Here is a 104,237-nt window from a genome sequence, read left to right as displayed (position 1 = left end):
GACAGACCCCGCTGCCGTCCCACCAGACGATCCGGACACGGTCCGCCCGTTTCGATCTGAACACGTAAAGCGCGCCATTGAACGGGTCGAGGCCGCCTTCCCGCACCAGCGCCATCAAGGATGCGGCCCCCTTGCGGAAGTCGACCGGCTGGCACGACACGTAAACCACAACGCCGGAAGCGATCATGCCTTGCGCACCGCGCCGATAATTCCCGCCAACTGATCCGGATCAATATCCCCGCGCACCCGAACAACGACATCACCCAGAACGATCTCTACGGTCGCGCTGCCGCTCGTCTCAAAGCGCGCGAACTTCACCGGCTCGCTTTCCGACATGGTTCGATCGCCCAATGGCGCCGTCAATGGCGCCAGCGCCCCCGAGGAAAGTGCCTTCCTGCGCCATGCGTAGAGTTGCGACACGTCCAGTTCATAGGCGCGTGCAACCTCCGCCACCGTCCCTCCCGGCGAAAACGCTTCCGCCACAAGCCGCGCCTTCTCGTCATCAGACCAATGCCGCGGCGAACGTCGCGACGGCGTCGCCGTCAAAACTTCGAAGGTCCGAACCTGATTCACCTTGTCGCTCATATGACTCTCCGCATGACTCATGCAGAAAATGAGCTTCCACCGACAAACGCGCTACGTGGGTTTGCCTAACCGCTTACTATTTATCAAACTGGGCAAACAAACTATCTTTAGGCAAAACGCGCCTAACGCTTTCTGTGACCATATCACGCAACTCATGCAATGCGTCCTCGACGTCTTCTTCGGACAGGTGGCGCCCGCAGGAATACTGTAAACGTCTAAAAAATTCGCGAGACCGTATTCGCTCTCAATTTGCTCCGCGATTTCTCGAACGATCGGCTTGTCACTGTTGTTATGGCAAAGAAACACCCTATGATCGACCGCTTCCGTCGTCTCAGAGGGCAGTGTGGCACGAAGCACTTCCTGCGAAGAGACATCTGGCATCTGGGCGCCCTTAATTATCACAACTGCATTTACGTTGCCTGCGTATCAACTTGCCGCCTCAACCCATATAATTCGGACCCGACTTCGAGGGCGCGTTTATTCCTGGGGTCTCACTGTTTACCGCGACTGTGTTGTTCATCTCGCTCCCAAGGCTGATCCACCGAAGACCTCATTGGAAAATTCTCGGCGTATTGGTTCATCCACTTGTCCAGCTTTATTGATCGCTTCTTCGCGAGCTCCCCAATGATCGCTTTCATGAAAAGCTTATCGCCAACGTGCTCACCAAGAGCGCGGTATGCTTCGAACTGGGTCTCAGAGAAGAATTGATCCGCTGTCGAATGGTGAGGGAACATCGGTTCATCAAGACGGTACCTCTTGAGAAATTCGCCTTCATTTCCCGTGAGAGATAGTTTCACATAGAGAAGATGTCCGATCTCCCACGGATTTTCGTTATTGCCGGTCGGATAACGAATTCGACAAAAGCGAAAGTGCGACCGGCTAAAGCCGGAGTCTTGGAGGCGTAGCTCATCCAGGTCCACATCAATCTGAATACCCATATCGATATATGCCAAGCGCTGAAGGTTTGTCAGCGCATGGAAGGTCATTTTGGGATCGGCCTCACCGTCCACCGCAACGATGTAGCGGCAGCGACGTCTGAGGAGTTCGTAGACACCAAGATTTTCGATATGACCGCCATCCGAAATGTTCGAATAGGGCAGACTTTCATCAGCGTTTCCCCAGAACTCGTGCACCAGATAACCAAGGCCAGGCCCATTTCTTACAAAAAAAGAGTCGGTTGGCGGAATAGCTTTCGGCGCAACCTTTTGTGGATCTCTCAACCAAGCGTTCAGGCGAGCATTGAACAAGGTTAACCAGAAACTGCTGCGTCTTGTCGTTCGCAGTCCCATTTGTGGTGAAACAGCCGCGCCAGACAAAGCCATCGCCGATGCCAGGTCCAGCAAGGGGTTGCAGACTTCCCAAGCGGAAGTCTTACTATAACCGAGCAGATTACTCCCAGTCATGTGCGGGGTGAAGGAAAAGACATCAGCAAGACGGCCCCGCATTTTTGGCTGTTTTGACCCGGGAGCATTGAGAGCGCAATTGATAATGGGATACAATGTCTTGCTGCATTCTATTTCACTCACCTTTGGTGGTCCGTTCCCGACCGCAACATGAATAAAAGCCGTCGCGAGCTTAGATCGGTAATACCGATGGAGTGAAGTCTCATTGACATCGACCCATAACCAAAGCAGGAGGAGGCTGGCAGCAATAACGGCAAGCGTAATCGCCGTGTGAAAAGGTTCTGGGTCGCTAAACACAACATAAAATGAGTGTTCAACGAACAAAAGAAACACAATGGCGATCCCAATGACTGCAGCCGACCTCATCTTCGCGTACACTGCGGAAATGGCGCCTAGTATGGCAATCAGAATCGCGGCAACCAATATAGCGGCAGAGAGACCATCCAATGGTTGGCCGGTGGAGCCATCGCCGGCAAGCCAGAATATCGTGCTATGAAAGGTTTGCAGCGTTTTCCACACCAGCGGGAGGCAAAAAACTGCACCCAGAGCACCGTGAATTCCGTTCAACTCCTCGAGCCCCAACTTTTGTGTGCGTGCCACAAAAGCTAGAATGGCTAACGCAAAGACTGGGCAGATCCACGCGACCCAGGACGGAATTGCGTAGTAATCGACGAGGCTTTTGACGCTGCGTTCGCCCGCGGCAAAGAAAGCTATCATGCCAAAGAGCAGCAGGACATTTACGAAAACTCCATATGTCGAACGCATGACCAGAAGCAGTCGCTCGACAAATCCCGCCGAGAGAAAACTGGCGCGTTGGCGCACGCCCATCAAAAGGTCAGATTCTTGCTCGTTTCGCTTGAATGGCTGTTGTTCGCTCTCCAGCCCCATATCCTCCGGCAGGTTTTTCTTACCCAGAAGGGAAGCGAGAAAGCAGCCGGTATATCCCCCGCCTGACACCGTTGATAGGTAATCGAACTGAGGCAATAGATTTCTCCTAGCGAGGGCCGCTAAGACACCAAGCGAGAAGGTGGCACTCCTGATCCCCCCTCCGGAAAGCGCGAGGCCGGCTGCACTGTCTTGCTCAGTCTCGACGACATAGCTGCGCCGACGGCTGATAACCGCCTCCTCCTCTGTCGCCTTAAAATCAGCAATATTTCCAGCGGGTCGCCACTTTGCCATCGGCGAGCGTTCTTCGCCGTTGCCCAGCGCCATCGCGAGCGAAGGATCATAGGAGGTGGCATCCGCGCCCTGCAGACGAGCTAGGGCACGCTCCAATTCTCGAAGACCAATTTGCAGATCATACAACTCGGCGCGAAAATCATCAGTAGCATCGAGGGCTTCAAGCGCTCCAGCATTGCTAAGAGGGTGCCATTTTGCGGTGAAGGGCCTGACAACCGAATTCAGGGCGTGCCAAACTAAGATTTCGAAAGTTCCGCAACCGACATTCTCGGCGGTGATTTCGCGGGCATTCTTGAAAAGTTCGACGACGCTCTCAAGTGCACGTTTCTCAGTACCGCTTCCATAAGGAAGTCGAGCCGTTGCAATCCTGGAGATTAGTGTCGTTCGAAATTTATGCGCGGCAGCACGGTTTGGCTTGTCTTCAATCCAATCCATGTTGCCGTACACCGCTAGGAATTCGTTGCCAAAAACCTGTGCGCTCGAAAGTTTCGAGAGTTCCGAGTGAAACGTACTCTTCGTAACGGGCTCCTGATCGCCTTCAGTCATACTAACAGTTCTTTCCCGCTCGTGATCGGTCCTGCAAGCGTCGTAAGCCGCTTCTGACCGTCAGTCCAAAATCTTGTCATCGCCGCCTGAATAGCGGGCAGCGCTCTGATGGAACTGGAACGGGTCGTCGACAACGCGATTCAAGTTTGAAGCCTGTGTCGTCATCAACCAGTTCAGCAAATCCAAGCATTCATCCTCCATGAACACGCGATGTCCCCGGAGATTCGTGTAACCAATATCTTCGAGAATTCTTTTGGGAACTTCGGGCGCCTGCTTGCCAAAGTAAAAGAAGTGGTTCGAGATCAATACGCGGTCTGTCCCCGTGTCAGTCTTGATGTTGTGGATGTCGGGAGAGCCGTCCGGGCGGCTATGGTGCGAATCAAGCTGCTGCCAGCTGCCATTCTCTTGGTGATAAATATTGTCACCAAGCATCATCGTCCGGCTGCCGTTTCTAATAGGCCGCTTGTCCTTGAATCTGGTATCCAACCAATACTCGTCAAACGACAGCGCCTCAGAAACGTGCATCGCAAAGATGCAGCGGCCCACCGCCCCCAACTTGGTACCGCCCATTCCCATAACCCAATCACCCTCTTGAGCCATCCGCCGCACCACTGGCTTGCATGTAGCCAGTGTACAAACCCCGTGGAACGGATTCGGGGCAAAACCAAAGTCCCGTGCGACAACGTACATGTAGACTGCCATTTATTAGCATCGCGAGGTAGAAGGAACGTGGACGGGAGGCCGGGAAGAACCGTCTGTATTTTGGAAATCGTTGTCGCTGCCTTCGACTGCATCAATAACTGCGTCCGGGTTCCAATTCACGAGGGTGCTTCCATAATCTTCGAAGGCGGGTGGAATGTCAGCTTTGGTACCTCCTCGGGTAAAAACCCCGACTATTCGCTTTCCGAGCTCATGTGCCTTCTTGATTTCCCAATTGACCCAAGGACGAGCATGCGTGTCTTTGCCAATGAGAACGATTACGGTCGACGCCCAAGCCATCTTGATCCGTAGCAAACGCTTAATGGCATTGTCGCTGACGAGCCCTTTGGCTAATCGTTCCTTGTTGGCAGGCTTAGCCCGGATGGAACTATTCCGGATCTCGTAGCCTTTCCGGCTGAGCGAGTCAGTTAGCTTTGTGACGTGCTCATCATCTGCGTGATGATGACTGATAAAAACGTGTCTCCTACTTACCATTCGCACCTCCGATTACTTGACGAATCTAATACCATGGGTTGAATTAGAGCGCGATGGTTCGGGGGGACTTATGGCCGGAAAGTTGTTTATATTCGAAGGACCGGACGGCGTCGGCAAGACAACCATTGTCCGAGACCTGAAAAGACGACTGACCGGCAAGTCTTTTGAGTTCTTGAGCTTTCCGGGACGTGACGAGGGAACACTCGGCCAGGCCATCTATCGTATCCATCACCATCCAGAAGAATTCGGTATCCTGACCATGTCGGAACTTGCGCGACAAGCCCTCCATGTCGCCGCTCATATCGACGTCATCGAGACCCGGATCAAGCCTTGGATTGCGCAAGGAAAAAATGTCGTACTTGACCGCTTTTGGTGGTCCACGCTGGTTTACGGAACAGTGGGCGGCGGTCAATGTGAGGCGCTGAGCGAACTTGTTGCGGCCGAAGAAACTGTCTGGGGACCTCTCTTGCCAAGGGCAGCTTTTCTGATCGATCGGGACAGCCCAATCAATCGGAGGGAGGACCTTACGTACTGGCAACAACTTCGTACGAACTATGCTCAACTTGCAACGAGGGAAACCCAGAAATATCCCGTGCATACGGTAAGGAATATCACCTCCGTAGCAGAAGCGGTCGACCAGATCGAAGCAAAAATTGCTCGCATATCGGTCGAGTAGCTAATGCCTGAAAACACTGAGACTAAAGCTCCCGGTGCTCGGGCAAAATCGATGGAATTATAGAAGCTTTTTTCCCCGAGGTTGTGAAAAATGACGGAAATCATAAAGAATGTTTTCATCAGCCATATTCATGAAGACGACCACGGCCTGGAAAAGCTCAAGAAAATTCTGAGTGATCACGGTCTAGCGATCCGCGATTCCTCGATAAACTCAAGCAATCCGAACAACGCCAATAATCCCGAGTACATCAAAAGCTCGATCTTGGCGCCGCAGATCCAGTGGGCGAGCACGTTGGTAGTGTACGTGACCGCGGATACCCGCCACAGCGAATGGGTGAATTGGGAGATCGAGTACGCGGCCAAGCAAGGCAAGCGAATTGTCGGCGTTTGGGGGGAAGGAGAGCTAGGCTGCGAGTTGCCGGATGCTCTCAAGGAATATCACGACGCGATGGTGGGATGGCACGGAAATTCCATAGTTGAGGCCATTGTAGAGGATCAGGACAAAACTGAACTTCCGAACGGCAACGCCGCTCCAATTCTTCCGATCAAAAGACATCCGTGCGGTGTGAAATAATGAGCATCTATTCCTACATCGTCCGATATGACAGTGGTTTCGCTCCAAATCCTTTCTACGGTTTTTGTACGCTTGCAACATGCAAGCCGCTAATACGAAAGCACGCCAAGATTGGGGACTGGGTTGTTGGCTGCGGAAGTGCGGATCGCGCTGTCCGCCGTGGTGGCCACATGGTCCACGCTATGAGAGTCACAGAGACCCTTACTTTCCAGGAATACGACGCCGACGCACGTTTTCAACGAAAAAAGCCGATCCGCAACGGCAGCCGAAAGCAAAGTGCGGGAGATAATATCTACTTTACGGTTACAGGGACCGATGGATGGTCTCAGCGCGATTCCTTTCACAGCAACTCAGAAGGCCTCCCAAACCCACGACATGTTGCCAATGATACACAGGTCGACCGCGTCCTTGTGAGCAACCACTTCATCTACTTCGGTGGCGAAGGCCCGACATTTCCAGACGATTTATTAGACAGTAAAAGTAGGCACATCTGCAAGGACGGAATAGGGCGATCCAAGTTCGAAGACGCCGCCATGGAGACACGACTTATAGGCTGGCTAGGTTCGATCGGTCCAATGGGGCTGCGGGGATCGCCGTTCGAATGGTCGACTTTGCGATAGGGAGTGCAAGCGATGGCTGTCGGGTCTTTGAGCCTAAATGAATATCAAAGCCTAGCATCGAGGAGCGATCGTACCCGCGATAAGGGAAATGGGTTCGATCTGCCGGTTCTCGGACTTGTCGGCGAAGTTGGCAGTCTGCTCAGTGAGGTTAAGAAACGGCAACGCGATACCGCTGCCATTATCGGCTATGAGCAGACCGTCCTTGAGGAACTGGGCGACACGCTCTGGTACCTCGCGATTATAGCTGACCATGCCGAAATCAAGCTAGCGACCTTGGCGGGTGCGGACCAGGGCCTGGACCTTCCAGTCATGGTTTTACAGCCGCAACACTCTTTACCAATGAATACCCCAAGTGCACAATTCGAGAAAACCCTCCTGCGGCTTGCGGCTGCGACGGGCGAGCTCGCGGCCGCCGTCGACGGGTCTCACGGCGATAGGCCCCTTCTCCAGACGCGACTGGCTAATGTCCTGAGCCATCTTGTCCAGGCAGCGAACGAAGCCGAAGTCTCGCTCGAAGATGCTGCCAGAGCGAATATTAGCAAGACTGAGGATCGATGGCCGCAGGAGCGCCGATATCCTGCACTGTTCGATAACTCATTTCCGGCTGACGAGCAGCTTCCACGCTCCTTGACGATTGACATCTACGAACGTGTCGGCAGCAACGGGAAAAGCTACGTTCTCCAAAGTTGCAATGGCCTCTTCATCGGGGATCGCTTGACCGATAACATCATGAAGCCGGATGACTACCGGTTCCACGATGTTTTTCACTACGCTTACGCCGCCGTTCTTGGTTGGTCCCCCGTGACCCGCGCACTTCTCAAGCGAAAACGAAAGAGTGTTGGGCGAGTTGATGAGGGCGAGGATGGCGCTCGAGCTGTACTCATTGAAGAGGGCATTGCCACCTATATCTTTGGGGTCGCCAAGGAATTCAAATTCTTCGCAGACCAGGAACCCGGCGATCTTAGTCTAACTCTTCTGAAAAACGTGAGGCAGTTTGTTCGAGGATACGAGGTTCACTCTTCACCTCTATGGCTTTGGGAAGAAGCTATCCTCCAGGGAAACAATGCTTTCAGATTTCTTGGAGAAAACCGTCGCGGCCGGATCACGGTTGATGTAGAGAAGCGGTCGCTGTCGATAGAGGAACTTCCATGATGAATACCGTTCAGTTCGTAGAGACACTGGCTGACATGTCCTTCACGGATGCCTTCAATCCCTACTCTGAATCCTGTGACGATTTCGACCATGACGACGCTCCTGCCATTCGTCGTCAGAATTTGAAGCTTGTTCTCGACGCGGCAATCGAGCGGAAAGTCGATTCGATCTGGATTGCCCGTGATCTTGGCTATCGGGGTGGACGGCGCACCGGTCTTGCCCTGACCGATGAAGCACATCTGACTGATCATTCGGTTCTCTACGGGGACCTGCCGCTTGTCAGAGCGACCAAAGGTCCCGCTTTGGCTGAGCGCACCGCCAGTGTTATCTGGCAAACACTCAATCGCATCCAACGCCCGGTTTTTCTCTGGAACGTGTTCCCGTTCCACCCGCATGAACACGGTGATCCGCAATCAAATCGCTGCCATACACGTTCTGAACGAAACGCTTGCCGCCCATTGCTGAGTTGGCTTCTCGACGTCCTGGACCCGCGCGTGGTCGTTGCCGTCGGCCGCGATGCACAGGTCGCGCTTTCCGATTTAGGTATTGATGCGATGCAGGTCCGTCATCCGAGTTATGGTGGCCAGAGCGACTTCATTTCCGGGATTGAAGGTTTGTATGGTTTGCCGAGTAGCGCAAAGTCACCCCAGCAACTCGCGATGTTTTAAAGTTCACCTGAAAGTCCAGCCCCACCCTTTTGAAGCGAAATAGTGCCGCTGTTTAGGTGACACGATAATGCTCGGAGTTTTCCATTGGCGACTTTTACCGAGGATGAAATCAAGGACGCCGCGCGCGTATCGACATCTTCAATCAAAAAAACCGCAAAGGCCATCCTGGAAGAGGCTTCAGTCGCGCCTCCGGGTGGTTACGACGTTTTTTTGAGCTATTCATCGCATGAATCCGATGAACTGATCCTTGGGGTAAAAAACACACTGATAAAGCACGGCTTGGCTGTCTATGTAGATAAATTCGATGATCCTCACATGAAACCGAATGATGTAAGCAAAGATACTGCAGAGACTCTCAGAAGCCGCCTTCGCCAGTCGAAGTCGCTGTTATATCTTCACAGCGAAAACTCAGGTCTTTCCAAGTGGATGCCATGGGAACTCGGCTTTTTCGACGGATACCGGTCAAAGGTTGCCATCTTTCCGATAACGAAGACGTCCCGATCAACTTACGTTGGTCAGGAATACCTGGGTGTCTACCCTTACGTCGGGCAAGCCAATAATACAAATGGCGTCAAGCGCCTTTGGATCTGGGAGGAGAAAAACAAATATGCAGTATATCCGTCTTGGGTAAAGGGTGAAAAAGATATAACCTTGCGTTCATAGATATCGCCTCGCTAAATTGAGGTGAGGCCCAAGCGGGGCGTTTCCCTCATCCAAAAGCTTCGTACTAGAGGGACTGTCTCCTAAAAATGCCCGGAGCGTCTCTCGCAAAAGTTTGTCGATCAGGGGTGGCCAAATCTTCCGCCGTAGAAACTAACAAATCATGTGTTCCTTCTGGTAAGGTCGCGTAGCGGACCGACTGCGTTTGCTTCGCGTCATTTGAAAGCAGAGATCGGTGATTGGCCGCCGCCAAGCCCAAAGTGCAAAAAGGGGAAAACGATGACTGAACTAGCTCGCCCCTTTATTGTGATTTACGTCGTTTGGCATCCGAACTTTAATCTTGGGCCGCAGGTAGCGAAAGCACTGTTCGAGCATTTCCGCCGAGAGAGCTATGAACGAATAACCGGAGGCACCGGCATCAGCGTCGTGTACCGGTTCGCAGCTGCTGACGGTTCACCCGATCCGCTGCCGATCGATTTCAATGAGGCCGAGACCTCCGCCGTGATCGTTCTGGCGGATGACAATTTCGTCCGCGATCCAGTTTGGATGAATTTCCTCCAGACGATAGCCGCGCAGACTTCCGCCACAGGTCTGTCAACCAGGCTTTTTCCAGTTTCAATGGAACCGGGAACTATCGCTGCACTAAAACTCGACGAGCAAATTATCCGATGGTCTGATTGGAAGGGCTCCACGGAAGATCAGATCGCTGTCCTGGTCGGTCACCTGACGTTCCAGTTCTGCCGGATGCTTCGACATTATTTGGAGCATCTCAGGCGGCCAGAAGAAACTGCGCGCGCCTTGCTTGATTATCTCAAGAAGGTCGACATTTTTCTAAGCCATTCGAAACACGACAAAAGTGACACAGGGGTGCAGGTGGCAACATCCATCCGGAAAAAGTTGAGCAATCGTGATGGGTTGGGCAGCTTTTTCGACGTCTATGACATTCCCCCCGGCCTGAAGTTTCAGGATGTGCTGCTCACCCAGATTGAGGTGAGTGCGGTCATCGTCATCCATACGGATACGTTTTCGTCCAGAGAGTGGTGCCGCCGGGAGACCATCGAAGCCAAACGCCACAATCGTCCCCTCGTGATCGCCAATTGCCTTTCCGACAAAGACGAGCGCGGCTTCCCCTACTTAGGCAACGTCCCAATCATTCGTTTGGATCAGAAGAGGCCCAGACGCGTTGACGTTGTGATACGGGCGCTATTGGACGAAATTCTCCGCGATTTCCTTTGGCAATGTCGCGTGGAATTGATGAGACCTAAAGCAGGACCGGCTGTGACGTTCCTTCCCCGTCCACCCGAATTAATCTCTCTCGCCTCACTCGTCCCCGCGACCAACGGTGAACCAGCGGTCATAGTCTATCCGGATCCGCCGCTGGGCGTCGAAGAGGAGCGGTTGTTTTATGCGATAGCGCCGCACATACAACTGCGTAGCGCCACCGAATGGTTAGCAGGAGCGGTCCGATGACCTATCGCGAAGTCCTGGAAGGCAAATCGATTGCGGTTTCTACTTCGGATAGCCCTGACATGGCAGGTCTCGGTCTCCAAATGGAGCATTTGCGGGATGCGATGGCCGAAATTGCGAGGCACATGCTCGCGTTGGGCGCGAAGCTTGTGTACGGCGGTGATCTGCGTACGAACGGGTTCAGCAATCTGTTGTTTGAACTGGCGGCGAGATACCGACGGGATTCGAGAGATCGAACCACCAGCGCCGTGACAAATTATCTAGCGTGGCCGGTCCACATCGTGCAGCAACCTGAGCAGATCGATCAGTTCGTCGCCGATCTCCAAGGTGTAGCAGAACTGCGGCTGCTTGACATAGACGGCAAGCCTCTTGACCTGCGGGAAAGACACAACATGCAAACACTACAGCCGACGGAACCGGAGTGGGCAAGAGGGTTATCTGCCATGCGGCACACCATGATGGCGGATACGCACGCGCGAATAATTCTCGGCGGACGTGTCGACAAGTTCAAGGGCGAGATGCCAGGGCTTGCGGAGGAGGCTCTGTATTCACTGCACGGCCACCAGCCGCTCTACGTGATGGGCGGATTCGGTGGTTGTGCGCGCGACATAGCTGAGGCAATTGGAACACTTGATAGTCAAATCGGACGAGATTGGCTTGGACGCGAGAAGTTCGCCGGATTCAAGGGTTACGACCTAAACAACGGCCTATCACACGAAGAGAATAGAATCTTGGCAAGAACGCCCCATGTAGATCAGGCCATCATTCTGATATTAAAAGGACTGACCAACGTACTAAACCGCTCTCACGCATTGTGATCAATCGACAGCGACCACCATCTTTTTGCCTTTGACCTCGAGAGGTTCCGAGCCGTGCGCAAACAAAAGCGATAAGGCGGTTCACCGCCTTATCTAACGCACAACCACGATCACTGTCCTGCAAATCCTCGATAGAGGCGCAAAGAAATGAATTGCACACCCACTATGTCCGAAATCTCCCCGTGCCCGTCAGATCACCCAGACCGAGTTCATCGACAATCCGCAAAGCTGTGCAAGGCGTCACCTCCAGCGCCTTAGTTACATGCCGGCAGAACAGGCGGCCGCGAGATAGCGATCTCGAACGGTTTCGGCCGCTTTGAAGACGTTTGCTGCCCCTCCAACTTCCGCCGCATCATTACGCGCGCCAGCGCCAGCTTGTCATTCTCTTTGAGGCCGATCTTAACAGCCGCGATCAGGCCATGCACGATGGCGAGCAAGCGGCATCATCAGCGCCTCCGGATGCCCCCGCTTTGCACCTGCCGATTTCAGAATTTGTGTTTTGTGTCGGGGATTTAGCCTGTTTGATCGTAGCTGTTTAGCGTACTGGATCGTGGCTTTGGGATAATGTGGGATAGTGTAGCGTAGGATTTGGTTGCGGGGGCAGGATCTAATCTTCACTTGCGCCCCGAGCAAGTAAAGATGGTTGCGGGGACCGGCGTCGATCATGACTTGCGATCGGCGCCGGTAAAGACGGTTGCGGGAGCATGCACCCATCTTAACTTGCTTTTCCGGACAGCAGCATAAGTGCCGATCCTTGCCAAGGTTGGGGTCGAGGGTTCAAATCCCTTCGCCCGCTCCAGATTTCCTAGAGAAATCAAGGGTTTAAGCGAGGGCCGCCGCAAGGTGACCCTTCCCTTTTTCGGCTTGGTCAACACATGGTCAACACGGCGACAGATCGCAACCGAAGAAGTGTCACCGAATGTGCGATACGGGTGAGAGCAATCGACCGGCACAGCACACCCTGCCGAGGGGTGCATCGCTGCCACTGAGGTGGTTTGCGGGGCGATTCGATGAATGATCCATCGGCGGTTACAGTGCGGCCTTCGGAAACTCCATGACGACGTGAAGCCCAGGGCGATTATCGAGGAGTCGGATCGTTGCCCAGTGAAGCTCCGCGATCGCTCTGACCAAGCTCGATCCGAGCCCGGAGCCGGACGTGGTTCTGCTCTTTCGAGCCGATAGAAGCGGTCGAACACGCGCTCACGCTCTTCGACCGGAATGCCGTGACCATTGTCCGAAACGCTTGGCCATATGGTCTGCCCCCTGAAAAGTGGTCCTCGCTGAATTAGGCTATTGAGCCTTGGAGAGGACTGGAAATGCCCCACAAGAAACACAAGCCGGAAGAGATTGTCGCGAAGCTGCGCCAGGTGGATGTGTTGCTGTCGCAAGGTAGGTCGGTCGGCGAGGCGGTTCGCTCGATCAAGTTGACGCCGCTCACCTATTACCGCTGGCGTAGGGAATTTGGTGGGCTGCAAAACGATCAGGTGAAGCGTCTCAAGAAGTTGTGAAAGAGAACGAGCGGCTGCGCAAGACCGCCTTCATAGAGCCGGGCAGTGGAGGGGAGCACGGCTACTGCGAGAGCTTCCACTCCAAGCTGCGCGACGAACTGCTCAACGGCGAGATCTTGTACAGCCTCACCGAGGCCAGGATCATCGTCGAGGCATGGCGGCGCTACTACAACACCGAGCGCCCACACTCATCGCTCGGCTACAAGCCGCCAGCGCCGGAAACCGTCCTCTGGCCTTCGAAACCCCGCAGGTCGGCGCCGCCATCTACTCAGGCGGTGGCGGCCAAGTCAGCTATGCATTAAGATTGAAACCGGACCACCTCATAGGTGTTGATTTGCACTGAGAGCTGACCCGGGATTGCGGGAAATTATCACTGAGATTTGACCCATGTTTCAATCATCCCTCGCGAGGATTCAGCGGGGGCTCTGGAGTGATCGACATGGCGTTACTGAGCGTAATCCGACGCTGGCATTTTCGAGAGCATCTATCGATCCGGGAGATTTGCCGCAGGACCGGCCTGTCCCGGAACACTGTCCGCAAATACCTGCGCCTGGACGGTGTGGAACCGAAGTTCAAGGTTCCGGAGCGACCGAGCAAGCTCGACCCTTTCGCAGATCGGCTATCGGCCTGGCTGAAGACAGAGTCCAAGAAGGGCCGCAAACAGAAGCGCACTCTGAAGCAGCTCCATGCCGACCTGGTGAGCCTCGGCTATGACGGTTCCTATTGCCGTGTTGCAGCCTTTGCCCGGGAATGGAAGGCAGACCGGCAGAGGGAACTCCAGACGACGGGGCGCGGAACGTTCGTGCCTCTGGCCTTCGAACCGGGCGAAGCGTTCCAATTCGATTGGTCGGAGGACTGGGCCATCATCGGCAATGAGCGCACCAAGCTGCAGGTCGCGCATACGAAGCTGAGCTACAGCCGCGCCTTCATCGTGAGAGCCTATCTCCTGCAGACGCACGAGATGCTGTTCGATGCCCACAACCATGCCTTCCGCGTCTTTGGCGGCATCCCCGGCCGTGGCATCTACGACAATATGCGCACGGCGATCGACAAGGTTGGTCGCGGGAAGGATCGCGACGTCAACGTGCGCTTCATGGCGATGGCCAGTCACTATGTGTTCGAACCCGAGTTCTGCAATCCGGCGTCCGGTTGGGAGAAAGGACAGGTCGAGAAGAACGTTCAGGATGCCCGTCATCGTCTCTGGCAGCCCACGCCGCGCTTTCCGTCGCTGGAAGCGTTGAACGTCTGGCTGGAGCAGCGCTGCAAGGAATTGTGGGCGAATACCCCGCACGGACAGATGCGCGGCACCATCGCCGACATCTGGGCTGAGGAGGCTTTGGCATTGATGCCTGTCTCCCGGCCGTTCGATGGCTTCGTCGAGTATACCAAGCGCGTCACGCCGACCTGCCTCGTTCATCTGGAGCGCAATCGCTACAGCGTTCCTGCCTCCTTCGCCAATCGGCCGGTGAGCCTGCGGGTCTATCCGGATCGTGTCGTTGTCGCCGCGGAGGGCCAGATCGTCTGCGAGCATCGCCGGGTCATCGATCGCTCTCATGACCGACCGGGACACACGATCTACGACTGGCGGCACTATCTGGCGGTGGTGCAACGCAAGCCAGGTGCTCTTCGTAATGGTGCACCGTTCGTCGAGCTACCGGACGCATTCCGGGCCTTGCAGCAATATCTCCTGAAGAAGCCGGGTGGCGACCGCGAGATGGTCGATATCCTGGCGCTGGTCCTCCAGCACGACGAACAGGCCGTGCTATCGGCGGTCGACATGGCGCTGAAGTCCGGCGTCCCCACGAAGACGCACGTGCTGAACCTGCTGCATCGCCTCGTCGACGGCAAATCCTTCACGCCACCGACCATCGACGCGCCACAGGCCCTGACGCTCACCAACGAGCCGAAGGCCAATGTCGAACGCTACGACGCGCTCAGAAAGACGGAGGTTCGCCATGCGTCATAATCCAGCAAGTGGCGCTGTCGTCATCATGTTGCGGCAACTGAAGATGCACGGCATGGCCCAGGCCGTTGGCGAGCTCACGGAGCAAGGATCGCCGGCGTTCGAGGCGGCAATCCCGATCCTGTCGCAGCTTCTCAAGGCCGAGACTGCGGAACGTGAAGTTCGATCGACCGCCTACCAGCTCAAGACGGCACGCTTTCCAGCCTATCGTGACCTGAACGGCTTCGACTTCAACAGCAGCGAGATCAACGAGACGCTGGTGCGTCAGCTTCATCGCTGCGACTTCCTCGACCACGCCAACAACATCGTCCTGGTTGGCGGTCCCGGCACGGGCAAGACGCATATCGCCACGGCCATCGGTGTCCAAGCCATCGAACATCATCACAAGCGGGTTCGGTTCTTCTCGACCGTGGAGTTGGTCAACGCGCTCGAGCAGGAGAAGTCCCAAGGCCGGCCAGGGCAGATAGCCAACCGCCTGGCACACTCCGATCTCGTCATCCTGGACGAACTCGGTTACCTGCCGTTCAGTGCTTCAGGCGGTGCGCTGCTGTTCCATCTGCTGAGCAAGCTCTACGAGCACACCAGCGTCATCATCACCACCAACCTGAGCTTCAGCGAATGGGCCAGCGTCTTTGGCGATGCCAAGATGACCACCGCGTTGCTCGACCGGCTCACACATCATTGCCACATCCTCGAAACCGGAAACGACAGCTACCGCTTCAAGAACAGCTCCGCGCACGACACCAAAACGACGAAGGAGAAACGGAGGAACTTGACCACCACAACCACGACGGACGATATCTAGGGCGGGTCACTTCTCGGCGCAAATCCCGGGTCAGCTCTCAGTGCAAATCAACAGGGTGAGACCGCGAAGGCGCGGCTTGAGGCCAAGCTCGCCAAGGAGGAGCTGATCAGACTGATGGGTCTTTCCGGATCGGATATCGAGTTCCAGATTCCGAACCGCCTCCCGTCCCTCCCGAAGACGTTGATCAAGCGCGACGATATCGAGGCCGAGGCGATCCACAAGCGTATGGACCTTCAGGTCGCCCGCCTTGGTCTTGAGGCGACCGCTCAGTCCTACAAGCTGGTGGATGCGACCCGCTTCGTCACCGATATTGAGTTGGTGGGTACCTGGGAGAAGGAACGCGAACGGGAAGACGGCAAGATCCGGTCCGATACCTCTGGAACCGCCGCTCTGGAATTCTCGATTCCGATCTTCGACTCCGGTCAGGCTCGCCTTCGGAAAGGCGAACTTGCCTATATGCGCGCCGCCAATCAGTTGGCTGCCAATGCCGTCAACGCCCGGTCGGAAGCCCGCGCAGCCTACCTCGCGTATAAATCCAACTACGATATTGCGCGGCACTATCGAAACAACGTCCTGCCGTTGCGAACCGCCATCGAGGAGCAATCCCAACTTACCTACAACGGCATGATCACCAGCACGTTCGAGCTCATCGCCGATACCCGCGAAAAGATCGACTCCACAATCCTTGCGGTCAACGCCAAGCGCGACTTCTGGCTCGCCGAGGCAAGTCTCGCACCCGTGATCTACGGAGGAAGCGCCGGCTCTGCTGGGGCAGAAACCGAGATGGCTTCGGCTGACTAGCGGATCAGGGCGAATATCGAGAAAGGACAGAACATGTTCAACAGAAGACAATTGCTCGGAGCGGGCGCCGCTGGCGCAGCGTTCGTATCATCCAAAGCCTGGGCGCAAACGTCCAACATGGGCTTGCCGGAAGCCGCTCTCATGGACTCGGCGGCCACGCAAACCCCGGTAAAGCCGACGGTCGGCCCAGATTACAATCCGGTCGTCACTCTCAACGGTTGGACCTTGCCGTTCCGAATGAACAACGGGGTGAAGGAATTCCATCTCGTTGCCGAGCCGGTGGAGCGGGAGATGGCCGAAGGCATGACCGCATATCTTTGGGGGTACAACGGCCAGTCCCCGGGTCCGACCATAGAAGCAGTCGAAGGCGACCGGGTTCGCATTTTCGTGACCAACAAGCTGCCGGAGCACACGACCATTCATTGGCACGGTATGATCCTGCCGTCGGGAATGGATGGTGTTGGCGGGCTGTCGCAGCCCCACATCCCCTCTGGCAAGACTTTCGTTTACGAGTTCGATCTCGTGAAATCCGGGACCTTCATGTACCACCCGCACTCGGACGAGATGGTACAGATGGCGATGGGGATGATGGGCTTCTTCGTCATCCATCCCCGGGACCCGAAGTTCATGCCGGTGGACCGGGATTTCGTCTTCCTGCTCAGCGCCTATGACATCGATCCGGGAACATACGTGCCCCGGATCATGGAAATGACCGACTTCAACCTCTGGACGTTCAACACGCGCGTTTTTCCAGGGATCGATCCGCTCGTCGTTTCCAAGAACGACAGGGTTCGCGTTCGCGTCGGCAACCTGACGATGACGAACCACCCAATCCACATGCACGGGTACGATTTCGAGGTGACCTGCACCGATGGCGGCTGGGTCAGGCCGGAGGCGCGCTGGCCCGAGGTCAGCATCGACATCCCTGTCGGTGCGATGCGCGCCTACGAGTTCGACGCGAAGTACGTCGGCGACTGGGCGATCCATTGCCACAAGTCGCATCACACCATGAATGCCATGGGTCACGAGATCCCGACATTCATCGGGGTCGACAAGAAGGAGGTTGCAAAAAAGATCAGGCAGATCCGTCCCGAATACATGCCCATGGGGACGGCCGGCATGGCGGATATGGGCGAAATGTCGATGGAAATACCGGAGAACACCGTCCCAATGATGACCGGGTGGGGTCCCCACGGCCCGATCGAAATGGGCGGCATGTTCTCCGTGGTGAAGGTCCGCGAGGGTATCTCAGCGGGCGACTACAGCGATCCGGGTTGGTACGAGAACCCTCCCGGCACGCAGGCGTGGGAATGGACCGGGAGCTTGCCCGAGCCTGTCAAAGCGAAAGATGCCAAGACACAACTTCCGTCTGGCCATTCCAATCACGGTTAACTTCCTCCCAGAAACGACAAAGGAAACGATTATGAAACGCATTCTAGTTGGCCTGCTACTCTCAACGTTTGCCACCGCTGCTTTTGCATCCGGTTCGCATGAGGGCGGTCATGGCGAAATGGCCGTTGGCGAACCCGGCGAAAAGGCCAAGGCGTCCCAGACCATCCGTGTCACGATGAAGGAAACGGATGACGGCAAGATGATCTTCACACCGAGCACCTTCAAGGTCCGCCAGGGCCAGACCGTTCGCTTCGCGATCAAGAATGCCGGCGAGGTCGATCATGAATTCGTGCTCGACCAGGAAGACAAGATCATGGAGCACAAAGCCGTGATGGAGAAATTCCCGGAAATGGAACATGAGGATCCGAACGCCATTCGCCTCGCGCCCGGAAAATCCGGCGAGATCGTCTGGAAGTTCACCAACGACGGCGTGTTCAAGATCGCCTGCCTCGTTCCCGGTCACTACGATTCCGGCATGCACGGCGACGTCACGGTCGCGAAGAAATAAGGAGCAACAGAAATGACGATGAAAGCCATCACACGAATTGCACTCGCCGGCGCAGTCGCCTTTGCCTTCGGAACGGCCGCCTTCGCGCAGGAATTCACCAGCGGCACGGTCAAGAAGCTGGACGAGAAGGCGAAGAAGGTCACGCTCATCCATGAAGAGCTGAAGAACCTCGAGATGCCGGCCATGACGATGGTATTCCAGGTCGCTGATGACGCGATGCTTGAAAAGCTCAAGGTCGGCGCAAAGGTCCAGTTCGTTGCCGAGCGCGTCAACGGAAAGCTGACTGTCACCCAGGTCAAGTGAAGCACAGGGCCGCGCTGGATGCAGCGCGGCCCCGTTCCTCATGAGACCGGCAGGAGGCAGAAGGTGCGCCAGAGGTCCTGCTTCCAATCCCCCGGCTCGGGCGAATCCGACAGCATAAACTCTGATTGGCCAATCATGACGGCCTTCGGCGCGGCGCATCGTACCTTTGCAAGGTGGGCGCTGTGGTCGATGAATCTGATCTGACCCTCGGGTCCGCGCTCCGTGAGCCCGACTTGCACATCGAAATTATATTCCGGGTCAAGAGAGGTTGCCGCGACGGTCACAGACAGGCTGATAGTCGTCTCATCCGCGAAATAAGACGTATGAAACGGCTGATCCTCTTGGGCATTTGACGCCGACACCAGCAAAGCCAGAACGACAAATGCGCATGTTATGCCAGTTCGCATTGCACACCCCTCCCATAGGCGACTTGGCCGCCTCATCCTATCACACCACAACTCCACTCGCAGCCGCCCGATTTCCTCAAACCCGCCTCGACAGGTCTGGCAGGGTATCTCGCCGCCAATGCTCCTCAATTGATGCCGTTCGCCCGCTGAAGCTCGCGCACATAGGCCACGATCGTAGCGACGTCGGCCCTCGTCAGACCTGGCTGAGGAGGCATGTTTCCGAATTTCCAGTGATGCGCGCGCACGCCGTTGGCGACGGCCATTTCAAAGGCGTAGTCTCCGTGGTGAGAAGGTTCGTATATCCGATGGATGAGCGGCGGGCCGGCATCGGTTCCGGCCGCGTTCTTGCCGTGGCACGCTGCACAGACGGCGTTGAAAGCTCGTTCTCCCATCTTTGCGGTGTCGGACAATGACGAAGGCACGACAACCGACAATGCCGGCCCCTGGCCCGATACTCCTCTTCTGGCTTCGTCTTCCGATCCGGTTCGATTCCAAAGCGCAAAGCCCGCAACCGCTGCCGCGGCGACGAGCAGAGCGAAGACGTTTCTCTTGTTCATTTGTGAATCCTTATGTCTTTAGGCCGCCGAACACCCTCTCTGCCGCCATCAACTGCCGAACCCGTCGGCATGAATGTGGTGGTGGGGCGGCGCGCGATGGCGATGTGGGGCCACGAAATTGCTTTCGTGGCCTCCGGCGTGTCAGCCGTTCGAGATGCGGCGTTGGTAGTCTGCCTCTCGCTGCGGCCAGGTACTCTTGATGTAGTCGAGGACAGCCTCGATCTCGGCGGAGGTCAGAGCCTCCCGAAAGCCGGGCATGTCACTCTCGTAGCCACCGCCAACCACCGCGGCGGTCCCATCGGTGATGATTGCGAGGAGCTGCCTGTCCGAATGATGCCAGGTGTGACCAGTCTCGTCATGCGGCGGCGCCGGAAGGCGGCCGCTCGTGCCCGGGCTGCGCCAGTCGGGCTGGCCTTCGAGTTTCGTGCCGTGACAGCTCGCACAGTTCGCTAGATAGACTGCCCGGCCAAGGGCGATGCGATCGCTCGCCTCCTGACCGGCCCGTCCCTTTCCGACCAAGATCGCACCGGCCGCCGCCAGGAGAGTTGCGGCGACCGCGATCCAGAGCGGTTTCATGCAGCGATCCTGAACTCGGTCATCATCCCGGTGGCCAGATGCGGCATATGATGGCAATGCAACATCCAGCTCGCGGCCTCGCCGGCATCAAGGGCAACAGTGACCATCGACATCGGCGGTATGTACACGGTATCGCGGCGCGCACCTTCGAAGCGTCGCCTGTTGATGCCAACAACCTGGAATGCATGCCCATGCAGATGCATCGGGTGCCCCATCATCGACATATTGTGGAACATCAGTTCCACCCGATCGCCGCTCGTTGCGGCAACCGGCCGATGCTTGCCCCATGTTGCTCCGTCGATGGTCCAGACATAGGGCTGCATCGAGCCGCCGAGCATGATCATGTGGCTTCGATCCACCGGACGGGCGGCAAGCGTGTCGACAGCGACCAGCCGTGACTCCTGAGACAAGTCCGTGTCGAAGGCCGGGGCGTCATTCGCTGAAAGGGAATCGATCCTGTCGATCGTGGCGCCCGCGGGGGCGAGGATGATGCCGGTCCTTTCACGTTCGCCCTCCCTGAGCGCCAGAATCGGCCATGCGCGGGCCTCATTCGGAAGGTCGATCTCCAGGTCGAGACGCTGCCCCATGGCCAGCCCGAACCGCGAACCCGCGACCGGCTGGACCTCATGCCCGTCGACGGCGACGAGCCGGGCTTGTGCTTCGCCCGTGTCGATCCAGAAAACGGTGGCTGCGGCTGCGTTGATGACACGGAGGCGAACCCGCCCGCCGCGTTCGACCTGAACGACCTCGGGATCGGACAGGGTTCGGTCATTGGCGAGATAGGCATCCCAGTCGTAGTCGTTGAGATCCATCGCCATGTTACCCATATCCATGGCCATCGAGCCCATTCCGCCGGCCCCGCCCTGCTTCATTCCAGGCATGCCGCCATGGTTCATGCCCTGCATCTCGCCTGGCGTGGCGGCAGCGCCATGTCCATCAGCGCTTGAGCTGGTGATCTCTTCCAGCACTTCTTCCGGTGTCTTGAACGCGAAGTCGTGCAGGAACAGGACGACTTCCTGCCGATCGGCGGCTAGGTCTTCTGCCCTCCGGACAATCAGCGGCGCGGCGAGCAATCGCATTTCCTGGATCGGCACATGGCTATGCATCCAGTGTGTTCCGGGCTGGGGCACGAAATCGAAGCTGCGCGTTTCACCGGGCTGAAGAAGCGGCTGCGGCATATCCGGGACGCCGTCCTGAGCGTTCGGGGGAATCTGGCCGTGCCAATGAATGATCGTGGACTCGGCGAGATCGTTGGTCAGATCCACCCGAAATCGCTCGCCCGGATCGAGGAGCAGCCCCTGCCCATTGGGACCAGCGAGCCCGAAAACGGTGGCCGGTCGATTGTCTATATCGAGCGTGCGGCTGGTGGCGGCCAGGCGGATCGCAGCCGCGTCCTGGCCGTAGGCCCTGATGGGGAAATGGGATGCAGCAAGCATGGCTGCGCTGGCGGCGAGGAAGCCGCGTCGTGAAAAGGTCGTCATATTCGTCACCTCGGGACGATCTGTCCCGCCTGAAAGGTCCAATGGATCGCAGCGGGATCAGCCCCGCCGCAGGCTCAGAGGAGGCGCGATATAGGAGGGCGATCGTTCCGGCCGGGAGCTGCCGCGACGAAGACGGCATCGGGCGGGAGGGGATATTTTTGCCGCGAGCTGATTTGCTTTGCCGAAGTACGCACAACCGGAAGCCAGGCCGATATTCCGGCGCAGGCGAAGGCGCATAATCCGGCATCTGCTTTGCAGGACTCTCCTTCGCTGCAAGCGGCCATCGAAGAAGAGGCTTGCTCTATGTGTTGCGTCAGCGCGGCGTGTTCCAACATCCCGGACATGCGGGTCTCGTGTGCTTGAACGGCAAAAGAAGCAGCGGCAAGCGAGATGGTTGTAACAATGATAAGCAACGCGCGAAGCATGGGCAAAGAATAGAGCCTCGCCGACCCTTTGTCCATTGATGAAGCCTGCATGCCGGCCGTCCTGCTCATAGGTTTGAGGCTTAGGTCGTGCGGGGCGGCGAAGCGCCGCCCCGACGTTGCGTCACTGCGCCTGATAGGTGACGCCGTTCGGTCCCTTGCCGACAGCATATGTCTTGACCACGGACTGGCTGCCGACGTCGATCTGGGAAACGGTCCCGGCCACGATGTTGGTGACGAAGACAAAGGCTCCGTCGGCAGCGACCGTCACGCCGTGAGCGCCCTTGTCCGTCTGGATGGTCTTTACGACATTCCCGCCTACGACATCGATAACCGAGACCGTCTCATCCGGCTCCGTTTCGGTTCCCTGGTTCGCGACGTAAACCAGCCGGCCATCAGGCGTGGCGTAAACCTGGATGGGCGAACGGCCGACATTGATGCGTGCGATCACCTCGCGCGACTGCGTGTCGATAACGGCGACCTTGTTTTCATCGCGCAGCGAGACATAGACCCGCTTTCCGTCAGGTGTGAAGCCGACCTGGACGGGCGCAACGCCGACCTTGATCCTGGCAACTTCCGAAAGCGCCGTTGTGTCGATAACCGAAACAGTACCGTCCTGGACGTTCGCGACATAGATGGCGCTTCCATCCGGGCTCATCCGAAGGCCGTGGGGGTAGTCGCCGGTGCCGACCGTGGCGACGACCTCGCCCTTGGCAAGATCAACGACCGACAAGCTGTCGTCTTCGGAATTCGAGACGTAGGCGCGATTACCCTGCGCGTCTGCGATCACATGCGCAGGATGCCCACCCACGGGGATCGACGCCTTCACGCCGGAGGAAATATCGGCCGCGTCGAGGACGATCAATTGGCCTGCGACAGCGGCATCACCATGCCCGTCGCCGCCATGGCCTGCCCCATTGGACGCATGAGCGTCTTCAGCTTTGTCGGCGACCGGCAGGCCCACCGCCAGCACCAGATCTTTTCCCGGTACGAACTGCACGTTGTGGGGCGTGATCGGGACCGGAACGATGTCGATCTTTTCCGTGGTAAGGTCGATGCGGCTAACGGTGTTGCCAAATTCATCGGCCGTATAGACGAAGCCGGTTGCAGCAGGCTCCGCTCGGACGGTGGCGGCGAACGGAATAGCAAGCACCAGGGCGGATGCCGTCGCGAAGGCCAGCATGGCCGCACGTCTGCGAATCGCGGTTGCTGTCAGGACTGCCGCGGTGATGGAAATCGAACGGGTCGAGTGGGTCTTTAGCATGGTATTCAGCTCCTCGGCTCGCAGCCTTGCCGGCTCGTCGAGCACATCTTGAGGTGAGTTTGGAAAGATTGGCCCGGCGTGCGGATGCCGAAGACTTCCTCGCGTGCCGCTGCCTACCGATTCGGCAAGGTCCGTGCATGGCCCCTTCTGGCTCGCCGGCTGCCGACGATTAGAGGCTATGTCACGTCGGCGTCACGCAGAACGGCTCGTCTCCTCGGCCGTATCGTTGGGCGGCCTGGGACGCGCACGGTCGGAAGACTACGGCATTGTGCCGGTCCTCGGTTCGGCTGGAGCACACGGACTGAACAGGCCGAAGGTGCTCAGATGATCAAGGTGGATCGCGGAGGTCGCTTCTGACGACGCAACTCCGCGGATGAGGGCACCGGCGATGCAGCCGGCGAGACGGTTTCGCCGTTCAACATGCGCCAGCTCCAGGCCGTGTTTAGCGGAGCGCAGAGGAAGCACCCGAGGCCCGACAGGCAGTGACCGCTGTCGCACGGGTGCTCGAAGCCGCGTTGGGTATCGTTGTCGCAGGGCATGCGCACGAGGAGGTCGGCACAATCCGCAGCTTGAGTCATGAGCGCCGGGATGCCGTCCGTTGAAGCAGCACGCGCTTGATGCCCGCCATCTGTGAGAAACGCCGTAAGCCCGAACGCGATGGCGAGGAAAAGGATAAACCCGCGCCGCAAGGAGGTCGCCCACCCGTGCGACCCTCTGAACGCCTTGACCATTGTCACGCCGGCGGCCACCTCGGCTCATCCTTCGGTTTACTTGAACATCGAAACTGGGGCAAACCTAGCGCAGATCCAGCGTGACGAATTTGCGCTGCATCAAACAAGGGGGTCTTAAATGCTAGCGATGCTGCTCGCTGAGGCGGTCGGGCGCGCCAATCCCGATGATTGCGTGGAAGGCTGCGGGAATATCTATTGAGCAGACGGTAAGTATATTGCCGGGTCTGCTTCATCGAGAAGATGGTCGATTATGTCCAACGGAGTGTGAGGGCTAGGTGTCTTATGGCGAAATGCGGCGCCTTATCGTCTACGGCGGATAGGATTGCTGGTAGGGGTTCGACTTCAAACCTTCATGAAACACACCCACACATTGTAAAGCGCCTGAAGCGTGCTCGAGGTCACCGTGGCAGCGTAATCGAAATGATCGAAGAAGCAAAACGATGCCTCGATCATTTCGATCATTGCCTTAGGAAACAGTCGGGTCCCTTCCGCGCCAAAAAAGCGGTTCGGTTGATGTGTTCAAGGAAGCGAAATATCTCTGATCTTCGCGATCCTCAAGAACCGGACCTATCGCCATCTCTTTCTTGCCCAAGGGATCGAGCTGGCCGGGGCCCACGCCGGCGCGGTGCCGGGCGGACGCGCTCGCCATCAAGATGATCGCCTATGTGGCCGTCGCGCCCATCGCATCGGCTTTCGCCGAGCGCGTGCCGCAGCGAGCCATGTTGGTGGCGCTCGATCTCGTGCGCGCTTCCGTGTCTGTGTTGCTGCCCCTCGTTACCGAAATCTGGCAGGTCTATGTGCGAATCCTCGTCCTGCAGTCGGCCTCGGCCGCCTTCACGCCGACCTTCCAGGCGACGATCTCCAACATATTGCTGGAAGAAAAGGAGTATACGCGCGCGCTGTCGCTATCCCGGCGGCCTACGATCTGGAAAGCATCGTCAGCCCGATGCTGGCGGCAGCACTTCTCGCCTTCATCTCCTTCCACAATCTGTTTGCCGGCACGGTGATCGGCCTCCTTATCATCCCTTGATGGAGCGCCTCACGGCGAACCTGACAATGTTGTCGGGTTGTCGGACCCCGCTCGCTCTGCAGTCACTCCGCTCTTCGTCTCGGCTGCCTAGCGAGCAGCGATCATAAAGTAATCTGTTGGCATGTGGCCACCAAGCTGCGTCGTACGGGTCAGAGAGTAACGGGTCGGCTTGTGGCACGATAATGCACGGCTCTTGGATCGCAGCTCCTGCATGAGGCCGCGAGACCGTGCGATAGAACAGAGCCCCACCTGATCGGCATTGTCGGATCGCATCGCTGGCGTGCTTATCCTGTTCGTAGTGGGGCCATGACACTTGATTAGAGTTAAAGACTTATCAGCCGCGCCTGTCCAACATCAGGCGAATTTTGGGAGCTGCCCCGTGCAGGAGGAAAATGCGGAGGATGACCGAAGCTGGAGGCAAGAGAATGGATACGCAACGTTCCGATAAGTCTGACGATGCCGCGAAACCTCTTGATGCTGCCGTCCAGCGGGCGCTTGTCGAGGCGAGAGAGGAAATGCTGGTCTTCCTCCAGCGCCGCCTGAGGAATCGCGACGATGCGGAGGAGGTGTTGCAGCGCTTCTCCCTTCGGGCGCTGGAGCGCGCATCTCAACTCAGAGATATCCGCACCGTTCGGGGCTGGCTGGGCCGCATCCTCGCCACCACCCTTGTTGACCATCAGCGGAACTTGAGCAGGCGACGGCGTCGGGAAACCCCTGTCGACGACGCCGAGATCGAGAGTGAACCTGTTGACGCCGAGCTCGATGCAGCGGTCTGCAATTGTCTGTATCGTCTGCTTCCAACCTTGAAACCCGAGTATTCGGACATCGTCTGGCGGGCTGATATCCTGGGCGAGCCTCGCGACAGATTGGCAGCAAGCCTTGGCACCTCGCTCAACAATGTCGCGGTGCGACTCCACCGCGGGCGGCAAGCGCTACGCAAGCGTTTGGAAGAGATGTGCCGCACCTGTCCGATCCATGGTTTTCTCGACTGTCATTGCGAGAAAGCCGAGAAGATCCGCAAAGCTCACGAAGATGTATCTCGCTGAGGATACTCGACTGGCTCGATTTCAGAATCGCGCCGTTGCTGGATACGCATTTGCACGGCTGCCGAACCTGGCCTGATAGGCGAGCGGCGGAAACTCGATCAGAGCCTCGGTTCGCACTTCGGTTGGAATTTCATCCGGGAGTCCATCGATGAAAGCCACCGCGACGGACAAGACAGCCTGCGGCCGGCGAGCGCCCCTGCAATGAGTATATGCTGCGCCAGATCCCTTTGACGAAGCGCTACCCCCAGGGTCGTCGTTCAAGCCAGGCCATCGCGATTTCCGGATCGACGCCGGATACTTCGATGAGGCGATCCGGATCGATTATTCGCAGACGCCGGTAGTGGAACTGGACGATTCCTTCCTTGCGCAGCGCGCTGAGAACACGGTTCACGTGAACGAAGGTCAAGCCGGTGGCGTCGCCGATTTGCTCCTGGGTAAGCGGCAGCACCATTTCCTCGCTGCGATGTCCTGGCCATTGTGCACGGTAACGTGTGAACAATTCAAGGAGCAGATGAGCGACCCGTTCGCGCGCTGAACGCCGACCTATGCTGGTGAGATGATCGAAAGCCAGATTGCAGTCGTGTGCAAGTGAGCGCGCCAGGCGCATGGTAATGTCGGGGTCTGCACGCGAATGCGACGTCAGGACAGAGGTCGGAATGACCGATACCACGACGTCGGTCAGGGCTTGAGCACCGACGGTTGCGGGCGCGCTCCTCGATGAACGGACACCCAGAACCGCGCCCGGCAGGGCGAATTGGACAATCTGCCGTCTGCCGTCCTCCAGCAATGTGTAGATGGCTACCCATCCGTCGAGAAGGTTGAAGATGGCCTTTCCGTCGAATCCTATGCTGAACAGATCCCGGCCGGCTTCGACGCGTCGGTCGCCATTGCGGTAGTTGGGAATCAGTCTGTGTGCGTCGACTGGCAAGGCAACGGTGTGCGCCTCACTGTCATTGTCCTGTTTGTGACGTCCTCGTCGTTTGGTCACCTCGTCGGCCTGCATGGCCGTCTTGTGGAGGGACACGGTAATGGGGAAATTTGGTAAGGGTGGTACATTCCGTGCGTTCTCAGCGGTTTCCCAATGGTCGCAACGGAGCGACCGGGATGTCTCTCCTGATAAAGACGCTTGATGCCAGCTCACATTACACCTCCCGGGCTCCTGGCCCGTTGCGGCGGCCGCGCTTGCGCAGCCAATCAATAGATCATTGATGGACCGAGCCTTCGGCGCGATAAGCGCGAAGCGATCGGCAAGGCACATTATGGTCGTGTTGCCGTTCACGCCGGTCTGACGGGCGTGGCTGACGATCGACCTGAATGGCCTTAGATGAGCTGATATCGGGGGATAGGCGGATCGCGGCCGAAGATGATCGAGCGCAAGCAATCCTGGCGCGAAACCCAAGTGCGCGAAGACGTGGGTAGGAAGCGCGAGAAACCCAGGGACTGTGCTGATAGGGATACAACACAGGGTGCGCATATGGCGCTGCAACAACCTGAACCCGAGACGCAATCGTCGTCGTCCGCCATGGCGACCTTTAGCAATGAGGTAGCCTGATGTCTCTCCGAAACGCTCGGTGTCGATTGACCGACGTGCGCCATCGATGGTTCGGCTTGTGCGAGGACAGCGATCACACTAACAATCAGCAGTGCCAGATACCGAAGCATAAAATCGAATTCTCGGCGGTTCACAGGTCGCGCACCCTCGCTCCGCATGCACCTGGACTGGTTCTCTGCACACGAGACGAGAAAGCTACCTTTGCATCTCACTACATTGTTTGCAAGACCGCTTTGATCCAGATCAACACGCCAACTGGAATCCGTCGCTATAGCGTGCCTCGTTATCCCTACCGCGAATACGTGACGGGCTGGCCGCCCATGCTACCCGCCATGCTTGATCGAGATTAAAGAGCGAGCGGCAAAATGATGCTCCTCTCATCGTCACAGAATCCTCCCGCGGGATGGAAATGTCATCGATAGCCTCTGTACCGGCAGATCGAAAACGCATCATCGGCGTGCTCATCGTGCGCACGCGCAGAAGAACCATGCTCAGCCCCTTCTTCGCGAAATCCGAGGGACTGCTGCTGATCGACCCCGCCACTGGCGCGCGTGATTTTCGGCGGAACCCGCAACGCACCACCGCGGCCACCTACGACCTCATCGTCGGAAGCGGAGCTACTCATCTCGTATGCGGCTTTATCGCGGACTCAGAGCGGAATCGCCTTCGAATGCAGGGTATTGATGTTCGGATCGGATCATGCGCTCGCTCGATCGGTACGTTGGTCCGCGGGTTCGAAGACTTGCCTCCAGCTTAATTTGAGTTTCAGCCTGGCATATTGGGGGTGAATTCTGCGCGAGGGCGGCAAGCCAATGGCTAGAACGAAGAGCAACCGACTGGCTTTCGGAAACGAGGCATCGCCTGGTTCGCCGGGAAGCAATCTGAAACTTAACTCACATCAAAGATTCCAGACATCTGTCGCAGCATCATCCGGGGTAAGAAGAGCACCTTCCTGCGGACTGGCCTTAACATTCGACCGGCATCGCGGAGCCATCGGCGTGTTCAAACTGTCGGATGAAGCACCATGGAAACAAACCGAGACCAATTGCATAAAGACGAGAACCCGGGGCGGCGTTTCAGCGCGGCCAACATCGCCCTTTACGGCTTCCTCGCAATCGCGGGATTTTATCTCCTCACGGAACACCGCGCGCACTTGCTCGGCTGGCTGCCCTGGCTGCTGATCCTTGCCTGCCCCCTCCTGCATGTCTTCATGCACGGCAAACATGGCGGACATAGTGGGCATGGCGGCGGCGGCGACCGCTCGTCCGCGCGACAGCAGTCGCCGCATCAGCACTGAAATTCCATCTAGGAGCGCGCCATGCAAGACGACATTCCCGCGTACGGCCTGTGGTCCCTCGTCATCCTCAACTCGATCGTCTTCATCTTCTTCGCGTTCAGCTTCTTCAAGCCATCCACGCCGCGGGACTGGCGATCCTTCGGCGCCTTCAGTGCTTTCATCGTGGCGCTGTTCACGGAAATGTACGGTTTCCCCCTGACGATCTACCTGCTCTCCGGCTGGTTGCAGTCCCGCTATCCGGGCGTCAACTGGCTCTCCCACGACGCGGGTCACCTGCTCGAGGAGCTGTTCGGCTGGCGCTCAAATCCCCATTTCGGTCCGTTCCACCTGCTGAGTTTTGTCTTCATCGGCGGCGGCTTTGTCCTCATCTCGGCCGGGTGGAAGATGCTCTACGAAGCGCAACGCAAGCGCACGCTCGCCACCTCGGGGGTGTATTCCTGGGTTCGGCATCCACAATATGTCGGCTTCGTTCTGGTCATGTTCGGCTTCCTGCTGCAGTGGCCAACCCTGCTCACACTTGCGATGTTCCCCGTCCTGGTCTTCATGTATTGGCGCCTTTCCAAACACGAAGAACGCGAGTCGCTTGCCGAATTCGGCGACGCCTATGCGCGCTATATGCGGGAAGTGCCGGCATTCATTCCCCGCCTGTCGGCGCGACGCGCCAAAGCGAGCGGGTGATCAAGATGGCGGGCGACTGTTCGTCTTTCTATCGATCATGGCTTTATCGCTCACCCTTTTCAACCCACGTTAAAGTCTGCGGCGGGATCGCACGCTTTCTAGTCGGGATATACCAACGTTGACTAGAAAGCCCCGTCATGGATACCCTTGTTTTCAAAACCCTTCGTCGCCTCGTCAAAACCGGAACTCTCACGATAACAACCGCCAACGGGGTCACCAGGAGCTTCGGTGACGGGGCCGGTCCGGCGGTGGCAGTGCGGTTCAGAACCGCCGCGGCGCAGCGTCGGGTTCTGCTCGATCCCGAGTTGCGGCTTGGCGAAGCCTTCGTCGACGGCGACCTTATCATCGAACAGGGTACCATCACGGAGGTGCTCGAGCTGCTTCTGTCCCAGGACCAGAACGACGCGGCGACGATCACGACAAAGATACTCTCCCGCTTGCGTTTTGCTCTCCGGCAGCGGGTGCAGAAAAACGGTCGTCAGAAATCCAGGCGAAACGTTGCTCATCACTACGATCTCAGCAGCAAGCTCTACAAACTCTTCCTCGATGAGGACATGCAGTACAGCTGCGCCTATTTCGAAAGAGCAGACATGTCTTTGGATGAGGCGCAGCAGGCCAAGAAGCGCCACATTGCCGCGAAGCTCCTGCCTGGTCGTCATGCGCGCGTGCTCGACATCGGCTGCGGCTGGGGCGGTCTGGCGCTCTACCTGGCTGAGGCTTTCGACGCCCATGTCACCGGGATCACGCTTTCGAGCGAACAACTCGAATTTGCCAGGGGGCGGGCAGCGGCGGCTTCAGATCCGGCGCGTCTGGAATTCCGATCGCAGGACTACAGGGACGTGAACGAACGTTTCGACCGAATCGTGTCAGTGGGTATGTTCGAACATGTCGGCGTCAATCACTACGATGAGTTCTTCCGAAAATGCCGCGATCTGCTCGATGATGAAGGCATTTTCGTGCTGCACTCGATCGGCCGCTCCGATCCGCCGGGTTTCACCAACCCGTGGATCGCCAGATACATTTTCCCGGGCGGATACATACCGGCTCTTTCCGAGGTCCTGCCGGCGATCGAGCGGGCGGGGCTCGTGGTCACCGATGTCGAGATCCTGCGCCTTCACTATGCCGAAACGCTCAGACATTGGCGCGAGCGATTTCTCGCCCGCCGCACTGAGGCGGTCGATCTCTTCGATGAGCGCTTTGCGCGCTTGTGGGAGTATTATCTCGGCGTCTCGGAACTCGCTTTCCGCTATCAGGGGATGATGGTGTTCCAGATCCAGATCGCCAGGCGACAGGACGCCGTCCCGCTGACGCGGGGTTATATCGAGCGGGAAGAGCGTCGCTTGCAGGCGGTCAGTACCACACAGCCGGAATGTGAGTCGGCACAGGAACACTCATGCGTGGCGGTCGGCTGAAAAGCCATTGCCTCGCCGTAAACGGCTGCTTGTGCCCCCTTGATCCAGTTCATCTTTTGTCGCGCGCTTCGCTGATCATAACGCGAGCCAGTCACACACAATGCGAGGAATACGCCGATTGAGCAAAAAGGCCGCTGTCATGGAGAAGATTGCGATCGCGCCGAAATGCCAAAGCAGGACCATCGCGCCGGTGTCCAGGCCATGAAACAGATTGAGCATGGTTGCAGGCAGGGAAAAGGCTGACAGAGCGGCGACCGTGATGGTCGGCCCCCTCCACAGGATCAGGCCGATCCCGCCGAGGCCAAGCATCGCGAAGAAGATCGGAATTCCGACGATCCCGATAACGAGCGGGCATTGTGGACTCGTCTCGAAGGCGAAAGCACGCCAACCCTCCCGGGAGACGTCGAGGGCGATGCTGGTAAATTCCGACACGAGCCAGAGCCCCAGGACGATCAGGGGCAGGAGGAGCCAGGACCGGGATAGCGGTGAGATGCGCACGATCAAAAGCGCCAGCACACCGGTGATAAAGATCATCGCCGAGGTCGCAACTGAGGTGACAAACATACCGTCCGCCAATCGAGTGGCGAGATCGGCACGAAGCGGCCGCGCCAAGAGGAGCGCCGGCACCACGATCGCAAGGATGACGACCACCCAGAGCCGGCGGGTCCGGATTCGGCTTTCAACGTGTCGCGGCCTGATATCCGCCGCAAGCCTGTCGATCAGATCTTCCGTTCGTAGTCGCCGCCGCGTCATCGTCAGTTTCCACTGAAAGCCGCGCCCATCGCCGGCTGATACTCCAGGGCGGGTGGTTCAGATGAAGGGCCGCCGCACGAGGGTTCGATGTGTCATTCGCAGGAGAACGGCAAATTGTTACCTTTGCCACACTTTCCGATCCGAATTCGAACAGATTGAAATGGGCGTTGCTGCAGCAAAGGCCTGACGCCTGTTTGTCGCTTTATTGGACGTGATCACTGGAGAATGTCACCGAGATCGGCCGCGAACGTCCCGGAACAGTGATCTCGACGGCGATGGCGTAGCGATCGTTTCCCGAGAGAGTGACAAAACCACCGTAGGTGATCGTGTTCTCGATTTTCATCGGCTCGAGCTGGATGGTTTGCTGGCCAACGTGACCCAGGCCGCTGATGGTTGCGGACACGCTCGCGTTCTGCACGCGTGCGCCTGTCTGGTCGTCGAAAACGGCGACGACGAGGTGTTGCTGATGCGGCGCGGTTCCAGGCCCGCCGTGCATTGTGCTTTCCGGGTGACCGCTCGGATGACCCCGGACGACAGGAGCCGGGACGATGCCAAGGTAAACGGCAAGGCCGCCGGCTTTCTGATAGCCATCGTTTGCCATTGCGGTGCCGATCGCGAGCATCATTGCGATCAGCACACCAGAGCTACGCAGCCATGCCCTTACCGCCATGTGATCTACTCCGACAGCGAACTTCCGTGAGGCTCCGCGACCCTTGCGGGGTTTGATGCCCGTGGTCAGTTCCGCATCTATTCGCCGCGCTGCCGCAGCCACTGACGCATATCATCGATTTCGGTCTGCTGCGCCGTGATAGTCTGCTGCGCCCAGGCTCTGGTCTGCTGGTCGGACCCAAGCTCGAGAACGGCCCGGGCCATATCGATGGCGGCCTGATGATGCGGGATCATCCCTTTGACGAATGCGACATCCGGATCCGTCGACTGCATCGCTTCCATCATCGGTGCGTGCATGCCCATCATGGCGCGCATGTAGGCCTGCGAGGCTTGCGGCAGCGATGCCAGGCAGGCCGACATGTGGTCGCCCATCATGACGTCCATCATCTCCATCATCGGCGCGCATTGTTGCGGCACGCTCAGGGTTGCTGAGGGAGGCTGTTCGCCCCCCGATCGGTTGTCATGGTGCGCATCATTCTGGGCGAATGCCACTGCCGGTGCGAACACCAGCACAAGTGCCAGCATCGTTCTCGTCTTGCACTGCATGTCGAGCCTCCTTGCTACTGCGATCGGCCGCGCATCTGCATTCCATGCATATGTGTCGACCGGATCCGTTGTGCCGCTGCCGTGTAGATCCACGATTGCGTCCAATCGATATGTGGCTCAGCATAGGCCGATGTGCGGCAGGCGAACTTAACTTCGATCAAGGAATGGTGGGCGCTTCGACCAAAAGATCACCGATATGGTCTTCGAGCGACCGCGTTTGCCTTCTCTGCGCACGACGTGGGTGGCCATCCGCGGATTCCCGACACGCTCAGGTTCAAACACGATCGCCTCCCCAGCTTAGCCAGGGTGACGGTGACAACACGCAAGAAGGGGGGGTGTACCATGAGCATCGCATCGTCGGCGACCGAAGCAAGGAAATGGCGGTTTCCAACCGCCTACACCATTCTGTTCGGACTTATCGTGCTCGTCGCAGCGCTGACCTGGATCATTCCAGCCGGCCAGTACCAACGAGTGCAAAACCCCGCACTGGACCGCGAAGTTCCAGTTGCCGGTACATATAGCGTGAGCGAGGCGAACCCGCAGGACGTGTTCGACGTCATCATGGCCCCGATCGGCGGGCTCTACGACCCCGTGACCAATGCGGCTAATGCCATCGACGTTGCGCTCTTCGTGCTCATCATCGGCGGGTTCATCGGTGTCGTCGCCTCCACCGGAGCAATCAACTCCGGGATCAGCAGTGCCATGAGGTCACTCAAGGGCCGCGAGAAGTGGATGATCCCGGTGCTGATGGCGCTGTTCGCCTTCGGCGGCACCACGTACGGCATGGCTGAGGAGACGCTTGCCTTCTATGCGCTCCTGATCCCGATCATGATCGCGGCGCGGTACGATGCCGTGACCGCGGTGGCGATCATCCTGCTCGGTGCGGGCGTCGGCGTGTTGGGCTCCACGGTCAACGCCTTTGCCACAGTCATTGCGTCCGACGCTGCGGGTATTCCCTTCACCCAGGGAATCGTGCTGCGCTTCGTCATTTTGGGGCTCTCCTGGCTCGCCTGCGTCATCTATGTCATGCGTTATGCCGAGCGCGTCCGGATCGACCCCAGCCGCTCGCTCGTCTATGATCGCAAGGCGGACAACGAGGCGCATTTTCTTGCCGCACATGGCGGCGAGGCACTTGAATTTACCGGCCTGCACAAGGTCGTGCTTGTGATGTTCGCACTCACCTTCCTGGTCATGATCTGGGGCGTGCTGCGGGCCGGATGGTGGATGGGCCAGATGAGCGGCCTTTTCCTGGCCTCGGCAATCCTCATTGGCCTGATCGCGCGTCCTGGCGAGGAGAAATTCGTTGACGCCTTCGTCAACGGGGCGCGCGACCTTCTGGGTGTGGCGCTGATCATCGGCCTCGCGCGCGGCATCGTCGTGATCATGGATGCCGGAAAGATAACCGATACGATCCTGCACTGGGCTGAACTCAAGGTTGCGGGACTGGGAGAGGTCGCGTTCATCAACGTGATCTACTGGATCAATGTCCTACTCTCCTTCTTCGTGCCGTCTTCCTCCGGGCTGGCCGTTCTGTCGATGCCGATCATGGCACCCGTCGCGGACTTCGCAGGGGTCGGTCGCAACCTCGTCGTCACCGCCTATCAATCGGCCAACGGCCTGGTGAACCTGATCAACCCGACATTTGCCGTGGTGATGGGCGCGCTCGCCATCGGCCGCGTCCCCTATGAGCGCTGGCTCCGATTCATGGCGCCGCTGCTCCTCATACTCACCGTCATCATCATGGCCAGCCTCAGCGCAGCCGTGCTGCTCGCTGCCTGAAGGAGAACCAGGATGACCATTACCTACGGCGTTCATTCCGAGGTCGGCAAGCTCAGACGCGTTCTGGTCGACCGGCCGGGCGCAGCCCTTACCCGCCTGACCCCTGGCAATTGTCACGAACTGCTCTTCGACGACGTTATCTGGGTCAAGCAAGCCCGTGTCGAGCACATGACGTTCGTCGATGCGATCCGCCATCGCGGCAGCGAAGTCGTCTTCCTGCGCGAGGCGTTGGCGCAGACGATGCAGGACATGGAGGCGCGCCGCTGGTTGTTGGAGCGGCGGGTCAACGTGAACACTGTGGGTGTCGGGCTTGCCGACGATCTCAGCGCCCACCTGATGGAAATCAATTCCGACGATCTGTCGCTCATCCTCATGGGCGGCATGAGCAGGGCGGAACTGCCGGTCGCGCCAACCGGCGTGCTGGCGTCGGTCCTGCGGCCGCAGGATTTCTTGCTTCCCCCGCTCCCGAACCATTTGTTTACGCGCGACACGACGTGCTGGATCTATGGCGGTGTCACGCTCAACCCCATGCGCTGGAATGCCCGCAAGCTCGAGACGGTGAACATTGCCGCCGTCTATCGTTTTCATCCGGACTTTCGCGATGCCGGCTTTCCTGTCTGGTGGGGCGACCCGGATGAGGACTACGGACTGGCTACCGCAGAGGGCGGAGACGTCATGCCGCTTGGAAACGGCCTCGTGCTGATAGGTATGGGAGAGCGCACCACGCCGCAGGCCGTGGGGCAGATCGCGCGCGCCCTGTTCGCCAAAGGGGCCGCCGAGCGCGTCATCGCGTGCAAACTGCCCGTCGAGCGCGCCTCCATGCATCTCGATACCGTGTTTACCTTTTGCGATCGCGACCTGGTGACGTTGTTTTCGGACGTTGTGGACGGCATCACCGCCTACTCGCTGCGGCCGGGTGCGAAGGCCGGGGAAATCGACGTGCGGCAGGAGACGGGCCATCTTACGGAGGTTGTGGCGCGGGCGCTCAGCCTCAAGAAGCTGCGGGTGGTGCAGACTGGCGGTGATGCCTATGTGGCCGAGCGCGAGCAATGGGACGACGGAAACAATGTCGTCGCCCTCGAGCCTGGCGTGGTCGTTGCCTATGACCGCAACACCTATACCAACACGCAACTGCGCAAGGCTGGCGTGGAGGTCATCACGGTGCCCGGCGCCGAGCTCGGCCGCGGCCGAGGCGGCGGCCATTGCATGACTTGTCCGCTGATCCGCGATCCGATCTAGGGAGGAAAGAATGCCCGTCAATCTTGTCGGCCGCAGCGTGCTCAAGCTATTCGATTTTTCACCGGACGAAATCCGTTTTCTGCTGCGGCTCTCCGCATCGCTCAAACAGGCCAAGTATGGCGGTTACGAACAGCAACGGCTCAAAGGAAAGAACATCGCGCTGATCTTCGAGAAGGATTCAACGCGTACCAGGACCGGCTTCGAGGTCGCCGCCTACGATCAGGGTGCGCATGTCACCTATCTCGGCCCGTCAGGAACGCAGATCGGCAAGAAGGAGTCGATGAAGGATACCGCCCGGGTGCTTGGACGCATGTATGATGGTATCGAGTATCGCGGCTTTGGCCAGGTACAGGCCGAGACACTCGCCGCTCATGCCGGCGTGCCTGTCTATAATGGCCTGACGGACGAGTTCCATCCGACGCAGATTCTCGCCGATTTTCTGACCATGCGCGAGTACACGCGCAAGCACCTGTCGCAACTCTCCTTCTGCTTCCTCGGCGATGCCGGCAACAATATGGGCAATTCGCTCCTCACCGGAGCGACGTTGATCGGCATGGACGTGCGGCTTGGTGCGCCGAAGACGTGTTGGCCGGACGAGGCGTTGGTCGATCAATGCCGGGCCGTGGCGGAGAAGACCGGAGCACGGATTACGCTCACGGAGGATCCTCAGGAAGCGTCGAAAGGGTGCGACTTCGTCTATACCGACGTCTGGGTCTCGATGGGCGAACCGGATTCGGTCTGGGACGAGCGCATCAGGCTTTTGACACCCTACCGCGTCACCGCCGATCTGATGCGCGCCACGGGCAATCCCCACGCCAAGTTCATGCACTGTCTTCCGGCCTTTCACAACCGGGAGACCGAGATCGGTGAGAAGATTTATGAGCAACACGGCATCGACTGCATGGAAGTGACGGAAGAAGTCTTCGAGTCGCATGCTTCCATCGTCTTTGACCAGGCGGAAAACCGCATGCATACAATCAAGGCGATTCTCGTCGCCACATTGGGGGTGTGATCGTGCGGGTCGTTGTTGCGCTGGGCGGCAACGCCCTTCTCAAGCGAGGCGAGCCTATGACGGCGGAGGTGCAGCGCGCCAATGTGCGCAAGGCTGCGGCGGCGCTTGCCGACCTTGCCGCGCATCACGACATCGTCGTGGCGCATGGAAGCGGACCGCAGGTCGGTCTGCTTGCCCTTCAGGCGACGGCGTTGAAGGATGTTGCTCCCTACCCGCTCGACGTCATCAGCGCCGAGAGCATCGGAATGATCGGCTATCTGGTCGAGCAGGAACTGGCCAATGCGCTTCCACAAGGCACAAGGCTGGCGACATTGCTGACCCATATCGAGGTTGACCCGGACGATCCCGCGTTCGGCCGGCCGGAAAAGCCTATCGGTCAGATCTACGATTGGCCAGAAGCCGAGAGCGCGCGCGTTGCGCATGGCTGGGCGATGACAGAAGAGGCTCCCGGGCGGTGGCGGCGAGTGGTGCCGTCACCACTGCCGAAACGCATCGTCCAGATGGAGGTAATCCGCCTGCTGGTCGATGCTGGTGTGGTGACGATCTGCGTCGGTGGTGGTGGTATTCCCGTCGTTCGGGACATCTCGGGCGGCATTCAGGGCGTGGAGGCCGTTATCGACAAGGATCGTGCTGCCGGCCTGCTCGCCGCGGACCTCGCCGCCGATGCATTCCTGATGCTGACCGACGTCGATGCCGTCTATCTCGACTGGGGCACGCCACATCAGCGACCGGTTCGAGCGGCGCAACCGGCCGAGTTGGCGGCTTTTGTGTTTCCGCCCGGGTCCATGGGGCCAAAAGTGGAAGCCGCTTGCCAGTTCGCCGGGACACCCGGCCGGATCGCGGGCATCGGACGCCTGGAAGATGCCCGCGCGATTCTGGAGGGCAAAGCCGGCACGATCGTCAAGTCGGCATAGTGGTTGGCCGGCCACTTCCATTGATCTTTACCACGCACGCCGACGCCGTGCGAAGCCAGAACTTGATCTGGATTAAAGATTCGCGCGCGTTTGGCAGCGAGGTTGCACATCTAAACATTGTCTCTTCCAAAGCCTTGATCAGTGCGGCAGAACCCCTGTAGCCCGCTGTGATGGACGTCTGGACGGGCTCATACGGACGAGGAAAAATGAGTTCACCGCACTCCCATCACGATCACCGCAATCATAACCACCATGCGTCCGGCGAAGCAGCGCAGGAAGCCGGGCAAGTCGCTTCCAGCATTGTTGCTGCGGCAGGGTCCAGCCATTCGGATCACGCCGGCCACGACCACGGCGCCATGGTTGCGGACTTTCGCCGCCGGTTTTGGGTGACCCTCGTGCTTACCCCTCCGGTGCTACTGCTCTCTCCGATGATAAGAGACTGGCTCGGACTCTCGGGCGTGCTCTCCTTCCCAGGCGACGGATGGGTCCTGTTCGCATTGTCGACCATCGCCTACTTCTATGGTGGCTGGCCCTTTCTGACCGGTTTCTTCTCCGAGCTGCGCAAGGGGCGGCCCGGCATGATGACGCTCATCGCGCTGGCGATCTCGGCTGCGTACTTTTTCTCCGCCGCTGTCACGTTCGGTTTTCCGGGCGAAGCGTTCTACTGGGAGCTCGTCACCCTCATCGCCATCATGCTGCTCGGTCACTGGATCGAAATGCGTTCCGTGATGGGCGCGTCGCGCGCCCTGGAAGAGCTCGTTCGCCTCTTGCCCGATAGCGCGACCCGCATCGACGACGACGGCAAGATGCACGAGGTACCGATCTCCGCTCTCAAGCCCGGTGATCGCGTCATCGTCCGCCCGGGCGCCAAGGTTCCGGTCGACGGCGAAATCGTCGAGGGCTCGTCCGGCTTCAACGAGGCGATGCTGACGGGCGAATCGCGTCCCGTCACCAAGACGGTCGGCGCAACGGCGATCGGCGGTGCGATCAACGGCGCCAACGCCGTGACCATCAAAGTGACGAAGACAGGCGATGCGACCTATCTCGCCCAGGTCATCGATCTCGTGAAGAAAGCGCAGGCAACGCGTTCGCGGACACAGGATATCGCCAACAGGGCGGCCGCCTGGCTGACCTACATCGCCCTGGTCGTCGGCTTCGGAACGCTGTTCGTCTGGTGGCTTTGGCTTGGCGCGCCGCTTGAGTTCGCACTGGAACGCATGGTCACCGTGATGGTCGTGGCTTGCCCGCATGCCCTTGGGCTTGCCGTGCCGCTGGTGGTCGCCGTCAGCACATCGCTGAGCGCCAGCAATGGTCTTCTGATCCGTGACCGGGCGGCGTTCGAACGTGCCCGCAATCTTCAAGCAGTCGTTTTGGACAAGACCGGCACACTGACCGAGGGGCGCTTCGGCGTCAGCGACGTCGTGCTGCTCGCGGGTGGCGACGAGAACGCCGAGCTTGCCTTTGCCGCGGCAGCTGAGAGTCAGTCCGAGCACCCGATCGCTCACGGCATCGTGGCTGAAGCGAAACGCAGGAATATCAACATTCAGAAAGCCAGCGAGGTGAGCAATATCACGGGCGAAGGCATCGTCGCGAAGGTCGACGGGCAGGACATTCGCATCGTCAGCCCCGGCCATCTTGCACGACAGGGCAAACCCATCACACATGAAAGGCTGAAGCAGCTCGAAGCGCAGGGCAAAACGGTGGTGGCGCTGGTGCGCAACGGCGAAGCGCGTGCGCTCTTCGCGCTCGCCGACATCGTCCGACCGGAATCGAAAGACGCCATCGCGGAACTCACCCAGCTCGGCATCAAATCGGTCATGTTGACGGGCGACGCAAAGGGCGTAGCCGAGAGCGTGTCGAAGGAACTGGGGATCGCCGAGTACTTCGCGGAGGTGCTGCCCGATCAGAAGTCCGACAAGATCAAGGAGCTTCAGGCTCGGGGCCTCTCGGTGGCAATGGTCGGTGACGGCGTCAACGATGCGCCGGCGCTCGTCCAGGCGGATCTCGGCGTGGCCATTGGAGCCGGCACGGATGTGGCCGTGGAGTCGGCGGATGTCGTGCTCGTCAAGAGCGATCCGCGCGATGTCGCGGCGATCCTCGGTCTGTCACGTGCGACCTACCGAAAGATGGTGCAGAACCTCATCTGGGCAACCGGCTACAATACCATAGCCATCCCTATGGCCGCCGGCATCACGTTCGGCACGGGCTTTCTGATGACGCCGGCCATAGCCGCGGTGTTCATGTCAGCCAGCACCATCATCGTTGCCATCAATGCGCAGTTCCTGCGTTTTTACAGGCGCCAAGGCATGAAGGCCGTTTCATGACAAGCGTCCGCTCTTTGAGCTGCTCGCCAGACCAGCCAGGCCTCAGTCTGTTCCTGGCCGTCACCGTTCCTGACGTCTCAAATGGCACGGGGGATCGGATTCTTGTCGACGAGGCTTACCCTCACGTATCCTCACCGTTGACCTCGCCAGCGATGGCTGGTGCAGGGTGGCCTCGAATGCCCGAAAGATTCGGCCAGCTCTTCGTTCCGCCCGATCTGCGGATGTCGACGATGCCCGATCGCTCGGGCTGCGGGTTGGGCAGCAGGTCGCATCGGCATGGATCTGGCTGAACCCACCCGACTGAGCTGGAGCGCGCTCTCAGCGGTCCTCGTCGCGATGTTCGCGATCACCGTCGGCTATGGTGTCGCGTTGCCGATCCTGCCCTTCCTGATCGAGCAGATCGCCGGCAGGAGCACGCCGAAGGCTCTTTCATGGCACACGGGGCTGCTGACGGGCGTCTACATCATTGCGATCTTCGTCGGCGCGCCGGTCTGGGGACGCATTTCCGATCGCTGTGGCCGCAAGCCGATCATCCTGATGGGCCTTCTGGGTTTTGCCGCGACCTCCGGATTGTTCGCCATCACAGCAAGCCTGCCTCTTCTCTATCTCGGCCGCTTTCTTGCCGGGTTCTTCGCCGCCGCCATCACCCCGGTCGCGTATGCGCTGATCGGCGACTATGCCCCGTCGAAAGAATGGCGCGCCCATCGCTTCGCGCTGATCAACATCGCTGGAACCGCCGGCTTCTTCATCGGGCCTTTGCTCGGGGGGCTGGCGGTGCGTGTCGCTGGAAGCCTCTGGACACTCCCTCCCGACAGCTCGCTGGCAATGCCATTGCTAACGGCGACAGGCCTGGCCGTGATCGCGGCCGTGTTGGTGCTTTTCCTCCTTCCCTCCGGAACGCGGCGCGAGAGCGGCGATGCACCAACGGACGCCACACAGCTCGAACGGCGGGCGATGCTGCGGCTTCTGGCGATCGCGCTGGTGACGGCGCTCGCGATCGGCGTTTTCGAAGTCGGACTGGCGCTGCGCGGCAAGGTCCTCGGCCTAGATGCCGCACATATCGGCATCATGTTCGCCGAATGCAGCCTCGTGATGGCGGTCGTCCAGGCCCTGGTGTTCTCGCCTCTCATCAAGCCGGAGCTCACGCGCTGGTTCATCGCGCCTGGTTTGGCGACGCTTGCCATCGGGCTGGTCGTCGTTTCGGTCGTTAGTACCTCGGTCTTGATGTCGGTCGCCGTCGCGCTGGTGGCCGCGAGTGCCGGCATGCTGTCTCCGGTCGCAACCTACTGGGCGTCGTTTGGCATCCCGACCAGCCAGGGAGCGCAACTCGGCCGCATGACCGCCGCCGCGAGTTTTGGTCAGGCCCTTGGATCAGTCGCAGGCGGCGCGCTGTTCAATCTGCCGATCCTGCCCGATGCGAGCTTCGTCCTCGCCGCGCTGCTTGTTCTGGGGACACTGCTGGCTAGTATCCGGCTGCCCCGGCTCCTGATGCCGGAACCGGCAGCGAGCCGATAACTGCCGGAACAGGAATACGCGCAGTTGCGCGTGTCGTGCGATATGCTTAGACGGCGATCGTCACGATTGGCGGGCGAGCATGGCTTTGAAACGATAAAGGGCAATCGCGACGAAGCCCGCGCCAAGGCCCGCCATGATCAGAAGATCGCGCCAGACCACATCGAGACCGGCGCCGCGGTAGAGTACAGCTTGTGCGAAACGCACGAAATGCGTGGACGGCGAAAGGTCCATAATCAGCTGCAGGGCTCGGGGCATGCTCTCGAACGGCGTGAAGGAGCCGGACAGCAGGAACATGAGCACGAAGACCGGGATGGAGAGCAGCGCAAATTGCGGCATGGAGTTCGCGACCGTGGCGAGGAGGATGCCAAGCGACGTCACGGCGAAGAGATAAATGGCCGTTCCGGCAAGAAACAGTTCGATCGAGCCGACGATCTGTGTGCGCAGGACAACCTCGACCACGACGTGAAGCGAGAACGCGGCTGCCAGCAATATGACCAGCCCGTTTGCCCAGATCTTGCCGGCGATGATCTCGCTGGCGCTCACCGGCATAACCAGAAGATGCTCGATTGTTCCATGCTCCCGTTCCCGCATCACAGCGGCACCGACCAGAATGATGGCGAGGATGGTGACATTGTTGATGACGCCCATGCTGGCCGTGAAGCTGATGGCTTCGAGGTTCGGGTTGAACATCGCGCGGATCACCGGCTTGACGGGGGCGAGCGTCTCGACGGGGGCCTGCTTGAGGAAGCGTGTTGTCTCCTGCGCGACGATCTCCTGGATATAGGCGGTGCCGACGCCGGCCTGTGAGATGCTGGTGGCATCGACATTGACCTGAACGGTCGGGTTGCGGCCGGCGAGAAAATCGGCTTCCAGACCATGCGGAATGTCGAGAACGAACGTGAAAGCGCCCTTGTCCATCAAACCGTCGAGGCTCGAGCGGTCGATCTCGACCGCCGGCCGAAAATAGGGAGGCCGCAGCGCGTCCTTGATCCGGCCCGAGAGGGTCGAGCGATCGCCGTCGATGACGGCCACCTTGGCGTCGTCGACGTCAGTTCGCATCGCTGTCGCTTCGGAATAGACAGCGAAGGTGAAGACGTAGCCGATGAGCACCACCATCACGACATCGCGCGACAGACTGGCGAATTCCTTGACGCCGAGACGGAAGGCGTTTTCGATCCAGCGCGGCATCGCTACGCCCCCTGCTTGCGGATCAAGAGCCGCGCCAGCAGCAGGAATCCAAGCGCGAACGCCGCCAGCACCAGAAGCTCGCGGGCGAACGCTGGCGTTTCGAGACCTTTGGCGAACACGCCGAGGCTGATGGTCTGGAACCAAAGCGGCGGGAAGGACAGGCCCATGATGCGGCCCGGCCCCTCGAGCGAGGAGGCCGGGATCAGGAAGCCCGAATAATGCGCTGCGGTCATCGCCGTCATAATGGCGGTGCCGAAGATCGCGGCGACCTGGGTCGAGACGAAGGCGGAAACGAGAAGCCCGAATGCCGTCGCGGCGTAGACATAGACCAGGGCTGCGAGCGAGAGCGCCAGCAGCGAGCCCTTCGGCACGACGCCCAGCACGCCACCGGCGAAAGCCAGCAGGCTGAGATAGCTCAGGACGCCGATCACAACATAAGGGAGCTGCTTGCCGAGTAGATACTCGCCGACCGTCGCCGGCGACGCATAGACATTCGCGATCGACCCCATCTCCTTTTCCCGCACAACCCCGAGGGCGGTCAGCATCGCCGGGAAGATGATCAGCAGCAGCATGATCGATCCCGGCGTGATCGCGAAGACGGAACGGAAATCCTGATTGTAACGAAAGCGCGGCTCGACCCGCAGCGTCTCGGCCGGCAGTCCGTTGGCGCCACGAGGGGCGCGCGCCAGCATGCCGGCATAGGTCTGAAGCGTGCCAAGAATGTAGGCGCGCGCGGTCTCGGCGGGGAAGGTATTGCCGCCGTCGAGCCAGAAGCCGACCTCGGGCCGGCGGCCTTGCAAGAGGTCGCGGCCGAAGCGGGGCGGGACGTCGATGGCGAATTTCATCTCGCCGGCGCGCAGGCGCCGGTCGATCTCGACATCGTCGTTCAGACGTGCCTGCTCGACGAAGTACCGCGAGTTCGAGAACTGGTCGAGGAACGCCCGGCTTTCCAGAGATTGGTCGCGGTCGAGCGCCGCGTAGCGCAAACCTTCGATATCAAACGATATCCCGTAGCCGAACGCCGCCATGAGCAGCAGCGGACCGATCAGGGCGAAGGCCAGCCGGATGCGATCCCGGCTGAGCTCGAGCGCCTCCCGGCGTGCAAACGTCCAGATCCGCTTCATCGAAGCAAGGCGCGGCGTTTGCGCCACCTCGGCATTGTTGTTCAGCCTCACTGAGGTCGGCTCGACCACGCCGACCGCTTCATCAGTCACGGACGGCTCGCCGGCACCCGTACCCGCCGCATCTTCCAAACAGGCGACGAAGGCATCCTCGAGGCTTGCGGCCTTACGTGCGGCCTGGAGCTCGCGTGGCGCGCCGACCGCCAGCACGCGGCCCGCATGCATGAGAGAGACGCGGTCGCAGCGCTCGGCCTCGTTCATGAAATGCGTCGAGATGAAGATCGTCACTCCGTCGCGGCGCGACATCTCGAGCAGAAGGCTCCAGAAGCGGTCGCGGGCCGCCGGATCGACGCCCGATGTGGGCTCGTCCAGGATCAGGACGTCCGGCCGATGCAGGCACGCCGCCGCCAGCTGAAGGCGCTGGCGCATGCCCAAGGGCAAGGCGTCCGGCAGCATCTCGGCGACATTGCCGAGCTCGAAGCGCGACAAGGCCTCATCGACCCGCTCACCCAGCCCCTTGCCGCCGATGCCGCAGAGTCGACCGTGCAGTTCGAGATTGCCGCGCACGGTCAGCTCTTCGTAAAGCGAAAAAGATTGCGAGACGTAGCCGATTCGCGTCCTCGTCGAGATGTCGCGCGCATCGACCGGCTTGCCCAGGAGCTCGGCATGACCTTCGGTCGCCGGAAGCAGCCCGGTCAACATCTTCATCGTCGTCGTCTTGCCGCAGCCATTGGAGCCGAGGAAGCCGAAGATCTCGCCGCGCTCGATGCGAAAGCTGACATGGTCGACCGCGGTGAAATCGCCAAACCGCATCGTCAGGCCTTCGGCCACGATGGCTGGAGGGCCGCCGTCGGGTTCGAGACGTGGGACGGACGGCGCCGCGCGCACCCCGCGCCGTTCCGGACGCTGTAGCTCGATATAGGCCTGTTCGAGAGTGGTGGCGCCGGTGCGCGCAAGCAGGTCCGTCTGACTTCCTTCAGCGATGATCGCGCCATCGTCGATCGCCACGATTCGATCGAAGGCGCCAGCCTCCTCCATGTAGGCGGTCGCCACGATCACCGTCATGGTCGGCCGCTCGGCCTGGATACGTCCGATCAACGTCCAGAACTGGCGGCGCGACAACGGATCGATCCCGGTCGTCGGTTCGTCCAGAATGAGGAGATCGGGATCATGAACCAGCGCGCAGCACAGCCCGAGCTTCTGCTTCATCCCGCCGGAGAGTTTCCCCGCCGGTCGTTCGGCGAACGGAAACAGCCCCGTGACCCGCATGAGCTCGTCGATCCGTCGACGCCGACCATCGTCCGGCTGGGTGTAGAGCCGGGCGAAAAAGTCGATGTTCTCGTAGACCGACAAGGTCGGATAGAGATTGCGTCCGAGCCCTTGCGGCATATAGGCGATGCGGGGCGCGGCCTCGTTGCGGTGCGCCGCCGAAGCCATGTCGCCGCCCAGCACATTGACCGAACCGCGCTGAATGCGGCGAACCCCCGCGATCAAGCCGAGCAAGGTCGACTTGCCGACCCCATCCGGGCCGACGATGGCGAGCTTGCACCCGGGCAGAACGGTCAGAGCCAGATTGCGAAGAGCGATCACCTTCCCATAGGCATGCTGGACGCCCGACAGGCTGACGGCAGTGGCGGGCTCAGCCTCCATCGGGCAGCCTCGGCGCAAGTTCGGTCGGCCAAAGCGCGTCTGGGGTCACCGGAACATAGGCGTTGCCGGTCATCCCCGCCTTGACATAGCCGCGCTCGGAGGTGACCAGCGCCGGGTCGAGATGCAGCTTGACGCGATACATCAGCTTCTCGCGCTCGTTCGCCGTCTCCACGAATTTCGGTGTGAACTGCGCGTCGGCCGAAACGAACGACACGATCGCCGGCAAGACGTAGCCGCCTGGGCCGTCCAGCACGAGGCGGGCCTGCGAGCCCACCGCCACACGACCGGCGGAGGCCGTCGGAAGATAGATCGTCATATGGGCGTCCGAGAGGTCGAAGACCGTCAATATGCGCCCCCCGGCGCCGACGACCTCGCCGGTTCGGGCGAGACGGTACTCGACGCGGCCGGATACCGGGGCCTTCAACGTCATGTCGGCAATGGCGGCTTCGATCTGGCTGACCTGCGCCTCGGCAACCTCGACCGAGGCCTTGGCGTCCTCAACCGCGGCTTTAGCGGTCTGCAGAGACGCGCTTGAGATGTCGCGTTGCGCCGTGCGGCGATCGAGCTCGGCCTGGGTCGAAGTGTTCGTTCGCATGAGGTTGACGACCCGCTGGAGTTCGATTCGCGCAAGATTGAGTTCAGCCTCGCGCAGGGCAACACTCGCTTGCGCACTGGCGACGCTCTGATGGCTGCGATGGACGGCGGCGCGCGCGGCCGTCAACTGGGCCTGGATCTCGCTCGTATCGAGGCGGGCAAGCACGTCGCCCTTGTTGACGTTCGCGCCCTCGTCGACCAGGACTTCAGCCAGTCGCCCGGCATACTTGCTGGTGATGTCGACCCGCTCGACCTCGATCCTTCCATTCACTCGCGCCAGGCCTGCTGGAACCCGGTTCTGCGTACCGAGCCAATAGACATAGCCGCCGGCCACAGCAGTGCCAACCAACACGGCGATGACGACAACGGATGATCTGCGCACCTTAGATTCCCTTAAACAGCGAGCGCCCGTCGAGCAGGCCTATCCGGCGATTTTCGATCCGCATCATTCGACCAGAGCGAGACCTGGCTTTCGCGGTGCCTCGCGCTCGAGACCCGTGGTCAGCTTGGCGAGCTCGTCGGGGCCGAGCGTCTCGCGCGCAAGAAGCTCGCGCGCACTGGTATCGAGCACGGATCGGTTGCGCTCGAGGATCGCGCGTGCCTTCTGGAAGGCGCTGTCAATCAGGTCTTTCACCATGTGATCGATGGCCTCGGCCGTCTCATCACTATAGGTGCGCGGTCGCCAGGCCGGGGTCTGTCCGACGAGGAAGCTGCCGGTCTCCGGTTCATATGCGACCTGTCCGAGCTCCTTCGACATGCCGAACCGGACCACCATGTTGCGTGCGATGTCCGTCGCCTTGACGAGATCGTCCGCCGCGCCTGTCGAAATCTCGTCGAACACCAGGCTTTCGGCGGCCCGACCGCCAAGCAGCACCGCCATGCGATCCTGCAATTCGGACTGGCTCATGAGGAAGCGATCCTCGGTCGGCCGCTGGAGCGTGTAGCCGAGCGCAGCAATGCCGCGCGGGATGATCGAGACCTTCTGCACCACGTCGGTCTGGGGAAGCGCCATGGCGACGAGCGCATGCCCCATCTCGTGATTGGCGACGATCTGGCGCTCGCGTGGAATGAGAATTCGGCTTTTCTTCTCCAGGCCGGCGACGATACGTTCCACGGCCTGCGTGAAATCGTCGAGCACGGTGGCGCTCGCGCCGCGGCGCGTGGCCACAAGCGCGGCCTCGTTGACCAGATTGGCGAGATCGGCGCCGGTGAAGCCGGGCGTGAGCGCCGCGACCGCCGCGACGTCGAGTTCGGGCGCCACGCTGATCTTCTTCAGATGCACGTTCAGTATGTCGATCCGGCCCTGACGATCGGGGCGGTCGACCAGAACCTGGCGATCGAAGCGACCTGCGCGCAGCAACGCGGGATCGAGAATCTCTGGCCGGTTCGTCGCGGCGAGAACGATAATGCCGACGCTCGGGTCGAAGCCATCCATCTCGGCGAGCAGCTGATTGAGCGTCTGCTCCTTCTCGTCATGTCCACCGCCCGGCATATCGACGCCGCGGGCGCGACCGAGCGCATCGAGTTCGTCGATGAAGACGATGGCCGGGGCCTGCGCGCGCGCCTGCTGGAACAGGTCGCGCACGCGCGAAGCGCCGACACCGACGAACATCTCGACGAATTCGGAACCGGTAATCGAAAAGAAGCGAACCCCCGATTCCCCGGCGACGGCACGCGCGAGGAGCGTCTTGCCGGTTCCGGGCGGACCGACGAGAAGCAGGCCCTTGGGAATGCGCGCGCCGAGCCGGCCATAGGTTGCCGGGTCCTTTAGGAAGCCGACGACTTCGGCGAGCTCCTGCTTGGCTTCATCGACGCCCGCCACATCGGCGAACGTCACCTTCACGGACTTCTCGCCATAGACTTTCGCCCGGCTGCGCCCGATGCTCATCAGGCCGCCATGCTGTCCGGCCATCATCGGCCGCAGCAGGAATATCCAGATCAGCACGAATACCGCAGCCGGCATCAGCCAGGAGAGCAGGTTTTCGAAGAGGCCCGGCGCCGGTTTGCCGGAGAAGGAAATGTTGCGCTTGGTTAGCACGTCGGCGATCTGCGGATCGACGCGAACCGTGGAGAAATGCTGGGGCGCATCCTTCTCGATAGGCGGCTTGTAAGCGCCGGTGATCTCCGTCGGTCCGACCACCAGGTCGGCGACGCCGTCCCTTTCGATCAGCCTCTGGAACTCGCTGTACGGAATGTCCTCGATGTGGCCTTGGCCGACAAGCAGATCCCGGATCAGCAGAACGGCAAAGAAGACCGCAATAAAATACAGGATGTCGAACTTGAAGACCCGCTTCGCGGGCGCCTTGTTCTCATTCTCCATGGGCCGCATTCCCGTACTTCTCTCGCGCGCGACGGCCAATGCGATTTATGTCATCAGCCAGGCGCGTTATGGATCGCCGCGTCTATTGAGCATCAGGATCGACAAGGTTCTCTGCTAAAAGTCACTTGAAGCCTGCTTGGTCGTCAAAATGCGCGCCTGGGAAGGCCGGAACTTTAACTCAGATCAAGATTGCGTCCGGAAAGGTGCTGCCCGGAGCCTTTATGCATCCCTTCGTGCATGACCGGAAATGCCGTTCCCACGCGAGGCCGAGTTGGCACGCAATGGCAAGAACTTAATCTCGATTAAAGAATCGAGCTTCCGTGCGGGCTTTATCTGAGACCTGTCTTCGCCTTTGGGCAAGAAATCATGAGCTGACCGCGCGTCGTGCTGCACGCCGGAACGAGACTGCGAAAGAACGATGATGGCCCCTGCCACAGCCCAGATGACTTCCGTCCCCGTCATCATTGCTCTCCCCGGCAATGAAGCATTTGCGCAAGCACTTGCGAACGCTGGCGCCGGCGAGCTGGGGGCGATCGAGACGCGCAGTTTCCCGGACGGCGAGAGCTATGTCCGCCTCGCGTGCGACGTCGCAGCAAAATCGGTTCTTCTGGTCTCGACGCTCGCTCGCCCCGATGAGGGCTTCCTCCGGCTCGTCTTTCTCGCTGACGCGGCCCGATCGCTCGGCGCCACCGCGGTGACGTTGATCGCTCCATATCTGGCCTATATGCGGCAGGATCGGCGTTTCCGGTCGGGTGAGGCCATCACCTCCCGAACCTTTGCGCGCCTGATCTCGTCCAGCTTCGACCGGCTCGTCACCGTCGATCCGCACCTGCACCGCTATCCGGCGCTGTCCGCGCTCTATGAAATCCCGGCGCTGACGCTGCATGCGGCGCCGCTCCTGGCGGAGTGGATCGCCGCGTCGGTTGCCGATCCGCTGATCATCGGTCCGGACGAGGAAAGCGAGCAATGGGTGTCGGCCATCGCCGCAAAGATCGGCGCGCCGCATGCGGTGCTGCGTAAGATCCGGCATGGCGACCGCGACGTCGAGATCGCGTTTCCCGACCTCTCCTCATCGAGCGGGCTGCAGCCCGTCCTGGTCGACGACATCGCCTCCTCCGGCAATACGCTCATCGAGGCGGCGCGAAAGCTGCCGCCGCTTGGATTCGCACGACCCGACGTCGCTGTCGTGCACGGCATCTTCGCCGGTGATTCCTATACGCGCCTGGCGCCGCTCTGCGGCAGGATCGTCTCCTCCGATTCGGTCAGTCATCCGAGCAACGCGATCGGGCTCGCCCGACTGGTCACGGATGCGCTGGCCATCGCCGACGCTCCCGATCCTGAACTCGTCCGTCATCGACGCCCGCCCGAGCCGCTCGACGACGTCGAACCCGCCGGCATCGATTCCTTTCCCGCCAGCGATCCTCCGTCGTGGACCGGCGGGGTTGAGTGATGCCATCGGCATCGGAAAGCAGACACATCCAGGAAAGGCAGCAGCGCATGGCCGCGACGACGTCCACAGCCTTCGAACACTCCCCAGCATTCGAACATTGGCGTGCCGGCTACGGCCCGATCACGCATAGCGACGAAACCGTCGAGCGCATTCGCGCTCTTGCGCAGTCGCCGAAGCAGAACCCGGACGCGCTTTACCGCCTGCTTGCCGCTGCCGACCGGCTGACCTCCGCCGCGATGTGGACGGTGGTTCACATGACCTATGCCAAGCGCGTCGACCTCTCCGGCGCGTCGCTGCCGCTAGAAGCCTTCAAAGCAACCCCTGAAGGCCATACCGGCGGTTCCCTGAACATGGTGCCGGCCTTTGTCGGCTACCTTGCCGCGAACACGCTCTCGGCCACCACCCGCTCCTGGGTGATGGGACAGGGCCATTGCGTCGCGGCGATCGAGGCGCTCAACGCGCTGACCGGCGACGTTTCGGATGCGCAGAAAGGGCGCTATGACCGGAGCGAGAAAGGGTTGTCCCGGCTCGCCGCCGACTTCTATTCCTATGCTATCAATGCCGAGGGCCGTCCGGCGGTGCCGATCGGCAGCCATGCCGGACCGAACACGGCCGGCGCCATTTCCGAGGGCGGATATCTCGGCTTCGCCGAGGTCCAGTACGTCCATGCCCCGCTACCCGGAGAGAGCCTGGTCGCTTTCGTGAGCGATGGCGCCTTCGAGGAGCAGCGCGGCTCGGACTGGACGGCGCGCTGGTGGCGAGCTGAGGATAGCGGTCTCGTCGTGCCGATCATGATCCTTAACGGCCGACGCATCGAGGAGCGGGCGCAGATTGCGCAGCAGGGCGGCGCCGATTGGCTCGCTGATCATCTCAGGCTCAACGGATTCGATCCGTTCGAGATCGACGGTCGCGATCCCGCGGCCTTCGTCTGGGCGATCCTGACGGCCGAGGAGCGCCTTGGCCGTTTTGCGGGCGATCCCGCCCGCGTCTATCCCGCTCCCATTCCCTACGCCATTGCCAATACCGTGAAAGGCTTCGGCTTTCCAGGCGCTGGCACGAACGCCGCGCACAATCTCCCGCTTGCCGGAAATCCGTCCCGCGACGAGGCCGCGCGAACTGCGTTCAACGAAGCGGCGCGGGTTCTGTTCGTCCCGCAGGAGGAGATCGCCGAGGCCGTTTCAGCAATTGCGGTTCACCAGGAGCAGAAGCGTCCCCCGGAGAGCCGGCATCCGCTGGCGTCGCGCCGGCCGTCTGCGCCGAGCCTGCCGCAGCCGCAATGGACCGACAAAAGCGCGCCGGCCGATTGCGCCATGCATGCGCTCGACCGCTGGTTCGTGAGCCTTGTCAACGCAAATCCGTCGCACAGGGTGCGCGTCGGCAATCCGGACGAACTGCGCTCCAACCACATGGGTGCCACCCTTGACCGCCTCCGCCACCGCGTCAATACGCCCGAAGCCGGCGTCGCCGATGCCGTTGATGGCGCCGTGATCACCGCACTCAACGAGGAAGCGGTCGCCGCCGCGGCCCTTGCGAACAAAGGCGGGATCAACCTCATCGTCAGCTACGAAGCCTTCGCGATGAAGATGCTCGGTGGCCTGCGTCAGGAGATCATCTTCGCGCGCCACCAAAGCACGGTGGGCCAGAGCCCGGGCTGGATTTCCGTGCCGCTCGTAGTTACCTCGCATACCTGGGAGAATTCCAAGAACGAGCAGTCGCATCAGGACCCGACCGTCGGCGAGGCGCTGCTCGGCGAGATGTCGGACACCGCGCGTGTGCTGTTTCCGGTAGACGCCAACAGCGCCGTCGCCACCATGGCCTCGGTATTCGAAGGGCGCGGCCAGGTCGCCTGCGTGATCGTCTCCAAGCGCGACATGCCGCACCGCTTCGACGGGGCGGCCGCCGTCCGTTTTGTCGCCGACGGCGCTGCCCATATCGACGGACAGGTTGACGGCGCCGAGTTGCAGATCGTTGCGATCGGCGCCTACCAGCTCGAAGAGGCGCTCAAGGCGGCGCACCGCCTGAAAGAGCATGGACGGCGGGTGGTGGTGACGGCGATCAGCGAGCCCGGTCGCTTCCGGATTCCCCGCGATCCGATCGAGGCGCGTTTTGTGGCGTCCGACGAGGAGCTCGTGCGCCTCTTCCCGGTCGATGTCCCGCGCCTGATCGTCTCGCACACGCGGCCCGAGCCGATGCTCGGCCTGCTGCGACGGCTCGACAGCGGTCCGAAACACACTGTGGCCCGCGGCTATATCAGCCGGGGCGGCACGCTGGATGCCGCGGGCCTGCTGTTCGCCAATCGTTGCAGTTGGGCGCATCTGATCGATGCCGCCGCACCTTTGGCCGGATGGTCGCGCAACGAATTCCTGACAGTCGCCCAACGCAATGCCATCGATGGGAAAGGCTCGCCCGCCGATCTCACCACTCCTACCAAATGAAGGACGCCATGCTGACACTTACTTCCCTTGGCGGCGCAGGCACCGTCACCGGCTCGAAACATCTGCTCACCAACGGCGACAAACGCATCCTGATCGACTGCGGTCTGTTTCAGGGCCTCAAGAACCTGCGCGAGCTGAACTGGGAACCGCTGCCGATCGACCCTTCGAGCATCGACGCCGTTATCCTGACGCACGCCCATCTTGACCATTCGGGCTACCTTCCCAAGCTTGTGCGCGACGGCTTCAAGGGAAAGATCTATGCGACGGCGGCAACGCGCGAGGTTGCAGAGCTCATCCTCAAGGACAGCGGCCACCTGCAGGAGAAGGACGCCGAATACGCCAACCGGAAGGGCTTCTCGAAACACAAGCCGGCGCTCGCGCTCTACGGCATCCGGGATGCCGAGCGCAGCCTCGAGTTCTTCTCGCCCGTGCCCTTCGACAAACCGGTCAAGCTCCCCTTCGGCGCGACGTTGACCTTCCGGCATGCCGGGCACATCCTGGGTGCCGCCACCGCCGAGATCGAATGGGGCGGACGCCGTGTCGCCTTCTCCGGCGATCTCGGCCGCTATGACGATCCGGTTCTTCCCGATCCGGCCCCTGTACCGGAGGCGGACTATGTGTTGATCGAATCGACCTACGGCAACCGCATGCACGATCCTGCCGATCCGACCGAAGCGCTCGGCGCCGTCGTCGAGCGAACAGTCGCGCGCGGCGGGACGGTCGTCGTTCCCGCCTTCGCCGTGGGTCGCGCGCAATCGCTCCTTTACCATCTCTGGAAGCTCAAAAGGACTGGGCGCCTGGCGAAGGTGCCTGTCTATCTCGACAGCCCGATGGCAATCGACGCCACCGACCTCCTCCACGCCCACCGTGGGGACCACCGCCTGACCCCGGAGCAATGTAGGGAGGTCTGCGCGATTGCGACCTACACCCGCGACGTCGACGGCTCGAAGGGCATCACGGCAAGCCCGTATCCCAAGGTGGTTATCTCGGCGAGTGGCATGGCCACCGGCGGGCGCGTGCTTCATCATCTGAAGGCGTTCGCGCCGCATGCACGCAATACGATCCTGTTCTCCGGTTTCCAGGCGGCCGGCACCCGCGGTCGTGCCATGCTGCAAGGCGCGCAGGAGACCAAGATCCATGGTGAATGGATTCCCGTTCGCGCCGCGGTCGAGGAACTGTCAATGCTGTCGGCGCATGCTGATTCCAGCGAGCTGATGCGGTGGTTGTCGGGCTTCCGCCGACCGCCGTCCCGGGTCTTCATCGTGCACGGCGAAGACGAAGGCTCCGAAGCGCTGCGCGTTCGCATTGACCGGGAGCTCGGATGGGATGCCGTCGTTCCCCGCCAGAACCAGAAGTTCGATCTATGACGTTCGCCGACACGACAATTCCCGCTCAACCGACCCTGCGGGCGAGGCGCATCCGCCTGCACACGCAGCATCAGGCCGTCGTCGTCATGCGCACTGATTGCCACGTCTGCCGGTCGGAGGGTTTGTCGGCGCGCTCACAAGTCCTTGTCTCCAACGGCAGCGGCGAGGTTCAGGCGACGCTGTTCCAGGTCGACGGTGATGGTCTAATCGCCCTCGACGAAGTCGGCCTCTCCGAAACCGCCTGGGAGCGGCTTGGCCTTGCCGACGGTGACGCGGTCAGGGTCAGCCATGCACCCGCGATCGACTCGCTGGCGAGCGTGCGTCAGCGCATCTACGGCAATCGGCTCGATTCGCGCGCCTTCGCAGAAATCCTGCGCGACGTGGTCGCCGGGCGTTACACGGAAGTCCACCTAGCCGCTTTCCTCACGGCCAGCGCCGCCCTCCCCCTCGACGAGAACGAAACTGCCGACCTGACCGGCGCCATGGTGGACGTCGGCGAGCGGATGCGCTGGGACGCGCCAATCGTGGTCGACAAGCATTGCGTCGGCGGCCTTCCCGGCAACAGGACAACCCCGATCGTGGTCGCGATCGTCGCCGCGAACGGCTTGCTCATGCCCAAGACCTCGTCACGCGCCATCACCTCTCCGGCCGGCACCGCCGACACGATGGAAACACTGGCGCCGGTGGAGCTCGACATCGCGACATTGAGGCGTGTCGTCGAACGCGAAGGCGGCTGCATCGCCTGGGGCGGCGCTGTGCATCTGAGCCCCGCCGACGACATTTTCGTCCGCGTCGAGCGCGAGCTCGACGTCGACACCGAAGGCCAGCTGGTCGCCTCCGTGCTGTCCAAAAAGATAGCGGCGGGGTCTACCCACGTCGTGATCGACATTCCCGTCGGGCCGACCGCCAAGGTGCGCGGTGAGAACGCGGCCGCTCAGCTCGGCCTGCGTCTCAACGCTGTTGCCTCACGGTTCGGGCTCGCCACGACTTGCATCCAGACGGACGGCTCGCAGCCCGTCGGTCGCGGCATCGGGCCGGCACTAGAAGCGCTGGACGTGCTCGCCGTATTGCAGAATGCAGCGGACGCCCCTGACGACCTGCGCCGCCGGGCGGCGACGCTGGCCGGTGCCGCACTCGAGATCGGCGGCAAGGCCGAACGGGGAGAAGGCGTCGTCCGCGCGCTCGAAACGCTCTCAAGCGGAAGGGCTTGGTCGAAGTTCGAGGCGATCTGCCAGGCGCAGGGCGGCCTTCGTGTGCCGCCGAAGGCGGCCTACGCCCATCCGTTGACGGCACCGCACGCCGGCCGGGTGGTCCATATCAACAACCGCAAACTCTCGCGGCTTGCCAAGCTCGCTGGCGCACCCGAATCGAAGGCGGCGGGCGTTCACATGGAGGTTCGGCTCGGCGACGACATCGATCGGGGCCAGCCGCTGCTTCATGTCCATGCCGAGACGACGGGCGAGCTGGCCTATGCGCTCGACTATGCCGCGCGCGCAGGCGACATCGTCGAGGTCGAGGCTTGAGATGGCGCCGCCCGGGAGGACGCCACCGGGGGAGTCCGCCCGACGAATTCCCGCTCGCCCATCGTCTGATGCATTGGACCGTGCTTGTCCTCTGCCTCGTACAGGTACCGACGGCCTGGGCCATCCAGCGCACGCATATGGCGCACCTGTTCATGAAACCGCGCCCCTTCGACCTGTTCCTGCATCAGGTCCATGCCTGGAGCGGCTGGGCAATCCTTGGTCTTGTACTGGCGCAACTGGTCATGCGCCTTGCCTATGGCAGACCGCCGCCTGCCCGAGGCATGTCGGTCGTCGAGCGCATCATTGCCGCCGTTATGCATGTCGCGCTCTACGCCGTCTTGATCGCGCTGCCGGTCACCGGCACGATCGCCATGTATGTCACGTTCCGGATTGCGCCGGTTCACAGCCTGCTGAGCTGGACGTTGCTCGTTCTTGTCCTCCTTCATGCCGCAGCGGCGCTCTGGCATCATTTCTGGCGCCGCGACGACGTCCTTTGGCGCATGATCCGGAAGCCGCGATGATGCCGACTTCGTTTCATGGCCGTCAGCCCGCGGGAAGCTGACAGTGGACCCGTTGATCGCCAGGTTGGGCTTGGCGCTCGCCATTGGCCTGCTGGTAGGTCTCGAGCGTGGCTGGCGCGAGCGCGACGCCCCGGATGGCGCGAGAACGGCCGGTATCCGCACCTATGCCATTACCGGTCTTCTTGGCGGCCTGTTCGCCGCGCTCGCCAAGAGCGTCGCGGCACCATCGGTGCTGATCGCAGGGCTTCTGGCCTTCACCGCGGTCTTTGCCTGGTACAAGAGCCGCGAAGCCATTCAGGATGCGGATTTCAGCGTGACCGGTGTTGTCGCGGCCCTGGGCGTGTTCGTGCTCGGAGCACTGGCGGTTGCGGGGGATCACCGCGCCGCTGCCGCCGGAGGCACCGCACTTGCCGTCCTCCTCGCCAGTCGCGATCTGCTGCATGGTCTTCTCAGGCGCCTCTCCTGGATCGAGTTGCGCGCCGCGCTGGTGCTGGCGGTGATGACGGCGATCATCCTGCCGCTCCTCCCTGCGCAGGCGATCGATCCGTGGGGCGGCTTCAATCCGCAACAGATCTGGCTCTTCACAGTGCTGACGGCTGCAATCTCGTTCCTCGGCTATATTGCCGTCCGCCTGTTCGGAACCACACGTGGAGTGCTGGTGGGCGGATTGGCGGGGGCAGTGGTATCATCGACGGCGGTGACGCTGGCGCTCGCGCGTACGGCAACCGCAGGCGGCAATCCTTGGCCGCTGGCCGGAGCCGCCACGCTCGCCGCCGCCGTCTCGGTGCTCCGTGTTGCCGGCATCGTCGCGATCGTCTCACCATCAGTGCTCGGCGTCGCAGGACTTGCCATTCTTGCCGCGGTTCTGACTTTCGTGATGTGCGGCGGGGTGTTTCTGTCGCGCGGTGCAGTTCCAACCGACGCTGGACAAATGCCACGCAACCCCTTCGAATTGTGGGCACTGCTGGCCTTTGCGATCCTCTTTGCTGTGGTTTCGACCATAAGTGCTGCAGTTTCGGTCGGGAACACTGGTGGCATGGTGGTCACGTCGGCGATCACCGGCACCTTCGATATCGACGTTGCCGTGCTGAGCGCATTGCGGCTCCTTGGTGTCTCGGCAGACAGAGAGACTGTGGGGCACGCCGTGCTGCTCGCCCTGACAACGAACGCGGCTGGACGGTTGGTTGTCGCGGCCGGGACGGGGCCGGTGCGTTTTTGGCTCCCGATCGCGGTCGCCACCATTACGGCAGTCGGCTTGGGCTTCCTCGTCTTCGCGACACTTCCGCATTTCGACTGGCCTGGTACGCCGTCGTGATTGGTCTCATCATGACGACAACACTATCTGGCTGGAACGGCTTTGCAGCATCGGATTGGCATTGATCCCGATCAAACAGGAAAACTTCCTGATGCGCTAGAGTTGAATCGAGGTGATTTGATGTGGCTCTGGTGGCGAACATTTGCGAACGATTGAGAACGGCTGTCGTGGCCGCGTTGGTATTCGCCTTTCTGACGGCGTCCTTGACGACTGCCCACACCTTGCCGTGTCCAGACCCGGCCAATACTCAAACCGTTTCGGCAAGCGCCAACGTGGACGGCGTTCTCGTGCATGCAGGTTATCATGGTAGCGGCAAGAGGACCGACAGAAGCCTCGATCAGTGCTGCCAAAAATACTGCCTCAAGTGCTTCAGCCTTGTGCCGCCTGCCGCCCTCTTCGATGGTGCCCCCGTGGTGAGGGATCATGCATTGCCGATCGAGACCCAATCGGCCGGCATTTCTGTCCATCCTTCCCACGGGCCTCCCCGAAGCTGATCTGACCGAAACGACCCGATCGCGCATTGCGTCGCCGACCAGCGTCCGAAAGACGCACCGATCAGCTTGCCTGCCGATGCAGGCCACATCAGGAGTGAACCATGAACAGACGTCGTTTTCTCACAACGATCATGACCGGGACCGCCGCCGTCGGCGCGGCTTCCGTCATCCGCCCCTTCGGCGCCCTGCCTCAGGCCTCGGCCGCCGCGCCACCGCTCAGGCTCGGAATTGCCAGCCGCACGATCGAGGTCAACGGCAAGGCAGCACGCGTGTTCGGATTGATGCAGCCTGACGGCAAGCAAGGGATCCAACTGGACGCTGGATCGAGTTTCGATGTCGAGCTTGCAAACGTGATCGATGAACCGACCATGATCCACTGGCACGGCCTGACGCCGCCCTGGAAGATGGACGGCGTGCCGGACAATCCGATGGCCCTAATCAAGGCAGGCGAGGTCGTGCGCTATACCTTCCCTGTCGGTGCCGGCGGCACGCACTGGATGCACGCGCACACGCTTCAGGAGCAGAACCTGCTTGCCGCGCCACTTGTCGTCCGCACCGCGGCCGACAGGGAACGGGATGAACAGAACGTCGTCATCCTCCTGCACGACTTTTCCTTTACGCCGGCCGAGGAACTGCTGGCCAGGCTCAAGAGCGGACAAGCCCACGACGCCCGGTCGAGTGTACCTGCGACAGGGCAAGGGAAAATGGCCGGAATGCCGATGATGGATCATTCCGCCATGGGGCACGGCAATATGGAGATGGATGGCATGAACAAGGGCGGCATGCCCGGAATGGACATGGGCACAATGGGGGCCATGGACCTCAACGACATCGATTATGATGCCTACCTGGCCAACGATCGAACGCTCGACGATCCCGAAGTCGTGCAAGTGGAAAAAGGCGGCCGCGTCCGCCTGCGCATTATCAATGGCGCGACTGCCACAGCCTTCACCATCGACACCGGCGTCGTGCAGGGAACGCTCGTTGCTGTCGACGGCCAGGAGGTCGAACCGGTCGACGGCAAAACATTCCCGATCAGCATGGGTCAACGCCTCGATATCCGCTTGGAACTGCCTCAAGGAGCCGGAACCTATCCTGTTCTGGCCCTGCGGGAAGGGGCAATGGAACGCACGGGCGTGATCCTCGCCACAGCCGGAGCCCCCATCCAGCGTATCGCTTCCATTGCCGAGGCCGACGGTCCGATCGTGGGCAATTCCCTCGAGCAGCGCCTGCGGGCCGTAAGGCCGCTGGCCGTTCGTCCGGCAGACAGACGTTTCGAGATCGCCCTGACCGGCCAGATGCAAAGCTATGTATGGGGCATGGACGGCGCCTCGGATATGCGCACGCGTCAAGGGGAGCGGATAGAGATCACGATGCGCAACGCATCCATGATGGCGCATCCGATGCACCTGCACGGTCATCATTTCCAGGTAACCAACGTGAACGGCACCGCAATCTCCGGGGCCGTGCGCGATACGGCGCTAGTGCCACCCGGCGAAACCCTGACCTTCGTCTTCGATGCCAGCAATCCGGGCAAGTGGCCGCTGCACTGCCATCACCTCTACCACATGGCGACCGGCATGATGGCCTACGTCACCTATGAGGATCTTGGCTAGAACCTGTCGTTGCCTGGTGCCGGAATCCGAGCCGGCACCACGACGACTGTGCATCCTTAACCTCGATCAAAGATGCAGCCGCCGAGCGCTGGCATACAAAATGGTGCTCTTTCCTCTTAAGGCGGCGGGAAGCGGCGCGATCGAACTTTCGTTTCTAAGGATTTCTGGAATGACACAGCACAGTTCCATCCGGGTTGCCGTGAACGGCTATGGCGTAATCGGCAAGCGGGTGGCCGACGCCGTGCGTCTTCAGGCTGATATGGAACTCGTCGGTGTCTGCGACATCGCGAGCGACTGGCGCCTGCGCCCGCTTGAAGAGAAGGCGATTCCGCTCTACGCGGCGTCCGATGAGACGGCTGGCCCGATGAGGGCATCCGGCTTGTCGGTCGCCGGTACGCTCGATGCGCTGCTCCAGACCGCGGACATCGTCGTCGACTGCACACCCAAGCGCGTCGCCGCAACCAACGTCGAGCGGTACCGGGCCCGCGGCATCAAGTTCATCGTCCATGGCGGCGAGAAACACGCCGTGACCGGACACTCTTTCGTCGCAGAAAGCTCCTTTGCGAGCGCGATCGGCCGCCAGTCGACGCGCGTTGTGTCCTGCAACACGACCTCCATCGTTCGCACGCTTTCCGTCTTGAAGCGGGCCGGCCTGCTCAAACGCGCGCGCGGCACGCTGCTGAGGCGCGCCACCGATCCGTGGGAAAGCCATGAAGGCGGGATCATGAACACGCTTGTGCCCGAGCCCGAGATCCCGAGTCATCAGGGACCAGACGCCCAGAGCGTCGACCCCGACCTCGACGTGGTGACCATGGCCGTCAAGGTTCCCGAGACGCTGGCGCATCTCCATTATTGGTCCGTCCAGATGACCCGGGCGGCCGAGAAGGAGGAGGTGCTCGGGGCTTTCGGCGCTTCGTCGCGGATCGCGCTGATCCGAACCACGGACGGGCTCACCGCGATCAATACCGTGAAGGAGCTGATGGCCGACCTCGGCCGGCCGCACGACAATCTCTACGAGGTGGCGCTCTGGGAAGACATGCTGCGCACGGAAGGCGACGAGCTGTTCTACGCCTACATGGTCGACAACCAGGCGATCGTCATTCCCGAGACGATCGATGCCATCCGCGCCTTGACCGGCCTCGCATCGGGTGCCGACTCTTCAATCGCGCTGACGAACGCGTCGCTCGGCATCCGGCAGCGGTTGTTCTAACGCGATGCGCGGCGGCCGCCTATAACCGGGGTAAAGCGCGTGAGCTCGCGGTTGTTCAGGATCGTCGCCGCCGCAGTCTCATTGACTCTGCTCTATCTAGCCGAGCGGCGCCGCGGCGTCGCCGCCGATGCCTCGGCCCTGCCAGTTCGCCTACGCCAGACGCTCGATGAGCTCGGCGGAACCTTCATCAAGATCGGTCAGGCCCTCAGCATGCGGCCCGACCTGTTCCCGGAGGACTATCTCAGGCAACTGCGCGACCTGCGCGAGCGTGCCCGGCCATTTTCCTCGACAGAGGCCAGGGCGGAACTTGAGCGCGCCTTGCGCCGGCCGGTCGAACAGGTGTTCCAGACATTCGACAGCGAACCTTTCGCAGCCGCTTCGATCGCCCAGGTCCATCGCGCCACCCTGCCCGACGGCCAGGAGGTGATCGTCAAGATAAGGCGCCCGCACATGCGGGAGCGGATCGACAGCGACATGCGGATACTCGTTGCCGTTGCCCGGATCGCCGGCGCGGCGATCCCGAGCTTCCGCCGCCTGCAGCCCGAGCGCCTCGCCCGCGAAATGTGGGCCAATCTCCGGCGCGAGACTGACCTTCTCCAGGAAGCGCGAAACATTCGACGATTTTCTGATGCCTACAGGCAGCGCACCGACGTCTACGTGCCGGAAGCATTCGAAACGCTATCAAGCGAAGCAATCCTCGTCCAGGTCATGAGCCATGGCCGATCGATCGAGGATTCGGCCATATCGCAGGACGGTTCGCGGATCGCGGGCGTCCTGGTCGATTTCTATCTTGAGCAACTGCTGACGACCGGTCTGTTTCATGGCGATCCGCATCCCGGCAATCTCTTCGTTATGGAGGACGGCCGGATCTGCTTTCACGATTTCGGGCTCGTGGGCCATCTTGACCACACGACACGGCGCAATCTCGGGATCTTTCTCCAGGCGTTCGTTCACCAGGACGCCGGATGGATGCTCGACGCGGCCATCGCTCTTTCGCTGATCGACCGGCAGGCGGAACGCACGGCATTCGTGCAGGGTATCGAAGAAATCCTCAGCGACTATTCCTCGCTGCCGCTGAAGGACTGGTCTATCGCCGATGCTTTCCTCAGGGTGATGCGGCTCGGTGACGGCGCCCACGTCGTCGTTCCCTATAACCTCATGGTTTTCGTCAGGGCGCTTTTTCTGATTGAGGGCTGCCTGCGCCGGCTCGATCCCAACTTCAATGTGCTGGCTACGATCATTGCCAAAGGCGAGGCCGCGTTGGCGCACACGCTGGGCGGCAGGCCTGACCCGGCAGCCATGGCGCGTCTCAAAACCGAGCTGGCGCTCTCCGCAGAGGACCTGCCCTCGCTGTTGGCCTCCTGGCTTCATCGCGCCCATCAGGACGGCGGAGACCTAGCCCTTGGTGTGCGTGTCCATCAATCGGACGAAACCGAGCGGCGGCTCGACCGCCGGGCGGCTCTCGCGGCGCTGGCGCTTCTGTCGGCTGGAATGCTGGTCACGTCCGCGCTGTTGGCGCAAGCGCATATTGGACCTGAGGTGATAGGGCTGCCCGTCACGGCCCTGATCGGATTTATCGTGGCGATCTGGATCTGCATGCGCGTCCTGCGGTGGATTAACATACTGTGGCGACGATGAGCGCTGCGTCGGTGCGGGCGCACCTGCACCGCCGCGCGCAGCGGACGGGCGGAGATCACAGGACCGTGGAAGCCGAAGATCCTGGGATCGAACGAACGCTGCTACTCCACTCCTCAACCTTCGCGGAAAACATAGGCACACGGGACGACGGCGATGGCGCTTATTGGGAACGAAGCCTGGGCGATCGCCTACTTGGTAGTGGAATGGACAATCCGCATTGTCATGGTTTTTGTCGTGCCCTTTCGACGTTCGCCCGACGCCGCGCGCAGCTGGCTGCTGCTAATATTTTTCCTGCCCCTTCCTGCACTTGCGGTCTATCTTGTTATCGGCAGACCGACCTATCCCCGCTGGCGCAGGGAACGCTTCGCCAGATTGCCGGAGGTCCTGGTCGCGGCATCGAAAGAGATTGCCCATTCTCACTTCTGCCGCCGTCCCGACTTGCCAGGCTCGCTGGCGGGACCGGCGCTCCTGATTGAAACCCTCGGCCAGTTCCCCGCGCTTTCTGGCAACAACGTCGAACTTCTTTCCAATTATGAGGGTGTTATCGACCGCATGGTCGTCGACATCGATCATGCGGAACGAACTGTCCATCTCCTGTTCTACATATTCGCAGACGACCGGACGGGTCTGCGCGTAATAGAAGCATTGGAACGGGCGGTCCTGCGAGGTGTCACATGCAGGGTACTGATTGATGCCATCGGGTCCCGGCAATGGCGGCACCAGGTGACGAGGCTGCTAACCCGAGCAGGTGTGGACGTTCAATTCGCTCTGAAGGTGGGGATCTTTCGGCACAGATCGGCGCGTGCCGACCTGCGTAATCACCGTAAGGTTGCCGTCATAGACAGCCGCATCGGCTATATCGGCTCCCAGAACATAACAAACGCCCTATCTGCCTCCAACATCGCAAACGAGGAGTTGGTCGCACGAGTTGTCGGCCCGATCACGACAGAGCTGCAAGCCGTCTTTGTCGCCGACTGGTTCATGGAAACGGAGGAGGAACTGGCGGTATCCGCCCTTTTTCCACACCATCATCCCGATGCCGGGGCCGTTGCACAGGTCCTTCCAAGCGGTCCTGACTACCCGAACGCAGGGATTGGCAATGTAATTGCGGCTCTGGTTCACGGCGCAAGCAAGCGTGTCGTGATCACGACGCCCTACTTCGTCCCGGACGAACCTCTCCTTCAAGCACTCAAAACCGCCGTGCTGCGTGGGGTGGAGGTGCGTTTGCTGGTCTCGCGTCTCACGGATCACATCCTGGTGAAATTGGCGCAGCAATCCTACTACTCCGAACTCCTCCAGGCCGGTGTCCAAGTGCATCTCTATGAGGAGGTCTTTCTGCACGCCAAGCATATGATGTTTGATGATGAGATCTCGCTGCTGGGTTCCAGCAATGTCGACATCCGCTCTTTTGTCCTCAACGCCGAGGTAAGCCTTATCGTTTTTGACAAGGGTGTCACGGAACAGTTGCGCCGTGAGCAAGTGCGCTGCTTCGACAACACCGCGACGCTCACGCTCGACGGTTGGGAAAAACGTCCAATGATCCACAAGATTGGCGAGAACCTGGCGCGGCTGGCGAGCCCTCTCCTGTGAACAGCATCAGCGGCTTCCAAATGGAGCAATCGAACGCAACGCGATGCCCCACTTCGGCTGCGGGTGCATATGGGCGTATTCGTCGTGCGGATCTTGCTCTACGCTCGCACTTGGCACGGCAAACGCCGGCAATGCGACCGTACAGCGATCACGCCAGTGCGGGCCTGGCTCGTCTGCGCCACATCAGCGCCAGGAGATAGAGGGAGATCACCGCACCGCCGAAGCAGAACACCGAGATATAGGCGTAGGAGAAGAACGCATAGGTGATGACGAGGACGCCGGCGACGAGCAGGCCGAAAATCTTGATCTCCCAGCCTCGCACCAGCAGGAAGGGCACGATGACGACAGCGACGTAGATCGCGTAGGTCACGGTCCGGGAGACGAGCCCGTCGAGCAGATTGATGTCCTGATAGCGAACTGCCCAACGCAGGAAGGTCGTTGCCAGCCAGCCGTCATGGACAAAGTACGGAATGAACTGCAGGCCGCCCAGCATCGCGCCCGCGATGACGAACAAAAGGATGAGGTTCCGGCGCCCACCGCCCTCCAGGAAGTAGGCCGACAGAGGTACCCAGATCGGCCAGGCAATCCAGGTGAAGAACATGTAGAGCAAGGAATACTGGCCGACGCGATGCGTGTTGCCTGCGTGGCCCTCGATCCAGATCAAACCCTCCACCAGTTGCTGCAGACCGAACAGAAGCGGAAGGGTTGCGATCATCAGATAGCGGCGATCTGCCCGCCAGGCCGACGCGCCCGCCACCGCGCCGCCCGGGATGAGGACGGCGGCGGCACCCAGACTGACCTCCGCGGAAAGGCACATCTCAGGCTACCCCTACCAGATTGACCGGGCGACCGGCCGCAAAGCCTTCGATGTTGGCAAGGGTGGTGTCGATGATACGTCGCAGCGCCGCGTCGGTGTTGTAGGCGTTGTGCGGCGTGACCAGAACGTTCGGAAAGCGCAGCAGCACGTGGTTGGCGACAAGCGCCTTGAGATCGACCGTATCGACCGCCATGTTCTGGCGGAAGATCTCGGCCTCCTCACGGATCAGCGGCTCCTGCGGCAGCACGTCGAGACCGGCCGCGCGCAACTTGCCGCTTGCCAGCGCCCGCACCAGCGCCTCCGTGTCGACCACATTGCCGCGCGCGGTATTGATGAGGATGGCGCCGTCCTTCATAACGTCGAACTGCCGTTCGCCGATCATCCCGACGGTGTCCGGTGATGATGGTACATGCAACGTCACCACATCGGCCTGCGCCAGGACCTCGTCGAGCGCGCCATAGGTGAAGCCCAGCCGTGTCGCGGCGGCAGCGTCCTCGACCTGATCGAAGGCGAGGACCTTCATGCCGAAGCCATGCGCGATCTCGATCGTGCGGCGGCCGATGCGCCCTGTTCCAACAACCGCAATGACCTTGTCCCGCAACTCAAGACCACGCATGCCGGCCATCGAGAAACCGCCGCGGCGGGTCAGCGCGACACTCTCGACGATGTTGCGCGCAAGCGCCAGCAGCAGCGCGAAGGCGTGCTCGGCGACCGTCGCATCCCCGTAATCCGGCACATTGGCAACGGCGATACTTCGCTCTCGACAGGCGGTCAGGTCGATATGATCGTATCCCGCCGAACGGGTCGCGATGAGTTTCAGATCGGGCAATCGATCGATGATGCCGGAATCAAGGCGGGACGCCACGAAAGGGCTGATCACCTCCGCGTCCTCGAATTCGCCGACCGTGGTGATATTCAGCGGAGCCGTCGTGCAGCGGACGTCGTGCCGGCGCATCAGTTTTGCGCAGGCTTTCTTCTCCCAATCCTCCGCTTCGAACAGAACAACCCTCATCGAGGCTCCTTCTCCACTGTCAAATCATCCTTAAACCCCGATCCCACGACACTGTCGACCACCATCCGCACGACGTCGATTTCCTCCTGCGAGCGCATGGTCCCTGCGACGTGCACCCGACCCGCGGCGACATGGAGTTCCGGCTGTCGGCGCAGCACGGCGCCCGCCTCCTCGAGGCGGGCGCGCAGAGCCCGCGAGACCGCCGCATCGCCCCTGATCTCCGCATCCGGTCCGCCCGCCGAAATGACCTTGAGCAGGTCCGCCCTGCTGACGATGCCCACCAGCCGCGCGTCGCGCAGCACCGGCAGACGCTTGATCCGGTTGAGGCCGAGCAGCATCGCCACTTGCGACAGCGGGGCATCCTCGTCGATGGACAAAACCGGGGCCGACATCAGCGCACCGACCTTCCAGCTGCGGCTCTTGACGTAGGCCCGCGCACGCTCTTGCACTCCGCCGTCACCGAGAGGTGTGCCGAGCTCGGAGCGCCGCAGCAGGTCGCCTTCCGTGACCATGCCGATCAAGGCTTGTGCGTCGTCGAGCACCGGCAGGCCGCTGACATGTTCGGTGAGCATGATCTGCGCGGCGTGCCAGACGCTGTGCTCCGGGCTGATGGTGGCCAATCGCGTCGACATCACATCTTGCACACGCATCCTCGTCCCTCGTCAACGCAAATAGGCTTCGGTGACGTAGCGGCGCATCATCCGATGAGAATTGAAGGACGACCCGATCTTGCTGATGGCTTGCTTCATCATCCAGATCCAGCGTCCCCGGTCACCGTGATAGAGGGGAAGCACCACAGCCCGCAGCTTGTCATAGAGCGCTCCCGCATCGCTCGCCTCGGCACCATTGCTGGGGATCGACCAGCCCGTCACACTCTCGACACAGCCCTCGATCCACCAACCATCGAGGACGCTCAGGTTGAGCGCGCCGTTGAGGGCGGCCTTCATGCCGCTCGTGCCGGATGCTTCGAGCGGCGGCAGCGGCGTGTTCAACCAGACATCGCAACCGGCGACCAACGCGGCGGCAACGTCGAGATTGTACCCAGGCATGAATACCGCCGGGATCGTGCCTTCAAGTGCATCGATATGCGCCCCCAGCGCGCGTATCGCTTCCTGCCCGCCGCCATCGTTCGGATGCGCAAGGCCGGCCAGGACGATCTGGAAAGGTTGAGCGTTCGCGATCTCGCGCAAGCGCTCCATGTCGGAGAAGATGAGCTCGGGCCGCTTATAGGCGGTCATGCGCCGCGCATATCCGATCAGCGGCAGGTCGGGACGCAATTGCCTCCCCGTCGCCTGCGCGATCCGTGCCAGCAGATCATGCTTTGCGTCCCCGTGTGCCGACCACAAGGCGTTGTCGCCGATCTGATCGGCGAAGGCGAGGACCTCGGGCTCGTGCGCCCAGTTTGAGAATTGCTGCTCGAACAGTCTGGCAATGGCGCCATGCGTCCATCGATGGACATGAACGCCATTGGTGATCGAGGCGATCGTATAGCCTGGGAAGAGTTTGCGCGTCGTCTCCGCGTGCCGGCGGGCGACACCGTTGACATAGCCGCTGAGATTCAGCGCCAGATGCGTCATATTGAGCTGATCGGCGCCGGCGAGGTGCGCCAGGATATCGCGTTCAATGTAGTCGCCGAGCACGCGCTCAACGAGGTCATAGTCGAATTTGTCGAACCCGGCTTCCACAGGCGTGTGCGTCGTGAACACGCAGCGCTCGCGAACCGCCGAGACGTCGTAGCTGTCGATCGGATCGGACGCGTGAACGCCGTCTGGCCGCCGCGTTCCTTTTAGAAGGGGCAGGGTTAGCAGCGCTGCATGGCCTTCGTTGAGGTGATATTTCTCGATGCGGAAGCCGAGCGCACGCAGCACGCTCTGGCCGCCGACGCCGAGCACGATCTCCTGCTTCAGCCGATAGGCCTGGTCCCCACCATAAAGCGCATCGGTGATCCGGCGATCCTCCACGGCGTTCTCCGCGAGATCCGTGTCGAGCAGCAGCACCGGGATGACATGCCCCAGCTGGCATTCCAGCGCATAGAGCCAGGGGCGCACCCACACCGCACGTCCCTCGATTGACACAGCTACCATCTGCGGCAAGGCGGTCGCAAAGTCTTGGGGCGACCACGGATCAGCATGGCTGACCTGCGCATGACTGTTGTCGATCTCCTGCCGCGCATAACCCTGGCGGCTCACGAGCGTAACGAACACCATTGGTAGATCGAGATCAGCCGCCGAGCGCGCCGAGTCCCCGGCGAGCACACCCAGCCCGCCGCTGTAAGTATGCATCTCGGCGCGAAGCGCGATCTCCATCGAGAAATACGCAAAGCGCGTCCGCTGAACAGCCCGATCCAGAAAATCCAAGAGTACCCTCCCGGTGTGAGGAAGCCCGCTTGTCGGCGTCACTCGCGCGATCGACGGATTATTTCTTCTTCTTGGCAGAATCTGCGACCTCATCCGTCGCTTCGGGCTCGGCGCCCTCCCCCACGATCTCGGCTTCGGCGCGCAGCCAGTGCTCTAGGTCGTGACCTTTCGGACAACCCTCACGCACCCAGATTTCATAAGCTCGCAGCTCGATCTTGGGTCGAACAACGTCCTTCTCCAGAGTGGCCTGCGCTTCTGACATGATAGTGCTCCTTCTTCGATGTCGGACCTCTTTTTGCGCCTGGCAGTGTGAGCCCGAGTTGGACAGCAATCGTTGATGGAGGTTAAAGATGACGTACTGGCCCCCAACTCCTTAACTCCAATGCTGTGTTATTCACTGAAGGTATGAAATTAGGCTTGGACATCGGGAGCGCCATGCATAGAGCAGCTAGAAGATGATGATTAGTGTAACCGGCACGACGATCTTGATGCGTGCTTCGGCACGTTGCAGATATTCGAACTGGCCGTTCCACCCGATGGTGTAGCCGGGCGGCAGTGTCACCTGCTCCGCAACAGCCCTTCGGGCATCGGCGACATAGCCGCCGAGATCACGGCCTCTGACGTCGACGCAGACATAGTTCGCAAGCTGGCCGTTCTCGGTGCTGATCGAGGTGGCACCGCGCCTGAGCTCGACCTTGCTCCGAACTGTGTCGATCGGGAGCGACATGTCCGTTCCCGATCAAAGCGGTGATGGCGTAGCTCCTCTGGCCACCGAAGCCCTCCACATTGATGGGCGAGAAGTCGAACCGGACCCGTCCAGGCTGGCCTTTTGGCGAACCGCGCAGGGTAGCCTCGTCGTTCCCGACACCTTAATCGAGATTAAAGACTCCGCCAGACGGGCATTGCTATCTCAACAACAGTTGCCTCGCGGTCGGCTTACGGGCGGTGGCGCAAACCATGCACCTACCGAGCCCACGCGCGATACTGGAGGAGCAATATGACCAGAACTCAGATAGGCAAACGCGGTAACGCTCGCCGTTCAAAGCTTACAGCGAGCAGCGCCGCCCTCTACGGCTTTCGCGCTATCGCCGCCTTTTACCTGATCACGGAGCGTCGTGCTCACACTCTGGGCTGGTTGCCTTGGCTTCTCATTTTGAGTTGTCCGGTACTCCATATCTTTATGCATCGGAAGCATGGCGCACATGGACATAATCATCACGAAAGGCGTGCCGACCAAGACAGCCCCTGGCCTCCAATGGATCAGCTTCAGGTAGCGAGAGCGAAGCATGACCAACGGCACTTCGAATCGCGACATGCCAGATCCGAAACCCGTTACTCGCTGCGCGGCTCGTCGCTGCACGGATACGAGCGAACGAGGGGCGAGGGTGATCGACGCGGGTATCGGACAGCTTGGACCCGAACAGTGGCGCGAGCCGTTGGATTTGGCATCTCCTGATTTTAACGGCCTAGCGCCTCGTAGGAGGCTGCTGTCATGGCTAGGCGACCACCTGCAATAGAGCTGCGTCACCTTAACACCTTCGTGGTCGTGGCCGAGCATGGCAGCTTCCGCAAAGCCGGGGCGGCCATCGGGCTATCGCAATCAGCGGTCAGTCGATGTATTGCTGACCTTGAGGATCAAATCGGCGCCTCGCTGTTTCACCGGCACACCTGGGGGATTTCGCTGACCCATGCAGGGCAACGGTTCCTTGGGCGGGCAAGACAAATTCTCAGAAACGTCGACGACGGAGCCGAAGATATTGCTGCCATAGGGCGTTCTGAAGACGGCTTCGTGAGGATCGGAATATTCTCATCGATTGCCTCGGGGTTTCTTGCAGAACTATTGCGTGCATATCATCGCGCGCATCCGAGGGTTCAGGTTGAACTCATCGATGGCAATCATTCAGAGCATGTGGCGGCGATCCGCCAGTTTTCTCTTGACGTCGCCTTCCTTACCGGCACCCGCCTCTGGCCTGATTGCGACACCTCGTATTTTTGGTCTGAGCGCGTCTTTGCGGTTCTACCGGAAGATCATTCGTTAGCCGGGCGCGACGAGGTCGATTGGACCGACCTTGTTGACGAAACTTTCGTCGTGAACGACGTGGCCCCCGGCAAAGAAATTCACGACTACCTGGTTCAGCGCTTGGCTGGTCTGGGTCAGCACCCTGAGATCACCGTCCATTTTGTCGGACGAGAGAACCTGCTCCCACTCGTGGCTCTGGGCCGCGGATTGACGGTCGTTAGCGAGGCGATGACTGCGGCTCAGTTCCCCGGCGTGTGCTATCGGGCGATTCTCGGGGAAATCTTGCCATTTAGCGCCGTATGGTCTCCACGTAATGACAACCCGGCCTTCCGAAGGTTGCTTAGCATGGCGCGTTCTATGGCAACGTCGTGGTCTCCGGGCTCGACAGGGTTAAACGCGCAATAGCGCGCCCTCTCCTGAGCCTGTGTAAGATGCAGGGATTGGTCGGGCGGCTCAAGAAGCCGCCCGACCGGCGTTATTTGCCACGATCGGCGAGCCACTTCTTCATCATGGCGATCTCGCCTTCCTGGGCTTTGATCACGTCTTCTGCGAGCTTGCGGACCTCAGGGGCGCGACCGTACTCGAGAACGACCTTTGCCATGTCGATAGCGCCCTGATGATGGGGAACCATGCCGCGCATGAAGTCGACATCGGCATCGCCTGAATAGTCCATCAGCATGTTCTTCTGCATGCTTTCCATGACGGCCATGTAAGCCTTGGTCGAGGGTTCGTCCGCGGCGGACATGTCCATGCCCTGCATGTTCATGCCGGGCATATTGTGCCCCTGCATAGCGCCATTGTTGTCCATCTGGGTTTGAGCGAGTGCCAGGCCCACGCTGATGGCGATTGCGCCACCTATGAAAATCGGGGTTAGCCTGTTCATCGTTTCATCCTCATCAGGTTGCGACCGCAGGATAGCCGGCTTCTTCCAGAACGCGCTCGATATCGGCGACGGTTGCCGCCGTCTCGACCTTGACCGTGCGAGCGGCGGGGTCCGGCTTGACCGTAGCGTTCGGGTCGACGGACTGGATCGCCTTTGTCACCGACCTTGCGCAGCCCCCGCAGGTCATGTTTTCGATCTTGAGCAGCATGAGAAATCTCCTTTGTTCGGCTCTCATGCTGAACAAGATGGTCCTTCCAACGATGGTAAGGTCAAGGGGCACATGCTAGGATTTTTTCTATTGACCTTCCTATCGTTGGAAGCCTGATCCTCCTCCAGAATTTGATTCTTCGAATAAGAAAGGAAGAGGCGATGAATGCCCCCGTCCGCACCAATGAGATGTCTGAAGCTGTATCGCTGCCGATAGAGGGCATGACCTGCGCGTCGTGCGTTGGCCGAGTCGAACGAGCCCTGAAGGCTGTTCCCGGTGTCGAGGCCGCATCGGTCAATCTGGCTACGGAACGCGCGAATGTCACCACCAGATCATATGTTGACAAGGCAATTCTGATCGAGGCGATCGAGAAGGTTGGCTATTCGGTGCCGTCCCAGGCCGCAGGGCCGACCGGCCTCGTAGAGCTGTCGATCCAAGGCATGACATGCGCGTCGTGTGTCGGGCGGGTCGAGCGCGCCTTGAAAGCTGTTTCAGGGGTTACCGAGGCAGCGGTCAATCTGGCCACGGAACGGGCCACGGTGCGCGGCGGCGCCAACATGGCTGAGTTGATCGCCGCCATCGCAGATGCCGGCTACGAGGCCGAGGTGGTGCGTGCAAATGCCGGCCCTGACCACGAGGATGCAAATGCCGAGCAAGCGGAGAGAAAGGAAGCGGAGCGGCGCGAGCTGGCCCGTGATTTCACGATGGCTGCGGCGCTTACAGCTCCAGTCTTTCTCATGGAAATGGGATCCCATGTCATCCCAGGCGGTCATGCATTGATCGAATCGACAATCGGCATGCAGTGGAGCTGGTACATCCAGTTCGTGCTGACGACCCTCGTGCTCTTCGTTCCGGGCATTCGCTTCTATGACAAGGGACTTCCAGCCCTCTGGCGGATGGCGCCCGACATGAATTCATTGGTGGCGGTCGGTTCGCTTGCTGCCTACGGCTACTCCTTGGTTGCAACCTTCGCACCGGGCTTCCTCCCGCCTGGAACGATCAACGTTTATTTCGAAGCTGCGGCAGTCATAGTCACTCTCATCCTGCTTGGCCGCTTGCTGGAAGCCCGTGCCAAAGGGCGCACGTCCGAGGCGATCAAGCGGCTGGTCGGCCTTCAGGCAAAGACTGCGCGGGTTCGCAGGGATGGCAAGACGGTCGACCTGCCGATCGGTTCGGTGATTTCCGACGACATCGTTGAGGTTCGCCCCGGCGAACGCATTCCCGTCGATGGTGAAGTGGTCGAAGGTGACAGCTATGTCGATGAGTCGATGATCACCGGAGAACCTGTTCCGGTCTCGAAGGCGATCGGTAGCGTGGTCGTGGGCGGCACTGTCAACCAGAAGGGCGCCTTCGCTTTCCGGGCGACGGCGGTCGGCGGGGATACGGTTCTGTCGCAGATCATCCGTATGGTGGAGGAGGCACAGGGTTCCAAACTTCCCATCCAGGCGCTGGTCGACAAGGTAACCATGTGGTTTGTGCCAGCGGTCTTTGTGGTAGCGGCGTTCACTTTTGCTTCCTGGCTGTATTTCGGGCCGTCGCCCGCCCTCACCTTCGCGCTGGTCAACGCTGTCGCCGTCCTGATCATCGCCTGCCCCTGCGCCATGGGTCTGGCTACGCCGACGTCCATTATGGTCGGCACAGGCCGCGGTGCGGAGCTGGGGGTCCTCTTTCGCAAAGGCGAGGCGCTCCAGTTGCTGAAAGACGCCAGTGTGGTCGCCGTGGACAAGACGGGTACGCTAACCGAAGGAAAGCCGGCCTTGACCGATCTGGAACTTGCCGCAGGCTTCGACCGACCCGAGGTTCTGGGTACGGTGGCTGCTGTCGAGGCGAAATCGGAACATCCAATCGCGCGGGCGATCGTGGATGCGGCCGCTGCGGAAGGCGTTCGGATGCCGGCGGTGTCTGACTTTGAATCGGTAACAGGCTTCGGTGTGAAAGCTTTGGTCGAGGGTCGGCGCGTCGAAATCGGCGCTGATCGATACATGGTCGACCTCGGTCATGACGTTGCGCAGTTTAGCGAGACGGCCGAACGTCTCGGTAACGAGGGCAAGTCGCCGCTCTATGCTGCGATAGAGGGAAAGATCGCGGCGATCATCGCAGTGGCCGACCCGATCAAGGAAACCACGCCCGCCGCAATCAAGGCGTTGCACGATCTTGGGCTGAAGGTTGCGATGATCACCGGGGACAACATGCGCACCGCCAAGGCCATCGCCGCTCAACTCGGGATCGATGACGTGGCGGCGGAGGTGTTGCCGGACGGCAAGGTTGATGCGGTTCGCCGTCTCAAGGAACAATATGGCAAGGTGGCCTTCGTCGGCGACGGAATCAACGACGCCCCGGCCTTGGCGGAGGCGGATGTAGGTCTCGCCATTGGGACGGGCACGGACATAGCAATCGAAGCCGCCGACGTCGTGCTGATGTCAGGCAGCCTGCAAGGCGTGCCCAACGCGATAGCGTTGTCGAAGGCGACCATCGGCAACATTCGACAGAACCTATTCTGGGCATTCGCTTACAATACGGCGCTCATCCCTGTGGCGGCGGGCGCGCTTTTCCCCGGATTCGGTATCCTTCTCTCGCCCGTGTTCGCGGCGGGCGCGATGGCCTTGTCGAGTGTGTTCGTGCTGGGCAATGCCCTGCGGCTTCGTCGCTTTCGGGCTGCTCATTAATGAAGGGTGACGCCGCCTGCCAAGGACGGCGTCCACTACGAAGGGAAATCGCTCATGAACATTGGACAAGCATCCAGAGCATCCGGCGTTTCGGCCAAGATGATCCGCTACTACGAGCAGACCGGCTTGATACCACGGGCAGATCGTACAGGGTCCGGCTATCGGGACTACTCAGATACAGACGTGCATATGCTGCGTTTCATCCGTCGCGCACGCGACCTTGGCTTCTCCGTCGCTGAGATCAACGGACTTCTGGAACTGTGGCGGGACGAGTCGCGCCAGAGTGCGGAGGTCAAGCGGTTGGCCGAGGGTCATATCGCGGAACTTGAGAGAAAGATCCAAGCCTTGCAGGAAATGGCACAAACACTGAAGATGTTGGTCAACGCCTGCCGTGGCGACCATCGCCCTCACTGTCCAATTCTCACGCGCCTGGAGACCGATGAGGAGGACGAGGATGTGTCGATTAGGCCGCGCAAAGGCGCAGTCGCGGGCATTTCCGAATGAGTGCCGCTTTTGGGCGGCACTCGCTTGCGGGTTAATAGAACCGTTGCGTGACGCCGAGGGCGGTGTTGGTCCGTGCAATGGAAAACTCGGCATTCTGTGTCAGGCCAGACAATGCGCGAATGGCGTCGATCGTATCAGGAATAACGATCGCTTGATTGTCCACCATGTAGGCGTAGAAGAGCTCATCCCGCTCGGTGCGCAGCATGTCCTCCCATAGCGCGACTTCATATAGGTTGCCGAACGGCCCTATCGAGGTCAGCCATCAGTTCCTTGATCGTGTTGATAGCGGTGAGGCCGTCGGCCGTTCGTACTAGAGCTATCCGGGACGACGCGCGGAATGCGTCAAGGACTTCCTCCTTCTCCGCATTTCGCGTGAGCTGCACCGACCAGTAGTGCAGATGTGCAATTGTCTCCGGCACCTTCACGGCCATGGTCACGACATCCAGATCCGGGTCGACTTTCTGGGCATCTGGACCCTGATGGCTAGGTATCTCGGGCTCGGGAACGAGCGTATTCATTATGCCGCCAAGGTGGCTTTCCCAAGGGTCCGTTGCCCGTCTCAGCAAGGTGCCTTGAGCGCGCTTCAGCAGACCTGCCCGCTTCAGAGCGGTCAGCGTTCGGACGATAGACATGGTGTTGCACGACACGACGCGGGTCGCATCACGTCCGACCGCACTGGCGAAGGAGCTTTGCGCGGCAAAGGAGAAGTTGCACGCCCTTTGGAACCGACCAGCGTTTCAAGAGTTCAGTACCCATACCATGTAGGGGTATTGGCATGTGCGACAAAGACAGGAGCAGTATTCTGACCTCTCTTAACCGAATTGCCGGACAGGTCCGCGGCGTCGGTCAGATGGTGGAGGATGAGCGCTATTGCATCGAAATCCTTCATCAGCTTCATGCAGTAAAAGCCGCTCTCTCGAAGGTCGAAACTCAAGTGCTGAAGGCCCATGCGGCTTGTTGCGTTGAAGAAGCGATCATCTCGGGCAATGCGGAGGTTCAGCGACGAAAGTTTGATGAATTGGTCGACGTTTTCGCGAAGGCCAAGCTCTAGGCGTGCAAGCGATGTACGGGTTCGGAGTAAGCACGCCGGGCCATATCGCATGACAACGTCAAAGTGATTGAGCGTACCCCGGTACTATACATGCAAAAGGAGACACCGATGTCAGAAATCCATCAAGCGCATGGCGGTCACTCCGATGGTTCCCACGGCCGACCATATCTCATGTTTTGGATCAATATGATCCTGGGTCTCATCGTTATGTATGTCGTGATGTTCTCGATGATAGACGGTTGGGGTGATTTTCGCAACAACTTCAATATGTTCTACATGGCCATCACCATGTGGGCTCCAATGGGTATCTTCATGCTGGCAACAATGCCCGGCATGTTTCGCCACCGCAGCGTGAATATAGTACTCTACCTCCTTTTCGTTTTGCTAACCGCCGGTTCGTTCTGGGCCACGCGGAGTCAGGCGCTGATCGACGATCGGCAATTCGTCGACTCGATGATTCCCCACCATTCGGGAGCAATCCTGATGTGTCGGGAAGCGGACCTTCGCGATGCCGAACTGAAAACTTTGTGCGAGTCGATCACAAAGGCGCAACGCGAGGAGATTCAGCAAATGGAGCAAATTAGGCAGCGTCTATAGCTCGTACCTCGAAGATTGGAGACTTTGCCGCTCGCCCGGGTCTGCCAATGTTTGCCACCTGTTGGCCGCGCCGGATGAGATTCCCCTAAGTTGCGGTGCAGTCTCCGCCATGCGGCCTTTGGCGGCGCTCTGCTTTCCGAGTTGAGCGAAGGAAGGCCGGGGATGCTTCTCGATCGCTATTCACTTTCGGTCAAGTTTGGCTTAGCACCTCCCTCGGGCCGGGCCGAAGCCGCCACGCGGCTCTTCCCGCCGAGCTTCGATTTGCGGCTGCGCCAACCGCGATCCGAGCGTAGGAATGCTTCCAGCATATGCGGAATCAGCGTGGCAGCATCGACCTCGCCATAGAGGCGACCGTATTCGGCGGCATAGAGGTCGAGTTCTTCTTTCAGCGGCTCTGGCATTGGCACGGTTATGCGCACAATGCCGAGCTTGGGCAGCGGGCCGAGCTTGAGATTGCTCATCAGTGGGCTCCGTAAGGTTCGAGGACTAAGTCGCGGGCAACGATGACCCTGACCGGGAAGCCTGGTCGGATGGTCAGCGTGGGGGCGACCTGCAATTGGCGCTGCACGATCTGCTGCCCAGCCTGGTTCACCGTATCCTGCGCTCCGTCGCGGATGGCGCGGATCAGACGATCTTCATCGCTTGTCGCCAACTCCGCGCCGACGGCGAGAAGCGTCGAGAGGCCCGCGGCCTTCATCAGGTCCCACCAGTGGTGGTCGACGCCGTCTTCAAGACCGGCATAGCCCGATGCATCGGCGCCACGCTGGCGCTCCAGCACGATCGAGCGGCCGTTTGGAAGAATGAGACGATTCCACACCAAGAGGACGCGGCGCTGCCCGAACGTCACGCCTGCATCGTATTCGCCGATCAGGCGGCTTCCCTGCGGAATGAGGAGGAGCGCGCCGGTCGGGCTGTCATAGACGTTCTGCGTTACCTGGGCGGTGATCTGTCCGGGCAGATCCGAACGGATGCCGGTTATCAGCGCGGCCGGGATCACTGCGCCGGCCTGAAGAATATAGGGCGACGCCGGCGCCATGACGCGATCCGGCGCGACGGTGCGGCGGTCCACCTCGGCGTTGAGGAAGGCCGTGTGCCGATCCTGCGCACCGGCGCCCGTCAGCCCGGCCATGCTGGGAACCGTGGGGATCGAGGGCGAGGCCGTGGTCTGGCCCGCCCTGATCTGGAAGAATATCTCGCTGGTGCGGGCGGCTTCCATCTCGGCGAGGCGGCGCTGCTCCTCGGGGTCGGTTGCGGGAACCGGCATGGGGGTAGCCGGGATCGGCTGACCTTCCTCGCGGGCGCGCAGCACGGGTCCACCGAGATCGCCCGGCAATGGCGGGCCGAGGACCGGCACGTCACCGTAGCTGCCGGGCAACCCCTGCAATCCGTCCGCCGTCTGACGGCGATCGGTCGAAATCAGCTCCTCGGGATTGCCGCCGCGTTCGACGACCTGAAGCGCGTAGATCAACGCTCCGCCGATGCCAATGCCGGCGACCAGGCCAGCGCCCATCAGAACTTTGCGCGAAATGCGCGTAACGCGCGGCGCGTCGGCGCGCAGGCGCATAGACCCTGCCGTTTGCCCTGCCGCTCCGGCCGGTTCAATCCCTTCCTCCTTCCGGTCATCATTCCCGCTCATGACGGCGCTCCCACGATCTTGGTGGTTCGGCCGGAAGCGGCCGCGGCGGTTTGTCCGGGCTGGACGCGCACGATGCGGACGGTCTCTTGCTGCTTGCCCGAGCCAAGACGCAGCTCGGCCGCGCCGAACAGCCGATCGACGATGAGCACGTTCTGGTGGATGCGGCTGTTGACGATCTCCGGTTCGCCGCCCGAACCGATGACGAACAGCGGCGGCATCTCGCCCTGGACGATGCCGCGCGGGAACACCACGTAAACGCGGCGGCCGTCGTCGAAGACGGTAATCGGGCGCCAGGGCGGATTGCCGCCGGTGAGACCGTAGCGATAATTGCGGGCGGATTCGGCCGGTATGATCGGCGTGGCCGGCGCGGTGACGCGCTGGCTCGCCGGAGGCGCGGGATAGGCCCAGGCGACTGCCGGCATCCACGTCTCTTCGTTCGCGCGCAGCTCGACGAGGTAGGTGCGGCGATCGGTGGTGATAACGAGGTTGGTCGAAATGCCGGCGCGGGTCGGCTTGACGAGCACATGGACGCGGCGCGTCGTGCCGGAGCCGCTTTCGGTGTCGCCGATAATCCACCTTGTCGTATCGCCCGCCGCGATCGGACCGGCGCCGGTCAGGCTTTCGCCGGGTTCGAGCGCAATGGTCGTGATCTGGCCGACGGCGGCATAGACCTGAAACAGCGCGCCTTCCGACCAGGGATAGATCTGGATCGCGTTATAGTAGCCCTCCCGGCGCGGCTCGACGCGAGCTGCCGCATTGGCGTTAGCAACACGGCCCTCCGGGGTGGTGGCAGCCGTGCCGCCGCGCGCGACGGTCCAGCCTGGCGGCGTGTGTAGCGGCCGGGGCGTGCTGTCGGTCACGGCCGTCCGGACGACTGGAAGCGCCGGCACGTCGGCATCGTAACTGAACTGCGGCGTGCGGTTGGTGGCGCAGCCGGCGAGCATCGTGGTGGCCAGCAAAGCCGCCGAGGCGGATTTACGGAAAGCCGTGAGTCCGGTTTTGTGGGGATTGCGGATCATTGGCTCATCTCCCGCGACCATGAGATCGCGTTCACATAAATTCCGAGGGGATTGGCGCGCAGGCGCTCCGCGGTGCGCGGCTGCTGAAGGAAAATGGTGAGGATCGCGGTCCAGCGTTCGGTGCGGGAGAGCTGACCATTCTCATAGTGCTGTTCGGTCCAAGCCACGCGGAACGAGTCCGGCGATGCCCGGATCACGCTGGAGACCTCGACCGAAACCTGCTCTTTGCCGACACGGGTGAAAGGATCATTTGACCGCGCGTATTCGTTGAGCGCCACGGCGCCCCGGTCCGTGGTGAACTCGTAGGCGCGCAGCCACGCCTGCCGCAGAACAATCGGATCGGAGGGCAGCCCCCGGACCTGTTCGATGAATCTGGCCAAGTGCCAGGCCACTTGCGGGTCGGTCGGGCGATAGTCGGCGACGGCGGGCTCGACAGCGCGGGACTCGCCATGGCGGTCGATCTCGACCACCCAGGGGACGACGGTGCCGCGCGCAGATTGCCAGACCAGCGCCGAGGCGAATCCGGCGGAGAGGAAAAGGCAGCCGAAGGCCATGAAGCGCCAGTTGCGCGCCTGCACGCGGGCGGACCCTATGCGCTCGTCCCAGACCTGGGCGGCCTTCTGATAGGGCGTGACGGGTTCCGGCGTCTTGCCGAAATGGGTGGTGGGTCGTTTGAACAGATTCATGTGCGGTCGCTTTCGGAAAGGCTGATAGAGGAGCCGCCGCCGTGGCTGTCACCGGAGCGGACTGCATGGGCGGCGGCCGTGACGCCGTGGCTGAGGGCCTGGCTGCGGCGCATGCGCTGCGCCCAGGCGGGCGGGCCGTCGGCAGCGGGTGCGCTTGCCGGGGCCGGTGAGGCTCCCCCGCCGACCGTTCCCATGGTGGAAGTGCCGCCGGTCGTCTCGAAGCCGCCCTTGACGCCTCCGGTGTGGCTGGACTTGAGGCTGTCGGCCGCGCGGGAGACGGCGCGCTTCAGCGGCGAGACCGCGGCGGCGCCACCGGCGCGAGCAACACCGCCGAGACCGGCCGCGACGCCCGACGCACCGGATTCGCCCATGGAAGCGAGCGTGTATGCGGTCAAGGCCGCGCCAGCGGTCGATGCGCCGCCGCGAGCCAGGGCGGCTCCGCTGGATAGCGCGGCCGCGCCACCGCGCGCGGCCAGCATGGTCGCGCCTCCAGCTGCGATCGCCGCGCCGCCGACGGCGAGGCCGGTGCCGACGGCAGCGCCGGCACCAAGCTGCGGGCCGCCGGAGACGAGGCCGGCCGCAATGCCGGGGCCAAAGATACCGAGTCCGAGAAGGGAGAGAGCGGCAAGAACGACGGCCATTGCGTCGTCGATCGTCGGGGTTGCGCCGCCGAAGCCGGTTGTGAACTGGCCGAACAAGGTCGAGCCGATGCCGATGATGACCGCGAGGACCAGCACCTTGATGCCGGACGAGACGACGTTGCCAAGAACGCGCTCGGCCATGAAGGCGGACTTGCCCCAGAGCCCGAATGGAATGAGGACGAAGCCGGCCAGCGTGGTCAGCTTGAATTCAATCAAAGTGACAAACAATTGGATCGCCAGAATGAAGAAGGCGAGAATCACAAGCGCCCAGGCGAAGAACAGGCACAGGATCTGCACGAGGTTCTCGAAGACCGCGATCCACCCCATGAGGTCGGAAATGGATTCAAGCAGCGGGCGGCCGGCATCGAGGCCGGTCTGCGCGACGCGGCCGGGGCGCAGGAGATCGGCGGTCGAGAAGCCGGTGCCGGAGGCCATCAGGCCGAGGCCAGCAAACGACTCGAAGACGATGCGGGCGAGATTGTTCCAGTTGGAGATGATGTAGGCGAAGACGCCGACAAACAGCGTCTTCTTCACCAGACGGGCGATGATATCGTCGTCGGCGCCCCACGCCCAGAACAGGGCGGCGAGCGTCACGTCGATGACGATCAAGGTGGTGGCAATGAAGGCTACTTCACCGCCGAGCAGGCCAAAGCCCGAATCGATGTAGCTGGTGAAGATGCCGAGAAAGTTGTCAATGACGCCGGTGCCGCCCATGGCTCACCGCCCCTCGCTTTCGGCCGGAGCTTCCGGCGCGGGTGAGCGGCCAAGGAAACGGTCGCGGGTCTCGGCCCAGACGCGTAGGCACGTGGCGTCATTGGCGGCGGCCTCGCCCATCTCCTGGCAACGCCGCTGCTCCAGCCGCAGCGGATCGGCCGCTGGCTGGAGTCCCGGAGCGGCCGGCGCTGGCCCGGCCTTTTCCTCGCGGGTCATTTCGATGATCGCCGCCGTGATGGCGACGGCGACGAATATGATGGCCGCGATCCGGGCCAGCACCTTGCCGTCCATGATGTCCCCCTTTCGGCCCGTCAGTTGTTGAACATGCGCGCGTTGCCGGGCTGATACCCGGAGCCGGGCGTCAGGAACCGCTCGCGCTGGATGCGGCCCTGCTCGGCGGCCGTGGTGCGCTCGGCTTCCGAGAGAGCGTCCGCCCGGCCGTTGGCCGAGATCACTGCAATGAGGTCGGAGAGCTGCTGGCTTTGCAGGGCGAGGAGCTGGTTGCCGGCCTGGGTCGCCTGAAGTGCGCCGGTTGCGCCTTGGCTCTCGCCGACCAGGGCTGACATCTCGGCGCGGTTCGTGTCGATATTGCCGACGACGCCGGCCTGGACACGCATCGCGTCCTGCAAACCGCCCACGGTATTTTCCCATCGGCCGCGCGCGTCCGCGATGAGCTGCTGGTCAGTGGCGTTGAGGGAGAGATTGCCGTAGTCCTGCTGGAACATGCTGTCGATCGACTGCACGTCGAAGGCGATGTTCTGCGCCTGGGCGAGAAGCTGCTGGGTGCGCTGCACGTTCTGCTGGAGCGCCTGGAGCGAGCTGTAGGGCAGGCTCGCGAGGTTCTTCGCCTGGTTGATGAGCATCTGCGCTTCGTTCTGAAGCGAGGTGATCTGGTTGTTGATCTGCTCAAGGGTGCGCGCCGCCGTCAAAAGATTCTCGGCGTGGTTGGTCGGGTCGTAAACGATCCGGCCGAAGCCAAAGAGGGCGTGGGCCGGCGTGGTGAAGGCCGGCGAAAGCGCCAGCGGCGCGGCGAGCGTGAGTGCAAGCAGGGAAGCGCCGGCGAAACGGGGGAAGCGGTGTCGGGTCATGGCATGATCTCCTGTGGGTCGAGTTCAAGGGCATCGGTGAGGTCGAGGACCGGCGCCTGTGGCGCGGGCGCCTGCCGGTCAGGCGCGACAGCGATGTTGGTGAGGTTGGGAATGAGGTCGGCCGCCCATTCGACGCCGCGCGCCGTCAGCCAAGCGGCGAGGAAGCCGCCGCGGCCATGTTCGGCCAGGATGTCGGCGATCAATGCCTGGTCGGACTTGGAGGACGCCGCGCAGAGCGCGAGGCCGACTTCGGACAGACCCAGCTCGAACAGCCGGTTTCCCCGCCGGCTCTGGCAGTAGTAGTCCCGCTTTGGGATGGCGCGGGCGAGGATCTCGATCTGCCGGTCGTTCAGGCCGAAGCGCCTGTAGATCGCGGTGATCTGCGGTTCGACGGCGCGATCGTTGGGCAGGAGCAGCCGGGTCGGGCAGCTTTCGATGATTGCAGGCGCGATCGTGCTCTTTTCGAGCTGGGCGAGCGACTGCGTGGCGAAAACGACGGATGCGTTCTTTTTCCTGAGCGTGACCAGCCATTCGGCCAGTTGCTTGGAAAAAGCCGGATCACCGAGCGCCAGCCAGCCCTCGTCGATGACGATCATCGTCGGGCGTCCGTCGAGGCGGTCGGCGATCCGGTGGAACAGGTAGGCGAGGACGGCGGGAGCCGCGCCGGTGTCGAGAAGCCCTTCGGTCTCGAAGGCCACGACGGAAGCATCGCCGAGGTTTTCGGACTCGGCGTCGAGCAGCCGTCCATAGGGACCGCCGACGCAATAGGGCTGGATGGCGAGCTTGAGGTCGTTGGACTGGAGCAGCACCGACAGGCCGGTGATCGTGCGCTCCTCGATCGGGGCCGAAGCGAGCGAGGACAGCGCCGTCCAGATATGCTCCTTGGCTTCAGGGGTGATCGTGACGCCTTCGCGCTGGAGGATCGCCACGATCCAGTCCGCCGCCCAAGCGCGGTCCTGCGTCTGCTCGATGCGGGAGAGCGGCTGGAGCGAGACCGAAGTATCCGCGCTTTCGGTCAGCCGGCCGCCGAGGTCGTGCCAATCGCCACCCATGGCCAAAGTGGCGGCCCTGATGGAGCCGCCGAAATCGAAGGCGAAGATCTGCGATCCCGCATAGCGGCGGAATTGCAGCGCCATGAGCGCCAGCAGCACGCTCTTGCCGGCGCCGGTCGGGCCGACCATGAGCGTGTGGCCGACATCGCCGACATGAAGGGAGAGCCGGAAAGGGGTCGATCCTTCGGTCCTGCCATAGAGCAGCGGGGGTGCGCCAAAGTGATCGTCCCTTTCCGGCCCCGCCCACACGGCGGACGAAGGGACCGTGTGGGCAAGGTTGAGCGTCGAGATCGGAGGCTGACGCACATTGGCGTAAGCATGGCCGGGCAGCGAGCCGAGCCAGGCGTCGACGGCGTTGACCGTCTCGACCATGACGCTGAAATCGCGGGACTGGACGACCTTCTCGACCAGCCGCAGCTTCTCGTCGGCGCGGCGGGCGTCCTCGTCCCAGACCGTGACGGTCGCGGTGACATAGGCGATGCCGGCCACGTCCGCGCCGAGTTCCTGCAAGGCCATGTCGGCATCGAGCGCCTTGTTTGCGGCATCGGTGTCGACGAGCGCCGATTGCTCGTTCGTCATCACCTCTTTCAGAATGGCGGCGATGCTCTTTCTCTTCGCAAACCACTGGCGCCGGATTTTCGTGAGCAGCCTGGTCGCGTCCGTCTTGTCCATCAGGATCGCGCGCGTGGACCAGCGATATTGAAAGGCGAGCCGGTTGAGATCGTCGAGCAGGCCGGGTGTCGTGACGCTCGGGAATCCGGTGATGGTAAGGACGCGCAGATGCGCGGAGCCAAGGCGCGGTTCGAGCCCGCCGGTCAGCGCCTCGTCGGCGAGTAGCGCATCCAGATAGATCGGCGTCTCCGGCACGCGGACGCGGTGCCGTTTGGTCGAGACGGTCGAATGGAGATAGGTCAGCGTTTCGCCATCGGTCAGCCACCGGCACTCCGGCATGAACCCGTCAAGGAGGGCGAGCACGCGGTCGGTTCGGTCGACGAAGCCGCGCACCAACTCCCAGGGGTTGACGCCCGAGGTCTCGCGGCCCTCATAGAGCCAGCTTTCGGCGCGGGCGGCGTCCTCGGCCGGCGGCAGCCATAGGAAGGTCAGGTAGTAGTCCGAGACGAAATGGCTGCCCTCCTCCTCGAAGTCGGCCTTGCGCTCGGCATCGACCAGCGCGGAGGCCGCGTCGGGAAAGACGTCATTCGGATAGGTCGCGGCCTCGGACCGCTGTGCCTCAACGAAGATCGCCCAGCCGGAGCCGAGGCGGCGGAAGGAATTGTTGAGGCGCGCGGCGACGCCGACCAGCTCGGCCGCGACCGCGGAGTCGAGATCCGGCCCGCGAAACTTCGCGCTGCGTTGGAAGCTGCCATCCTTGTTCAGCACGACGCCCTGGCCGACCAGCGCCACCCAGGGGAGGTAGTCGGCAAGGCGCGAAGCGGTGCGGCGATATTCTGCGAGGTTCATCATGGTGCGCGCCTCACACCGAAAGATGGCTAGGCACGCGCAGATGCCGACGCGCGACCTCGACGAAGAGGGGATCGCGCTTCGCCGCCCAGACGGCTGCGAGATGTCCGACCGCCCAGATCAGGATGCCGGCGAGCCAGAGTTGGAGACCGAGCCCCACGGCCCCGGCCACGGTGCCGTTGAGGATCGCCACGGAACGCGGCGCACCACCCAGCAGGATGGGTTCGCTGAGAGCGCGGTGAACCGGGGCGGTGAACCCCGGCACGGCGTCGAGCTGTTCGAGGAACGCCGCCATCAGATCACCGCCCCGCCGCCGAACGAGAAGAACGACAGGAAGAAGGAGCTGGCGGCGAAGGCGATCGAAATGCCGAAGACGATCTGGATGAGGCGTCGGAAGCCGCCGCCGGTATCACCGAAGGCCAGCGTCAGGCCGGTGACAATGATGATGATGACGGCCACGATTTTCGCCACAGGCCCCTCGATGGATTCGAGGATCGACTGAAGCGGGGCCTCCCAGGGCATGGAGGAGCCCGAGGCCAGTGCCGGCGAGGTCAGGAGCGCGACCCAGGTGAAGGCGGCGGCGGTTGCGATATGGCGGCGGACGCGGAAGGCACGACGGATCATGCGGGGTCTCCTGTTTGGTCGGTGGGGATGGGGTCTGGAAAGGCGGGCGCGAGCCGGTAATCGCCGTCCGCGCCGAGGCCCTCGACGCGCGCAAGCTCGGCAAGCCGGCGCGCGGAGCCGCGGCCGGAGAGGACGGCAACGAGGTCGATGGTTTCGGCGATCATCGCGCGCGGGACCGTGACAACGGCCTCCTGGATGAGCTGCTCGAGACGGCGTAGCGCGCCGATGGCCGAGCCGGCATGAATCGTTCCGACGCCGCCGGGGTGGCCGGTTCCCCATGCTTTCAGGAGGTCGAGCGCCTCGGCGCCGCGGACCTCTCCGATCGGGATGCGGTCGGGACGCAGGCGCAGCGAGGAGCGCACGAGATCCGAGAGTGTCGCCACGCCGTCCTTGGTGCGCATTGCGACGAGGTTCGGCGCCGCGCATTGCAGCTCGCGCGTGTCCTCGATGATGACCACGCGGTCCTGCGTCTTGGCGACTTCCGCCAGCAGCGCATTGGTGAGCGTGGTCTTGCCGGTGGAGGTGCCACCCGCCACCAAGATATTGGCGCGGGAGGCGACGGCCTCGCGCAGCGCCGCGGCCTGGGCGTCGGCCATGATCCCGGCGGCGACGTAATCGTCGAGGGTGAATACCGCGACCGCCGGCTTGCGGATGGCGAAGGTCGGCGACGTCACAACGGGAGGAAGGAGGCCCTCGAACCGTTCGCCGCTCTCCGGCAACTCCGCCGAGACGCGCGGCGCGCGGGCGTGGACTTCGGCCCCGACATGATGGGCGACAAGACGAACGATGCGCTCGCCGTCCTCTGCGGTCAGCCGCTCGCCGGTGTCTTCCAGTCCTCCGGCGAGGCGATCGACCCAGATGCGCCCGTCGGGGTTCAGCATCACCTCGACGATGGAGGGATCGCGCAACAGGTCCGAGATGGCAGGCCCGAGCGCGGTGCGGAGCATGCGCGCGCCGCGTTCCATCGTTGCCTGTTTGCGATTTTGGCCAGCCATCTCGTCCCCGTTTCCGGGGAGGAGGGCGAAGGCGGTCCCCGGATGGGGATGACTAAAAGAACGGCAAAACGGGCCGATTCAACAAGTTTCGGTCGTAGTAGTAGTGCAGCGTGCAAATACAGGAGAACGGCGGTGGTGCCTTCCTGCTCGAAGCCTGCGGGCGGTCACTCCTGCTCATCAGGCGAATCGCCCGAGGTAGTAATGCCGACTGTTTCCCTTGATGGGAGCCGGCAGAAGCTCGCCCTCTGCGCATCAGAGGCCGGAAGTTTTCCGCGCGTTTTGTCGGATTCGGATTGGATCGTTCGTCGTTACGGTGAAGACAGCGCAACCGGCCCGCCACAACAGAGGAAAACGCGATGACAATTACGATTACGGCCTTTGATGAAAGCTCGCCGGATCGCGGCCAGGGGCTGGCGAGGGACATCCGCGTGCGCTGGGCGCTGGAGGAAGTGGACCAGCCTTACGAGGTGCGGCTCGCTCCGTGGAGCACATTCAGGGAGCCCGCGCATTTGGCGCGCAATCCGTTTGGGCAGATACCGACTTATGAGGAAGGTGATCTCACGCTGTTCGAGTCCGGCGCGATCGTGCTTCATATCGCAGAGCGCTTTCCGGGCCTGCTGCCGGCGGATGCGAATGCGCGGGCGCGTGCGATCATGTGGATGTTTGCAGCACTCGCGACGGTAGAGCCGCCGATCGTCGATCGCGATGTTGTCGAGAACTTCGAGCAAGGCAAGAGCTGGCAGGGCGAGCGCTTCGACGTGGTCGATGAGCGCATTCGCGAACGGTTAGATCAACTTTCCGCGCGCCTGGACGACAGCGAATGGCTCGACGGCGATTTCAGCGCTGGCGACCTTCTGATGGTGCATGTGCTGCAAAGGTTGCAGGGGTCGGAAATATTGGAGGAATTTCCGAACCTCTCCGCCTATGTCGCCCGTGCAGAAGCGCGGCCGGCGTACAAGCGCGCTTTTGCCGCTCAGTTGGCGGTGTTCACCGGCGCGGCGCGATGAAAGTTCCAAGCGTTCTTCGCGTCCTGCCTTTTACGGCCCTTGCCTTAGCCAGCATTTGGGCCGCCAATCGGGCGCCTGATGGTCGCCGTCCCCCGCAAATGGACTTCACGGTTACGCCCGAGGCAATCGCCAATGCCCTGACCAAGGTGCCGCACATAGCCTCTATGGCTCTGCTGTTCGTTCTCGCCGTACTCGCAACCGGCTACTCGCGCGTTTGGCTTGCTGCCGTGCTGACTTTTCTTGTGGGCGTGAGCTGGGAGCTGGGAGCTGGGAGCTGGGAGCTGGGAGCTGGGAGCTGGGAGCTGGGAGCTGGGAGCTGGTTCAGACCACAGTAATCGGCCACAATCCCCGTGTTGTTGACATCTTCCCCAACCTTGTTGGCATTGCCGTTGCCTGGATCATCGTAGACGTGTCGGTTTTCCTCTGGCGCACAGCTCGTTCGCGCTTGTAGCGCAAATCCCGAAGCCCGCGACCCATTCTGTCGATGGGCCTTGAGCCTATCGGTTTGTAGTCCAGTCCTCGATCCGCAATCCGGCTATTCGCGAAAACTCGCCGGTATTGTTGGTGACGAGGGTGTGGCCCCGCGCCTTGGCCTGACCGGCGATCAACGTATCGTATGGGCCGATCGGCGTTCCGCGTCGTTTCAGCTCGGCCCGGATCTCGCCCGCCACTCGGGCATCCTCCCGATCGAAGTCGAGGATGGCGAGATCGGTGAAGAGGAGCCGAAGGGTCTCCAGATTGTAGGCGACCCTCTCGCTGCGATAGGCGCCAAAGTAGAGTTCGTGCGCGACCACGGACGAAACCGCGAGCGAACCCGGCTCGCTGGCCTCGACCCGTTGCAGCAACGGTTCGGAGCGTCGCGCGACCAGCGAGATCACTGCATTGGTGTCGAGCAGGCGGAAGGTCACTGGAACGCCTGATCGAGTTCGGGCCGGTCCTGTTCTTCCGGCTGGTCGCGTCCTTCGGCCATGAAGTCGGCGCTGAAGCCGCGCTCGACGGCGGCGTGCAGCGAGGCCCACCGTCGGGTCTTATCCGGCCTGGGGCGTAGAATCACGGCGTCGCCTTCTCGCGACACCTCGACCTCTTCGACGTCGAAGCGGAAATCCTTCGGGAGCCGGACGGCCTGCGAGTTGCCGGACTGGAAAATCTTGGCGATATGGGGCATGGCGGCCTCCTGTATATACGTCGAAGTATATACGCGCACGGCACAGATTCCGCAAGCTCGGTCAGTCATCGGATTCCTCCTTGCGTGACGGAATGTCATCGGGGATCTCGCTGAGAAAGCTGCTTCCCTGCTGGAGCCGCATGGCGAGGGTCTGTACAAAGCCCTCGAAACGCTCCTTGCCCTTGACCTGGGCGGTCGCGTGAGCCTCTGAGGGAAGCGGCGGCGTGACAGTCAGCCAGTGGCGGACGAACAGCGCCAGCGTATCGGCGGTGAGACGCATGTCGCGTTCCAGCCGCGCCGTCTGGCGCGACAAGCGGTCGAGCCGGCGGGTAAAGGCAGCCTCCCGCATGTCCTGGGCGTCGGGTGACAGGAAGGAAGCGATGGCCGCTTCCGCGACGGCCGAGCGCGACAGCTTGCGGCGGTCGGCGAGGTCGTTGAGCTTGGCGAGCAGGTCGGACGGAAGGGTCAGGCAAAGGCGTTCGCGCATGGTCGATCCTCACATATCAATACCGTCGTTCGGGTCCATGGACGCTTGCCGGGCGAGACCGCGCATCTGGCGGCGCATGACCTGACGCTGCCGGGCGCTGTCTTCCTGATCGTCGCCGAGCAGGTGCTTGAACTCGTCTTCTGGCGTCGGCTCCTTCTTCTCGCGGACGATCTCGACATGTTCGGGCAGTTCGGGTTCACGGCGCAGGCTCGAATTGGCCGTGTCCTCCTTCCCCTTCTCGGCCCGTTCGGCGGCCGCGACCAGATCGGCGTCGGGCTTGAGCGGCTTGAGGTCCGACCAGCCATCGGGCCGCACCGATTTGGCGATCTTCGCCGGATCGGGCGGCGGCAGGATGCGTTCGGTCAGGCGGGGGTCGAGGAAATAGCGGGCCTTCTTCGCCCGGATCGGTGGGGTGCCTGCCACCATGACGATCTCGTCGTCCGGGGGGAGCTGCATGATCTCGCCGGGGGTGAGGAGCTGGCGGGCGGTCTCGGAGCGCGACACCATGATGTGTCCCAGCCACGGCGCCAGGCGGCTCCCGGCATAGTTCTGCATCGCTTTCATCTCGGTCGCCGTGCCAAGGGCGTCGGACACGCGCTTGGCGGTCCTCTCGTCGTTGGTGGCGAAGCTGACCCTGACATGGCAATTGTCGAGTACGCTATTGTGCTGGCCATAGGCTTTCTCGATCTGATTGAGGCTTTGGGCGATGAGGAACGATTTGATCCCGTAGCCCGCGAGAAACGCCAGTGAGGACTCGAAGAAATCGAGCCGGCCAAGCGCCGGAAACTCGTCGAGCAGCAGCAGCACGCGATGGCGGCGGTCCTTGGCGTGGAGATCCTCCGTGAGCCGGCGGCCGATCTGGTTGAGGACCAGGCGGATCAAAGGCTTTGTCCGCGAGGTGTCCGACGGCGGCACCACGAGGTAGAGCGTCGAGGGTTGCGGGTCGGCGATCAGGTCGGCGATGCGCCAGTCGCAGCGGCTCGTCACGGCCGCGACGACGGGATCGCGATATAAGCCCAAGAAGGACATGGCGGTGGACAGCACGCCCGAACGCTCATTGTCGCTTTTGTTGAGCAGCTCGCGCGCCGACGACGCCACGACAGGGTGCGGTCCGGCCTCTCCTAGATGCCGCGTGGCCATCATGGCGTCCAGCGTGGCCTCGATCGTGCGGCGTGGATCGGAGAGGAACGCGGCAACGCCCGCCAGGGTTTTGTCCGGCTCGGCATAGAGCACATGCAGGATCGCGCCGACCAGCAGCGAGTGGCTGGTCTTTTCCCAATGCGACCTTTTCTCAAGGCTTCCCTCCGGATCGACCAGCACGTCCGAGATATTCTGGACGTCGCGCACCTCCCATTCGCCGCGCCGGACCTCGAGCAAGGGGTTGTAGGCGGCAGAGGCGACGTTGGTCGGATCGAAGAGAAGAACGCGGCCGTGCTTCGCCCTGAAGCCGGCGGTGAGCTGCCAGTTCTCCCCCTTGATGTCGTGGACGATGCAGCTCCCCGGCCAGGTCAGCAAACTCGGCACCACGAGCCCGACGCCTTTGCCCGACCGCGTCGGCGCGAAGCAGAGCACATGCTCCGGCCCGTCGTGCCGCAGGTAGTCGCGCTCGTATCGGCCGAGCACCACACCGTCCTGGCCGAGCAGGCCGGCGCCCTCGATCTCGGACCGCTCGGCCCATCGTGCCGAGCCGTAGGTGTCGATGTCGGACGCCTCGCGGGCGCGCATCACCGACATGGTGATGGCGACGGCGATGGACAGGAAGCCGCCCGAAGCCGCGATGATGCCGCCCTCGGCGAAGATGCGCGGGGCATAGGCTTCATAGAAATACCACCACCAGAACAGCGCGGGCGGATAATAGACAGGCCAGCCGGCGACCTCGAACCACGCCGGCCCGAGCTGGGGCTGGAAGCCGAGCCGGAAGGCGACCCATTGCGTGCCGCCCCAGACGGAGGCGAGAACGATGAGGAAGACGATGCTGATCTGGCCCCAGAGGATTTTCGTGCCGGACATGGGAGGTTCCTTTCGTCAGAGACCGAGGTCACGCTTGCGACCGAGCGACCAGTCGATGCCGCCCCCGCCGCGCGCGACGCCGGAGATGTGCTGGCCGAGCTTGTGTTCGATCTCGCGGGACCAGGGGACGAGCTGGAAGCCGCGCCCGCCATCGGGGGCGAAGCCCTCGATCACGGCGAAGCGGCCGGAGGAAAGCGCGAGCTGGCGGCGATAGGTGCCGGCGACATATTCGCCGGCCTGCGCCTTCACATGCGCAAGTCCGGTTTCGGCGGAGAGCTGCTCGCCCACGGCGTCGAGTTCGCGGCGGCGGAGCGTCGCCAGCAGATTGCGTTGCAGGACGATCCGCTGGCCCTCCCGCCGGGCGAGGCCCTCGTCGGCCAGATGCTCGGCCCGCGCGTCCATCGCCTCGCTCACCTCGCGGCCGAAGCCGCTGGCGCCGAGCGGCATGGGCTCACGTTCGACGAGCCGGTGATCGAGCCAGGTCGCGCCGGGCGCGGTGATCTGGCTCTGGAGATCGAGGTCGGATCGGTTGGCGAGGACGATGGTGGGCCGGGGATCGTCCGGACCGCCGAAGCGGCGGACCTCGACGATGCCGCCGATCGGCGGCGCGTGCTCGAACGCCTCGATGCCGCGCAGCCGGACATGATGGGCGCGGCCGTCGGTGCCGTCGATCACGGCATAGGCTTCGCCGGTCAGCTCGTCATGGAGGCCCTTGTCGACCAGCCGGCCGATGACAGGCGGGCCGTCCTTGGTGGCGTCGATCGTGAAGTCGGCAACGCCGCGTTCCTCGCCCAGCCCCGCGAACGCGCGGTGCATGATCTTGATGATGTCGCCGCGCGAACCGAGATCGCGCAGCGTTCGCTCCGCTCCTGGCTCGACGAACCATTCGTTGACACCGGCATCGGCGGCGAGGCCGAGCTTTTCGAGATGGCGCAGGCGGGCGACCAGCAGCCGGCGGATCTCGGGATCGTCCGGCCCCTTCGCCTCGGGCCGCAGGTCGATATAGCCCAGCTCGTTGGCCTGGCGTGCGATCTCGCGATCGAGCCGCGTCCAGCGTTCGGCATCGACTTCGCGCGTGAGGCTGGAGCGGATCTCGTGTTCCGGTTTGGGGCCGAGTTCGGCATCGACCAGTTCCTCGGCGCGTCCGCGCAAGCCGTGGCTGATATAGTCGCGCGAGATGACGAGATCGGCGCCGATCTCGTCAACGCCGCGCACCAGCAGATGCACATGCGGATTGTCGGTGTTCCAGTGATCGACGGCGACCCAATCGAGGCGGGTGCCAAGGTCGGCTTCCATCTGCTTGGCGAGATCGCGGGTGAAGGCGCGCAGATCTTCCATGTCGCCGGCGTCTTCGGGTGAGATGATAAAGCGGAAATGGTGCCGGTCGTCCTGGCAGCGATCGGCGAAGGCGAGATCGTCGGCGCAGTCGGTCTCGGCGTCGAACATGATGCCCTTCTCGCCGTCGCGGCTGACGCCCTCGCGCTTCAGATAGGAGAGGTGCGCGGAGATCGGCGCCGAGCGGAAAGTGCAGCCCTGGTGGCGCGCGATGCGCACCTGGGCGACGACACGGCGATGCGAGCCGAGCAGGTGGTTACGCGATACGACATTGCGGCCGCGGCCGAAGGTCGAGCGGCCCGAGCCGCCGCCCCTGCGCCCCGATCCAGATGCCGAGCCGCTGGCGGACGCATTGCTCGCCTGCTTGGCGGCGCGCAGCACCTGGTTGATGAAGGTCTTGATGCGCGGCGCGCGGGTCGAGCGCGGCTTGCCGGGGCGGATGCGAAACTCGTTGTCGTCGCCGCTCATGCGCGCCTCCTGAGAGGCACGGCGCAGCCGCCCATACGAAGTGACTTTGATTTTGCTGGCAAAATCGCCCATGCGTATGCACGACCGACCGCCATATGCGCAAAACACCAAGCCATTCCAATGGCTTGACGGTGGTTTGCGCAGGCGCTTTTATCTTGCCGTATTCCAGTCGCCGTGCCCCTTCCGGCGCGCGACCCTTCCTTTCCTTTCCGGCACTCCGCTACAGCGCGAAACCGCGCGCTGCCGCTCATGGCGCGCCTCCCGGGGCCGAGCGCGCGACAAACAGCGCGTCGGAAGCGGCCGGCGCGAGCGATCCGAGCGAAGCGGCGGGCGCATCCGAAAGTGCGCCACCGCTGCGTTCGCCGTGCCGTCCGAGCGCCGATTCCGAGCCGCCCTGAGCCGTGACGAAGAGCGGAGCATCGCGCCAGTCGGTGACGCGCGGTGCGCCAGCCAGAGCGCCAGGCGCGAGCGGCTCGCCGCCGAGAAGGGGAACGAGCGCGGCGACGTATTCGCGCGTTTCCCGAGGCAGTTCCCGGACACCCGTGAGATACTCGTCGTAGCGGCCGGGTCCGGCATTGTAGGCCGCGAGCATGCCGCCGATGGTGCGGTAGCGGTCCCACATCGCGCGCAGATAGGCCGTGCCTGCGATTATGTTGTCGCGCGGCCGGAAGGGATCGCCGCCGAGCCGGTGAAGGCCGCGTTGTTCCTCCCAAGTGGCGGGCATGAGTTGCATCAGCCCCATCGCCCCGGCCGGCGAGACGGCGACGGGATCGCCGCTGCTTTCGGCGACGAGAACGGCGACGATCCAGCCAACCGGGATGCCGAAGCGTTGCGCGGCGTCGGCAATATCGGCGGCATATGGACTGGCGATCTCCGACCGTCCGGCCTGCACGGTCTCTGCCAGGGCCGGAGGCGCTGGCGAGAGGCCGAGAGCGAGGCCGGAAAGGAGAAAGAGGAGCGCCGGATGTCGGACGGCGGGAAACCGCCCGACGTTGGAAAGACGTTGAACCGTCACTTGTCGGCCCCTTCGGACCGCTTGGTCCTCTGGTCGTTGGTGTGCAGGCTCCAGGCGGTGTCGTCGTCGCCGTCGCGGAACAGGTTGGCGCGCAGCCAGCCGAACAGCGGGCTGTAGATCTCGACGGAGACGAACTCGCCGGCCTTTTCGCCGACATGCGACCAGCCGGCGCCGATGTCGCGGCCGTCTTCGCCGCCGAGCAGGATGCGGTAGGCGGGCGCGTTCTCGGCCTCCGAAGGTTTGGCCGGGACGAAGGTGAGCGGCGCGTCGATTCCGAGCGCCTCGAAACGCCCGCTGAAGCCGGTTTCGTTGCGGGTGAAACTGCCGAGGTCTGCCATGATTTTGTCTCCTGTCGTTGATGGTTGGCGGGTGTTCACGGCTCCAGGGCCGGATCGGTGAAGCGCCAGCGGAAGCGTCCGTCGCCGTATTCGTCGGTGTAGAGAGGGAGCGCGCGGCCGATGACGGTCGAGGCCGGAAGCGCGCCGAAGTAGCGGCCGTCGAGGCTGTCGGCGGCGTCCCAATTCATCAGGAACAGCTCGCCCTCGCCGACCGCGCTGCAGCCCTGCCATTGCGGCAGGTCGCGGCCGAAGCGGTCGCGCGGCTGCGCGTCGCCATAGGCGTGATCGTAGGCGAGGACGGTCGCGCCACGGCGGCAGACTTCCGTGCCGGGCAGAGCCAGCACACGCTTGATGAGCGGCACGCCGCGCGGCAGGTAGCCGCGCGCGTCGAGGAAGGCGGCGAGGTCGTCGGGCGGCAGCACGGCGAGCAGATCGCCGACCTCGATCGTCGTGACCGGCGCAAGCGAATAGAGGCCGACCGCGACGCTTCCCGATGCGTTCCAGATGAAGCGCGGCGCATGGCCGGTGACGATCGGCGCGGCGGCGAGCGCCGCGCCGGCCAGCATGGCGGTGAGCGTGAAACGGCGCGGGCTCATGGCATGATGCTCCTGCGCGCAAGCCAGGCATTGTGCTGGTCGCCTGAATAAAGGCGCGGCTCCACACCGGCGGTCAGCCGGTTGTGGACGTGCCGCCAATAGGCCGGCGCGGCGTCGGCCGGGTCGATGCCAAGGGCTTCGATCGCGTCTGCGAGCTGAAGCACGCGCTCGACCTTCGGCCAGCCGTGGAGCTTCAGGAGAAGATCGCCGCCGGGGCGGACGAAGGGCAGCGTTTGGCAAGGCTCGCCGCGACCGATGGCGCGCAAGATGTCGATGCGGGAAACCACGGTGCCGTAGTCGTTGGACGCCCAGCGGACGAAGGCGAAGACGCTGTTCGGCGCGAAGCCGACGACGCGGCTGCGCCGGTCGATCGTCCGCTGGTAGATCGGATGGCCGAAGCGGATGCGGTGCTCGATCCGGCCTTCCTCCCATGTGAGATGAACCAGCGTGGTGAAGGGCGGCGCGTCCTTCGGCAGCGCATGGCCGCCCATGCGGCGGTTGTCGAAGCCGGTCATGGCGTGCCCCCATCGGCAGGCGGGAACTCCCGCGCGAGGAGGTCGCGCAGCATGTCGGCGACCGTGACGCCGCGCTGGAAGGCCGCGATCTTGATGCGGCCGCGCAGCGCCGGCGTGATGTCCACGGTCAGCCGCGCCGAATAGGCGTCGGCGCCATCCGTGCGTGGCGGCGGCGCGTCGCCGGCCTTGATCCAGCTATCGGGATCGGCCGGGCGGATGGCGAAGCCGCGCTTCTCCGTGCCGGCCGTCATGACGGGCCTCCGTTATGGAACGGCAGGACGGTGGCGATGCGGTCGCGGGCGCGGTCGGCCATCGTGGGGTCGATCTCGCAGCCGATATAGCGTCGGCCCGAGAGCCGGCAGGCTTCGCCGCCGGAACCCGAGCCGGCGAACCAATCGCCGACCAGGCCGCCTTCCGGGCAGCTCGTGCGGATGAGGATTTCGAGAAGGGCGGATGGCTTCTCGGTCGGGTGGATGGCGCGGCCGTGGCAGTTGCGCAGGTAGATGACCGAGCGCATCAGGCGCGGCCCACCGTCCTGGCTGACATAATGGCCGGCGTCGATCTGGCCGGTATGGGGCGGACGCTGCTTGCGCCGCACCGTCCGGGCCGTCGCATCGGGCGTCGTCTGCGGGTCGTTGTAGATCTCGCGCCAGGGCGTCTCGGCCGGATAGAACTGGACGGCCAGCTCATGCACGCGCTTGAAGCGGTCTGCGTGAAAGCTGGTGCCGTTCTGCTTCTCCCAGACGATCTCCTGGGCGAGCCGCAGACCCGCGTCCGCGAAGCGGTCGGCGGTCGCCATGAAGCTGCGGAGCGAGCCGAAGACCCATATCGAGCCGGTCGGCGCAAGCGCGCCACGCGCGAGCGCCAGCCAGCCTTCGACGCGGCGATCCCAAGCGAGCGATGTGTCGCCGTAAGGGGGATCGGCGAGGATCATGTCGTAGGGGCCGTGCGCCGGCATGCGGTCGCGGCAGTCGCCGGACAATATGATTTCGGGGAGCATCATCATGGCGCGGTCCTCCCGATGCCGAGACGCGTGATCTCGGCCGCCAGCGCCGTGATCTCGCGCGCGGCCGGCGACTGGCGGTCGATGTCCGAGGCGAGCCGTCCGGTCTGCGCTGCGTCGGCGAAGACGATGCGCTGCCCGATGGTGGCGGTAAGCAGGGGCGGATCGTGGTCGGCCAGCGTCTCGGCCGTCTCGCGGGCGATGACGGTGCGCGCGCCGCAGCGATTGAGCACGAAACGGGCGACGAGCTGCGGCCGGTAGATGCGGGCCTCGGCGAGCAGCGCCAGCATCTCGGCGGAGGCCCAGCCGTCGAGCGGCGACGGCTGCACCGGAATCAGGACGAGATCGGCGGCGAGCAGCGCTGAGCGCATGAGGCCGGCGACGCGCGGCGGGCCGTCTATGACGACGTGATCGACGTCGCGCGCGAGTTCGGGTGCCTCGCGATGCAGCGTATCGCGTGCCAGGCCGACGACGCCGAACAGGCGCGGTAGGCCCTCGCGCGAACGCTGCTGCGACCAGTCGAGGGCTGAGCCCTGCGGGTCGGCGTCGACCAAGGAGACGCGGCTCCCGCGCATCGCCAACTCGCCGGCGAGATGTAGGGCGAGCGTCGTCTTTCCGACGCCGCCTTTCTGGTTGAGAAGTGCGACGATCATCAGTGTCCTCCCGGCGGATCGAGAGGAAGACGGGGCGTCTCGGGATCAATCGATGGAGAGGTCCCATCGCGGCGGCTTGCAGCCGTCTGTGGGGGCTCCGCTGGTGCGCATGGCGCGCTCTTCCTGGCGTTGGCGCTGAGGCTTCTGCCGGCGTCGCGGATGAGGTTTTCCACATCGCGCGCGCGCTCTTCAAGGTTAGAGTCTATGTTAGACTCTAAGTTAACGGCGCGATTTCGTGTGGAGTTTCCGTGTCTTATACCCTGTTTGGGTTCCTGATAGCACGAGCCTCGGGTTCCCGATAGCACGATAGTCCGGGTTCCCGATAGCACGAGGCTATCCACAGGTTGTCCACAGGCCGGAGATGGCTCGAATGCGAGCAGCGCGCGCCCGCCGATTTCGGTTTCGAGGAACAGGGTGTAGCCGGGCAGCGGCTGGCGCCGGATGATGTCGCGCAGCTCGTAGGCGAAGCGTTTGAACGGCGACAGGCTGCCCGACTTCTGGTGAAGGTGGTGGAAGTCGAAGCGCCAGCCGGCGCGCTGGCGGCCGCCGTGCTTGCGCACCAGGCGGTAGAGCCAGCGATCGAGACCCCCCGTGAGATCGAAATAGGTCCGGTCGATGGTGAGCACGAGCGCATCGTCGAGGACGGCCTGGTAGAACCAGTCCGGCACGATCAGCTCGATGCCCTCGGGGCGGCCGTTGCGGTCGGTGCGTTCCTGCCACTCGTTGATCCACGAGAAGCGATGACGGCGGCCTTCGGCAGGTTGCCGGATCGAGGTGGAAACGGTGGTCGATTGTAGGCGGTCGAGCGCGGCTTTCAGGCGCTGATAGTCGCGTGAGCTCGTGCCCCGGCCGACATAGGTGAGGATTTCATAGGGCGTGGCGGCCATCAGCCGCGAGGTCCGAAGCCCGGTATCCCGGGCTTCGACGATCTGGCTCGCGGCCCAGATCAGGATGTCCGCGTCCCAGATCGTGGCCATGCCATGATCGGGGACCGCCTCGACCCGGATCGTCACGTTACCAGCGACGAAATCGATCGGGGCGACGCGATGGGTCTTGGAAAGGGAGAAGAAGGGATAGGCCATGAGATCCTGCGCGTCTCGTGGCGCGAAATCGCCGGGGAGCGCCCTGAACAGATCGAGTTGCCCGCGCTCGGAAAGGGATCGACGTCGCACCGCCATGAAGGGAACCGGCTGCTGTCAGCGGGCGTAGCGCCCGACCTGCGGACGAGCCGAGATCGCATGGCGCTTCGCAGGCAGCACGGAGCCGCGAGGATCAGACGTCGACGTCACGGAGCCGCGGGCGGCCCAGGCTTCAAGATCGTCGATCGCATAGACGACCCGGCCGCCGAGCTTGCGATAGGCGGGACCTGTCCCATAGGTGCGATGCTTTTCGAGGGTTCGGGCCGAGAGGCTGAGAAATTCGGCGGCCTCCTTGGTGCGCAGAAAGCGCGGCGGCAAAACGACGGGTTCGTGCGGCATGGAACGGGCCTCCGTGGTGTTGTGACGGCCGCTGCGGATCAGCGGCGGGCAAAGACCACGGTGGCGGAGGAAGCCTGGCGAGTTGCAGGGCGAAGTTGGGGGGTGTCGAATTCGCCCAACACACTGGCGCGGAATCGCGCTAGTGTGGGCGGCGATGACGCAGAAGTTTTCGATAGCCGCCGGCAACCATGGACCGGGCATCGCGCAAGAGCGCCTTGATCGTGTGTCGGGCCGAGGACGCCTGCCACTCGTCGCGGTTGAGCTGGCCGATCTTCAGGATGACCTGTGCGATTTCCTGCTGCGTGGCGCCGGCCCTGTATCCGTCGAACGCTCGTAGCATTCGTTGCAAGCGCACTCGCTGCTGCCTTGTGAGACGCTTGTCAGGGGGGATGGTACGGCCATGCAGGGCAGAGAGGAGCCGGCGAACTGCCTCGATCCGGTCGAAGCCATCGAGATCGAGCGGAACGACAGCGACAGCCAGCGCGCCGCCGCCACTGGCGCAGTCGAAGATCTGGAGATGCTGGCCGTTGCCGAGGGCGACGCGGAAATCCGCGCCGGTGGCGTCCGGCGAAAGGTGGATACGCCGGATCGTCGGAGTTCGGGCAATGCTTTCACCGAACCCCGAAGGGGCCTCGGACAGCACGACAACGCTGGTATCCTCCTGTGGAAGCCAGAGGACAGAAGCGTCAGGAGGTGGGATCAGGGGATCGATCGGGAAATCGCAATCCCCACCGCTGCCGAATTCGCTCGGTCAGCGGTTCGGGGTCTCCACGGCCGGCTGCCGATTCTTCAAAATCGGCGTCGTAGGCGTCATTGCGGCGGAGCCACTCCCAGGCCAGATCGGACGCGGTGAGCAAATCCAGATGCTCATATTCCGCTGAGGAACGCCAGATAGATGCGTCGGGTGTCATCGCGGCCTCCCATGTCAGGGTCGAAAAAGTTGGAGGACGTTCACGATTCCCGCTCGGGTTGAATTGAGGAAGCCGGGTCAAATTCAACGGGTGATGCGTACCGCGCATCACGATGACGGACGTCGCTGGCTCTCACGTACCAGTTCCCGATATCCGCGTTCGGTCATCCAGCGCGCGCGGGCCAAATGAGCGTCATGAACTAGGCGACAGCGTTGGGGATCACGATCCGGATCGAGGTCGAAGAGGATACGCACTACCTCACGCCAGTCAGCACCGTCACGCTCGGCGTCGAGAAGCCGCATATAGAGCTTCATGTGCTCGCGATCGTATTGCGTCAGCGTTTGGCTGCTCGGTGGCGCGTCAAGGAAGGTCTGTGTTGCTTGTCCCATTACTCGCTCACGATCCGGTAACGTGTTTGTTAACCATCTCTTGCGGGAGATAGCCATTCTTTTTGACGAGAGCAGGTCAGCGCGCGGGACGGGACATTACCGTACGGTGTTGCTCCTTTCGTGCAGGAGCAGGACACCTCCTCCTTTGTCCGTCGACAGGAAAACAATCCCACCCGCTTCGAGAGCGCGACGCACCTGATCGCGCGTCGACTCGTACACCTCAAGCCCGTTTTGGGATTCGAGACGTTTAAGTGCGGTCAATGCGACCTTGGCCTTGTCAGCGAGCGTTTCCTGTGTCCACCCTAGCAACGCGCGTGCGGCCCGTGATTGGCGAGAGGTGATCATACATGATCACCTCCCACTCACTGCTACACTCGTTCCAGAACTACGGCTTCTCTATTCGGGCCAATCGGATAGCGAGGCTTCCCGCGCGCTCCGCTGGCTCATTTACATACTATAGTTGATAAACTCAAAGTATGTAAATCACGATCCTCCTGCGCATGGATATGCGCAAATTGGTCGGCCGGAACTTCGCCCGCCTGCGTCGGGAGAAAGGCCTGACCCAGGAAGAGGTCGAAGCGCGCTCCGGTTTCAGTCAACAGTATCTCAGCAGCCTTGAACGCGGCCGGAGGAACCCGACCGTGATCACGCTTTATGAATTGGCTCAGGCCCTCGGCGTCAGCCACATGGAATTGGTCCGGCCCGACGATCAGCTTTGAGCCGTATTCCCGCGAGGATCATGCTTCTCTTCGTGGTCGGCACGAGGCCGCCACAGGATGGGATCAGAAGAGCCGGCGGAGCAATCTATAATGCGGCTTCGCGTTGGACATGCCGACGCTGCCAAGTCGTATTTGCGAACTCACCGTCCCTCGTCCCCTCGCAGGGAGACGCCTCAGTCAGACTTGCGCCTGACCGAACCTATGTCAGAGGAGCGGCGGCCTCTGGCCGCTTACCCCAGTCGAACTCAGTTCCATCCACCCACATGCGATGCAGAATGACACCGATGCGGCGAGCGAGGGCGACGATCGCCTTCTTGTGGCCTCGACGTCGCGAGACCTGAGCAGCCCAAGCCTTTAGGGTGGACCAGCGTTTTACGCGAGTCAGTAGCACCTGTGCTGCCTCGTAGAGCGCGCTGCGCGTCATGGCGTCACCCCATCTCGAAATGCGGCCGGTGCGATCCACTTCGCCGGATTGGTGCTTGCGCGGCGTCAGACTGCAAATTCCGAGGCAATCCGCCCCCTGATTCCGAAATGATCTCGCCCCCCAGTTCCGAGAATTAGTCGCCCCCTTGTTCCGAGATGATGCCGCCCCTTCGGACGGGGTGTGGCGTGGGTGTTCTGCCGGTGTGAAGTTCCTTCCGTCGATGGTGATGGGGAAGGAACGGGATGCCTGCGGAGAGACTGGAGATGCGGCGTGTCCGCGAGATACTGAGATATCGGGCCGAGCAAGGACTGGGCCACAAATCGATCGCGGTCCGGGTCGGCGCCGCGCCGTCGACGGTGCGCGAGACGCTGCGGCGGGCGACGGCTGCAGGGCTTTCGTGGCCGTTGGACGACGACATGAGCGATGCCGTTTTGGAAGCGGCGCTCTACAAGGCGGCCGGGACGAAGACGGGTCATCGCCGGGCCCCCGAGCCGGACTGGGCTGAGGTGCATCGCGAGCTCAAGCGCAAGCATGTGACGCTGCAAATTCTCTGGGACGAATATATCGGCCGTTATCCGGATGGCTATCGCTACAGCCGGTATTGTGACCTTTACCGCGGCTGGGCGATGAAGCTGCCTGTGACGATGCGGCAGGAGCATGCGAGCGGCGACAAGCTGTTCGTCGATTATGCCGGCGACACGGTAACGGTCGTTGTCGACCGGCTGTCGGGCAAGACGCGGCAGGCACACCTGTTCGTAGCGGTCCTGGGAGCGTCCAGCCTTTCGTTCGCGCAGGCGCGCTGGACCGAGACGCTTTCGGACTGGATCGAATGCCATGTTCAGGCGCTGGAGTTCTTCGGCGGTTCACCGGCACTTCTTGTGCCCGACAATGCCAAGGTGGCGATCATCAAGGCGTGCCACTTCGATCCCCAGGTCAACAGGACCTATTGCGCCATGGCGGCGCACTATGGGAGCGCCGTTCTTCCGACACGGCCGCGGCGGCCGCGCGACAAGGCGAAAGTGGAGGCCGCGGTTCGTATCGTCGAGCGCTGGCTGTTGGGACGGCTGCGCCATCGCGTCTTTTACAGTCTCGCCGAGGTCAATGCGGCGATCATGGAATTGCTCCGTGACCTCAACGACATCAGGGTCTTGCGTCGGGTCAATTGCACGCGGCGTCAATTGTTCGAGGAACTCGATCGTCCGGTTCTGCGGCCCTTGCCTGTCGAGCGCTATGTCTTCGCCGAATGGCGTATCCGGCGTGCCGGGCTGGATTACCACGTCGAGATCGAACGGCATTATTACTCCGTTCCCTATCGCTTTGCCCGCGAGCAAGTAGAGGCGCGTATCACCGCCAATACGATCGAGATATTCCATAAGGGCGAGCGGATCGCCGCGCACCGCCGCTCGAGTGGCAACGGCAAGCACACGACCATCCCCGATCATATGCCCTCGGCGCATCGTCGTTTTGCCGACTGGACGATCGAACGCATTCGACGCGAAGCCTCCGCCATGGGGCCGGATGTCGACCTCTTGTGCGAGCGCATCCTTGCCGACCGGCCGCATCCCGAGCAGGGCTTTCGCGCCTGCCTCGGGATTGTCCGCCTCGGCAGGAGCTTTGGCCGCGACAGGGTCAATGCCGCTTGCGCCCGAGCGCTGGAGATCGGGGCCCGGACCTATGGTTCGGTGCGCTCCATCCTCGACAACCACCTCGACCGGACGGCGAGTTCGAATGGAGCCGCCTCGCACGAACCGATCCACCACGAGAACATCCGCGGACCTCGCTATTACCACTAAGGAGAACGAAGAATGCTTGCTCATCCAACACTTGATCGACTGAACGCCATGGGCCTGGCCGGCATGGCCAAAGCCTTCGGCGAACTCGTCGCCAACGGCGAGGCCGAACATCTCTCGCATGCCGAATGGCTCGGATTGCTGCTCGAGCGGGAATGGAGTTCCCGTTACGACCGCAAACTTGCGGCGCGTCTCAGGTTCGCCAAGCTTCGTCATCAGGCGACCCCGGAAGATGTCGATTATCGCGCCGAACGCGGCCTCGACCGTGCGCTCTTCATGAAGCTGCTCGGGGGCGACTGGATCGGTGCTCACGACAATCTGGCCATATGCGGCCCCTCAGGCGTCGGGAAGAGCTGGTTGGCATGTGCCCTTGGCCATAAGGCTTGCCGTGACGACCGTTCCGTTCTCTATCAGCGTGTCCCTCGGCTCTTTGCACAGCTCGCGCTCGCCCGCGGTGACGGCAGATACGCCAGGCTGCAACGCACCCTGGGCCATGTTCAGGTCCTGATTCTGGACGACTGGGGTCTCGAGCCGCTCAACGAACAGGCCCGTCACGATCTTTTGGAAATCCTTGAGGACCGCTACGGCCGCCGATCGACGATCATTACCAGCCAGCTCCCCGTATCCGCCTGGCACGGTGTCATCGGTGACCCCACCTATGCCGACGCCATCCTGGACCGTCTCGTCCACAATGCCCATCGCATCGAACTCAGCGGAGAAAGCCTACGACGAAATCTGCCGCGCAAAGCTTGACACATTACTCGAACGAACTGACAACAATTACTGCCTGCAGACCCCGATGAAACAGGGGGCGAGATCATCCCGGAATCCGGGGGCGCAATCATCTCGGAACAATGGGGCGGCTTCATCGGAATCGGCAGTCAGACCAAAATGGGCACCAACGGTTCGCGACCGAGTGAAGCGAGATGGGACATCGACCGTTGCCCGGAAGATGAGCGCTACGAGCGGGCCGACCCCCGGCACCGTCATAAACCGGCGCGAAACAGTGTCGTCCCGCGCGAGACGGACAAGCAAATCGTCCAACCGACCGAACTGCTCCCGCAGCGATCGCCGCGCCAACAGGAGCGTATCAGCGACTATGTGTAGGTCGCTTCCTGCGATCAGTTCCCGTACTCGCGGCTCGAAATCGCGCGCCGTGACTTTGCCGAGGTGATATCCGAAGTTTCGGATGAGACCACGGATTTCATTTTCAACATCCTGGAGCTTGTTTCGCAGGAGTTGGCGGGCCGTCAGGACGGTCCGAAGGCGCTGGCTTGTCGGCGTCTTGACGTGGACGGGTTTGAAGAGGCCGACGCGCATCATCTGCGCGATTCCGCGCGCATCATGCCGGTCGGTCTTGTTGAGTTGCGCGGAGAGAGCCGCCTTCATGTGCCGGGTCTCTACACACACGATGGGAATGCCGGCTTCGGCTAAATGCCCATAAATGTGCTGAGACAGCATCCCTGCTTCGAGACCGACGCGGACGACTGGAAGCGGGAGCGACAGGATATGCTGCGCAATCTCTTCCGGATTGGATGAAAGCTTTCGTTCATGCGCTACCTGCCCATCGGCGTTGACAACGCAGAGATTGATTGTTCGGGCGGAAACATCCAGCCCAATATAATAGCTTTGAGACATGCCGAACTCCTCCGAATCAAGAGTCGACACGTCTCATAACCAATCTACAGACCATTTTGTAAACTACGACTATTTCAGTCGTTCTCGGGACTAGACTGGCCCTTGGGCCGCGACGAGCCATCACCTATTGCATCGTGCGCCTCCTTCAGGATATTCCAGCCACCCTTGAGCACGATGCCGCCAACCAGCAACCCGATGATTAGGTCAG

At 61.8% G+C, this 104,237-nt stretch carries 105 protein-coding genes and 8 pseudogenes (1 of these 113 running past the window's edge); 50 read left to right on the top strand and 63 right to left on the bottom strand.

All coding sequences use genetic code 11. The annotated features are described in order from the left end of the window. The 5 genes from tnpB to ABWW28_RS21380 all read right to left on the bottom strand — a co-directional run. Positions 1-187, bottom strand: a 187-nt coding sequence (gene tnpB / locus ABWW28_RS21400; RefSeq protein WP_353392029.1) for an IS66 family insertion sequence element accessory protein TnpB, incomplete at its 3' end; no start/stop codon positions are given. Further along, complete coding sequence (tnpA, locus tag ABWW28_RS21395; RefSeq protein WP_353392027.1) at positions 184-585, bottom strand: IS66-like element accessory protein TnpA; 402 nt, start codon at positions 583-585, stop codon at positions 184-186. The genes tnpA and tnpB, both read right to left, overlap by 4 nt. A gap of 491 nt (positions 586-1,076) precedes the next feature. Beyond that, positions 1,077-3,713, bottom strand: a complete 2,637-nt coding sequence (locus ABWW28_RS21390) for a patatin-like phospholipase family protein (RefSeq protein ID WP_353392025.1) — start codon at positions 3,711-3,713, stop codon at positions 1,077-1,079. Between the two features lie 60 nt (positions 3,714-3,773). Continuing rightward, positions 3,774-4,415: an Nmad2 family putative nucleotide modification protein gene (locus tag ABWW28_RS21385; RefSeq protein WP_353392023.1), complete on the bottom strand. Its 642-nt coding sequence runs from the start codon at positions 4,413-4,415 to the stop codon at positions 3,774-3,776. A 3-nt stretch (positions 4,416-4,418) separates the two neighbouring features. Next, positions 4,419-4,907: a TIR domain-containing protein gene (locus ABWW28_RS21380; RefSeq protein WP_353392021.1), complete on the bottom strand. Its 489-nt coding sequence runs from the start codon at positions 4,905-4,907 to the stop codon at positions 4,419-4,421. A gap of 70 nt (positions 4,908-4,977) precedes the next feature. Between ABWW28_RS21380 and ABWW28_RS21375 the strand changes: the two genes are divergently transcribed. From ABWW28_RS21375 to ABWW28_RS21340, 8 genes are all read left to right on the top strand, one after another. Beyond that, positions 4,978-5,583: a dTMP kinase gene (locus ABWW28_RS21375; protein ID WP_114217297.1), complete on the top strand. Its 606-nt coding sequence runs from the start codon at positions 4,978-4,980 to the stop codon at positions 5,581-5,583. A gap of 90 nt (positions 5,584-5,673) precedes the next feature. Further along, positions 5,674-6,156 (top strand): TIR domain-containing protein, encoded by a 483-nt coding sequence (locus ABWW28_RS21370; RefSeq protein ID WP_353392019.1) that lies wholly within the window; start codon positions 5,674-5,676, stop codon positions 6,154-6,156. Beyond that, the gene (locus ABWW28_RS21365) at positions 6,156-6,776 is read left to right on the top strand and encodes an Nmad2 family putative nucleotide modification protein (protein WP_353392017.1); all 621 of its coding nucleotides are present in this window, start codon (positions 6,156-6,158) and stop codon (positions 6,774-6,776) included. The genes ABWW28_RS21370 and ABWW28_RS21365 overlap by 1 nt, the downstream gene beginning before the upstream one ends. Before the next feature lie 12 nt (positions 6,777-6,788). Beyond that, the gene (locus tag ABWW28_RS21360) at positions 6,789-7,928 is read left to right on the top strand and encodes a nucleoside triphosphate pyrophosphohydrolase family protein (protein WP_353392016.1); all 1,140 of its coding nucleotides are present in this window, start codon (positions 6,789-6,791) and stop codon (positions 7,926-7,928) included. Next, entirely contained in the window at positions 7,925-8,596 is a 672-nt protein-coding gene (locus ABWW28_RS21355; RefSeq protein ID WP_353392014.1) for a uracil-DNA glycosylase, read from the top strand. The genes ABWW28_RS21360 and ABWW28_RS21355 overlap by 4 nt, the downstream gene beginning before the upstream one ends. Positions 8,597-8,680: 84 nt before the next feature. Then, entirely contained in the window at positions 8,681-9,259 is a 579-nt protein-coding gene (locus tag ABWW28_RS21350) for a TIR domain-containing protein (RefSeq protein WP_353392012.1), read from the top strand. A gap of 276 nt (positions 9,260-9,535) precedes the next feature. Next, a complete protein-coding gene (locus ABWW28_RS21345; RefSeq protein ID WP_114217301.1) occupies positions 9,536-10,726 on the top strand; it encodes a toll/interleukin-1 receptor domain-containing protein in 1,191 nt (396 codons plus the stop codon). Further along, positions 10,723-11,541, top strand: a complete 819-nt coding sequence (locus ABWW28_RS21340) for a hypothetical protein (RefSeq protein WP_353392010.1) — start codon at positions 10,723-10,725, stop codon at positions 11,539-11,541. Before ABWW28_RS21345 ends, ABWW28_RS21340 begins: the two co-directional genes overlap by 4 nt. A gap of 163 nt (positions 11,542-11,704) precedes the next feature. On the opposite strand, the gene ABWW28_RS21335 is transcribed toward ABWW28_RS21340, so the two are convergent. The 3 genes and pseudogenes from ABWW28_RS21335 to ABWW28_RS21325 form a co-directional block, all read right to left on the bottom strand. Beyond that, positions 11,705-11,785 (bottom strand): hypothetical protein, encoded by an 81-nt coding sequence (locus ABWW28_RS21335; protein WP_353392038.1) that lies wholly within the window; start codon positions 11,783-11,785, stop codon positions 11,705-11,707. 10 nt (positions 11,786-11,795) lie between these two features. After that, entirely contained in the window at positions 11,796-11,978 is a 183-nt protein-coding gene (locus ABWW28_RS21330; protein ID WP_353392008.1) for a hypothetical protein, read from the bottom strand. A 592-nt stretch (positions 11,979-12,570) separates the two neighbouring features. After that, positions 12,571-12,785: pseudogene (locus tag ABWW28_RS21325) on the bottom strand (sensor histidine kinase); the annotation flags it as partial. A gap of 72 nt (positions 12,786-12,857) precedes the next feature. Between ABWW28_RS21325 and ABWW28_RS27640 the strand changes: the two are divergent. The 8 genes and pseudogenes from ABWW28_RS27640 to ABWW28_RS21290 form a co-directional block, all read left to right on the top strand. Continuing rightward, positions 12,858-13,072, top strand: a pseudogene (locus ABWW28_RS27640) (transposase); the annotation flags it as partial. Then, positions 13,070-13,351, top strand: a pseudogene (locus ABWW28_RS27635) (integrase core domain-containing protein); the annotation flags it as partial. The pseudogenes ABWW28_RS27640 and ABWW28_RS27635, both read left to right, overlap by 3 nt. Before the next feature lie 137 nt (positions 13,352-13,488). Next, a complete protein-coding gene (gene istA, locus ABWW28_RS21315) occupies positions 13,489-15,015 on the top strand; it encodes an IS21 family transposase (RefSeq protein WP_353392006.1) in 1,527 nt (508 codons plus the stop codon). Next, on the top strand, positions 15,005-15,817 hold the full coding sequence (gene istB, locus ABWW28_RS21310) for an IS21-like element helper ATPase IstB (protein WP_353392004.1): 813 nt from the start codon (positions 15,005-15,007) through the stop codon (positions 15,815-15,817). The genes istA (ABWW28_RS21315) and istB (ABWW28_RS21310) overlap by 11 nt, the downstream gene beginning before the upstream one ends. Positions 15,818-15,859: 42 nt before the next feature. After that, positions 15,860-16,618 (top strand): annotated as a pseudogene (locus ABWW28_RS21305) (TolC family protein); the annotation flags it as partial. A 33-nt stretch (positions 16,619-16,651) separates the two neighbouring features. Further along, positions 16,652-18,010 (top strand): multicopper oxidase family protein, encoded by a 1,359-nt coding sequence (locus ABWW28_RS21300; RefSeq protein ID WP_353392003.1) that lies wholly within the window; start codon positions 16,652-16,654, stop codon positions 18,008-18,010. Between the two features lie 31 nt (positions 18,011-18,041). Then, the gene (locus ABWW28_RS21295; RefSeq protein WP_077546209.1) at positions 18,042-18,518 is read left to right on the top strand and encodes a cupredoxin domain-containing protein; all 477 of its coding nucleotides are present in this window, start codon (positions 18,042-18,044) and stop codon (positions 18,516-18,518) included. An 18-nt stretch (positions 18,519-18,536) separates the two neighbouring features. After that, on the top strand, positions 18,537-18,821 hold the full coding sequence (locus ABWW28_RS21290) for a copper-binding protein (RefSeq protein ID WP_123195803.1): 285 nt from the start codon (positions 18,537-18,539) through the stop codon (positions 18,819-18,821). Between the two features lie 532 nt (positions 18,822-19,353). On the opposite strand, the gene ABWW28_RS21285 is transcribed toward ABWW28_RS21290, so the two are convergent. The 5 genes from ABWW28_RS21285 to ABWW28_RS21265 all read right to left on the bottom strand — a co-directional run bounded on the left by ABWW28_RS21285 (position 19,354) and on the right by ABWW28_RS21265 (position 23,528). Then, positions 19,354-19,785, bottom strand: coding sequence for a c-type cytochrome (locus tag ABWW28_RS21285; protein ID WP_151683211.1), 432 nt, complete (start codon positions 19,783-19,785; stop codon positions 19,354-19,356). A 141-nt stretch (positions 19,786-19,926) separates the two neighbouring features. Next, on the bottom strand, positions 19,927-20,418 hold the full coding sequence (locus ABWW28_RS21280; protein ID WP_353392000.1) for a c-type cytochrome: 492 nt from the start codon (positions 20,416-20,418) through the stop codon (positions 19,927-19,929). Beyond that, positions 20,358-21,842 carry a multicopper oxidase family protein gene (locus tag ABWW28_RS21275; RefSeq protein ID WP_077546206.1) on the bottom strand — a complete coding sequence of 495 codons (1,485 nt, stop codon included), beginning with the start codon at positions 21,840-21,842 and terminating at the stop codon, positions 20,358-20,360. The genes ABWW28_RS21280 and ABWW28_RS21275 overlap by 61 nt, the downstream gene beginning before the upstream one ends. A gap of 74 nt (positions 21,843-21,916) precedes the next feature. Beyond that, positions 21,917-22,318, bottom strand: a complete 402-nt coding sequence (locus ABWW28_RS21270; protein ID WP_151683209.1) for a hypothetical protein — start codon at positions 22,316-22,318, stop codon at positions 21,917-21,919. Positions 22,319-22,388: 70 nt separating this feature from the next. After that, on the bottom strand, positions 22,389-23,528 hold the full coding sequence (locus tag ABWW28_RS21265) for a YncE family protein (RefSeq protein ID WP_235864174.1): 1,140 nt from the start codon (positions 23,526-23,528) through the stop codon (positions 22,389-22,391). Positions 23,529-24,541: 1,013 nt separating this feature from the next. Between ABWW28_RS21265 and ABWW28_RS21260 the strand changes: the two are divergent. The 3 genes and pseudogenes from ABWW28_RS21260 (at position 24,542) to ABWW28_RS21250 (ending at position 26,335) form a co-directional block, all read left to right on the top strand. Beyond that, a pseudogene (locus ABWW28_RS21260) lies at positions 24,542-24,801 on the top strand (metal-sensing transcriptional repressor). Then, a pseudogene (locus ABWW28_RS21255) lies at positions 24,801-25,277 on the top strand (MFS transporter); the annotation flags it as partial. The pseudogenes ABWW28_RS21260 and ABWW28_RS21255, both read left to right, overlap by 1 nt. Before the next feature lie 437 nt (positions 25,278-25,714). Then, complete coding sequence (locus tag ABWW28_RS21250) at positions 25,715-26,335, top strand: RNA polymerase sigma factor (RefSeq protein ID WP_197284067.1); 621 nt, start codon at positions 25,715-25,717, stop codon at positions 26,333-26,335. Positions 26,336-26,573: 238 nt separating this feature from the next. On the opposite strand, the gene ABWW28_RS21245 is transcribed toward ABWW28_RS21250, so the two are convergent. Continuing rightward, the gene (locus ABWW28_RS21245; RefSeq protein WP_353391997.1) at positions 26,574-27,323 is read right to left on the bottom strand and encodes a Crp/Fnr family transcriptional regulator; all 750 of its coding nucleotides are present in this window, start codon (positions 27,321-27,323) and stop codon (positions 26,574-26,576) included. Positions 27,324-28,296: 973 nt separating this feature from the next. Here ABWW28_RS21245 and ABWW28_RS21240 point away from each other — a divergent pair. From ABWW28_RS21240 to ABWW28_RS21225, 4 genes are all read left to right on the top strand, one after another. Continuing rightward, positions 28,297-28,644: a hypothetical protein gene (locus tag ABWW28_RS21240; protein WP_151683195.1), complete on the top strand. Its 348-nt coding sequence runs from the start codon at positions 28,297-28,299 to the stop codon at positions 28,642-28,644. 267 nt (positions 28,645-28,911) lie between these two features. Beyond that, positions 28,912-29,184, top strand: coding sequence for a DUF2933 domain-containing protein (locus tag ABWW28_RS21235; protein ID WP_077546201.1), 273 nt, complete (start codon positions 28,912-28,914; stop codon positions 29,182-29,184). A gap of 21 nt (positions 29,185-29,205) precedes the next feature. After that, positions 29,206-29,862 carry a methyltransferase family protein gene (locus ABWW28_RS21230; RefSeq protein ID WP_077546200.1) on the top strand — a complete coding sequence of 219 codons (657 nt, stop codon included), beginning with the start codon at positions 29,206-29,208 and terminating at the stop codon, positions 29,860-29,862. Positions 29,863-29,999: 137 nt separating this feature from the next. Further along, the gene (locus tag ABWW28_RS21225; protein WP_077546199.1) at positions 30,000-31,274 is read left to right on the top strand and encodes a cyclopropane fatty acid synthase; all 1,275 of its coding nucleotides are present in this window, start codon (positions 30,000-30,002) and stop codon (positions 31,272-31,274) included. A 75-nt stretch (positions 31,275-31,349) separates the two neighbouring features. On the opposite strand, the gene ABWW28_RS21220 is transcribed toward ABWW28_RS21225, so the two are convergent. The 3 genes from ABWW28_RS21220 to copM (ABWW28_RS21210) all read right to left on the bottom strand — a co-directional run bounded on the left by ABWW28_RS21220 (position 31,350) and on the right by copM (ABWW28_RS21210) (position 33,242). Next, on the bottom strand, positions 31,350-32,027 hold the full coding sequence (locus tag ABWW28_RS21220) for an NrsF family protein (RefSeq protein WP_077546198.1): 678 nt from the start codon (positions 32,025-32,027) through the stop codon (positions 31,350-31,352). A gap of 202 nt (positions 32,028-32,229) precedes the next feature. Further along, a complete protein-coding gene (locus ABWW28_RS21215) occupies positions 32,230-32,697 on the bottom strand; it encodes a hypothetical protein (protein WP_245423431.1) in 468 nt (155 codons plus the stop codon). Between the two features lie 77 nt (positions 32,698-32,774). Further along, positions 32,775-33,242 carry a CopM family metallochaperone gene (gene copM / locus ABWW28_RS21210; protein ID WP_077546220.1) on the bottom strand — a complete coding sequence of 156 codons (468 nt, stop codon included), beginning with the start codon at positions 33,240-33,242 and terminating at the stop codon, positions 32,775-32,777. Between the two features lie 342 nt (positions 33,243-33,584). On the opposite strand from copM (ABWW28_RS21210), the gene ABWW28_RS21205 reads away from it, so the two are divergent. From ABWW28_RS21205 to ABWW28_RS21180, 6 genes are all read left to right on the top strand, one after another. Beyond that, entirely contained in the window at positions 33,585-35,021 is a 1,437-nt protein-coding gene (locus ABWW28_RS21205) for a YfcC family protein (RefSeq protein WP_353391992.1), read from the top strand. Between the two features lie 12 nt (positions 35,022-35,033). Continuing rightward, entirely contained in the window at positions 35,034-36,260 is a 1,227-nt protein-coding gene (locus tag ABWW28_RS21200) for an arginine deiminase (protein WP_077546195.1), read from the top strand. Between the two features lie 10 nt (positions 36,261-36,270). Further along, the gene (gene argF, locus ABWW28_RS21195) at positions 36,271-37,272 is read left to right on the top strand and encodes an ornithine carbamoyltransferase (RefSeq protein ID WP_353391989.1); all 1,002 of its coding nucleotides are present in this window, start codon (positions 36,271-36,273) and stop codon (positions 37,270-37,272) included. A gap of 2 nt (positions 37,273-37,274) precedes the next feature. Beyond that, entirely contained in the window at positions 37,275-38,186 is a 912-nt protein-coding gene (arcC, locus tag ABWW28_RS21190) for a carbamate kinase (protein WP_077546219.1), read from the top strand. A gap of 206 nt (positions 38,187-38,392) precedes the next feature. Then, positions 38,393-40,510, top strand: a complete 2,118-nt coding sequence (locus ABWW28_RS21185; RefSeq protein ID WP_077546193.1) for a heavy metal translocating P-type ATPase — start codon at positions 38,393-38,395, stop codon at positions 40,508-40,510. Positions 40,511-40,786: 276 nt separating this feature from the next. Beyond that, positions 40,787-42,025, top strand: coding sequence for an MFS transporter (locus ABWW28_RS21180; RefSeq protein ID WP_077546192.1), 1,239 nt, complete (start codon positions 40,787-40,789; stop codon positions 42,023-42,025). A 60-nt stretch (positions 42,026-42,085) separates the two neighbouring features. On the opposite strand, the gene ABWW28_RS21175 is transcribed toward ABWW28_RS21180, so the two are convergent. From ABWW28_RS21175 to ftsH, 4 genes are all read right to left on the bottom strand, one after another. Then, the gene (locus ABWW28_RS21175) at positions 42,086-43,213 is read right to left on the bottom strand and encodes an ABC transporter permease (protein WP_353391987.1); all 1,128 of its coding nucleotides are present in this window, start codon (positions 43,211-43,213) and stop codon (positions 42,086-42,088) included. Positions 43,214-43,215: 2 nt separating this feature from the next. Further along, positions 43,216-45,984: a ribosome-associated ATPase/putative transporter RbbA gene (rbbA, locus tag ABWW28_RS21170; protein WP_077546190.1), complete on the bottom strand. Its 2,769-nt coding sequence runs from the start codon at positions 45,982-45,984 to the stop codon at positions 43,216-43,218. Further along, positions 45,974-46,960: an HlyD family secretion protein gene (locus tag ABWW28_RS21165; protein WP_077546189.1), complete on the bottom strand. Its 987-nt coding sequence runs from the start codon at positions 46,958-46,960 to the stop codon at positions 45,974-45,976. The genes rbbA and ABWW28_RS21165 overlap by 11 nt, the downstream gene beginning before the upstream one ends. Positions 46,961-47,023: 63 nt before the next feature. Beyond that, positions 47,024-48,898, bottom strand: a complete 1,875-nt coding sequence (ftsH, locus tag ABWW28_RS21160; protein ID WP_077546188.1) for an ATP-dependent zinc metalloprotease FtsH — start codon at positions 48,896-48,898, stop codon at positions 47,024-47,026. A 418-nt stretch (positions 48,899-49,316) separates the two neighbouring features. Here ftsH and ABWW28_RS21155 point away from each other — a divergent pair, with 418 nt between their 5' ends. From ABWW28_RS21155 to cls, 10 genes are all read left to right on the top strand, one after another. After that, entirely contained in the window at positions 49,317-50,348 is a 1,032-nt protein-coding gene (locus ABWW28_RS21155; RefSeq protein ID WP_353391984.1) for a ribose-phosphate pyrophosphokinase, read from the top strand. A gap of 47 nt (positions 50,349-50,395) precedes the next feature. Then, entirely contained in the window at positions 50,396-52,783 is a 2,388-nt protein-coding gene (locus tag ABWW28_RS21150) for a phosphoketolase family protein (protein ID WP_077546187.1), read from the top strand. Positions 52,784-52,791: 8 nt separating this feature from the next. Then, on the top strand, positions 52,792-54,150 hold the full coding sequence (locus ABWW28_RS21145) for an MBL fold metallo-hydrolase RNA specificity domain-containing protein (RefSeq protein ID WP_097137463.1): 1,359 nt from the start codon (positions 52,792-52,794) through the stop codon (positions 54,148-54,150). Then, positions 54,147-55,673 (top strand): thymidine phosphorylase family protein, encoded by a 1,527-nt coding sequence (locus ABWW28_RS21140; RefSeq protein WP_097136869.1) that lies wholly within the window; start codon positions 54,147-54,149, stop codon positions 55,671-55,673. The genes ABWW28_RS21145 and ABWW28_RS21140 overlap by 4 nt, the downstream gene beginning before the upstream one ends. Beyond that, the gene (locus tag ABWW28_RS21135) at positions 55,670-56,194 is read left to right on the top strand and encodes a cytochrome b (RefSeq protein WP_151683189.1); all 525 of its coding nucleotides are present in this window, start codon (positions 55,670-55,672) and stop codon (positions 56,192-56,194) included. The genes ABWW28_RS21140 and ABWW28_RS21135 overlap by 4 nt, the downstream gene beginning before the upstream one ends. Before the next feature lie 43 nt (positions 56,195-56,237). Further along, positions 56,238-57,509: an MgtC/SapB family protein gene (locus ABWW28_RS21130; RefSeq protein WP_077546184.1), complete on the top strand. Its 1,272-nt coding sequence runs from the start codon at positions 56,238-56,240 to the stop codon at positions 57,507-57,509. A gap of 595 nt (positions 57,510-58,104) precedes the next feature. Beyond that, on the top strand, positions 58,105-59,619 hold the full coding sequence (locus tag ABWW28_RS21125) for a multicopper oxidase family protein (protein ID WP_097136865.1): 1,515 nt from the start codon (positions 58,105-58,107) through the stop codon (positions 59,617-59,619). Positions 59,620-59,788: 169 nt separating this feature from the next. Then, positions 59,789-60,829, top strand: coding sequence for a type II glyceraldehyde-3-phosphate dehydrogenase (locus ABWW28_RS21120; RefSeq protein ID WP_077546182.1), 1,041 nt, complete (start codon positions 59,789-59,791; stop codon positions 60,827-60,829). Between the two features lie 39 nt (positions 60,830-60,868). Continuing rightward, positions 60,869-62,467 carry an ABC1 kinase family protein gene (locus ABWW28_RS21115; RefSeq protein WP_141402010.1) on the top strand — a complete coding sequence of 533 codons (1,599 nt, stop codon included), beginning with the start codon at positions 60,869-60,871 and terminating at the stop codon, positions 62,465-62,467. A gap of 153 nt (positions 62,468-62,620) precedes the next feature. Beyond that, entirely contained in the window at positions 62,621-64,057 is a 1,437-nt protein-coding gene (gene cls / locus ABWW28_RS21110; RefSeq protein ID WP_097136861.1) for a cardiolipin synthase, read from the top strand. A 148-nt stretch (positions 64,058-64,205) separates the two neighbouring features. Here the strand turns inward: cls and ABWW28_RS21105 are convergent, their stop codons facing one another. The 6 genes and pseudogenes from ABWW28_RS21105 to ABWW28_RS21080 all read right to left on the bottom strand — a co-directional run. Then, a complete protein-coding gene (locus ABWW28_RS21105) occupies positions 64,206-64,874 on the bottom strand; it encodes a DUF6629 family protein (RefSeq protein WP_077546179.1) in 669 nt (222 codons plus the stop codon). A gap of 1 nt (position 64,875) precedes the next feature. Next, positions 64,876-65,886, bottom strand: coding sequence for a hydroxyacid dehydrogenase (locus ABWW28_RS21100; RefSeq protein ID WP_050747022.1), 1,011 nt, complete (start codon positions 65,884-65,886; stop codon positions 64,876-64,878). After that, the gene (locus ABWW28_RS21095; RefSeq protein WP_077546178.1) at positions 65,883-66,536 is read right to left on the bottom strand and encodes a CBS domain-containing protein; all 654 of its coding nucleotides are present in this window, start codon (positions 66,534-66,536) and stop codon (positions 65,883-65,885) included. Before ABWW28_RS21095 ends, ABWW28_RS21100 begins: the two co-directional genes overlap by 4 nt. A gap of 12 nt (positions 66,537-66,548) precedes the next feature. Next, entirely contained in the window at positions 66,549-68,243 is a 1,695-nt protein-coding gene (gene glgP / locus ABWW28_RS21090; protein ID WP_197284066.1) for an alpha-glucan family phosphorylase, read from the bottom strand. A gap of 58 nt (positions 68,244-68,301) precedes the next feature. After that, entirely contained in the window at positions 68,302-68,505 is a 204-nt protein-coding gene (locus ABWW28_RS21085) for a DUF2934 domain-containing protein (RefSeq protein WP_050747024.1), read from the bottom strand. 189 nt (positions 68,506-68,694) lie between these two features. Beyond that, positions 68,695-68,943, bottom strand: a pseudogene (locus tag ABWW28_RS21080) (efflux RND transporter permease subunit); the annotation flags it as partial. Positions 68,944-69,240: 297 nt separating this feature from the next. On the opposite strand from ABWW28_RS21080, the gene ABWW28_RS27630 reads away from it, so the two are divergent. After that, a complete protein-coding gene (locus tag ABWW28_RS27630) occupies positions 69,241-69,699 on the top strand; it encodes a DUF2933 domain-containing protein (protein WP_454623285.1) in 459 nt (152 codons plus the stop codon). A gap of 36 nt (positions 69,700-69,735) precedes the next feature. After that, a complete protein-coding gene (locus ABWW28_RS21070; RefSeq protein ID WP_353391978.1) occupies positions 69,736-70,668 on the top strand; it encodes a LysR family transcriptional regulator in 933 nt (310 codons plus the stop codon). Positions 70,669-70,738: 70 nt separating this feature from the next. Here ABWW28_RS21070 and copM (ABWW28_RS21065) read toward each other — a convergent pair whose 3' ends face one another. Then, complete coding sequence (gene copM / locus ABWW28_RS21065; protein WP_425598298.1) at positions 70,739-71,053, bottom strand: CopM family metallochaperone; 315 nt, start codon at positions 71,051-71,053, stop codon at positions 70,739-70,741. A 106-nt stretch (positions 71,054-71,159) separates the two neighbouring features. Continuing rightward, the gene (locus ABWW28_RS21060) at positions 71,160-71,354 is read right to left on the bottom strand and encodes a heavy-metal-associated domain-containing protein (RefSeq protein WP_077546174.1); all 195 of its coding nucleotides are present in this window, start codon (positions 71,352-71,354) and stop codon (positions 71,160-71,162) included. Positions 71,355-71,515: 161 nt separating this feature from the next. Between ABWW28_RS21060 and ABWW28_RS21055 the strand changes: the two genes are divergently transcribed. Both ABWW28_RS21055 and cueR read left to right on the top strand, forming a co-directional pair. Continuing rightward, a complete protein-coding gene (locus ABWW28_RS21055; protein WP_151683183.1) occupies positions 71,516-74,020 on the top strand; it encodes a heavy metal translocating P-type ATPase in 2,505 nt (834 codons plus the stop codon). A gap of 54 nt (positions 74,021-74,074) precedes the next feature. Further along, positions 74,075-74,524 carry a Cu(I)-responsive transcriptional regulator gene (cueR, locus tag ABWW28_RS21050; protein WP_112585213.1) on the top strand — a complete coding sequence of 150 codons (450 nt, stop codon included), beginning with the start codon at positions 74,075-74,077 and terminating at the stop codon, positions 74,522-74,524. 31 nt (positions 74,525-74,555) lie between these two features. Here the strand turns inward: cueR and ABWW28_RS21045 are convergent, their stop codons facing one another. Further along, entirely contained in the window at positions 74,556-74,729 is a 174-nt protein-coding gene (locus tag ABWW28_RS21045; protein ID WP_245423425.1) for a hypothetical protein, read from the bottom strand. A 19-nt stretch (positions 74,730-74,748) separates the two neighbouring features. Next, positions 74,749-75,156 carry a hypothetical protein gene (locus tag ABWW28_RS21040; protein WP_247880742.1) on the bottom strand — a complete coding sequence of 136 codons (408 nt, stop codon included), beginning with the start codon at positions 75,154-75,156 and terminating at the stop codon, positions 74,749-74,751. A 143-nt stretch (positions 75,157-75,299) separates the two neighbouring features. Between ABWW28_RS21040 and ABWW28_RS21035 the strand changes: the two genes are divergently transcribed. Both ABWW28_RS21035 and ABWW28_RS21030 read left to right on the top strand, forming a co-directional pair. Continuing rightward, positions 75,300-75,575, top strand: a complete 276-nt coding sequence (locus ABWW28_RS21035) for a metal-sensitive transcriptional regulator (RefSeq protein WP_097136800.1) — start codon at positions 75,300-75,302, stop codon at positions 75,573-75,575. A gap of 108 nt (positions 75,576-75,683) precedes the next feature. Then, positions 75,684-76,172 (top strand): DUF305 domain-containing protein, encoded by a 489-nt coding sequence (locus tag ABWW28_RS21030; RefSeq protein ID WP_097136803.1) that lies wholly within the window; start codon positions 75,684-75,686, stop codon positions 76,170-76,172. 176 nt (positions 76,173-76,348) lie between these two features. Here the strand turns inward: ABWW28_RS21030 and ABWW28_RS21025 are convergent, their stop codons facing one another. Genes ABWW28_RS21025 through trbB form a run of 11 tightly spaced genes read right to left on the bottom strand, consistent with a single transcriptional unit; the run spans position 76,349 to position 86,088 of the window. After that, positions 76,349-76,633 carry a DUF2274 domain-containing protein gene (locus tag ABWW28_RS21025; RefSeq protein ID WP_097136805.1) on the bottom strand — a complete coding sequence of 95 codons (285 nt, stop codon included), beginning with the start codon at positions 76,631-76,633 and terminating at the stop codon, positions 76,349-76,351. Beyond that, complete coding sequence (locus ABWW28_RS21020) at positions 76,633-77,808, bottom strand: TraB/TrbI/VirB10 family type IV secretion system protein (protein ID WP_502904590.1); 1,176 nt, start codon at positions 77,806-77,808, stop codon at positions 76,633-76,635. The genes ABWW28_RS21025 and ABWW28_RS21020 overlap by 1 nt, the downstream gene beginning before the upstream one ends. Next, entirely contained in the window at positions 77,805-78,827 is a 1,023-nt protein-coding gene (gene trbG / locus ABWW28_RS21015; protein WP_353391974.1) for a P-type conjugative transfer protein TrbG, read from the bottom strand. Before trbG ends, ABWW28_RS21020 begins: the two co-directional genes overlap by 4 nt. Further along, positions 78,824-79,513 carry a conjugal transfer protein TrbF gene (trbF, locus tag ABWW28_RS21010; protein ID WP_112585209.1) on the bottom strand — a complete coding sequence of 230 codons (690 nt, stop codon included), beginning with the start codon at positions 79,511-79,513 and terminating at the stop codon, positions 78,824-78,826. The genes trbG and trbF overlap by 4 nt, the downstream gene beginning before the upstream one ends. Beyond that, positions 79,510-80,868, bottom strand: coding sequence for a P-type conjugative transfer protein TrbL (trbL, locus tag ABWW28_RS21005; protein WP_353391972.1), 1,359 nt, complete (start codon positions 80,866-80,868; stop codon positions 79,510-79,512). The genes trbF and trbL overlap by 4 nt, the downstream gene beginning before the upstream one ends. A gap of 3 nt (positions 80,869-80,871) precedes the next feature. Further along, positions 80,872-81,159, bottom strand: a complete 288-nt coding sequence (gene trbK-alt / locus ABWW28_RS21000; protein WP_313015557.1) for a putative entry exclusion protein TrbK-alt — start codon at positions 81,157-81,159, stop codon at positions 80,872-80,874. Between the two features lie 20 nt (positions 81,160-81,179). Next, positions 81,180-81,956 carry a P-type conjugative transfer protein TrbJ gene (gene trbJ / locus ABWW28_RS20995; RefSeq protein ID WP_112585205.1) on the bottom strand — a complete coding sequence of 259 codons (777 nt, stop codon included), beginning with the start codon at positions 81,954-81,956 and terminating at the stop codon, positions 81,180-81,182. Beyond that, positions 81,953-84,472, bottom strand: coding sequence for a conjugal transfer protein TrbE (gene trbE / locus ABWW28_RS20990; RefSeq protein WP_353391970.1), 2,520 nt, complete (start codon positions 84,470-84,472; stop codon positions 81,953-81,955). The genes trbJ and trbE overlap by 4 nt, the downstream gene beginning before the upstream one ends. A 10-nt stretch (positions 84,473-84,482) precedes the next feature. Continuing rightward, complete coding sequence (locus ABWW28_RS20985; protein ID WP_123195413.1) at positions 84,483-84,764, bottom strand: VirB3 family type IV secretion system protein; 282 nt, start codon at positions 84,762-84,764, stop codon at positions 84,483-84,485. After that, positions 84,764-85,093, bottom strand: a complete 330-nt coding sequence (locus ABWW28_RS20980) for a TrbC/VirB2 family type IV secretion system protein (RefSeq protein WP_009452106.1) — start codon at positions 85,091-85,093, stop codon at positions 84,764-84,766. Before ABWW28_RS20980 ends, ABWW28_RS20985 begins: the two co-directional genes overlap by 1 nt. Next, positions 85,090-86,088, bottom strand: a complete 999-nt coding sequence (gene trbB / locus ABWW28_RS20975; RefSeq protein WP_353391967.1) for a P-type conjugative transfer ATPase TrbB — start codon at positions 86,086-86,088, stop codon at positions 85,090-85,092. Before trbB ends, ABWW28_RS20980 begins: the two co-directional genes overlap by 4 nt. Positions 86,089-86,444: 356 nt before the next feature. Here trbB and ABWW28_RS20970 point away from each other — a divergent pair, with 356 nt between their 5' ends. Both ABWW28_RS20970 and ABWW28_RS20965 read left to right on the top strand, forming a co-directional pair. Beyond that, positions 86,445-87,095 carry a glutathione S-transferase family protein gene (locus ABWW28_RS20970; RefSeq protein ID WP_353391965.1) on the top strand — a complete coding sequence of 217 codons (651 nt, stop codon included), beginning with the start codon at positions 86,445-86,447 and terminating at the stop codon, positions 87,093-87,095. Beyond that, complete coding sequence (locus ABWW28_RS20965) at positions 87,092-87,430, top strand: hypothetical protein (RefSeq protein WP_353391963.1); 339 nt, start codon at positions 87,092-87,094, stop codon at positions 87,428-87,430. Before ABWW28_RS20970 ends, ABWW28_RS20965 begins: the two co-directional genes overlap by 4 nt. A 162-nt stretch (positions 87,431-87,592) precedes the next feature. Here the strand turns inward: ABWW28_RS20965 and ABWW28_RS20960 are convergent, their stop codons facing one another. The 18 genes from ABWW28_RS20960 to ABWW28_RS20875 all read right to left on the bottom strand — a co-directional run bounded on the left by ABWW28_RS20960 (position 87,593) and on the right by ABWW28_RS20875 (position 99,803). Then, entirely contained in the window at positions 87,593-88,003 is a 411-nt protein-coding gene (locus ABWW28_RS20960; protein ID WP_353391961.1) for a type II toxin-antitoxin system VapC family toxin, read from the bottom strand. Then, the gene (locus tag ABWW28_RS20955; RefSeq protein ID WP_097136826.1) at positions 88,000-88,260 is read right to left on the bottom strand and encodes an antitoxin; all 261 of its coding nucleotides are present in this window, start codon (positions 88,258-88,260) and stop codon (positions 88,000-88,002) included. The genes ABWW28_RS20960 and ABWW28_RS20955 overlap by 4 nt, the downstream gene beginning before the upstream one ends. 61 nt (positions 88,261-88,321) lie before the next feature. Next, entirely contained in the window at positions 88,322-88,747 is a 426-nt protein-coding gene (locus tag ABWW28_RS20950; protein ID WP_097136828.1) for a ribbon-helix-helix domain-containing protein, read from the bottom strand. A gap of 9 nt (positions 88,748-88,756) precedes the next feature. Further along, the gene (locus ABWW28_RS20945) at positions 88,757-90,757 is read right to left on the bottom strand and encodes a conjugal transfer protein TraG (RefSeq protein ID WP_353391958.1); all 2,001 of its coding nucleotides are present in this window, start codon (positions 90,755-90,757) and stop codon (positions 88,757-88,759) included. Between the two features lie 15 nt (positions 90,758-90,772). Beyond that, positions 90,773-92,560: a relaxase/mobilization nuclease domain-containing protein gene (locus ABWW28_RS20940; protein WP_353391957.1), complete on the bottom strand. Its 1,788-nt coding sequence runs from the start codon at positions 92,558-92,560 to the stop codon at positions 90,773-90,775. Between the two features lie 247 nt (positions 92,561-92,807). Continuing rightward, positions 92,808-93,575 (bottom strand): lytic transglycosylase domain-containing protein, encoded by a 768-nt coding sequence (locus ABWW28_RS20935; RefSeq protein ID WP_353391955.1) that lies wholly within the window; start codon positions 93,573-93,575, stop codon positions 92,808-92,810. Then, positions 93,572-93,913, bottom strand: coding sequence for a DUF736 domain-containing protein (locus ABWW28_RS20930; protein WP_353391953.1), 342 nt, complete (start codon positions 93,911-93,913; stop codon positions 93,572-93,574). Before ABWW28_RS20930 ends, ABWW28_RS20935 begins: the two co-directional genes overlap by 4 nt. 35 nt (positions 93,914-93,948) lie before the next feature. Further along, a complete protein-coding gene (locus tag ABWW28_RS20925; RefSeq protein WP_353391951.1) occupies positions 93,949-94,509 on the bottom strand; it encodes a S26 family signal peptidase in 561 nt (186 codons plus the stop codon). Then, positions 94,506-95,024, bottom strand: a complete 519-nt coding sequence (locus tag ABWW28_RS20920; protein WP_353391949.1) for a DUF2840 domain-containing protein — start codon at positions 95,022-95,024, stop codon at positions 94,506-94,508. The genes ABWW28_RS20925 and ABWW28_RS20920 overlap by 4 nt, the downstream gene beginning before the upstream one ends. Beyond that, the gene (locus tag ABWW28_RS20915; protein ID WP_353391947.1) at positions 95,021-95,275 is read right to left on the bottom strand and encodes a hypothetical protein; all 255 of its coding nucleotides are present in this window, start codon (positions 95,273-95,275) and stop codon (positions 95,021-95,023) included. The genes ABWW28_RS20920 and ABWW28_RS20915 overlap by 4 nt, the downstream gene beginning before the upstream one ends. Continuing rightward, a complete protein-coding gene (locus tag ABWW28_RS20910) occupies positions 95,272-96,030 on the bottom strand; it encodes a DNA-methyltransferase (protein WP_353391946.1) in 759 nt (252 codons plus the stop codon). Before ABWW28_RS20910 ends, ABWW28_RS20915 begins: the two co-directional genes overlap by 4 nt. After that, entirely contained in the window at positions 96,027-96,680 is a 654-nt protein-coding gene (gene parA, locus ABWW28_RS20905) for a ParA family partition ATPase (RefSeq protein WP_353391944.1), read from the bottom strand. Before parA ends, ABWW28_RS20910 begins: the two co-directional genes overlap by 4 nt. Then, complete coding sequence (locus tag ABWW28_RS20900) at positions 96,680-97,858, bottom strand: replication initiator protein A (RefSeq protein ID WP_353391942.1); 1,179 nt, start codon at positions 97,856-97,858, stop codon at positions 96,680-96,682. Before ABWW28_RS20900 ends, parA begins: the two co-directional genes overlap by 1 nt. Positions 97,859-97,876: 18 nt before the next feature. Then, positions 97,877-98,158 (bottom strand): helix-turn-helix transcriptional regulator, encoded by a 282-nt coding sequence (locus ABWW28_RS20895; protein WP_097136847.1) that lies wholly within the window; start codon positions 98,156-98,158, stop codon positions 97,877-97,879. Between the two features lie 139 nt (positions 98,159-98,297). Continuing rightward, on the bottom strand, positions 98,298-98,801 hold the full coding sequence (locus tag ABWW28_RS20890) for a DUF2285 domain-containing protein (protein WP_353391940.1): 504 nt from the start codon (positions 98,799-98,801) through the stop codon (positions 98,298-98,300). A gap of 43 nt (positions 98,802-98,844) precedes the next feature. Next, positions 98,845-99,069 carry a transcriptional regulator domain-containing protein gene (locus ABWW28_RS20885; protein ID WP_123195420.1) on the bottom strand — a complete coding sequence of 75 codons (225 nt, stop codon included), beginning with the start codon at positions 99,067-99,069 and terminating at the stop codon, positions 98,845-98,847. A 107-nt stretch (positions 99,070-99,176) separates the two neighbouring features. Beyond that, positions 99,177-99,458, bottom strand: a complete 282-nt coding sequence (locus ABWW28_RS20880) for a DNA -binding domain-containing protein (RefSeq protein ID WP_151683137.1) — start codon at positions 99,456-99,458, stop codon at positions 99,177-99,179. Between the two features lie 96 nt (positions 99,459-99,554). After that, positions 99,555-99,803 carry a helix-turn-helix domain-containing protein gene (locus tag ABWW28_RS20875; RefSeq protein WP_353391938.1) on the bottom strand — a complete coding sequence of 83 codons (249 nt, stop codon included), beginning with the start codon at positions 99,801-99,803 and terminating at the stop codon, positions 99,555-99,557. A gap of 155 nt (positions 99,804-99,958) precedes the next feature. Here ABWW28_RS20875 and ABWW28_RS20870 point away from each other — a divergent pair, with 155 nt between their 5' ends. Beyond that, positions 99,959-100,177, top strand: coding sequence for a helix-turn-helix domain-containing protein (locus ABWW28_RS20870; protein WP_024343470.1), 219 nt, complete (start codon positions 99,959-99,961; stop codon positions 100,175-100,177). Between the two features lie 199 nt (positions 100,178-100,376). Here the strand turns inward: ABWW28_RS20870 and ABWW28_RS20865 are convergent. Next, positions 100,377-100,670, bottom strand: a pseudogene (locus ABWW28_RS20865) (transposase); the annotation flags it as partial. Positions 100,671-100,864: 194 nt separating this feature from the next. Between ABWW28_RS20865 and istA (ABWW28_RS20860) the strand changes: the two are divergent. Together istA (ABWW28_RS20860) and istB (ABWW28_RS20855) are read left to right on the top strand one after the other, a co-directional pair. Beyond that, complete coding sequence (istA, locus tag ABWW28_RS20860; RefSeq protein ID WP_130520943.1) at positions 100,865-102,394, top strand: IS21 family transposase; 1,530 nt, start codon at positions 100,865-100,867, stop codon at positions 102,392-102,394. Between the two features lie 12 nt (positions 102,395-102,406). Further along, positions 102,407-103,144, top strand: coding sequence for an IS21-like element helper ATPase IstB (gene istB / locus ABWW28_RS20855; RefSeq protein ID WP_069456397.1), 738 nt, complete (start codon positions 102,407-102,409; stop codon positions 103,142-103,144). A gap of 27 nt (positions 103,145-103,171) precedes the next feature. On the opposite strand, the gene ABWW28_RS20850 is transcribed toward istB (ABWW28_RS20855), so the two are convergent. Together ABWW28_RS20850 and ABWW28_RS20845 are read right to left on the bottom strand one after the other, a co-directional pair. Further along, positions 103,172-104,029 carry an IS110 family RNA-guided transposase gene (locus ABWW28_RS20850; protein ID WP_353391935.1) on the bottom strand — a complete coding sequence of 286 codons (858 nt, stop codon included), beginning with the start codon at positions 104,027-104,029 and terminating at the stop codon, positions 103,172-103,174. A 74-nt stretch (positions 104,030-104,103) separates the two neighbouring features. Next, positions 104,104-104,237 carry the 3' end of a cation efflux transmembrane domain-containing protein gene (locus tag ABWW28_RS20845; protein WP_024343495.1) on the bottom strand. The gene runs 523 nt beyond the window's last position, so only the last 134 of its 657 coding nucleotides appear in the window; the start codon falls outside the window, past its right edge — the gene reads right to left on this strand; the stop codon is at positions 104,104-104,106.

This window comes from Brucella sp. NBRC 14130, from assembly GCF_040371715.1.
GTDB lineage: Bacteria > Pseudomonadota > Alphaproteobacteria > Rhizobiales > Rhizobiaceae > Brucella > Brucella intermedia.
The sequence above is the reverse complement of the archived record's forward strand: the minus strand, read 5'-3'. Positions and strand labels throughout refer to the sequence as shown.

Bases quoted from the DNA above. Each gene is read 5' to 3' on its own strand.
- tnpA (WP_353392027.1), bottom strand. From the start codon at position 585: ATGAGCGACAAGGTGAATCAGGTTCGGACCTTCGAAGTTTTGACGGCG.
- ABWW28_RS21390 (WP_353392025.1), bottom strand. From the start codon at position 3,713: ATGACTGAAGGCGATCAGGAGCCCGTTACGAAGAGTACGTTTCACTCG.
- ABWW28_RS21385 (WP_353392023.1), bottom strand. From the start codon at position 4,415: ATGGCAGTCTACATGTACGTTGTCGCACGGGACTTTGGTTTTGCCCCG.
- ABWW28_RS21380 (WP_353392021.1), bottom strand. From the start codon at position 4,907: ATGGTAAGTAGGAGACACGTTTTTATCAGTCATCATCACGCAGATGAT.
- ABWW28_RS21375 (WP_114217297.1), top strand. From the start codon at position 4,978: ATGGCCGGAAAGTTGTTTATATTCGAAGGACCGGACGGCGTCGGCAAG.
- ABWW28_RS21370 (WP_353392019.1), top strand. From the start codon at position 5,674: ATGACGGAAATCATAAAGAATGTTTTCATCAGCCATATTCATGAAGAC.
- ABWW28_RS21365 (WP_353392017.1), top strand. From the start codon at position 6,156: ATGAGCATCTATTCCTACATCGTCCGATATGACAGTGGTTTCGCTCCA.
- ABWW28_RS21360 (WP_353392016.1), top strand. From the start codon at position 6,789: ATGGCTGTCGGGTCTTTGAGCCTAAATGAATATCAAAGCCTAGCATCG.
- ABWW28_RS21355 (WP_353392014.1), top strand. From the start codon at position 7,925: ATGATGAATACCGTTCAGTTCGTAGAGACACTGGCTGACATGTCCTTC.
- ABWW28_RS21345 (WP_114217301.1), top strand. From the start codon at position 9,536: ATGACTGAACTAGCTCGCCCCTTTATTGTGATTTACGTCGTTTGGCAT.
- ABWW28_RS21340 (WP_353392010.1), top strand. From the start codon at position 10,723: ATGACCTATCGCGAAGTCCTGGAAGGCAAATCGATTGCGGTTTCTACT.
- istA (WP_353392006.1), top strand. From the start codon at position 13,489: ATGGCGTTACTGAGCGTAATCCGACGCTGGCATTTTCGAGAGCATCTA.
- istB (WP_353392004.1), top strand. From the start codon at position 15,005: ATGCGTCATAATCCAGCAAGTGGCGCTGTCGTCATCATGTTGCGGCAA.
- ABWW28_RS21300 (WP_353392003.1), top strand. From the start codon at position 16,652: ATGTTCAACAGAAGACAATTGCTCGGAGCGGGCGCCGCTGGCGCAGCG.
- ABWW28_RS21295 (WP_077546209.1), top strand. From the start codon at position 18,042: ATGAAACGCATTCTAGTTGGCCTGCTACTCTCAACGTTTGCCACCGCT.
- ABWW28_RS21290 (WP_123195803.1), top strand. From the start codon at position 18,537: ATGAAAGCCATCACACGAATTGCACTCGCCGGCGCAGTCGCCTTTGCC.
- ABWW28_RS21285 (WP_151683211.1), bottom strand. From the start codon at position 19,785: ATGAACAAGAGAAACGTCTTCGCTCTGCTCGTCGCCGCGGCAGCGGTT.
- ABWW28_RS21275 (WP_077546206.1), bottom strand. From the start codon at position 21,842: ATGACGACCTTTTCACGACGCGGCTTCCTCGCCGCCAGCGCAGCCATG.
- ABWW28_RS21270 (WP_151683209.1), bottom strand. From the start codon at position 22,318: ATGCAGGCTTCATCAATGGACAAAGGGTCGGCGAGGCTCTATTCTTTG.
- ABWW28_RS21265 (WP_235864174.1), bottom strand. From the start codon at position 23,528: ATGCTAAAGACCCACTCGACCCGTTCGATTTCCATCACCGCGGCAGTC.
- ABWW28_RS21250 (WP_197284067.1), top strand. From the start codon at position 25,715: ATGGATACGCAACGTTCCGATAAGTCTGACGATGCCGCGAAACCTCTT.
- ABWW28_RS21240 (WP_151683195.1), top strand. From the start codon at position 28,297: ATGTCATCGATAGCCTCTGTACCGGCAGATCGAAAACGCATCATCGGC.
- ABWW28_RS21235 (WP_077546201.1), top strand. From the start codon at position 28,912: ATGGAAACAAACCGAGACCAATTGCATAAAGACGAGAACCCGGGGCGG.
- ABWW28_RS21230 (WP_077546200.1), top strand. From the start codon at position 29,206: ATGCAAGACGACATTCCCGCGTACGGCCTGTGGTCCCTCGTCATCCTC.
- ABWW28_RS21225 (WP_077546199.1), top strand. From the start codon at position 30,000: ATGGATACCCTTGTTTTCAAAACCCTTCGTCGCCTCGTCAAAACCGGA.
- ABWW28_RS21220 (WP_077546198.1), bottom strand. From the start codon at position 32,027: ATGACGCGGCGGCGACTACGAACGGAAGATCTGATCGACAGGCTTGCG.
- ABWW28_RS21215 (WP_245423431.1), bottom strand. From the start codon at position 32,697: ATGGCGGTAAGGGCATGGCTGCGTAGCTCTGGTGTGCTGATCGCAATG.
- copM (WP_077546220.1), bottom strand. From the start codon at position 33,242: ATGCAGTGCAAGACGAGAACGATGCTGGCACTTGTGCTGGTGTTCGCA.
- ABWW28_RS21205 (WP_353391992.1), top strand. From the start codon at position 33,585: ATGAGCATCGCATCGTCGGCGACCGAAGCAAGGAAATGGCGGTTTCCA.
- ABWW28_RS21200 (WP_077546195.1), top strand. From the start codon at position 35,034: ATGACCATTACCTACGGCGTTCATTCCGAGGTCGGCAAGCTCAGACGC.
- argF (WP_353391989.1), top strand. From the start codon at position 36,271: ATGCCCGTCAATCTTGTCGGCCGCAGCGTGCTCAAGCTATTCGATTTT.
- ABWW28_RS21185 (WP_077546193.1), top strand. From the start codon at position 38,393: ATGAGTTCACCGCACTCCCATCACGATCACCGCAATCATAACCACCAT.
- ABWW28_RS21180 (WP_077546192.1), top strand. From the start codon at position 40,787: ATGGATCTGGCTGAACCCACCCGACTGAGCTGGAGCGCGCTCTCAGCG.
- ABWW28_RS21175 (WP_353391987.1), bottom strand. From the start codon at position 43,213: ATGCCGCGCTGGATCGAAAACGCCTTCCGTCTCGGCGTCAAGGAATTC.
- rbbA (WP_077546190.1), bottom strand. From the start codon at position 45,984: ATGGAGGCTGAGCCCGCCACTGCCGTCAGCCTGTCGGGCGTCCAGCAT.
- ftsH (WP_077546188.1), bottom strand. From the start codon at position 48,898: ATGGAGAATGAGAACAAGGCGCCCGCGAAGCGGGTCTTCAAGTTCGAC.
- ABWW28_RS21155 (WP_353391984.1), top strand. From the start codon at position 49,317: ATGATGGCCCCTGCCACAGCCCAGATGACTTCCGTCCCCGTCATCATT.
- ABWW28_RS21150 (WP_077546187.1), top strand. From the start codon at position 50,396: ATGGCCGCGACGACGTCCACAGCCTTCGAACACTCCCCAGCATTCGAA.
- ABWW28_RS21145 (WP_097137463.1), top strand. From the start codon at position 52,792: ATGCTGACACTTACTTCCCTTGGCGGCGCAGGCACCGTCACCGGCTCG.
- ABWW28_RS21140 (WP_097136869.1), top strand. From the start codon at position 54,147: ATGACGTTCGCCGACACGACAATTCCCGCTCAACCGACCCTGCGGGCG.
- ABWW28_RS21125 (WP_097136865.1), top strand. From the start codon at position 58,105: ATGAACAGACGTCGTTTTCTCACAACGATCATGACCGGGACCGCCGCC.
- ABWW28_RS21120 (WP_077546182.1), top strand. From the start codon at position 59,789: ATGACACAGCACAGTTCCATCCGGGTTGCCGTGAACGGCTATGGCGTA.
- cls (WP_097136861.1), top strand. From the start codon at position 62,621: ATGGCGCTTATTGGGAACGAAGCCTGGGCGATCGCCTACTTGGTAGTG.
- ABWW28_RS21105 (WP_077546179.1), bottom strand. From the start codon at position 64,874: ATGTGCCTTTCCGCGGAGGTCAGTCTGGGTGCCGCCGCCGTCCTCATC.
- ABWW28_RS21100 (WP_050747022.1), bottom strand. From the start codon at position 65,886: ATGAGGGTTGTTCTGTTCGAAGCGGAGGATTGGGAGAAGAAAGCCTGC.
- ABWW28_RS21095 (WP_077546178.1), bottom strand. From the start codon at position 66,536: ATGCGTGTGCAAGATGTGATGTCGACGCGATTGGCCACCATCAGCCCG.
- ABWW28_RS21085 (WP_050747024.1), bottom strand. From the start codon at position 68,505: ATGTCAGAAGCGCAGGCCACTCTGGAGAAGGACGTTGTTCGACCCAAG.
- ABWW28_RS27630 (WP_454623285.1), top strand. From the start codon at position 69,241: ATGACCAGAACTCAGATAGGCAAACGCGGTAACGCTCGCCGTTCAAAG.
- ABWW28_RS21070 (WP_353391978.1), top strand. From the start codon at position 69,736: ATGGCTAGGCGACCACCTGCAATAGAGCTGCGTCACCTTAACACCTTC.
- copM (WP_425598298.1), bottom strand. From the start codon at position 71,053: ATGCAGGGGCACAATATGCCCGGCATGAACATGCAGGGCATGGACATG.
- ABWW28_RS21060 (WP_077546174.1), bottom strand. From the start codon at position 71,354: ATGCTGCTCAAGATCGAAAACATGACCTGCGGGGGCTGCGCAAGGTCG.
- ABWW28_RS21055 (WP_151683183.1), top strand. From the start codon at position 71,516: ATGAATGCCCCCGTCCGCACCAATGAGATGTCTGAAGCTGTATCGCTG.
- cueR (WP_112585213.1), top strand. From the start codon at position 74,075: ATGAACATTGGACAAGCATCCAGAGCATCCGGCGTTTCGGCCAAGATG.
- ABWW28_RS21045 (WP_245423425.1), bottom strand. From the start codon at position 74,729: ATGCTGCGCACCGAGCGGGATGAGCTCTTCTACGCCTACATGGTGGAC.
- ABWW28_RS21040 (WP_247880742.1), bottom strand. From the start codon at position 75,156: ATGTCTATCGTCCGAACGCTGACCGCTCTGAAGCGGGCAGGTCTGCTG.
- ABWW28_RS21035 (WP_097136800.1), top strand. From the start codon at position 75,300: ATGTGCGACAAAGACAGGAGCAGTATTCTGACCTCTCTTAACCGAATT.
- ABWW28_RS21030 (WP_097136803.1), top strand. From the start codon at position 75,684: ATGTCAGAAATCCATCAAGCGCATGGCGGTCACTCCGATGGTTCCCAC.
- ABWW28_RS21025 (WP_097136805.1), bottom strand. From the start codon at position 76,633: ATGAGCAATCTCAAGCTCGGCCCGCTGCCCAAGCTCGGCATTGTGCGC.
- ABWW28_RS21020 (WP_502904590.1), bottom strand. From the start codon at position 77,808: ATGAGCGGGAATGATGACCGGAAGGAGGAAGGGATTGAACCGGCCGGA.
- trbG (WP_353391974.1), bottom strand. From the start codon at position 78,827: ATGATCCGCAATCCCCACAAAACCGGACTCACGGCTTTCCGTAAATCC.
- trbF (WP_112585209.1), bottom strand. From the start codon at position 79,513: ATGAATCTGTTCAAACGACCCACCACCCATTTCGGCAAGACGCCGGAA.
- trbL (WP_353391972.1), bottom strand. From the start codon at position 80,868: ATGGGCGGCACCGGCGTCATTGACAACTTTCTCGGCATCTTCACCAGC.
- trbK-alt (WP_313015557.1), bottom strand. From the start codon at position 81,159: ATGGACGGCAAGGTGCTGGCCCGGATCGCGGCCATCATATTCGTCGCC.
- trbJ (WP_112585205.1), bottom strand. From the start codon at position 81,956: ATGACCCGACACCGCTTCCCCCGTTTCGCCGGCGCTTCCCTGCTTGCA.
- trbE (WP_353391970.1), bottom strand. From the start codon at position 84,472: ATGATGAACCTCGCAGAATATCGCCGCACCGCTTCGCGCCTTGCCGAC.
- ABWW28_RS20985 (WP_123195413.1), bottom strand. From the start codon at position 84,764: ATGGCGGCGTTCCTCGAACAGCTCGACGCCGTGCCGGGGTTCACCGCC.
- ABWW28_RS20980 (WP_009452106.1), bottom strand. From the start codon at position 85,093: ATGATCCGTCGTGCCTTCCGCGTCCGCCGCCATATCGCAACCGCCGCC.
- trbB (WP_353391967.1), bottom strand. From the start codon at position 86,088: ATGGCTGGCCAAAATCGCAAACAGGCAACGATGGAACGCGGCGCGCGC.
- ABWW28_RS20970 (WP_353391965.1), top strand. From the start codon at position 86,445: ATGACAATTACGATTACGGCCTTTGATGAAAGCTCGCCGGATCGCGGC.
- ABWW28_RS20965 (WP_353391963.1), top strand. From the start codon at position 87,092: ATGAAAGTTCCAAGCGTTCTTCGCGTCCTGCCTTTTACGGCCCTTGCC.
- ABWW28_RS20955 (WP_097136826.1), bottom strand. From the start codon at position 88,260: ATGCCCCATATCGCCAAGATTTTCCAGTCCGGCAACTCGCAGGCCGTC.
- ABWW28_RS20950 (WP_097136828.1), bottom strand. From the start codon at position 88,747: ATGCGCGAACGCCTTTGCCTGACCCTTCCGTCCGACCTGCTCGCCAAG.
- ABWW28_RS20945 (WP_353391958.1), bottom strand. From the start codon at position 90,757: ATGTCCGGCACGAAAATCCTCTGGGGCCAGATCAGCATCGTCTTCCTC.
- ABWW28_RS20940 (WP_353391957.1), bottom strand. From the start codon at position 92,560: ATGAGCGGCGACGACAACGAGTTTCGCATCCGCCCCGGCAAGCCGCGC.
- ABWW28_RS20930 (WP_353391953.1), bottom strand. From the start codon at position 93,913: ATGGCAGACCTCGGCAGTTTCACCCGCAACGAAACCGGCTTCAGCGGG.
- ABWW28_RS20925 (WP_353391951.1), bottom strand. From the start codon at position 94,509: ATGAGCCCGCGCCGTTTCACGCTCACCGCCATGCTGGCCGGCGCGGCG.
- ABWW28_RS20920 (WP_353391949.1), bottom strand. From the start codon at position 95,024: ATGACCGGCTTCGACAACCGCCGCATGGGCGGCCATGCGCTGCCGAAG.
- ABWW28_RS20915 (WP_353391947.1), bottom strand. From the start codon at position 95,275: ATGACGGCCGGCACGGAGAAGCGCGGCTTCGCCATCCGCCCGGCCGAT.
- ABWW28_RS20910 (WP_353391946.1), bottom strand. From the start codon at position 96,030: ATGATGATGCTCCCCGAAATCATATTGTCCGGCGACTGCCGCGACCGC.
- parA (WP_353391944.1), bottom strand. From the start codon at position 96,680: ATGATCGTCGCACTTCTCAACCAGAAAGGCGGCGTCGGAAAGACGACG.
- ABWW28_RS20900 (WP_353391942.1), bottom strand. From the start codon at position 97,858: ATGGCGGTGCGACGTCGATCCCTTTCCGAGCGCGGGCAACTCGATCTG.
- ABWW28_RS20895 (WP_097136847.1), bottom strand. From the start codon at position 98,158: ATGCCGCACGAACCCGTCGTTTTGCCGCCGCGCTTTCTGCGCACCAAG.
- ABWW28_RS20885 (WP_123195420.1), bottom strand. From the start codon at position 99,069: ATGACACCCGACGCATCTATCTGGCGTTCCTCAGCGGAATATGAGCAT.
- ABWW28_RS20880 (WP_151683137.1), bottom strand. From the start codon at position 99,458: ATGGGACAAGCAACACAGACCTTCCTTGACGCGCCACCGAGCAGCCAA.
- ABWW28_RS20875 (WP_353391938.1), bottom strand. From the start codon at position 99,803: ATGATCACCTCTCGCCAATCACGGGCCGCACGCGCGTTGCTAGGGTGG.
- ABWW28_RS20870 (WP_024343470.1), top strand. From the start codon at position 99,959: ATGGATATGCGCAAATTGGTCGGCCGGAACTTCGCCCGCCTGCGTCGG.
- istA (WP_130520943.1), top strand. From the start codon at position 100,865: ATGCGGCGTGTCCGCGAGATACTGAGATATCGGGCCGAGCAAGGACTG.
- istB (WP_069456397.1), top strand. From the start codon at position 102,407: ATGCTTGCTCATCCAACACTTGATCGACTGAACGCCATGGGCCTGGCC.
- ABWW28_RS20850 (WP_353391935.1), bottom strand. From the start codon at position 104,029: ATGTCTCAAAGCTATTATATTGGGCTGGATGTTTCCGCCCGAACAATC.